We start from the raw sequence: 114,362 nt of genomic DNA, 5'->3' as shown, positions 1-114,362 counted from the left end.
CTGCTGTACGGCGCCGTTGCCGAGGATCGCGCGCGGCTGCGCGTTCTCCAGGATCCGAACGCCACTGGATGTCGCCAGATCCTGCTCGTAGCGCGACGCGCCCATCCGGCCGCGGCCCCGGCGATAGGCCACGGTCACGGTCTCCGCGCCCAGCAGCCTGGACTGCACGGCGGCGTCGATGGCGGTCATGCCGCCGCCGATGACGACCACATTGCGGCCCACCGGCAGGGCGGACAGATCGTCCGCCTGGCGCAGGGCAGCGATGAATCCGACCGCATCCTGCACGCCGTCGCGGTCCGTCCCCGCCGCCTCCAGCGCGTTGACCCCGGCAAGACCCACGCCCAGGAACACCGCGTCGAATTCCGCCGTCAGCCCGTCCAGCGTCAGATCCCGCCCCAGTGCGCGGCCCGGCTCCAACGCGATGCCGCCGATCTGCAAGAGCCAATCGACCTCTGCCTGCGCGAAACCGTCCGTGGACTTGTAGGCCGCGATCCCGAATTCGTTCAGCCCGCCAGGCTTGTCCTTGGCGTCATAGAGCGTCACCGCATGGCCCCGCATGGCCAGCCGGTGCGCGCAGGCCAGCCCCGCCGGACCGGCCCCGACCACGGCGACCCGGTGGCCGGTCTCGGGCGCGCGCCCGAACGGGTGGTCCTGGCGCGCCATCAGCGTGTCGGTGGCGTGGCGCTGCAGGCGGCCGATCTCGACCGGCTTGCCCTCTGCGGCCTCGCGCACGCAGGCCCCTTCGCACAGATCCTCCGTCGGGCAGACGCGGGCGCACATGCCGCCCAGCACGTTCTGGCCCAGGATCGTGCGCCCGGCCTCATCGCTCTGCCCGGTCGAGATCTGGCGGATGAAAAGCGGAATGTCGATCGCTGTGGGGCAGGCGGTCACACAGGGCGCGTCGTAGCAGAAATAGCACCGGTCCGCGGCGACCGCGGCCTCATGCGCGTCCAGCGGCGGGTGCAGATCGGCGAAGTTCAGCGCGATCTGCTCTGCTTCCAGACGGTGGGCGGCGATGCCGGGGGTATAGCTGTCGGCCATGCTCTGGTCCTTTGGTTGATCCGGTCCCTAGTCCCGGATCAGCATGGCACGGTCCGTTTTTTTATCAAACGGTAAATTCTGGGCGCCGCGCGCGGCTCAGCCCCCCGAAAGCGCCGCCAGCAACGTGCCCAGCCGCGCGGAGGGGTCCGGCGCGGACCAGACCTCCTCCCCCAAAGCGACGAAATCGGCGGTGGTGGCAAGGCGCGCCAGAGCCGCCGCGTCCAGACCGCCTTCCGCCACGACCGGGATCTCGATCACCTCTGACCACCACTGAAACAGGTCGTCCTGTGCCATCTCGTCCCCCAGGTCCGGGCCGCCCACGGGGCCGAAGGCCACGTAATCGGCGCCCATCTCCGCGGATGTCATCCCGTCGTGGCGCGAGGCGCCGCAATAGGCCCCGACGATGGCGTCGGCGCCCAGATCCGCGCGCGCCCTCTTCACCTGCCGCGATCCGTCGCCAAGGTGCACGCCGTCGAGCCCGGCGCGTTGGGCCAGCTTCCAGTGGTCGGCGATCACCAGCGCCACGTCGCGCGGCTCTGTCACCGCGCGCAGCCCGTCGCAGGCGCGCAGCAGACGGTCCTCGTCCCGGGTGGCAAGGGCCAGCCGCAGGCAGGCGACCGGATGGACGTCGAGCAACGGGCCGAGGCGTTCGACGAACGCCTGATCGACCTGCGGCGGCGAGATCAGGTAGAGTTGCGGCAGGTCTTCGGCCATGGCGGTCTCCTTGGCAGGTGTGCGCGTCTTAGCCCTGCGCCGCGCGCTTGACCATGGTTGCCGGTCCGCGCGAGCGCGGCTAACACGCAGCCCATGTCCGACACACCCGCCATCATCCTGATCCGCCCGCAGATGGGCGAGAACATCGGCGCCGCGGCCCGCGCGATGCTGAATTTCGGCCTGACCGACCTGCGGCTGGTCGCGCCCCGCGACGGCTGGCCGAACCCCAGGGCCGCGGCCATGGCCTCTGGCGCGAAGCCGGTCCTGGAGGGCGCGCGCGTGGCCGGAACGCTCGCCGAGGCCGCCGATACCTGCGATTTCGTCTTTGCCACCACGGCCCGGCGACGCGACATGCCGAAGCCCGTGTTCGAGCCGGAGGCCGCCATGCAGGCGGCGCGTGAGATGATCGGTCAGGGACGGCGTGTCGGCATCCTGTTCGGGCCAGAGCGCGCGGGGCTGGAAAACGACGACGTGGCCCGCGCCAATGCGGTCGTCACGGTGCCGGTGAACCCCTTGTTCCCGTCGCTGAACCTGGCGCAATGCGTGCTGCTCTTGGGCTATGAATGGCGGCGCGGGGCGGTCGAGCATGCCCAGGCGCCGTCAACGGATATGGCCACCGCCGCCGATGTCGACCGCTTCGCCACCCATTGGGAGGACCGGCTGGATGAGGCCGGGTACTTCTTTCCGCCGGAGAAGGCCGCGCATATGCGCCGCAGCTTTCGCAACCTCTGGTCGCGGATGCCGCTGTCGGGTCCCGACGTGCAGCTTCTGCACGGCGCGCTGCGGCAACTGGTCCGCCGCCGGCCGGGTTGACTTGTGCGCCCGGCGCAGCGGGCATAGCTTGCCGCGCGACACGGGTGAGGTCGGAGGCCCCATGGCTCAGAAGCGCGCGATCTTCGAAGAGGTGGGCACCCAGCGCCCCCGGGACCCGGCCCCGAAGGGCGGCATGATCGACGCGCTTCCCCGCGGCGCGCGCCGGGCGGTGCGCGCCTGGCTTCTGGTGCTTTTCGTCCTGGTGGTGGCGATGATCGCGGTGGGCGGGCTGACCCGGCTGACGGATTCCGGACTGGCGATCACCGAATGGCGTCCCGTGACCGGCGCCCTGCCGCCCCTGTCGCAATCCGCCTGGGAGACCGAGTTCGCCAAATACCGGGAAATCCCAGAATTTCAGTTGCAGAACGCCGACATGACCCTGTCGGAGTTCAAGTCGATCTACTGGTGGGAATGGGGCCACCGGCAACTGGGCCGGATCGTCGGTCTGGTCTGGGCGCTGGGGTTCGTGGGGTTCCTGGCCGCACGCAGGATCCCGCCGGGCTGGACCGGCCGGCTGCTGGCGCTGGGCGCGCTCGGCGGGTTGCAGGGCGCGATCGGCTGGTGGATGGTGTCCTCCGGCCTCAGCGGCAGGGCCGTGGACGTGGCCTCCTACCGGCTGGCCACGCATCTGGGCCTGGCCTTCGTCATCCTGGGCCTGATCGCCTGGTTCGCCCTGTCCCTGTCGCGCAGCGACGCGCAGCTGATGCAGGCCCGACGGGGCCGGGAGCCTGCGCTGATGCGTGCGGGCAGCGTGATCCTGGCGCTGGCGTTCGTGCAGATCCTGCTGGGCGCGCTGGTCGCCGGCATCGACGCGGGCCGCAACTATACCGACTGGCCGCTGATGGCCGGGGGTTTCCTGCCGCCCGATCCGTTCCAGATCCAGCCCCTCTGGCGCAACTTCTTCGAGAACGACGGGCTGGTGCAGTTCATCCACCGGTCCTGGGGCTACCTGCTCTTCGCCGCCGGGCTCGTGGTGTTGTTGCGCGCGCGCCGGTCCTCCTTCCGCGCGACGCGGGGCGCATGGCACGGCGTGATCGCCATGATGGTGCTGCAGATCGTGCTGGGGATCGTGACCGTGATGTATTCGGCGCCCTGGGGTCTGGCGATCCTGCACCAGCTTGGCGCCGTCGCGCTCTGGGTGCTGATCCTGCGCGCCCGCCATCAGACGGCCTATCCGCGCAGCCAGTCCCTGAGGGATCCGGCATGAGCGCCTATGCCGATCTGATGGCCCACCAGCGTGAGACCGAGGCGCTGTCCCACGTCGCCATGCGCCTGGGCTGGGACCAGGAGACGGTGATGCCGCGCGGGGCCGCCGCCCAGAGGGCCGAGGAGATGGGCGTGATGGAGGGGCTGCTCCACGCCCGCCGGACCGACCCGCGCCTCGGCGACTGGCTGGAGCGCGCCGCGGCCGACGATCCCGCGGCCGAGGCCAATCTGCGCCACATCCGCCGCAGTTTCGAGCGGACGGCGCGGGTGCCCGCGCGGCTCGCGTCGGAACTGGCGCGCGTCACCTCCATGGCGCAGGGCCAGTGGGCCGAGGCGCGGGCGGCGGACGATTTTCCGGCCTTCGCACCGGTCCTGGCCCGGGTCGTCGCGCTCAAGCGCGAGGAGGCCGCAGCACTGGCCGATGGCGGCGATCCCTATGACGCGCTTCTGGACGACTATGAGCCCGGCGCCACGGCGGCGATGCTGGAAGACATGTTCGGCGCGCTCCGCCCGCGGCTCATCGCGCTGCGCGACCGCGCGCTGGGGGCCGCGCGCCAGCCGTCGGCGTTGTCGGGCACCTTCGATCCGGACACCCAGATGGGCCTGAGTGCCGGGATCGCGCGCACCTTCGGCTATGACACCGCGCGGGGCCGGATCGACCGGGCGGTGCATCCGTTCAGTTCGGGGTCGGGCACCGACGTGCGGATCACCACCCGGACCGACCCCGCCGATCCGTTCAACTGCATCTATTCCACCATCCATGAGGTCGGCCATGCCTGCTACGAGCAGACCATAGACGCGGCGTATCTTTTCACCCCCCTCGGGCGCGGCGTCTCCATGGGGGTTCACGAAAGCCAATCGCGGATCTATGAGAACCAGCTGGGCCGGAGCCGCGCCTTCACCGGCTGGCTGCACGGGCGGATGGAACAGAGCTTCGGCGCGCTTGGCATGGATCCGGAGGCCTTCTACGGAACCGTGAACCGCCTGCACCGGGGCTACATTCGCACCGAGGCGGATGAGGTTCAGTACAACCTTCATGTCCTTTTGCGCTTCGATCTGGAGCGCGAGATGATCGCCGGACGGCTGGAGGCCGCCGATCTGTCAGAGGCCTGGGACGCGCGGTTCGAGGCCGATTTCGGCTATCGCCCGCCCCGCGCCGCTCTGGGCTGCCTTCAGGACGTGCACTGGTCCGTGGGGCTGTTCGGCTACTTCCCGACCTACACGCTGGGCAATGTCTATGCGGGCTGCCTGGCGACGGCACTGCGCGACGATCTGCCGGACCTGGACGCGGCCCTGGCCGCGGGTGATCCGTCCCCGGCCACGGATTGGCTGGCCGGACGGGTCCAGGTCCACGGCGGGCTCTACCCGCCCCGCGACCTCATCGCCCGCGCCTGCGGACAGGCGCCCTCCGAAGCGCCGTTGCTGGACTACCTCGAGGCCAAATTCGGCGACATATACGCGATCTAGGTCGGGGGCGCCGGAATGTCCGGGCCGGGTAGCCTGCGCCGACCGCCCTGAGCCGCCCGACCTGATCGGCGGCAACGCGGGGTCCGAGGCGCATGCCGCGCGGGACAGGATGCCGCGACGGGCGGCGCGCCAAGGCATCAGCCCTGCGGCTGCCGATGCCAGGCGCCGCGCCGGGACAGCGCGTCGATCAGCACCCGCGGCCGGTCGGTCATCAGACCGTCCACGCCGAGGTCCAGCAGGCGGGTCATCTCCGCCGGATCGTCCACCGTCCAGACATGGATCTCCGCCCCGCGCGCATGGGCGGCGGCGACGACGCGCCGGGTGACGAGCGGGATGCCATTCCAGCGCAGCGGCACCTGGTAGCAGGGCGCCGTCTCACCGGGTACGGCAACGCCCCACCCCCAGGCCCACAGCGCCGCCACCCCGCCCATGGCGGGAGACCAGCAGAGCCGCGGTCCCAGACGCTCGCGCAGCGCGCGTGTGCGACGGATGTCGAAGGCGGCGGCGCAGACCCGGTCGGTGGCGTGCGCATCCGCGATGGCGCGGGCCATGGGACCCACAACGTCGTCGGTCTTGGCGTCGATGTTGAGCCGCAGGCCCGGAAAGGCGTCCAGCACCGTATCGAGCCGCGCCAGCCCTCCGCCGCCGGCCAGACCCGTTCGCGCCAAGTCCGCCCAGTCCCGGTCGGCGATGCGGCCGGGCGCGCCCATAAGCCGGTCGGTGGTGTCGTCATGAAAGAGCACGGCCACGCCGTCGCGGGTCGCCTGCACGTCGGTCTCGACATACCCGAACCCCATGTCGACGGCACGTGCGACGGCCTCGAAACTGTTCTCTGCGCAGCCCTCCGCGCAGCCGCGATGGGCAAAGGCGCGGGGGCGCGGGGCGTCGAGATAAGGGAAGCTCACAGCGGCCGGATGCGCAGGCGGGTGATCCTGTTGTCGGTGCGCTGCATGACCTCGAACCGGAAGCCGTGGAACGAGAACACCTGTCCCTGGGTCGGGATCGTCTGCGCCTCGTGGATCACCAGACCCGCGACGGTGTTGGCCTCGTCGTCGGGCAGGGACCAGTCGGCGGCGCGGTTCAGGTCGCGGATGGTCATGCCGCCGTCCACGATCCAATCGCCGCCGTCCGTGCGGCGATAGGGGGCCTCCGCGTCCAGGTCGAACTCGTCGGTGATCTCGCCCACGATCTCTTCCAGGATGTCCTCAAGCGTGATGAGTCCCTGCAATGCGCCGTATTCGTCCACCACCAGCGCGAAATGCGTGTGCCGACGCAGGAACTGCCGCATCTGGTCGTCCAGCGTCGTCACCTCGGGCACGAAATAGGGCGGCATGGCGACTTCGGAAATGTCGAAGGCCGCCAGCGCGCCGCCCTCCGTTCCAAGGCGGGCGTGCATGGCGCGCAACAGGTCCTTGGCATGGATCACGCCGATGATGTTCTCATGCTTGTCGCGGTAGACGGGCAGGCGGGTGTGCGGGCTTTCAAGGCATTGCCGGAGCAGCTCGGCCGGCGGATCGTCCGCGTCCAGCATCTCGATCTTCGAGCGGTGGAGCATGATCTCCTCGACCGTCCGTTCGGCCAGATCCAGCGCGCCCAGGATCCGGTCGCGGTCCTCCTTTTCGACGACACCTTCGGAGTGGCCCAGGTTCAGCGCGCCCTCGATCTCTTCCCGGATCGCCAGGATCTGGCTGTCGGGGTCGGTCTGGACGCCGAAGAGGCGCAGGATCGCCCGCACCAATGCGCGGACCGCGCTGACGACGGGCGAAAACACCTTGACCACCACCGCGATCGGGGCGGAGACCCCGGCCGCCGCGGTCTCGGCGTTGGTGATGGCGTAGGTCTTCGGCAGCACCTCGGCGAAGATCAGCACCAGCAGCGTCATGATCAGTGTCGCCATGGCCACGCCGGATTCGCCGAAGAGCCGCGTGAAGAGCGCGGTGGCAAGAGAGGTCGCCAGGATGTTGACCAGGTTGTTGCCCAGCAGGACGGAGCCGATCAGCCGCTCGTTGTCCTCCGTGATCCGCAGGGCGCGTTCGGCGCCCTTGGACCCCTTGTCGGAGAGCGAGCGCAACTTCCCGCGAGAGGCGGCGGTCAGCGCGGTCTCGGAGCCGGAAAAGAAGGCGGAGCAGACAAGCAGCAGGACGATCGCGCCGACCGTTGTCCAGAAGGCGGCGTCGAGGAAGGATGAGGTGGGTTCCATTGCTCCGGCATGTCCGAGGTTTGGTCAGTTATGGGGTTGCGGGCCGCGCGGCACAAGGCAGGCGCATCAGCCGCGTGTCGATAGCGGGTGATGGTCGAGCACCAGTTCCTTCAGCCGCGCGTCCAGGACATGGGTGTAGATCTGGGTCGTGGCGACGTCCGCGTGGCCCAGCAGCGCCTGGATCGCCATGAGATCCGCGCCCCCGGCCAGCAGATGGGTGGCGAAGGCGTGGCGCAGGGTGTGGGGCGTGACGCCGGCGGGGTCCAGCCCGGCCTCCAGCGCGATCTCTCTGATGAGCTGGAAGAACCGGTGCCGGGTGAGGTGGCCCGCCTTGCCCCGCGACGGGAAAAGGAACCGCGACGGCGCCTTCGGATCGTCGCCCGCGTCGCGGAGGGACAGCCAGGCGGACAGCGCGGCCCGCGCGCCGCCGGTGAGCGGGACCATGCGTTCGCGCCCGCCCTTGCCGCGGATCAGCAGCATCCGCGGGTCGCCCCGCGTGGCGGCGACGGGCAGGGACACCAGTTCCGTCACCCGCATCCCCGTGGCGTAGAGCAGTTCCATCAGACAGACGTTGCGCAGCCGGTCGGCATCGGCGCGCCCGACGCGGCGCGCGGCCTCCAGCAGCCGGTCGACAGCCTCGACCGACAGCGTTTTGGGCAGGCGGCGGGCGCGGCCGGGACCCTTGATGCGGATCGACGGGTTGTCGGTGCGCCAGCCCTCCTCATAGGCGAAGCGGAACAGCCCCCTGATCGCCGAGAGCCTGCGCGCGCGGGTCGAGACGGCCAGCCCCGCGGCCTCGCATGAGATGATGTACGCCTCGATCGCGCCGCGGTCGATGGCGTCGAAACCGGTGCCGCGCGCGTCGAGCCAGGCGGAAAAATCCGCAAGGTCGCGCGCATAGGCCAGCTGGGTATTGGCCGCCGCGCCGGTCTCGGCGGATTTCGCGTCCAGAAACGTGGAGATCCGGCGCGACAGGCTCATGCCGGGGCCAGCAGAAGCAGTTCGAGCGCCGCGCGGCGGGCCCGGTCCGCCTGCCCGGCGCGCCTCAGGATCGCCAGCGCGTCGGAGGCGGCATCGAGATTCCCCGCGGCGCCCTGTTCCAGAAGCTCGATGGCGAAGATCAGCGCCTCGGCCGTGCGGCCGTCCCCGAGCATGGCTGCGACGGTATCGGGAACCTCCTTCGCGGTAAGGCCGGCGGTGATGGCGGCCAGCACCGGGTCCGGATCGTCGGGATCGGGCGCCCCGCCCGCGACGATGGCCGCCAGCGGCCCGTCTGGCAGGGGGTCGGCCAGGCTGTCCGTCGCGCCGGCCAGGATCGCCGCCGCCTGCGCCGCGGATTTCGCCTGGCCCGTCAGCGCCATCGGGGCCAGGATCGCACCGTACCGCGCCGCAAAGACCCCGCCCAGCGCGACATCGCGCATCGCGTCCCAGACGGCGGGCAGGATGCGCGAGACCGCTTCCAGGTCCTCATCCGCAAGGGCCGCGTCGAACCTCTGCGCGGCCTCCACCCGGTCCCACAGCCCGCCTGACGCGGCAGGCTCACGCTCTGCGTAGATCTGCCAGAGCCGCCCCGGCGAAATCGCACCGGCGCGCGCCAAGCGCTCGGCTGCCTCTATCCGGGGCTTCCAGCCGGTGTTTCCGCGCAGATCGGCATGGGCGAAGGCCAGCGGCAGGTCCTGGGTGCCCATCGGCTCACCGATGGCTTCGTAGATCATGAAATCGAGCGGCGTGGGCGGAACCGGCGGCAGCAGCGCCGTGCCGCCGGCCTGATCGTCGAGAAACCGGGTCAGGCGCTCCGTCTCCGCGGCGGTGATGACGCCAAGGGCGCGCCCGGTCTCAAGCGTGACGACCGCCACCGGCCATTCGCCCGACCGCGCCAGGCAGAAGACCCGCGCGGGATAGGTTGGGGTGATCTCCGGCAGGGCGCGCATCCGCTCGCAGGCGGCGTTTTCGCGCCCGGTGAGCAGGGTCATGTCGAACCAGCGGCGGAAGATCTGCGGATCCTCGTGGCCGGCCCGCTCCATCATCGCGCGCGCCGCGTCGAAGGCCCCCAGCGCCAGAAGCGCGTCGAGCCGGGTCAGGAAGAATCCCACGCCGTCGGCGCTGTCGCGGGGCGGCTTGGCCTCTACGGTCAGCATCGCCTGCAGCAGGTCCTGGGACACCGGCATCCGCGGCGTCGGAAGCTCTGCCACCTGTCGCGCGACGGTGTCCGCGATGGAGGCCGACCAGAGGTCCCCCCGGAGCCCGCGCGCCGCGGCCGCAGACAGTCCGACCAGGTCCGGCGCGGGCCGGTCCAGCGGTCGGATGACGACGACCTCCGGGCGCGCGGATCGGGCCACCGGTGCCTCCGCGCCCTCGGCGGCGGATGCCGGCATCGCCACGGGTGTCACGACGGTGTCCGACAGCCAGTCGATGGCCGACAGCGGTTCGCCCTGCGCGCTGGCGTCGGCCCCCGCGCAAAGCGCCAGGACGGCCCCCAGGGCCGCGCGGCTACTGCGCATCCAGGGTCACGGGTTCGATGCGTTCGGTCCGCTGGGGCGCCATGTTGCCCAGATAGGCGTAGCCGACCAGTCCGACAAAGCCGATCACCAGCACGAACAGCAGGAATTTCAGCAATCTGACCATGGTATGCGCCTGTTCCGTATGCCTTGCCCGTGTGGCCGCATCTGACGCGCGGCTCAAGGGGCATTATAGCTGGTCTTTCACGGAATATCACGCCATTCAGGCGCCAAACCGGGTCAGACCAGCGAGACAACGCCACGATGGCGCGCCGATTGAGGAAAACAGTCGTGATGGTGGGGATGATGGGCGCCGGCAAGACCGCCATCGGAGCGGCCGTGGCCCGCGCGCTGGGGGTGCCGTTCCTCGATTCGGACCATGAGATCGAGCGCGCCGCGAATGCCACGATTCCGGAGATCTTCGAGCGCTACGGAGAGCCGTTCTTTCGAGAGAAGGAAAGCCAGATCCTGTCACGGCTTCTGGACGGCGCGCCGGCGATCCTGTCCACCGGCGGCGGCGCCTACCTGGCCGAGCGCAACCGCATCGCCATCACCGCGCGCGGCGTGGCGGTCTGGATCCGGGCGACGCCAGAGCTGCTCTGGGCGCGGGTCCGCCACAAGGACACGCGCCCGCTCCTGCGCACCGCCGATCCCCGGGTGACGCTGGAGACCCTGATCGCGAGCCGCGAGCCGGCCTATGCGCGCGCCGATCTCACCGTCGATGCGGGCCCGGACCTGTCGATCGAGGCGATGGCCGACCGGACCATCGGCGTGATCGCCACCCGTCCCGACGTGCTGGAGTCCCGATGAGCCGTTCCACCGTTCATGTGCCGCTGGGGGCCCGCGCCTACGATGTGGAGATCGGCCCGGGCCTTCTGGACGAAGCCGGCGCCCGCATCGCGCCGCTGCTCGGCCGCCCGCGCGTGGCGATCCTGACCGACGACACCGTGGCCGCCCTGCATCTGCCGGCGCTCGCCCGGTCGCTGGAAGCCGCGGGCATCGCCCATTCCGCCCTGTCCCTGCCGCCGGGGGAGGGCACGAAATCCTGGGCGCGTCTGGGCGAGGCGGTCGAATGGCTTCTGGCCGAGCGGATCGAGCGGCGCGATGTGGTGATCGCCCTGGGCGGCGGTGTCATCGGCGACCTTGCCGGCTTCGCCGCCGCGATCCTGCGCCGGGGCGTGCGCTTTGTGCAGGTCCCCACGTCGCTCCTGGCGCAGGTGGACAGTTCCGTGGGCGGCAAGACCGGGGTCAACGCGGCCGCCGGCAAGAACCTGATCGGGGCGTTTCACCAGCCGTCGCTGGTGCTGGCCGACATCTCCGTTCTGGAGACGCTCGCCCGGCGCGACTTTCTGGCCGGCTACGGCGAGGTGGCGAAATACGGGCTTCTGGGCGATGCGACGTTCTTCGCCTGGCTGGAGTCGAACGGCCCCGCCCTCGCCGCGGGCGATCCGTCGCTCCGGGCGGAGGCCGTGCGCCGGTCCGTCCGGATGAAGGCCGATATCGTCGTCCGCGACGAGACCGAGCAGGGCGACCGCGCGCTTCTGAACCTGGGCCACACCTTCTGTCACGCGCTGGAGGCGGCGACGGGCTATTCCGACCGGCTGCTCCACGGTGAGGGCGTGGCGGTCGGCTGTGCCCTGGCGTTCGAACTGTCGGCGCGACTGGGACTTTGCGCGCAGGAGGATCCGTCGCGGGTGCGCGCGCATCTGTCCGGCATGGGGATGAAGACCGACCTGGCGGACATTCCCGGACCGCTGCCCGACGCCGACGGCCTGATGGACCTCATGGCGCAGGACAAGAAGGTGCGGGACGGACAGCTTCGTCTGATCCTGGCGCGGGGGATCGGCGCGGCCTTCGTGACCGGCGACGTGCCCCGCGAAGCCCTGCGCGACGTTCTGGCGGACGCGCTGGCGGCGCGGTGAGCGCCCATGTGACCTTCGACGCGGGTCCGCCGGGGGGCGGCACCCGCTTTGCCGCGCCGCGCGACACGATCGAGGCCTGGGAGGCGGATCAGGTCATGCCCGCACTGGCCCGGATGGAGGCCGCGCGGAACGCCGGCGCCTGGCTGGCCGGGTATCTGTCCTATGAGACCGGCTATGCGTTCTCGCGCAAGCTGGCGCCGCTCATGCCGCCGGACCGCGACCTGCCGCTTTTGTCCTTCGGGGTGTTCGATGCACCCGGCGCGGCGCCGCCCCCCGACACCGGTCCGGCGATGCTGACGGACCTTGCGCCGCTCTGGGACGCGGCGCGCTACGCCGAGGCCTTCGCGCAGGTGCAGCGCTACATCTCTGCGGGCGACATCTATCAGGCGAACCTTACATTTCCGGTAGAGGCCCGCGCGACCGGCACGCCGCGGGCGCTCTATGCGGCGCTCCGGGCCCGCCAGCCGGTGCGGCACGGCGCGCTGGTAGAGCTTGGCGGCCCGGCGATCCTCTGCCGCAGCCCGGAGCTTTTCTTCGACATCGACCCGACGGGGCGGATCCGCACGCGCCCGATGAAGGGCACGGCCCCCAGAGGCGCCACGCCGGACGCGGACGCGGCCCTCAGGGCGGCGCTTCTGGCGTCCGAAAAGAACCGCGCAGAGAATCTGATGATCGTGGATCTCTTGCGCAACGACATCAGCCGGATCAGCCGGGTCGGCAGCGTGACCGTGCCGCGGCTCTTTCACATCGAAAGCTATGAAACCGTGCATCAGATGGTGTCGGATGTCGAAGGCGTCCTGACGCCGGGGCTGGCGCTCGGCGACGTGATCCGCGCGCTGTTTCCCTGCGGGTCGATCACCGGCGCGCCCAAGATCCGCGCCATGCAGATCATCCGCGCGCTGGAACCGTGGCCGCGCGGGGTCTATTGCGGCGCGGTGGGGTGGATCGCGCCGGACGGGGCGATGCGCATGGGCGTGGCGATCCGAACGCTGGTGATGTGGCCGGACGGTCGCGTGCGGCTCAACGTGGGCGGCGGGGTGGTGCATGACAGCGACGGCGGCGGAGAGTATGAGGAGGCGCTATGGAAAGCGCGTTTCGCGGACCTCTCCCCGACGGGCTGAAGGTCATAGAGACCCTGCGCCTGGAGCCGCGCGGCGCGGGGCTGATCCCGCTGCACCTGGCACGGTTGACGCGCAGTTGCGCGGCGCTGGGCATCGCTGTGGATCCGGGCGCTGTCCGGGCGCGGATCGAGCGGGTGCGGACGGCGGACGTGCGGCGCGCCCGGTTGACGGTCGATGTCGCCGGCCGCGTCGAGGTTGAGACCACCGCGCTCGATCCCCGGCCGGGACCGTGGCGGCTGGGATGGGCCGGGGCGCGGATCCTTGCCGGCGATCCCTGGCGCCGGGTCAAGACGACAGAGCGCGGGATCTACGACCGGGCCCGGGCGGCGCTGCCCGCCGCGCTTGACGAGCTGCTGTTCCTGAACGATCGGGGCCGGGTGGCGGAGGGCACGATTACCAACGTCTTCGTCGCCACCGAACGGGGTCTGGCCACCCCGCCCGTGTCGGACGGTGCCCTGCCCGGTGTGTTGCGCAGGACCCTGCTGGACAGCGGCCGCGCCCATGAGGCCGAGCTTTGGCCGGCCGATCTGGAGGGGGCGGAGATCTTCGTCGGCAACGCGCTGCGGGGGCTGATCCCGGCGCTGCTGGAGCCCCGCCGGACATGACAGGCACCGCGCGCGACCGCGGTGCGGACCGTTCCCGCCCCGCATGGTCTTTCGCGCGGCGCAAAGGGAGCCGCTCAACCCGATCTGCGCCGCCGTTGTCGGCGCCGACCGGGCGGCGGGAACGGGCGTCAGCGCGCCCGACGGCCCCGAGAATGCTGGCGCGGAACCCGGCCCCGCGCGCGGATCAGAACGGGATCTCGTCATCATCGGGCGCTGGACCGCGTTCACATGGCCCCGTGCTGGACGCTGATGGCGGTCCGCTCCGGACCCGCTCCGGCCCCCGCCGTGCCGGTCGCGCAGGTGCTGTCCCAGGGCGACCGGCCGGGCGCCGATCCGGGCGCGCTGGTCGCCCATGCCGACCCCGGCTGGAGCGCCGCGCATCTGGAGGAGGACGCCGGCACCGTGGCCGACGCCATGTGGCGCGCGCTCGCCCCCGGGGCCGCGCCCGCCACCCATGCCGCGGCTCATCGCTGGCGCCATGCCCGGACCGTGCGGGCGCTTGGCCGGCCGTTCCTCGACACCGGCGGCGGCTGCCTTCTGGGCGGCGACTGGGCGCTTGGCCCTTCTGCCGGGGATGCCTGGCGCAGCGGCCGCGCCATGGCCGCGCATGTTCTGGGCAATGCGGATACGGTGCGCTAGACGCGGCCCATGTCCTTTCGCCCCGACAGCCTCTCCGCCTTCGGCGCCGCGCCGTTCGACAGCGTGATCGACGTCCGCTCGCCCGCGGAGTTCGCAGAGGACCATGTGCCCGGCGCCGTCAGCCTGCCGGTCCTGGACGACGCCGAGCGCGCCCGCGTAGGGACGATCTACGTCCGGCAGAGCGCGTTCCGGGCCCGCAAGATCGGCGCCGCGCTCGTCGCCCGCAACGCCGCGCGCCATGTCGAGGGGCCGCTTGCCGATCACGACGGCGGCTGGCGGCCGCTGGTCTATTGCTGGCGCGGCGGGCAGCGGTCCAATGCCTTTGCCGCGATCCTGGGCCAGATCGGCTGGCGGGTGGCGGTGCTCGACGGCGGCTACCGGACCTATCGCGGGCTGGTCAAGACCGCGCTCTACGACCGGGCGTTCCCGGCGCGTGTGGTGCTTCTGGACGGGTTCACCGGCACCGCGAAGACAGAGATCCTGCACCGTGCCGCCCGGGCCGGCGCGCAGGTGATCGACCTGGAGGGGCTGGCGAACCACCGCGGATCGCTGTTCGGCGCGATGGGCCGACAGCCCGCGCAGAAGGGGTTCGAATCCGCCCTGGCGGAGGCGATGCGGGCGCTCGACCCCGCGCGCCCGGTTCTGGTGGAGGCCGAGTCCAGCAAGGTGGGCGAACGCGTCCTGCCCCCGGGATTGTGGAAGGCCATGCAGGCGGCACCGCGGATCACGGTGGAGGCGCCTTTGGAGGTGCGCGCCGCCTATCTGGCGCGGACCTATGACGACCTCTGCGCCGATCCCGGGCGGCTCGACGGTATCCTGGTATCGCTCATCCGGCTGCAGGGGCGGGAGCGGGTGGCGCATTGGCGCGATCTGGCCCGAGAGGGTCGGAATGCGGATCTGGCTGCTGAGCTGATGGCCCATCACTACGATCCGCGCTACGCCAGGCAACTGGACCGCGGCGGGGGCGGAACACTCGGGACCGTTACCGCGCGGCGGCTCGACGACACGGAACTGGATGCGCTGGGCACCCGGGTCGCCGAGATGGCCGACATGGCCGGGGCGCAGGGCTAGGAGTCGAACCCAGTTGGGGATTTCCGTTCGGGGCAATGTCGTGATCCACTCCGCATATCGTGCGGGGAGGGTGTCATGACGCGATACGATCCGACCGACGAGGCGTGGCGTTGCCAAAGCAGGCCATGGGCACGCGGCGGGACGACGATCGGCCGGCGGTGAACGGGATCTTCCACGTGCGGCGCACCGGGGCGCCGTGGCGCGACCTGCCGGACCGCTACGGTCCCCTCATCATGGGACAACCGCTTCGATTGCCGGGCCAGGCGCGCTATCCGTCTGAACGTGTTCGAGGACTTGGCCCGGCGCTCGCGGCGGTCACTGCGGTTGATCGACAGGTCCATCGTCCGCGCCCGCCAGCACGCCTCGGGCCGAAATAAGCGGGCGAGGATCTCGCCGTCGGCCGGTCCCGTGGCGGATTGAGCACGAAGATCCACGACGGCTGGATGGGCATCGCGCCGGCCGGGCCTTCGGCAAGACCACGGCCCCGATCCTGCTCGACCCGCTGCCGCCCGCCGCCGTGGCCGCGGATCGCGGCAACGACAGGCTTGCTCCGGTCGCGCGTGTCGCGGCCCGCGGCGGCACCGCCCATCTGCCGACGCGAAGCCGCGTCTGCCGTCAACCGTTGTCCCGAAGCTGGACCGAAAGCGCACCCTAGAGCGGGATGAAATCAGCCTGAATCGATAGAGGATTCACAGGCCTGCATTTTGGTGATTCACTGTTGCCGACCACAAGATGGAGGGCGAGTAGTGGGTAGAGCACTTTCAATGGACCTTCGAGAGAGGGCAATGGCGCGGCTGTTGGGGGGCGAGAGCGTGCGTCAGGTCGCAGCGGCCCTGGATGTGGCTCCGTCCAGTGTTGTGAAGTGGTCGCAGCGTTTGCGTGCGACCGGGAGTTGCGCTCCGGCAGGGACAGGCGGCCACCCGCCACGCAAGATTGCAGGCGGGCATGAGGCGTGGCTTCTGGAGCGGATAACGGAGCCGTTCACACTGCGCGGACTGGTGGTGGAACTGGCCGAGCGCGGGCTCAAGGTCGACTACCGCACCGTCTGGGCCTTCGTGCGCCGCACGGGCTACTCGTTCAAAAAAAGACCCAACTCGCCGAGGAGCAGAACCGCCCCGACGTGAGCCGCCGCCGTGTGCGCTGGAAGCGGCACCAGGGCCGGATCGACCCCCGTCGTCTCGTGTTCATTGATGAAACCTGGGCCAAGACCAACATGGCCCCGCTGCGCGGCTGGGCTCCCAGAGGTGAACGCCTGATCGGGCGGGCCCCGCATGGTCACTGGCGCACCATGACCTTTATCGCAGCGCTGCGTCATGATCGGATCGACGCGCCCTTTGTTTTGGACGGTCCCGTCAACGGCGAAGCGTTCCGGGCTTATGTCGCGCACGTGCTCGTCCCAACCCTGCGCCCGGGCGATGTGGTGGTTATGGACAATCTGGGCAGCCACAAAGGGCAAGCCGTGCGGCAGGCGATCCGTAACGCGAAAGCGCATCTACTTTTTCTGCCGCCCTACAGCCCCGACCTGAACCCGATTGAACAGGTCTTCTCGAAGCTCAAACACATGCTCCGCAACGCAGCCGAGCGCACAATGGAGGCAACGTGGCGCAGGATCGGGACACTGCTCGACCGCTTCAGCCCACAGGAGTGCGCGAATTACCTCGCCAATACTGGATACGCTTCAAGCTTATCTCATCATGCTCTAGGGCAGCAGATCGGCCGGGAGGGCGGACCAGATCGGCGACCACAGGAAGGTCATCGCGATCAGGATGGCGACCGACAGCCACAGGACCGCGCGCGCGCTGCCGCCGAGGGTCCCGATCCCGTCGTGCGGCTGCGAAAAGAACGCCGGACCGATGACGCGCAGGTAGTAGAACAGCGACAGCACCGTATTGGCGACGGCGACGATGGCGAGCCAGGCCAGACCGGCGTCGAGGGTCGCGGAGAAGAGCGCGAACTTGCCGAGAAATCCGGCCAGCGGCGGGATGCCGGCAAACGACAGAAAGGCCAGCGCCAGCGCGGCGGCGGCAACGGGTTGCGCGGGCAGCAAGCCGTTGTAGCCGGAGATGGCCGTGCGCCCGCGCAGATCCGCAACCACCGAGAAGGCGACGAGATTGGCGATGCCGTAGACGGTCATGAAGCCGAGCAGGGCCGGCAGCGCCTCGGGCACCGCGCCCGCCGCCGCCACGGCCATCAGGGCGTAGCCGCTCTGGCTGACCGACGACCAGCCGACCAGGCGGCGCACGTCGTCCTGCCAGAGCGCGCAGAGATTGCCGAGCGTCATGGTCGCGGCGGAGGCGAGCGCGATGAGAAGCGGCAGCGCCTCCACCCCCGGCGCCAGGGCGACCAGCCGGTAGAGCGCCACCGCCGCGGCCAGCTTGGGGATCACGGTCAGGAAGGCGGCGGCGGGCACGGGCGCGCCCTCTGCCACATCGGGAACCCAGGTATGGCCCGGAACGGCCCCCAGCTTGAAGAACAGCGCTATGAGGATGAGGGCCAGCCCGGTGAGGGCAAGGGGATCGTTCGGGATCGAGCCGGCAAGTTCGCCGTAATCGGAGCTGCCCGCCATGCCCATCACCAGGATGACGCCGATCACCAGGATCGCATTGGCCAGCGCGCCGACCAGGAAATACTTCATCCCCGCCTCAAGCGATATGGCCCAGTCGCGGTGGTAGGCGGCCAGGACGTATCCCGTGACCGACGACAGCAGGACCGCCAGCACCAGTTGCATCAGGTCCGCCGCGCCCGCCATCGCCAGCGCGCCGAGCGTCGAGAACAGCAGCATTGCGTAATACTCGCCATGTCGCCGGTCGGTCGCAAACCAGCGCGGCGCGAGACCGACGCACAGGATCGTGATCCCCGGTATCACGATCCGCGCCCATGTCGTCGCGCCGTCCAGCGCTTGCGTGCCGGAGAAAGTCAGGCGCTGCGCGTCGGATTGGCTCCAGCCCATGATCATGGCCAAGCCAAGGCCGCCGGCGGCGAGGATCGCGCACCAGTGGTGGCTGCGCCGCGGAAGGACCATCGCAAGCAACAGAATCGCCACCGCCGTCAGCAGAACCGCCAACTCGGGGGCCAGATCGCCAATCGGCACCTCAGCCCCCCGCGCCGATGGCGGGGATTAGCGACGGCGCGTCGATCAGCAACAACAGCCAGGTGGGCCAGATGCCGATCAGCACCACCAGCGCCAGCAGGGCGGTCAGCAACACGGTCTCTGTCCGGTTCAGGTCCGTAAAGCCCTTCCGCTCCGCCGGAAGATCGCCGAAGAACATCTGCCGCAGCATTCGCAGGAACAGCGCGGCGGTGATCAGGATGCCAAGAAGGCCGATGACGGCCAGCCAGGGATAGACGCCGAATGCGCCGACGAAGATCTGAAGCTCTGCCACGAAGCCGGCAAGCCCCGGCAGCCCCAGCGATGCGAACGCGGCCAGCGTGGCCGCTCCGGTCAGCCGCGGTGCGGTGCCTGCCAGCCCGCCGAAGTTGGGCAGGTGGTAGTCCTCGGCCCGTTGCCAGACCGATCCCGCGATGAGGAACAACGCCCCGGTGATCAGCGCGTGGGCGATCATCTCCACCACCGCGCCGGTGAGGGCCAGTTGCCGCGCGGTCTCGCTCCCCAGGGCCGACCCGGCGACGGCGATGCCGAGCACGGTGTAGCCCATGTGGTTGACGGAGGTGTAGGCGATCCGCCGCTTCAGGTTCTCCTGGGCGAAGGCGACGATGCTGCCCCAGACGATCGACACGACGCCGATGATCGCCAGGGGCAGCGCCCAGCGGGCGAAGGTCTCCGGCATCATCTGCAGCGGAATGCGGATCAGCCCGTAGGTGCCCATCTTGAGCAGGACCCCGGCCAGGATCGCCGAGGCGGGGCCGGGAGCGTTGACATGGGCCGGCGGCAGCCAGGTGTGCACGGGAAAGACCGGCGTCTTGATGCCGAAGCCGATGACGAACGCCAGGAACACCAGCCCCGGAACGACCCCCGCGGCGGCCAGCGGGGGGGTGTCGATCATCGCGCGCATGTCGAATGTAAGCGTCGGCATGTTCAGCGCCAGCACGATGATGCCGATGAGGATCAGCAGCGATCCGGCCAGCGTATAGATAAAGAATTTCAGCGCCGCGTGCTGCGCGTCGCCGTGGCCCCAGCGACCGATGAGGAAATACATCCCCACCAGGCTGAGATCGAAGAACACGTAGAAGACGATGAGATCGAGGGTGACGAAAAGGCCGATGGACACGCCCGCAAGAAAGGCCATCCAGGCGTAGTAGGCGCGGGCGTCGTGCAGCTTCATCGGCCAGGCGGTCGCGGCGACGAAGACCAGGGCGCTCACCAGGGCCAGCGACAGCGACATGCCGTCGACGCCGACGCGCCATGCAATGCCGAGTGCCGGGATCCACGGCACCTCGGCCACGGCGCGAAAGCCCTCACCCCCGGCTGCCCACACGACCATCAGCGCAATGAGCGACAGCGCGGCGGCGCCGGTGGCCGTCCAGCGCGACGCGGCTTCGGACAGGGGCGCGAAGGCAAGGACCAGAGCCGCCAAAAGCGGGATGAGAACGGCGAGTGTCAGCACGGGGTCAGCCTCCGAAGATCAGCAATCCCACGGCCAGCGCGAAGCCGACCATGAGAATGGTGTAATAGTGATGTGCAAGCCCGGTCTGCAGGCGGCGCAGGTCTGCCCCCGCCATCCCGGTGACCCGTCCCGTTCCGTCGGGAATGAGATCGCTCAGCCGCTCGCCCAGTCCTGCGCCGAGCGCGGCGAGCGCTGCGCTGCCCTGCACCGCGATGCCGATCGCACCGCGTGCGGCACGGGCCGATCCGGTCATGGCACCGGTGGCCGCGCCGGGCGCCAGGCCGTCGATGGTCGCGTCGTCGAAATCCGCGGCGGTTTGCGACAACGCCTGGAACGGTCGGATCACGGACTGGTCGATCGTGGTGTCGTCGAAATCCGCGGCGGTTTGCGACAGCGCATGGAACGGCCGGATCACGGCGTATTCGTAGAGCGCGGACAGGCCCAGCCACTCCGGCGTAGGGTCGGTGCTGTCTGCCCGCGCGGCATGGACTCCCGCCAGCACCCCGAACGCGACGGCGACGAGCGATGCGATCAGGCCGATCCGCGACCCGGACGGCAGTTCCGCCCCGATCCATGCCGCGACCGGCTCATTGACGGCCGGCAGCCACAGCGCCGACAGCGCGAGCGCTCCGCCCGACAGCAGCGCCAGCGCCGCCATCTCGCCCGGACGGGTGCGGGCATCGCGGGTTTCGCCGGGCCCGAAGGCCGCGACGGCGAACCGTGTGGCATAGGCGGCGCTCAATCCGCCGGAGACGATCGTTAGCGCCCCCAGAAGAGGCCCGGCATGTTCCAGCGCCTTGACCATTTCCTCCTTGCTCCAGCCGCCCGACAGCGGCGGAACGGCGGCCAGAGACAGCGCCGCGATGGCGGTCAGCACGGTGGCCGCGGGCAGGGAGGCGGCAAGCCCCATGCGGCGCAAGTCGAAACTGCCCGAGACGCGATGCGCGACGCCAGCGGCACAGAACAGCGCCGCCTTTGTCGCGGCATGGACGATCAGGTGCAGCACCGCGACGCCCGGATAGCCGGCGCCGACGGTGGCGATCATCAGGCCCATCTGCGCCGAGGTCGATCCCGCCAGCAGCTTCTTGGCGTGCGTCTGGCGCAGCGCCACGATACCGCCGAGCACCGCGGTGCCGAGGCCCACGGCAATCGCCGCCGCGCCGAAGCCGGGAGCCGCCGACAGCTGCGGGTGCAGACGCGCAAGGATATAGGCGCCCGCCGCGACCATGGTCGCCGAATGCAGCAGGGCAGATACCGATGTGGGGCCGTCCATGGCGCGGAACAGCCAGGGCGCGAAGGGCACCTGGCCCGCCTTCGACACCGCTGCCACAAGCAGACCGAACGCCGCCAGGGCCAGCGGCACGCCGTCGAGCGTGCCGAGCGCCGCGTAGCTGGCGCTGCCCGTCGCGCCCATCGTCGCCATCACCGCGAGAAACAGGCCCAGATCGCCCGCGCGCGTCAACACGAACGCGAAATTCGCCGACGGGCCGGGAGCCTGTTCGCGCCACTTGTGACCGATCAGCGCCCAGGAGCAGGCGCCGACGATTTCCCATCCGATCAGCAGCGTCACCAGGTCACCCGCGATGACGACCAGTTCCATGCCGCCGGTAAAGACCAGCATCAGCCCGACCAGCCGCGGCAGGCCGCGGGTGTCCTCCTGCGATGTGGCGAACAAGGTGATGGGCAGCAGGATCGCGGGCACCAGGATGGCGACCGACTGTGCCAGCGGGGGCAGGGCGGCCTGCAGCACGATGAGTTCCGACCAGACGAAGCGTCCGGTCCCGCCTCCGGCGACAAGCGCCAGTGCAAGCGTCGCCGCCGCCGCGACCGCGCCCATCGCGCCGAGCGTCGCCCGAGAGCCGCCGATCGCCCAGATGGCAAGTCCGGCGAGGACCGGGAAATATGCGAGCGCCCAGATCATTGCCTGAGGGTGTCTATGCTTTCGGTCACGTCGGCCTGGCGCTTGCGATAGACCGCGACGATCAACGCGAAACCGATGGCCAGTTCCACGGCCATCACCGCCATGACGATGATCGCCATGAGCTGGCCCTCCGGCATGCCGCCGAGGCTCAGGGACCAGAAGCCGATGATCGCCAGCAACGCGCCGTTCAGCATCAACTCCAGCCCCATCATCAGCATGACGAAGCTTTGCTGGCTGAGCGCACCGTAAAGCCCGATGCCGACAAGCGCGGTAGCCCCGAGAAGCACGATCGTCAGGGTCATCCGTGGCCTCCGTGATGGTGATGTCCGCCGCCGCCGCCGTCGGGACGCTGACCGGCGGGATCTCCGCCCTCGGTCAGTCCAGGGGGGCGGGAGCCTTCGTCCGCGGACCCGAACCGACCCTGGCGCGAGGAGAGGATCACGGCGCCGACCATGGTGGCCAGCAAGGTCACCCCGGCGGTTTCGAAGATCAGCATCGACGGGCCGAGCAGCTCAAGGCCGAGTTCGGTGACCACATCCGCGTCCGGCGCCACCGGGTTGGACGGTGGGCGCGACACCAGGATGGCCGCGGCCAATCCGAAAAAAGCCAGCACGCCCGCGCCGATGGACACCCGGTGCTGGTGAACCATGCTCATCGGGTTCAACCCCGCGGGATTCATCATGAACATGACCATGAAAATGGCCATGACCATCATCTCGACCGCCATCATGAAAACCGTCGCGACGCCGATATAGGGGGCGGACAGCAAGACCCCGATGGCACCGACCGCAACGAAGGACAGCATCAACGAGAATGTCGCGCGCACCATAGAATCGACGCGGAAGACCCGCCATCCGGTCCAGACGGCACATACCGCGAGAAGGGCGACCAGCAGATCCGTCATAGCGCGACGAGCCCCGAAATCAGCAGGTGGAGGAACGACAGCGGCAGCAGTACGACCCAGAGGATCCACATCATGCGGCTGGGCGTCGTGCGTGCGATCCGATTGCCCAGCAACACGATCAGCGCCATCAGCGCGGCGGTCTTCAGCCATAGCCAGACCGGCCCCGGCAGCAGCGGCCCCAACGGTCCGCCCAGGAACACCGTCGCGGCGATGGCCGAGACCGACACAAGCATCGCCAGCCGCGCCGTCTGCCACAAAGCGCGGCCCGCGCCGCTGGCCTCGGCCGAGGTGCCGGTGGCGATATCGGCGGCATCCGCGTAATCCATCGGTCCGCGCAGCGTCATCGCCAGCGCGACGATGAGGAAAAGCGGCAGGCCCAGCGGCTGCCGGATCACGTTCCAGATCTCGCGCTGGCTCTCAACGATGGCGATGAGCGACAGACTCTCGGCCGGCAGGGCCGCGGCGATCAGCACGAACATGGACGGCAGCATGACCGGCAGTCCGATGGCGGCATATCGATAGGCCCCGATCAACGGGAACGGCGCGTTCGGAGACCAGCCGTGCAGAAAGACGGTGACGATGACGAGCGCTTCGCAGGACCCCCAGATCACGATGCCGACCGGGCTGTCGATCAATGCGAGACCGGGCGCGAAGGGCACCACCGACAGACCGGCACCGGCGAGCGTCAGATACCATGCCGGCGCCAGATCCCTGTTCAGCCGGTCCGGCGCTTCGGTCTCTACCCGCTGGCGTGCGAAGAACGCGACGATCGACAGGTGCGACCGGTCGAGCATCGCGGCAAACAGCGTTCCGACCAGGAGGGTCCCGAGAACGACAAGGGCGAGAAGGACGATCATGCGGCCTCGGGCGTCTGGCAGGCGCGCAGGATCGCCGACGGCGGCAGGGAGGCGAGGATCAGCATCGCTTCGGACCACTCGGCCCCCTTCAGAAGCGCCGGAATGTCGGGCACCGAGGCGGTAACCGGCGTGCCCGAGAGCCAGCGCGACAGGCGGTCCCGCGCGTCGCCCGCACCGTCGACGGACCCCAGGCCGCCGGGCACGGCGCCCCGCATCCAGACGCCGCGCGGCTTTTTTCCGGCCGTCGCACGGTCCGCGGGACCGGCCAGGCCCAGCAGCCGCAGCATCCGCGCCGCGCAAAGATCCGGCGCGTCCGCGTCGGCGGGCTGGGCGAACGGCTGGGTCTCCACCGTCACATCGCAGATCACGTCGCCCTGCAAGGTCACCTCCAGCACAAGCCCAGGGGGGAGCATCGGCGCGAATGGGCCGAACCGCGCGGTGTACCTGTCGAGCTGCAGGCCGTCTCGGATATCGGGCCCGGTCATCGCCATCGGTCGCCCATAGGGCACGCCGCCCATCATGCCCTTACCGCCCTGTCCGTTCGGCCCGACGCCTTTCCATTTGTTGGGTGGCTCATCGGGAAGGCGGTCGCCCTCACCTTCGCCGCCCGCACAGACCTCGCGCCAGGCCTCCGCGATCCGTGCCGCGATCGCGTCGGGTTCGTCGTGGCCCCAACTTACCGTAACGCGGGGACGGGGGATCTGGTCATGGACACGCGCAAGAGGCGCGGCGGCCGTGCCGGGAATGTCGCCGGCAACCAGCAGGATCGCCGCATCCCGCGGGGTGGCGGCGGCCCGCAGGCCCGACCGGCTGAGCAGACGCTCCACATCGGCTTGCCGTCCCGGCCCGATGGCCGGAAACACGGGAGCCGGCGCGCGCGACATCAGCCGGGACAGCGACATCATTCCCACCGGAAGATCCCCTCGCGCCAGCCGTAGAGAATTCCGACCGAAAGGATGGTCAGGAACATGCCCATCTCGGCAAGCGCCTTTATGCCCTCTTCGACGAAAACGACTGCCCAGGGATACATGAACATCATCTCCATCTCGAAGGCCACGAAGAGCAGGGACATGGTGTACGGGCGGAAATGGAAGCGCTGCCAGGCGTGGGTGTCCGGTGTCCCGCCGCCAAGGAACGGCATCGCCTGAGGCGCAGTCGCATGCGCCTTCGGCAAGACCGCGAGGGCGAACAGAACCGACAGAACCGCCCAGCCCAGAATGATGCCAAAGGTCAGCAACGGCGCCTCGCTCTCGTCGCCCGCGTCGATGAGCGGCCGATATTATCAATGATCATCGTATGTTAACAGAGATCCATACGACATCAACAGTCTTCCAGTGCGGGAAGGTTCCTGAAAATCGTTCAGCGACGCTTGATCGGGACGGGCGGTTTCGAGGGCCTTGGTGCAGGTATCTGCCGGGCCGCTCGCGCTTGACGGCCGCCCTTCCCAGCGGGCGCCCCGGGGCGTAAACCGTGCACCGGATGCGGTGCGAGGACGCGCGCCGCCGTGACGGCGGAGCAGAGCCACTGACACGTTCCAGCGTGATCGAACGGCGTGATGGCCATTGCGACGATCTGCCGGGCGTTCCGAAAATGCCGATCCGCAGGAGGGCCTCAGGGATGCTTGACCGACACAGGCGCCGCGAACCACCAATTCGCTGGACGGCCCTCATGGACGACCCGCGTTGACTCCGGCGGCCCGTGTTCAGGCGGCGATAGGGATCCTTGACCGTATCGCGACCGGTGAGGCAGCAGAGCGCGCGCTCACCCGCTGGGCCCGCGGCGCGCGCTACGCCGGTTCCGGCGACCGCGCGGCGGTGCGCGACCACGTCTTCGACGCAGTGCGCCGCTGGTGGTCCTCTGCGGCGCTGGGCGGCGGTGAGGACGGGCGCGCACGCATGATCGGCCTTTTGCGCGGCATGGACAGCAGGCCCGAGGACCTTTTCATCGGCGGCGCCTACGGTCCGCCGCCGCTGACGGAGGCGGAGACCGCATCGCCTTTGCCGCTCGATCCGCTGACAGCGCTCGATTGCCCTCGGTGGCTGGCCCCGGAACTTCAGGCCAGTCTTGGCGGCGATTTCGCGCCGGTTATGGAACGGCTGCGGACCCGCGCCCCGGTGCATCTGCGTGTCTCCCTCTCGCGGAGCAGCCGCGACGCGGCGATCCTGGCGCTGCGCGCCGACGGGATCGACACACGCCCGCACCCGCTGTCGCCCACCGCGCTGGAGGTGACCGACGGTGCGCGGCGGATCGCGGGTTCGCGCGCCTATGCGACCGGCCTGGTCGAGTTGCAGGACGCGGCCAGCCAAGCGGTCGTGGACGCCATTCCCTTGGCCGGCGCGACCCGGATCCTGGATTATTGCGCGGGAGGCGGCGGCAAGACGCTGGCCATGGCCGACCGCCACGCCGCGCTTTACCATGCCCACGACGCGGCGCCTCGGCGGATGGCGGACCTGCCCGCGCGCGCCGACCGGGCCGGGCTGCAGGTCGCGCGGCGCGACACGGCAGACCTGCGGGCGGAACCGCCTTACGATGTCGTTGTCGTCGACGCGCCCTGTTCGGGGAGCGGCGCGTGGCGGCGCTCGCCGGAGGGCAAGATCCGCCTCACGCCCGCCCGCCTGGAAGAGTTGCGCGCGCTCCAGGCTGACGTTCTCGACGCCGCTCACGCGCATCTGCGTGCCGGGGGGGCGCTGGTCTACGCGACCTGCTCGCTATTGGAGTCCGAAAACGTGGTCCAGGCCCGCTCCGCCGCCCATAGGCTCGGGCTCGTCGTGATGTCGGAGATGCGTCTGACGCCCCTCGACGACGGTGACGGTTTCTATTGCGCCGTGCTGGCGGACAACTCATAGTTGCGCCGAGGCGCCTGTTCCGGCGACGCGAATTAACGCGCCCTTAAAGGTCTGCGGTCCATGACGGCCCCAGTACGAGGAGGCATCGTGTCCGACATCCGATTGACACCAGAAACGGTGGCCGCGGGCCTCGTGCCGCGGTCCTTCTTTCTGATCGGACTGGCGGTGGCCCTTCTTGGCGCGGCGCTTGTCTTGCCGTGGCGCGCGCCCGGCCTTGCGCTTGTGGCCGCAGCTACGACCTTCGCGACGATTGCCATCGCGGTTGTGGCAGTGGGCGGGCGCCGTGCCCTGTCGCGCCGGTGGCAGGCCAGGACGCTTCGCGCGCTCTTTGCCGAAGCGCGCCATCCCGTGACCCTGACCGACGCCATGGGCGACGTGCTGTGGACGCGCAAGGGGGCGTTGGACGTGCGCACGATCCTGGCGCAGACCACCGCCGATCCGGATGCGGTCCTTACCGACCTGCGCGAACAGGCCTTGTCGGAGGGCAGCGCCGAGCGGTGGGTGGGACGGGACGAAGAGCGCCGGCGTATGACGGTCCGCGACGCGGGTGAAGGCACATTGCTGTGGCAGGTGGAACCGCGCCCCGCGCCGCCCTCCCGCGCCACGCCCACGCTGGCTGGACCGACGCTCGGCTTCGACGCCCTGCCGGTCCCGCTGATCGAACTTGACCGGTCCGGCACCGTCGCCGTGGCCAACCGGGCCGCCCGGGACCTGCTCTGCATCGAACCCGGTGAGACGCCGCCGCTGGCGAACCTGCTCGAAGGGCTGGGCCGATCGGTCGGAGAATGGCTCGGAGAGGCCTTCGCCGGCCGCGCCGTTCACCGTCCCGAGGTGGGCCGCGCCTCCCGCGCGGCGGGCGACATCTTCGTACAGATCACGCTCGACCGCATCAATGCGGAGGACGACGCCCGATTGATCGCGGTTCTTCAGGATGCGACCGAACTCAAGACGCTGGAGGCGCAGTTCGTTCAGTCCCAGAAGATGCAGGCGATCGGCCAGCTTGCCGGGGGCGTGGCCCACGACTTCAACAACCTGCTGACGGCGATCAGCGGTCATTGCGACCTTCTGCTGCTGCGCCACACCGTGGACGATCCGGATTTCGCAGATCTCGAGCAGATCAACCAGAATGCGAACCGCGCGGCGAGCCTTGTGCGCCAGTTGCTGGCCTTCTCGCGCAAGCAGAATCTCCGCCCCGAGACGGTCGATCTGCGCGACACGCTGTCGGATCTCATGCACCTTCTGAACCGGCTGGTGGGCGAAAAAGTGTTTCTCGACGTTACCCATGAGCCGGGCGTGAAAATGGTGCGGGCGGACAAGCGCCAGCTCGAACAAGTCATCATGAACCTCGTGGTGAACGCACGGGACGCCATGCCTTCCGGCGGGCGTATTCATGTCACGACCGGCATGTCGACCTTGCATGAGCCCCTGACCCGCGACAGGGTGACCGTGCCGGTGGGCGACTACGTAGTGGTGCGGGTGGAGGATGCCGGCACCGGGATCCCGCCCGACCGGCTCACGAAGATTTTCGAGCCGTTCTATACGACCAAGCGCCAGGGCGAGGGCACCGGGCTGGGTCTGTCCACCGCCTATGGCATCGTCAAACAGACCGGCGGCTACATTTTTGCCGACAGTGTCGTCGGCGAGGGTACGATATTTACGCTATACTTTCCCGCGCATGACCACCCGGAGGTGAAGCCGGCCCCCGGAAAGGATGCCGTCTCGCCGCGCGCCGAAGCGCCCGCGACCGGTGTGATCCTCTTGGCGGAGGACGAGGCTCCGGTGCGCGCCTTCGCCGCACGGGCGCTGAAGCTGCGCGGCTTCACCGTGCTGGAGGCCGAGAATGCCGAAGCCGCGCTGGAGATTGCGACCAATCCCGACCTCTCGATCGACGTGTTCCTCTCCGACGTCATCATGCCCGGCAGGGACGGCCCGTCCTGGGTGCGCGAAGCGCTCGAATCACGGCCCGACGTGAAGGTCGTGTTCATGTCGGGCTACGCCGAAGAGAGCTTCTCCGAACATCAGGCGCAGATCCCGAGTTCCGTGTTCATGCAAAAGCCGTTTTCTCTGTCGGAGCTGATCGCAACTATAGAATCGCTCCTTTCGTAAGGCTTTCTTTACCATCTGCGGCCCACGTTGGGCGGGCCGGGACCGAATTCGGACTTGCAACGTTCTGTCTTTGATCTCATTGTGCGATCAAGAACAAGAGGCGAACGAAGCAGTCGTTGTCGTCGATAGGCGGACATGAAACAAGGAGCGCAACATGGGCGTGGCGGGCATTCTGGACATGGCGGACAAAAAGAACGCGGATAAGCTGAAGGCACTCGACTCGGCGCTTGCGCAGATCGAGCGGCAATTCGGCAAGGGCTCGATCATGAAGCTCGGTGGCGATAACCCGGTTCCGGATATCGCCTCGACCTCTACCGGGTCTCTGGGGCTCGACATCGCTCTGGGTATCGGCGGGATACCGAAGGGCCGGATCGTCGAGATCTACGGCCCGGAGAGTTCCGGAAAGACCACCCTGACGCTGCATTGCGTGGCGGAGGAGCAGAAGAAGGGCGGGGTGTGCGCTTTTGTGGACGCCGAGCACGCGCTCGATCCGCAGTACGCCCGCAAGCTGGGCGTCAACCTCGACGAGCTGCTGATCTCACAACCCGACACCGGAGAGCAGGCGCTGGAGATCACCGATACGCTGGTCCGCTCGGGTGCGGTGTCGATGGTGGTGGTGGATTCCGTCGCCGCCCTGACCCCCAAATCCGAGCTCGAGGGCGATATGGGCGACAGTTCCGTCGGTGTTCACGCCCGCTTGATGAGCCAGGCGATGCGCAAGTTGACCGGCTCGATCCACCGGTCCGGCTGTACCGTCATCTTCATCAACCAGATCCGCATGAAGATCGGCGTGATGTTCGGCAGCCCCGAGACGACGACCGGCGGCAACGCGCTGAAGTTCTATTCCTCCGTCCGGCTCGACATCCGCCGCATCGGCGCGATCAAGGACCGCGATGAGGTCGTTGGCAACCAGACCCGCGTGAAGGTTGTCAAGAACAAGGTCGCGCCGCCGTTCAAGCAGGTCGAATTCGACATCATGTATGGCGAAGGGATCTCCAAGACCGGGGAACTTCTGGATCTTGGCGTGAAGGCCGGTGTGGTCGAGAAATCGGGTTCCTGGTTTTCCTACGGGGACGAGCGGATCGGGCAGGGCCGGGAAAACGCCAAGGTTTTTCTGAAGGAGCATCCGGCGCTCGCCTATGAGATAGAGGACAAGATCCGCGCGAGCCACGGCCTGGATTTCGGCGGTTCCGAACGGTCTTCCGAAGATGACAGCGAACTGATGGACGAGTGAGCATCTGTCCTGAGCGCAAGGCCCGAAATGTCGCGATGAGCCTGACCGCACCGGAGACCTCCGACTATCGGAGGTTTGGTCAGGCGGCGTTGAAGCAATAGCGGGCGTTCGAACAAGACGCTGCGAATGACCCGAGAGAGCCCACATCACTTGATGCGGCGCGGCGACCGAACGGCGGCTATCGCGGATTGCGCTGCGGTGGCATCAAGGTGTTCTGTAGAAGTCTAGACCTGCCCACCTGAGCGTCCAGCAGCTGCACTAATCAAAGCTGCGGACCAGACGTCCAACCTCCGCTCGCTCGTGGCGTCGCCGCCTGACTGGACGGCCAAGAAGAGGCAAGGGTATGTCGACAAGGCCCGGGCAGTCGTCGCTGGCCTTCCAATTCCAAAGGATGCGCGGAGAGCTTTCGATCGTGCGGCGGACAGGGTGTCGTCATGAGCGGTAGGTGTCAGATCCCGCTTGATTGTATGGCCGCTTTTTGAAGAGCCTTGGCTTTTGGCGATGCCAGTCCTTGAGGGCGTCGATAGGCGTTCTGCCCTTCAGGACGGATTGCGGGAGCTGGCCGTTGTAGAGGCGGACATAGCGCAGGATCGTCTGCTCAAGGTCCTCGCCTGATCGGAAGCGATGACTCTGCAGGACGTCCTCGATCCGCCCGTTGAAGCGCTCCACCATGCCGTTGGTTTGCGGCCGCATCGGTGGTGCGAGGCGATGCTCGATCCCGAGGTCGGCACAGAGGCGGTCGAACTCGTGGTTGCCCGTGGCCGCGCGCTTGCGCAGGCCGAACAGCCGGTCGGTGAACTCCTTGCCGTTGTCGGTGAGAACACGTGTGATCTTCATCGGCGCGGCGCGCTCCAGGTCACGCAGGAAGCGGCGCGCGTTGGCGGCCGTCTTCGCTGGGTAGATGCGGACGAAGACCCATCGGGTCGCACGGTCAATCGCCACGAAGAGGTAGCGTCGCCGCTGCTCGTCCGGCATCTGCGGCAGGTATTTCACGTCGACATGCAGATAGCCGGGCTCATAGGCCCTGAAAGGCTTGTGCGCAGGCTTCGGCGCCTTTGGTGTGAGGTCGCGGAGCTTGCTCACCCCATGTCGCCGCAAACAGCGATCCAGCCCGGAGCGCGAGACGTTCGGGTTCAGGAACTCGCGAACGACGGACAGCAGGTCGTCGAGCGGCAACAGCAGAGCCTTCCGCAACGCTACGGCAACCGCCTCCTGGGCAGGGGTCAGCGTCGTCTGCAGCCTGTGCGCGGTGTGGCTGTGGTCGTGAACGCCATCCCGCTTGCGCCACTTCCAGACCGTCTGTTCGGAGATGCTGTAGCGCTCCGCAACCATCCACGCCGGCTCATCGCTCGCCTGCATCGCAGCTCTGATCCTGGGTGTCGTCGTCGCCTGCTTGTGAAGAGAGATCAGCATGATCGTCCCCCATCCCGAACCTCACGCAGAAACGACCTTGCCATGAAGAGCGCAGACCGGCGAGAGTCTATGTGATCGTCCGGGACTGAACAATTAGGTTCTACGGCACGATCGCCCATTCAGCCGATGCCGTGCTACGGCTCACGAAGCGGCTGAGCGAAACCGGCAAGGTTCCGGCTTTCTGCTATGAGGCCGGTCCCTGTGGATACGGTCTGCACCGGCTCCTGACCAAGCTCGGGTTCGAGTGCGCGGTAGTCTCGCCGGCGATGATCCCGCGCAAAGCCGGAGACCGCGTCAAGACTGACCGGCGCGACGCCGAGATGCTGGCGCGATTGTGGCGGGCCGGAGAGCTCACCCCGATCTGGACGCCGGACGAGGAGCAGGAAGCAATGCGCGATCTGATCCGCACCCGGGAGCAGGCGATGGATGCCCTGAAGGCCGCCAAACAACACTTGCAGAGCTTCCTCTTGCTCCACGGGCTGTCCTACCGAAATGGCATTTACTGGACCAAGCGTCATCGGCGCTGGCTCGCCGAACTGCGCCGCTTCCCCTATTCCCACCAGCAACTCGCCTTCGAGGAGTTGAAGCGCGCCATCGATCAGATCGAAGTCCGCGTAGCGATCTTGGACAAGGCCATCGAAGAGGCGGTCGCGACTTGGCGCTTTGCCCCTGTCGTTGATGCGCTGCGCGCCTTGCGCGGTGTGAACACCACGATCGCGGCGACGGTGGTGGCCGAGATCGGCGACATCACCCGCTTTGAGAACCCCCGCCAGTTGATGGCCTGGTTGGGTCTGGTGCCGAGTGAACATTCCAGCGGCTCCACGACAAGGCGGGGGCGCCTGACCCGAACCGGCAATGCCCTGGCCAGAACCATGCTGGTCGAAGCGAGCTGGTCTTACCGGCACCCGCCGAAAGAAGGACAGCCTTATCTGCGCCGGTCGGCCCACCTGCCGCAACCGATCCGAGATATCGGTTGGAAGGCGCAATCCCGGTTGTGCAAGCGGTTCCGCCATCTGTCGCGGGCGGGAAAACCTCAACCGCGCGTGCTGGCGGCTATCGCCCGTGAATTGTCAGGGTCCATCTGGGACATCGCCCGCAAGACGCCACTGCCCGCCTAGAAGGCCACGTCAGCCTGCGTGTGCAGAACGCTGGAGATGGCAGCCAAAGATGGGGAACCCTCGGCCTACGTTGGGACAGATATCCGAGCTTAGAGAGAGGCAAGCCCGCATCGAATAGCGTCAGGCGGTATCCAGTCCGCGGATGAGAGCATGATAGCCATCGGTTCGGATTGCCGTCTCCAGCGCCATGCACAGGCTATAGTTTTTGACCATCCCGCGACTGCGGGGTAGTGTTGGTGTGCTTGGAAAGCCTGAAGCGCTCATGAGAGCGTAGGATTCTGCCCCCTTCGGCATCAGACCCCTGGGTGTCTCTTCCATCTCTCGCTGTCTCCCTGCGCCATCGGTCGATCCGCACGACTTGACGCGCGACGTTCGGGAATACGTACCGACTGTCGGTTTGTAATCAAGGGGCGATCGAGAATGACCGAAGGGAACAGATCACACCGCCGCCATCGGATGGCCGCGTCCGACCGGCGCCAGGCGATCCTGGACGCCGCTCAATCGCTGTTCATGGAGCGGGGGTGGGAAATCGTGACCATCGCCGACGTCCTGGAAGTGGCCGACATCTCCAAGGGCGGCTTCTACCACCACTTCACCGCCAAGGATGACTTGCTGACCGGGATCGTGACCCGCATGACGGATCATGCGCTGGTTGCCGCTGAGGCCGCGCGGAAGGAAACCTCTGGTAACGCGCTTGCCCGTCTGAATGCCTTCATCGGCGGGTCGCTACGCTGGAACACCGAAAACCCGGACTCGCTGCGGGTCTTCGCCGAAATACTGGCTCGACCGGGCAACGATGTCCTGTTCCAGCGGATATTCGAGGCGACCTCTGCCACGGTGCAGCCGATCCTGACTGGGATGCTCGCGGAAGGTGTCGAGGACGGCACGTCCGATCTGGCCGATCCCGGACTCACCGCCGAGGTGATCGTTGGCTTGGCGCAGGGGCGCCGCGTCATCCTTGCCAATGCGATAGAGTCTGCCTTGGCCGGAGACACCGACGCGGCGGCGGCCGATTTTGACACAAGGATGGTGGCCGAGGGTGCGATATGCGACCGGCTTCTCGGTCTGCCCCGGGGCAGCGTCGCGCTGTCGAGCCCGCTGGAGTATCGTCGGATGTCCGTAGGGTTCGGCAACCGCGACAGTGACACGGCCCACGATCACGAAAAATGACGTTCACAAACATGCCGCGTCGGTCAAATCAGGCTCCGTTCGCCGCCTGCGGAACGAACATCCGGTCCCGCCTTCGCGCGGGATTTCACACTCTCCCGTAAACGATCCCTTGAGTCCGACCGGTCCCGCCGCATTGAAAAGGACATCCGCGGTCGGTCGGCCGGATCGCGCGACAGCGCAATGTTGCGTTGTCTTTTCCCCTCACCATGGCGTAGCCGGACGTCAGACAGTCACCAAGAACGGAAAAGCGCGATGCCGCGGCGGCTGAATACGATCCTGCGGGCCACCTACCTCAGGGCAAGGTCGGCCGTCCAGGCGCTCGGTCCCCTGCCCGCAGCGCAAACGCGCGTGGACGCGGCGGACGCCGAAAGCCCGGCATCCTACGGCGGCCCTCTGCGGATCCGGGACGCCGCCTGGGCGGAGGCGGAGGCGACCGCCCCGGACGCTCCCCCCCACTACGGCGCGGCGCTCGACCGTCTGGTACGCGCTGCGGCGCTCAATCCACGGCCGCCCACCGTCGGCGCCGAATACGACCGCATCAAGCCCCATTTCGACGCCGCCTTCTACTTCGCCCACCAATCGGACATCGCCGCCAAGCGGATCGACCCGGTCGCCCACTATATCCAGGCCGGCGCGCGGGAGGGACGCGATCCGACCAGCCTGTTCTCGACCCGGTCCTATCTGCGGCGCTATCCCGACGTAGCCGACCATCCCGGCACGCCTTTCGATCACTGGCTCACCCGGGGCCGCGCCGAGGGCCGCGACGCCGCCCCGGCGAGCCTTGCGGGCATGAACGAAGTGCTGGGGCTGACGGACGCGCAAATCGTCGACCGCCTCGCCGCGCGCCACGCCGATCTGCGCGATCGCCTGGCCACGGGCGAGCTGGGGCGCATGGTGACCCTTGCCGCCCGCCACGATCCCGCCGTGCTGCGGGTCTGGCCGGCCGCGCTGCGGCTGCGCGTGCTGCCCTTCTCCACCACCCGGATCACCGACAGGATCGCGTGTTTGTACCGGATGCAGGCGGCGCTCGGCTGGCGGCGGGCTCGCGCGGTGATCGTGACCGGCGGGGACGGGGGGCCGGAGCCGGTCGTGGAGCGGACGCTCGCCGCCGCCGTGGCCGCCTTCGGCGCCGCGGACGTCGTGGTGCTGCAGACCGCGTCCCTGCCGCCCGCGCCCCTGCCCTTTGTGCCACCGGGGCTGCGCGTCCTGCATATTCCCGATCAGGCGCGGCGCCACCGGGACGACAACACGCGGCTCCTGGCGGATCTGCTGCGCAGTCTGCGCCCGGCGGCGGTGATCGCCGATCACGCCCCGCTCTTCTCGGCGGCGCTGCAAAGCTACGGGCGGGCCCTGCGCGCCGGTTTCAACATCGCGATGATCGCGCCGTGCGACCAGCCGACGCCTCTGGGGCACCTGATACCCGCACGCGAGGGGATGCTTTACCGGATCCTGCCGATGATCGACCTTCTGATCTGTGAGGACCCCATCGTGCGTAACAGGCTGGCCGACGCGCATCACCTCGACGCCGCCGACCGCGGCCGGCTGGTGCCGATCGCCGACCTGGAGGCGCCCGGAGCGTTCGAGGCCGCAATTGCGGCCCCCCGCCGAGGAGATATGGCATGAGCACGATCACCCTCGCCATGACCGTCCATGCCGAGACCCACGTCGCCGGTCCGACCATGCACAGCGCCGAAGCCGCCATCGCCGCGGCCGAGGCGGCAGGCCACTGGGTCGAACGGCTCATCGGGATGGATACGCCGACCGCGGCCGCGCGCGCCTATTTCAACCGGCCCGCCTTCGCGCCGTGGCGCCGGATAGAGGTCGCGTGCCGCGACCAGGGCCTTGCGCGCAACGCGCTGGTGGCAGAGGCCCAAGGCCACTACGTGGCCTTTCTGGATGCCGACGATCTCTTTTCACAGAACTGGCTGGCGAACGCGGCCGATTGCCTGGACGTCGCCGGGACCGCCGGCCGCCGGGTCATCGTGCACCCCGAGCTGAACTGGCAGTTCGACGCGATCCAGAACGTCTATGCCAACCCCCCGCAGGACGATCCGTTCTTCTCGCCGCATGTCATGTCCACCGCGAATTACTACGACGCGCTCTGCATGGCGCCGCGCGCCGCCTGGCAGGAGCTCGGGTTTCCCGCGCGCGACGTGGCCGGCGGTTTCGCGATGGAGGATTACCAGTGGTTCGTGGAAGCGACCGCGCGCGGCTGGGAGCATGACGTGGCCCGCGACACGATTATCTTCAAGCGCCGGCGGGACCTGTCCCAGAGCGTCGAAGCCCGCGGGCGCACGGCGCTCATCCGCGCGATCGAGCCCCTGGCCATCGACCGGGTGCGCCACATGGCGGCCGGCACCGCCGGGGGCGGGTCCGACAACGGATAAGGCCGATCCCCCCGGTACGCCGAGGCGAGCCCAGCGATCCGCGTCGTGGTCCCGCCGATCAAACCCGCCGACGCGATGCCTCCGTTTCGATCCACGCCCCGTGTGGGGGGGCGACGTGCTCCTCGCCCGGCGAGACCTTGTTGGCCCAACAGGCCCTCACTTGCATATTTGGACGTCTTTGAGAACGTTTGGCGAACGGATCAGTCGGCTGAGGCTCGGAGATACATGGCGACATCTTCGCCAGCGAACTTGTATACGCGTCCATCGGCAACGCGCTCGGCGCTGATCGGGTATTCGGGACGATTGGGATTGGCTTTGATAGTGTAACCGCCCCCCGACGGCATCACTGTGCCAAGGTGGGATCACAACAATCCAACTTGGGAGGCGGTCATGTCGGCTCACCACATATGGTGAACTCGCGTGCCTCGAAGCAGGGGCCCCTTCCAAAAGGGCTGAAGGCCTGTCCTGCGTTCCGTCCTACCGGATTACTTCTAGGAGTAAGCGCAGGGCGGGCCGACCGTCAAACTTTTTGTCACCTCTGACGGTTTCAGGCCGGGACGGTGTATGCCTCGGATTTAACCCTAAATGGGATTACATAACACCCGTCCCGGACGTTCCGGTTGCCGTGGAGCGGAGCGGCCCTCGGTTCGCGCTTTGGTTGCGACCCACCGCCGCGGTGAAATCCGTTGCAGAACATACGGGAATTCCGTATGGTGCCAGCATGAGCGACAGGTTCGACCCGGCCAAGGATGCGATCAACCGGGACCGACACGGCCTGCCGCTGCTCTTCGGCGATGCCGTCATGGCGGACCCGGATCATCTGGTCGTGCCGACGATCCGCCCCGAAGACGGCGAGGAGCGCTTCAAGGCCGTGGGCTTAGTCTACGGCAAGCTTTATGCCGCCGTGTTTGTGTGGCGCGGCGACCTGCCCCGGTTCATTTCGGTCAGAAGGAGCAATCCAGGTGAAGAAAAACGATATCGCGATCCCCGCTGACCCTTCCGATTCGGAAGACGGCGATGTGACGTTCGAGGGCCTCGAGCGCGGTCAGAGGGCCCGGCTGATCCGCACCGCCCGCACTCGGCTGGGTCTGTCGCAGCCCGAGTTCGCCCGGCGCTTTCACGTTCCTATCGGCACGCTGCGCGACTGGGAACAGGCCCGCACCACCGCCCCGGATTTCGCCGTGGCCTACGTTCGCGTCATCATGCAGGATCCGGACATGGTGGCCTCAGCCGTCGGCTAGTACTACAGTTGCATATGGCTTTGTTGCGCAAAGACTGGGTGAGGGATTCATCTCGTGAATCCAGCGTGGTAGCTGTCCTGCATGAGCAGACCGATCCCGCCGAGCTACAAGACAAAGAACTGGCCGGCCTACAACGAAGCGCTGAAGCAGCGTGGTTCCCTGACGATCTGGTTCGATCCAGACATGCCTGACGATGAAAGTCCTTTTTGGCATGGCGCTCCGACAGACGACCGGGTTCATTGAAAGGGCTTTGTTGCGCAAAGACTGGGTGAGGGATTCATCTCGTCAATCCAGCGTGGTAGCTGTCCTGCATGAGCAGACCGATCCCGCCGAGCTACAAGACAAAGAACTGGCCGGCCTACAACGAAGCGCTGAAGCAGCGTGGTTCCCTGACGATCTGGTTCGATCCGGACATGGTCTGGGTGCGGCCGCCGACCGGCAAGCGAGGCCGGTAGCCGTTATATAGCGACGCCGCGATCCAGACATGCCTGACGATGAAAGTCCTTTTTGGCATGGCGCTCCGACAGACGACCGGGTTCATTGAAAGCCTCCTGCGCCTGGTCGGCCTCGACTGGGCGGTGCCCGACTTCAGCACACTGAGCCGGCGCCAGAAGACCTTGTCCGTGACTATTCCCTACCGCGGCTCAGATGGGCCGCTGAACCTGTTGATCGACAGCACCGGCATCAAGGCAGAGGGTGAAGGCGAGTGGAACGCCCGCAAGCATGGCGGCGCGAAACGCCGTCTATGGCGCAAGATCCACATCGGCGTCGAYGAACRSACGCTGGAGATCCGAGCCATCGAGATCACCGGAAGCAACGTCGGGGACGCGCCCATGCTGCCCGAGTTGCTCAACCAGATCCCCGCCGGCGTGGAGATCGGATCGATCACCGCTGACGGAGCCTACGATACGCGCAAGTGCCATGACGCCGTCGCCGACCGCGGCGCCCATGCCGTCATACCGCCGCGCAAGAATGCCAAGCCGTGGAAGCCATCAACCCCAGCCGCCATTGCCCGGAACGAGGCTCTGCGCGCATCGAGATACCTCGGCCGCGCCATCTGGCGAAAATGGAGCGGATACCACCGCCGGAGCCGCGCCGAGACGAAGATGCATTGCGTGAAGCTACTGGGGCAGAGCCTCCTGGCGCGCGACTTCGATCGCCAGGTCGCCGAACTTCAGGTCCGCGCCGCCGTGCTGAACGGCTACACCGCGCTCGGCATACCCATCACAGAGCCTGCGGGATAAGTGCGTCCGGGGAAAGGGGAAGTCCGGGATTTACGGTCTTTGCGCAACAAAGCCCATCTTCATCGAACGACGAGACCTTGTCCGGTTGTCCATCGGGGCGCCATCGGTTTGAGCCCGATAGGCGACGGTTCGAGGACAATGGTCGCGTGGTGCAGCCTCACATACGAATGCGTCTATCTGCACGCCCGGGAGACCGGCCCGCAGGCCAAGGCAGGGGTTGGCAGATGGATCGCCTTCTACAACCACCGGCGGCCACACGCCGCCCATGGCGGACAGCCGCCAGACGTGATCTCCCACGCTGGCAACACGATCATGCAACCTGACCAGAAGACCCGAAGAGAAGCTTAGATCCCGCCAGATCCTGTCCAAGAGATGGGGAGCAGTTCAATGGTGCCGCAGGTCGCGCCGGATGCGATCGTGCTCTTCGACGGCGCGCCCCAGTATGCGGCCCGCGAGGGCGCGCGGGATCACCTACGAAATCCTCATCAAGGGGCGGCGCGGGCGTCGGACGCCCAAGGCCCATCACCTCAACAGCGTCGATAACCTCTACCTCAAGCGGAAGGACTGGTTCCGCAAGCTCTGGCGCGGTCCGGCCACGAAGAACCTTGATAGCTTTCCCGATGGATGGCGGCCCGGCGGGGCACTGATCCCGTCGCGCTATTCCGGTCGATCGTCGCTGGGTCAGGAGAGCGCCGACACGGTTTGCTGACATTCCCCCACGTTCGTGAAAACGGCATTCGGAACTGTCACTTTTCGCGAGTTATACAAGCGGCAATTCGCGCTGTCGCGTCACCTGACCCAGCGTCCGGGAATTGGGCGTGTCCTGTGCGGCCAGGCTCATCGCGGGATTTCTACGTTTGCGTCGCAAGACAAGTGCTTCCCTTTCCCCGCGCTTGGCGCGAGGAGGGCATATGTCGATCCTCACCTTCCTTCGTCGAAACGCACCGTTCCTGACGGTCGGCGTTCTGCTTACCCTATCCTCTTCCTTCGGGCAGACGTTCTTTATCGCCGTGTTCGCGGGCCAGATCCGGCAGGCGTTCGATCTGTCCCATGGCGATTGGGGCGTACTCTATTCCGCCGGGACCACGGCATCGGCCGCGGTGATGATCTGGGCGGGTCTGGCGACCGACACGTTCCGGGTGCGGGTCCTGGGCCCTGCGGTTCTGCTCCTTCTGGCGCTGGCTTGTGTGCTCATGGCGGTGGCTTGGTCGCGCACGACACTGGTCTTCGCCATCTTCGCGCTCCGCTTTGCCGGGCAGGGCATGGCGACCCTGGTGGCGACCGTGGCCATGGCGCGCTGGTTCGTCGCGTCGCGGGGCAAGGCGCTGTCCATCAGCCGGGTCGGCGTGGGTCTGGGAGAAGCGTTCCTGCCGCTGATCTTCGTGGCCCTCATGGGCGCATTCGACTGGCGGATGCTCTGGCTGTTGGCGGGCGCCATCGTCCTGCTGATCCTGCCGATGCTGCGACCGCTTTTGACGTTGGAGCGCACGCCCCGCAGCATTGCCGAAGACGACCAGGCCCTGGGCATGGGCGGCGGGCACTGGACCCGTGGGCGGATGCTGCGCCATCCGCTGTTCTGGTTCCTGGTGCCGATGCTGATCGCACCGCCCGCCTTTTCGACGGCATTCTTCTTTCACCAGGTCCATCTGGCGGAGGCAAAGGGTTGGAGCCACGTGGGGCTCGTGTCGCTGTTTCCGGTGTTCACGGCGGCGTCCTTCGTGTCCATGTTCGCCGCCGGCTGGGTGGTGGACCGCATCGGAACCGCGCGCCTGATGCCGCTGGTCATCCTGCCCATGGCGGCCGGTTTCGCGGGGTTTTCGGCGGTCCCGACGCTTTGGGCGGCGGGGATCTTCATCGCGCTGATGGGGCTGACGCAGGGCATGGCGAATACAGTGCCGCCGGCGTTCTGGGCGGAATTCTACGGTGCGCGCCATCTGGGCGGGATCAAGGCGCTGGCCGCCGCGCTCATGGTGCTCGGGACGGCCATCGGGCCTGCGGTGACCGGCGTGCTGATCGACCGCGGACTGGCGTTTCCGCAGCAGATGCTGGGGATCGCCGTCTATTTCGTGCTTGCCGCAGGGCTGGTCGGGGTCGGGATCGGGCGGGCGCGCAGGTCACTTCCGGCGTAGGTACACGTAGAATGCGCCCGCGCCGCCGTGGCGGTGATGGGCCTGGGCCACCTGCAGGACGAGCGCGGACAGGGGCGGCGTGGACAGCCAATGCGGCACCTGATGGCGCAAGATGCCCCGCCGGACGGGAACGGGGGTCCCGTCGTCCCGGTCGCGGCCCTTGCCGGTGATCACCAGCACCAACCGCTTGCCGTCCGCATGGGCCGCAAAGAGAAATCCGGTCAATCGGGGATGCGCCTCTTCCAGCGTCAGGCCATGGAGGTCGATCCGCCCGTCCATGACCAGCTTGCCGCGCGTCATCCGCCCGAAGGCCTTGGCATCCATGCGCAGCGGCTGGCCCGCCAACCGGTCGGACAGCGACGGCTCGGTCCGGATCTGCGACGGTGCGGCCTGTGCCCTGCCACCCAGACGAAAGCCGGAGAGGTCGGCGCGCGGGGGGGTGTCGGAGGGGCGCGGCTTGGGCGCCAGCGCGTCCGGCAGGGCGGTGCGCCGCTGCGGGTGGAGGGGCGAGGTCCGGTCGGCCACCTGCTTCCAGAGCGCGCGTTCTTCCGGGCGCAACTCCCGGCGCCGGGCCATCAGAGCGGCTCGGCCAGCGCATAGGCTCTCTGGATCGGCATCAGCACGACCATCCGGCCCCCTTCCTTGACCGCGCCGGCCCGCGTACCGGCAGCCTGCCCGGTGCCAAAGAAGATGTCCGCCCTCTGCGCCCCCTTGACCGCCGCGCCAGTGTCCTGGGCGATCATCAGGCGGCGCATGTTTTCGGCGCCGTCGGTCTCGATCCAGACGGGAGCACCAAGCGTGACGCGGGACGGGTCCACGGCGATGGACCGGAGCGCGGTGATCGAACGGTTCATGGCCCCCAGCGGTCCGCGGTCCGCGGGCACCTGGTTGACCTCACGAAAGAACACATAGGACGGGTTGCGCTGCAGAAGTTTGCGCCCCTCCTCGCCCTTTTCGCGCACCCAGTCGCGGATCCGGTCGGCGCTGACGGAGTGCTCGTCCAACTCTCCCAAGCGGATCAGTTCCTTGCCGACGGACCGGTATTCGTGGCCGTTCTTGCCGCCGTAACCGACCCGAAGCGCGGTCCCGTCGTCCAGGCGCACCCGACCCGACCCCTGAACCTGAAGAAAATAGACATCCACGGGATCGTCGATCCATGCGATCTCCAGTCCCCGTCCGGTGAGGGCGCCGGATTCCTCGATCTCGGCGCGGCTCAGGAAAGGGCGGTCGGCAGCCTCATCCGGCAGGCGGTAGATCGGGTACTGATAAGGGCCGCCGCGATACCGGGAACCGCGCAGCTCCGGCTCATAGTAGCCGGTGAAGAGCATCGGCGTGCCGTCCTCGATCAGGACGGGGCTGAAGTGCAGCTCGAAAAAGGTGCGGGCATCGTCCCAGTCCGCGGCGGTCTTGCACAGCACCGTCCAGTCCGGATCCTGCATGTCGCGGCAGGTCTCGCGGAAGACCGCCAGGGCCGCCGCCTGGTCATCGGCCTCCCAGCCCTCCAGTTCCGAGAATTCCAGCACGCGGTAGGTCACCGGCCCCGCCTGCGCGCCAGTCATGGCGGAGAGCCCCAGTGCGAATGACAGTACCGCGACGACGGCACGCATCACTCGCCCGTGGCGACCAACTGCCAGTTCGGATCGTCCGTGCCCATGGGCCGTCCGAACGTCCAGGTGTCGTGCTGGCGTTTGATTTCGTTCGGATCGCCCTCAACCACGGTGCCTTCGGCGTCCCGGACCACGGTGGTCAATTCAGCCAGAAAACGCACGGTGACCTGCCCCTCCCGGGTGTCCCTGTCGAAGGTGGCGCGGCGCAACTCCACGTCGCGGACCCCAACGATCTCGCTGTCGATTACCAGGCCCTTTTCCTTGCGTTCCGCGATCACCGCATCGAACGCCTCTGCCACATCGGGGCCCAGGAATCCCCGCACATCGGATATGTCGCCGCTTTCGAAGGCGGAAAATATCATCTCATAGGCCTGCCGCGCACCGGTAAGGAATTCGCTCACCGAAAAGCCTGGCTCCGCCATCTTCATCGCGGCCAGAGCCTTGGCGCTGTCCGAGCCGTCCTCCACGTGGTCGGTGATGTCGCGGTCCGGACCGCCCTCTATCACTTCAAGCTCCGGGCGCGCGCGGGTCTGGGCCGAAGACGCCTGGACCTGCGGCTTTTCGAACCCCTCACGGGTTCCGAGGACGTTTTTCAACCGCAAGATGAGAAATACGGCGATCCCGGCAAGGACCAGCAACTGAATGACGGCAGAGTTCATGGGGCCTCTGGTGTTCGGGCGGGTGAAATCATCGCAATCCGTTCCTATCTAGGATCGGGTCGGGTTCAAGTCCACCATTCCCGCCCGAAGACCAGGAGATGCGCCATGTGGCTACTTGCCGCCTTCATCGCGGTTCCGTTGATCGAAATCGCCCTGTTCATCCAGGTCGGCGGGGCCATCGGCCTGTGGCCGACCCTGCTGATCGTCGTGGTCACGGCGATCCTGGGAACGTCCCTGGTCCGCTCTCAGGGGGCGCTGGCGCTGAGCCAGGTCAGACGCTCCTTCAATGAGCTGCGCGACCCCGCGGAGCCGCTGGCCAACGGTGCGATGATCCTCTTCGCCGGCGCGTTGTTGCTGACGCCCGGGTTTTTCACGGACGCCTGCGGCTTCGCGCTGCTGGTGCCCGGGGTCCGCAAACTGCTTATCAAGGAGATGAAAAAGCGCGTCCGGGTCCAGGCGTTTTCGACCCGGGACACGGCCGGCCCCGCCCGCCCCCGGGAGCAGCACACCCGCCACGCTCAAGGAGACGTGATCGACGCCGACTATGCAGAGGTCGAGATCAGGAGCCCCGATCCCGACCGGCGCCCGTCCGGCTGGACCAGCGGTGGGTCCGATGGTAGGTCCGGACGCCAATAGAACCGGGAGACCCACCAATGGCCGAAGAGACCGACACGAAGCCCCCCGAAGCACAGAACGGCGCCCCCCCCGCCGTTCCGCAGATCCGCCCGCTGGCGCAGTACATCCGCGACATGTCGTTTGAAAACCTCTTGGCGCAGAAAGGCATCAAGGGACAGGTGCAGCCGGATGTGTCGGTACAGGTCAGCCTGGACGCCAAGAAGCGCGATCAGGACGACCAATACGACGTGATCGGCAAGTTCACGATCCGCTCCAAGAACAAGGAGTCGGAGGACACGCTGTTCCTGATGGAGCTTGAATACGGCGGCGTCTTCCAGGTGTCGAACGTCGCCAAGGAGCAGCTTCACCCGTTCCTGCTGATCGAGGCGCCGCGGCTGATGTTCCCCTATATCCGCCGGATCGTGTCGGATGTGACGCATGACGGTGGGTTTCCGCCGCTGAACCTGGAGCCGATCGATTTCGTGGCACTTTACCGCCAGGGCATCGCCCAGCGCGCCAAGGCCCAGCAGCAGCAGCCCACCGGCACGGCCTAGAGCGCTTTCCAAACCGCCGCATCGCCCAGACGCTCGACGAAGGCGGCGTGGGCGGCGGCCTCTGCGTCGGTGATGCGCGGGGGCAGGGGTGCCGGGCGCGGATGCGGCCGCCAGGCGGTGCTGCTGGCGGTCTCCCTCTCGGGAGCCGTGGACAGACCGAAATCCGGCTGCCGTCCACCGATCAACTCCAGGTAGACGTCAGCCAGGATCTCGCTGTCGAGGAGGGCGCCATGCAGCGTCCGGCTGGACGTGTCGATCCCGAACCGCCGACAGAGCGCGTCCAGAGATGCTGGCGACCCCGGGAACCGCTTGCGGGCGATCGCCAGGGTGTCGAGCGCCTGATCCTGAGGTAAAAGGCGCAGCCCCGCCCATCCAAGCTCTGCATTCAGGAATTTCATGTCGAACGCGGCATTGTGGATCACCAGCCGCGCGTCGCCCACGAACTCCAGGAAGGCCTTTGCCACGTCGCGGAACACTGGCTTGTCGCTCAAAAACGCGTCGCCAAGGCCGTGAACCTCGAATGCATCCTGGGGCATGGACCGTTCCGGGTTGATATACTCGTGGAACACCCGGCCCGTAGGCATATGGCCGATCAGTTCGATCGCACCGATCTCGACGATCCGATCGCCGCTCTCGGGCTCGAATCCGGTGGTTTCGGTGTCCAGGACAATCTCACGCATGGCGGTTCCTCAGATCCTCGATCAACCGTTCGACATGCGCGCGAGTTTCGGCCATCGACACGGTCGGCACAACCACGTCGGCACGGGCGCGCTTTTCCGCGTCTGGCATCTGGCGCGCCAAAATAGCATCGAACCGGGCATCGGTCATGCCGTTTCGGGCCAGGACGCGCGTCCGCTGCACCTCAGGCGGAGCAGAGACCACCACGGTCAGGTCCACCGCATTTTCGCCGCCGGTCTCGAAGAGCAGCGGGATGTCGAGCACCACCATCGCCGCCTGGGTGTCAGAGACGAAAGCGGCACGGTCCCGCGCCACCAGCGGATGTACGATCCGCTCGATCCGGGACAGGGCGTCCGGATCCTCCGCGATCCAGTCCGACAGCGCCGCGCGGTCCACGCCATCCGGTCCAACAGCCAGCGGGCGCACCGCGCGGAGGGGTGCGACCGCGGCGCCTTCGGGCCCGTATAGCCGATGCACCGCCGCGTCCGCGTCCCAGACAGGCACCCCCAGATCGCGGAACATCGCCGCGGTCGTGGACTTGCCCATCCCGATCGAACCGGTCAGCCCGATCCTGAGCGGCCCGCTCAAGACCGCAGCACCGCGTCGCGCAGCGCGTCGTCGACGTCCGGGCGCCTGCCGAACCAGCGCTCGAACCCCGGGACCGCCTGGTGCAAAAGCATCCCCAGCCCGTCCACCACCCGACAACCGCGTGCCCGGGCCGTCCGCAAAAGCTCTGTCTCAAGGGGAGTATAGACCAGATCGGTCACCAGCGCGTCCGGTTCCAGCCCGTCCAGCGGAACGCGGAACGCGGGCTCGCCCTCCATCCCCAGGGATGTCGTGTTCACCACCGTCAGAGCGTCGTCGAGCATGTTGCCCGCCTGCCGCCAGTCGTAAACCGAGATACGCGCACCGAACTCCTGCCGCAGAGAGTCCGCGCGGGACCGGGTGCGGTTCGTCAACCGGATTTCCGGCGCGCCGGCGTTGAGCAGCGACACGACCACCGCGCGCGCCGCACCGCCAGCTCCGAACACCGCCGCCGGACCCGCGGGCGCAGACCAGCCCGGAGCACCCTGCCGCAAGTTCTCGATGAACCCGACGCCATCGGTGTTATCGGCCAGAATCGTCCCGTCCTCACGAAACACCACCGTGTTCGCCGCCCCGATCAGCGCCGCCCGGTCTGTTACGCTGCCGGCCAGATCCACGATTGCCTCCTTATGGGGGATCGTCACGTTGCAACCCACGAAACCCATGCGCGGCATGGTCTCAAGCACACGGCGGAGGTTCTGCCGCGACACCTCCAGAGGGACATAGTGGCCCCGGAGCCCGTAGCGGCGCAGCCAGTGGCCATGAAGCACGGGGGATCTGGAATGGGCGACAGGCTGTCCCAGCACGGCTGCCAGGGGGATCGGGTCGGTCATGACTCCAGATAGCCGCGGTCGATGAGCCACGACAAGAGTGGCAGCATCGGAAGCCCCAGTACGGTGAAGTAATCTCCGTCTATGGCGGAAAAAAGGCGCATGCCTTCTTCCTCCAGCTTGTAGCTGCCCACCGCGTGCCGGACGCTGTCCCAGTTCCGCGCCACATAGGCGTCAATATACCGCGCGCTCAGCGGACGCATGGCAAGCCGGGCAGTCCCGACGTGCCGCCACACGGGGGCGGGGCCTTCATGGGCAACGACGGCGGAGTGAAGCAGATGCCTCTTGCCCGACAGCGCAGCAAGCTGCGCGCGGGCGGTTTCGGGCGTGTCGGGCTTTGACAAGATCCGTCCGCCGAGATCGAGCACCTGATCGCAGCCGAGCACCAGGTCTCCCGGCCGGCGGCCGGCAACCTTCCGCGCCTTGGTCTCAGCCAGCGCCTCCGCGATGTCGCGTGGCTTGGTATCTTCTGCGGCAAGGGACAGCTTCATGCTTTCTTCATCTATCCGTGGCAGGTCTGTGGCGAAGTCCAGCCCCGAGGCCCGCAGCAGCGAAGCGCGTATCTCTGAACCGGAGGCGAGGACAAGCATGCTGGCAACCCTGTGGACAACCGCGGTACGGCGACGGGGACAGATCATGTCATCGTCGTTCTCGCCGAATAACCCGCTTCTTGCCCCGGATCCAACCGCATTCCGTCCACGGAGACCGAGCCGCAATCCCGTCCTGCGGATCGATGCCTGTCAATCCCAGACCATCCATAGAGTTCTCCACATGGGAATACGACAGTTACTTCGTACCTAACATACTACTATAAAAGTATTTTCCAGGTGTTCCTCATATGTCCTTCAGGTCAACTCATCCACACGTATGATCCTATGGAGAACACCGCGAGAAACGCGATTCTCCCCACCTTCCACAGAGCCTACAAACAAACATCAATCTTTCTCTTTATTTAATTTTATAGATAAAGGGTCGGTATGACCGACTTCCTAGCCTCCGCGTATCCGTGGCTCAAAACGCTGCACATCCTGTCCTTCACGGCCTGGATGGCAGGACTGTTCTACCTGCCGCGGCTCTTCGTCTATCACGTGGAAACGGCGCGGGACCGGCCCGAGCGTGCGGAATTGTTCCAGATCATGGAGCGCCGCCTGCTGAAGGCGATCATGACTCCGGCCATGCTCTCCACCTGGATTTTCGGCCTGCTGTTGATCGGTACGGGCGCGGTTGACTGGTCTGCGGCGTGGCCCTGGGTCAAGGCTGCGGCTGTGCTGGGGATGACCTGGTTTCACTTCTGGTGCAGCGGTCAACGCGAAGTGCTGGCCGCGGGCGACGTCGACCGGACCGGCCGGTATTATCGCCTGATGAACGAGGTTCCGACCCTCCTGCTGATTGTCATCGTCGTTTCCGTGGTTGCCCGCCCGTTCTGATTGACAAACCTGGGCCTGCGGCTTACCTCTCCGCGACCCGCCGTCCGGCAGGTGTTTCATTCCGACCCACCGCAGCGACCACCGGCCAGACCGGACCGAGGATTTACCATGAGCGACGACCGCGTGAACCTGGCCGACCTGAAGGCGCAGAGCCCCAAGGATCTTCTCAGCCTTGCAGAGGAGCTCGAGATCGAGAACGCTTCGACCATGCGCAAGGGCGAGATGATGTTCTCGATCCTCAAGGAGCGCGCGGACGAGGATTGGATCATCGGCGGCGACGGCGTTCTGGAGGTTCTTCAGGACGGTTTCGGGTTCCTGCGCTCGCCAGAGGCGAACTACCTGCCCGGCCCCGACGACATATATATGAGCCCCGAGATGATCCGCCGCCATTCGCTGAGGACCGGCGACACGGTATCCGGCGTGATTCGCGGCCCCGACGAGAATGAGCGCTACTTCGCCCTGATCGAGGTCGAAAGCATCAATTTCGAGGATCCGGTCAAGGCCAAGCACAAGGTCGCCTTCGACAACCTGACGCCGCTCTACCCAGATGAACGCATGACAATGGAGATCGAGGATCCGACGGTCAAGGACCGCTCGGCCCGGGTCATCGATCTGGTGGCGCCGATCGGCAAGGGGCAGCGTTCCCTGATCGTGGCTCCACCACGAACCGGTAAGACGGTCCTGTTGCAAAATATCGCGCACTCCATCGAGCGCAATCACCCCGAATGCTACCTGATCGTCCTGCTGATCGACGAACGCCCCGAAGAGGTGACCGACATGCAACGATCGGTGAAGGGTGAGGTCGTATCCTCAACCTTCGATGAGCCGGCGACCCGTCACGTAGCCGTCTCCGACATGGTGATTGAAAAGGCGAAGCGCCTTGTCGAACACAAACGAGATGTAGTTATTCTCCTTGATTCAATCACAAGACTTGGTAGAGCCTTTAACACAACCGTACCGTCGTCCGGCAAGGTTCTCACCGGCGGCGTCGATGCAAACGCCCTGCAACGGCCCAAACGCTTCTTCGGCGCCGCCCGGAATATCGAGGAAGGCGGATCCCTGACCATCATCGCCACCGCGCTGATCGACACTGGCAGCCGCATGGATGAGGTCATCTTTGAAGAGTTCAAGGGCACCGGAAACTCGGAAATTGTGCTCGATCGCAAGGTAGCCGACAAGCGCGTGTATCCGGCCATGGATATTCTGAAATCCGGCACCCGGAAGGAAGATCTGCTGGTCGACAAAGTCGATCTGCAAAAGACGTACGTTCTGCGGCGGATCCTCAACCCGATGGGCACGACGGATGCGGTGGAATTTCTGCTGGGTAAGCTCAAGCAGACAAAGACGAATGCCGAGTTCTTCGATTCCATGAATACCTGACCTCGCGCCCGTCATGGATACGATCTTTGCCCAGGCCACTGCGCCCGGGAAGGCGGGCGTCTCGATCGTCAGGATCTCGGGTCCGGACGCTTTCAAGGGCTGTGCCGTGCTATGTGGGACTCTGCCCCAGCCAAGACTGGCAGCTGTACGCAGGATCCGCTCTGTGGCCGGAGAAACGCTCGACAGTGGACTTGTTCTGACATTCGAATCCGGTGCCAGCTTTACCGGAGAAGATGTGGTCGAATTACAGCTGCATGGATCCGTAGCCGTGGTCCACGCTGTCCTGAAAGAACTCCAGACATTTTCCGGGTTTCGCCCAGCCCGCGCCGGCGAGTTTACGCGGCGTGCATTGGACAATCAGAAGTTGGACCTAGCGCAAGTCGAGGGTTTGGCGGATCTCATCGACGCAGAGACCGAACTTCAGCGCAGACAGGCCCAGGAGGTTCTATCCGGGGTTCTGTCGAAAAAAATCGAAGTTTGGCGCAAGCTCCTTGTCGAAGCTGCCGCGCTCGTCGAAGCCACCTTGGATTTTTCCGATGAAGATATTCCTGTCGACGTAACCCCTGATGTACTGAACCGGGTTGCGGCAGTTGTATCCGATCTGGATCAGGAATTGGCTGGCTATTCGGCGGCCGAACGTATCCGCGATGGTTTCGAGGTCGCGATCATGGGGCCGCCGAACGCCGGGAAGTCGACGCTCTTGAATGCAATCGCACGGCGGCCGGTCGCACTGACCTCGGAAATCGCCGGAACCACCCGCGATGTCATCGAAGTCCGGATCGATCTGCAGGGATTGCCAGTCACTCTTCTAGATACTGCAGGTCTGCGAGAGACAGCCGACCCGCTCGAGGCAGCAGGCATCAACTTGGCGCGATCGCGTGCCCAAGCTGCCGACTTGCGGATCTGGCTGGATTTCGAAGAGACGGTCGTTCCAGACGACATCGATATAATTCTGCGTGCCCGAGATGACGTTGGCGCCAGCGATGGCGTGTCGGGTAAGACGGGAAGCGGCATTTCCCCGCTTCTCGATCGCATCGCGGTACTCCTTTCCGCCCGTGTTCCTCAGAACCGTCTATTGATTCGGGCGCGGCACCGAACTGCAATGGAGGATGCCCGTCGCTATCTAGAAGATTCGCGCCGGATGCTTAAGTTTGGTGGTGCAAATGAGGTGGCCGCAGATGCGCTGCGGAACGCGTCGGCGTCACTGGCGGAGTTGGTCGGCGGTATTGATGTCGACGACCTGCTGGACGAGATTTTCTCGCGGTTCTGCATTGGTAAATAGGATGTTTCACGTGAAACAGTGGAAGATTATCGTCGTCGGTGGCGGGCATGCGGGTGTTGAGGCCGCCGCTGCCGCACGTCGAATGGGCGCAGAGGTCCAGCTTATCACCATGTCCGCGGACTCCGTGGGTGTCATGTCCTGCAATCCGGCCATTGGAGGGCTGGGTAAAGGGCATTTGGTCCGAGAAGTTGATGCCTTGGGCGGGGTCATGGGCGTCGCCGCGGATCGGGCAGGTATTCAGTTCCGGCTGCTGAACCGAAGCAAGGGCCCCGCAGTCCAAGGTCCCCGGGCGCAAATGGACCGGCATTTGTATCGTGAGGCTATTCAGTCGGCCATGACCGCGGCCGATATCGTCGTCGTCGAAGCGCAGGTCAGTGATCTATTGATCCGCAATGGCCGGATCGTCGGTGTGGAGACCGACACTGGTGCTTGTCACCACGCAGACGCGGTGGTTCTTACCACGGGCACATTCCTGAACGGGATGATACACGTTGGCGAGATGTCGCGCCCGGGAGGACGGGTCGGCGAACGCGCCGCAAGTGCCCTTGCCGATAGGCTCTATGCGGCAAAACTGCCCATGGGCCGATTGAAAACCGGTACGCCTCCGCGACTGAATGGCAGAACGATAGATTGGGACCGACTGGAGCTCCAGCCAGGAGACGACGACCCGGTCATGCTGTCTTTTCTCAGTAAATCTCCTACCGTTCGGCAGGTCAGTTGCGCGATCACCCATACGAACGAACGAACCCACGATGTCATTCGGCGGAATTTACACCGTTCCGCCATGTACTCAGGCAATATCTCCGGTAAGGGGCCGCGATACTGCCCGTCTATCGAGGACAAGATAGGGCGCTTTGCCGACAAGGACGCACATCAGGTTTTTCTGGAACCAGAGGGGCTGGAAGACGACACAGTTTACCCCAACGGAATATCGACGTCTTTGCCGATCGAGGTGCAAAACGCCTATATTGGAACCATGGTTGGGTTGGAAAACGCGGAGATCCTGCAGCCGGGTTATGCGATCGAATATGATTACGTCGATCCCCGCGCACTTGATCATACGCTTCAGGTTCGTCAGTTGCCGGGTCTCTGGCTTGCCGGGCAGATCAACGGCACAACCGGATACGAAGAGGCGGCGGCTCAGGGACTGGTGGCCGGAATCGGTGCCGTTCGTTTCGCCTCGGGCGCGGAGCCGGTGTCGTTTTCCAGGACGACGTCTTACATCGGCGTGATGCTTGACGATCTGATTACCAAGGGCGTGACGGAACCGTATCGCATGTTCACGTCGAGAGCGGAATTTCGTTTATCCCTCCGAGCGGACAATGCGGATCAGCGACTGACGCCCTTCGGATCGGATCTCGGACTTATTTCGCCGGATCGAAGCGATGCGTTCCGCAGCAAGATGGCAGCGATCCAATGTGCACGATCTTACCTTGAACAACACATGATTTCATCGAAAGAGGCCAGATCTGCGGGAATTGACGTGTCTGCTGACGGGGAAAAACGCTCTGCCGCCGTACTTCTTAGTATTCCGTCCGCCACGCTGGGCGACCTTTCGAAACTTGTTCCGAATTTCGATACACTTGATCGCGATGCTCTTGAGCAAATATCACGGGAGGCTGTCTATGCGAATTACGTAGACCGGCAGAAAAGAGAGGCAGAGCGTCTCCGAATAGATGAAGCGACCGTGATTCCGGAGACATTCGATTACACGAAAGTCGGAGGTCTTTCATCTGAGGCACGTCAGAAGCTGGACACGCACCGTCCGCGGTCACTTGCTGCAGCCGCGCGGATCGAAGGAGTGACCCCTGCCGCGCTCAATGCCGTTCTGCTTTCGCTGAGATCCGCCCAGCGGCGCGTCCCTGTCGGCAGATGAGCGGTGTTTCACGTGAAACATCCGAGCGTCTGAGTAAACTCGCAGATCTTGTTCGTGCGTGGACCCCGAAAATCAACCTGATCTCCAAATCTAGCGTCGGAGATCTAGAGACGCGCCATATAATTGACAGCTTGCAGGTTGCGGAGGCGGCAAACAACGTCCGGGATTGGTGCGACTTGGGTAGCGGCGGCGGATTTCCTGGTCTTGTCGTCGCAATCGTGCACCCTGAAATTCGCGTGACCCTGATCGAATCGGATCAGCGGAAGTGCGTGTTTCTTCGTCATGCGAGCCGGGAACTCGGCCTGTCCGTTACGATCAGGAACGCGCGGATCGAGAATGCAGAGCCGACAGGGGCCGATATCGTGTCGGCACGTGCGCTTGCCCCATTGTCCCAGCTTATTCCTTTGGCTGTAAGACATGGTTCGCCAGACGCGCGTTTCATTTTTCCCAAAGGTGCGTCGTTTCGGCGGGAACTCGATGCCATCCGTTGCGACTGGTCATTCGAGATTGACGTTCGACCGTCAAAAACCGAAAAGGAAGCAGTCATCCTGGTACTGGGAAATATCGAGCGTGCCTGAGGCCCATCCGCCGCAGCCTAAGATTGTCGCCATCGTCAACCAGAAGGGCGGTGTCGGAAAGACGACCACTGCCATCAACCTCGGCGCTGCCTTGGCCGGGGCGGGATACCGCGTTGCAATCGTGGACCTGGATCCGCAGGGGAACGCGTCGACAGGACTGGGGATTGATGCAAGCCGACGGGAAACGACAACATACGACCTTCTTCTCGACGGCATGGATCTTTCTTCGGCGTTGCAGTCCAGCAACACTCCGAACCTGTCTATTGTGCCTGCCACGTCGGACCTGAGCTCGGCTGACATCGAGATTTACGCCAAGAAGGCACGGACCACGCTTCTAAAGGACGCGCTGTCGCCCGCGCGGACCGGACCCGTCGGTCTCGACTACATTTTCATCGACTGTCCGCCTTCCTTGTCGCTCCTCACGGTCAACGCCATGGTCGCGGCCCATTCTGTCCTGGTGCCATTGCAGAGCGAGTTCTTCGCCCTGGAGGGTCTCAGCCAGCTCATGTTGACGGTTCGTGAAGTGCGGCAGACCGCCAACCCCGACCTCGGCATCGAAGGGATCGTGCTGACCATGTTCGACGGCCGCAACAGGCTGGCACAGGGCGTGCTGGCCGACGCAAAGGAAACTCTGGGCGAGCTTGTCTTCGACACGGTCATCCCCCGAAATGTCCGCGTGAGCGAAGCGCCGTCCTACGCCCAGTCGGTCCTGGAGTACGACCCGGCATCGAAGGGCAGTATCGCCTACGCCGCACTGGCGAAGGAATTCGTCGCCCGGAACCACCTCTGAGGAGATCGCCATGGCTGACAAGAAGGAACAGCGCCGCGGGTTGGGCCGGGGCCTTTCGGCGCTCATGGCGGATATCGACCAGCCAGAGGCCGACCGCGCGCCGGACACGCCACGGCGCGCCGAAACCGCGATCCCTATCGATCTGATCGAACCCAATCCGGACCAGCCCCGCCGCAGTTTCGATCCGGACCGCCTGGAGGAGCTGGCGACATCCATCGCTCAGCGCGGCATCATTCAGCCGCTGATCCTGCGCCGCCATCCCGCAGATCCCAGCCGCTATCAGATCGTCGCCGGCGAACGGCGCTGGCGCGCGGCACAGGTCGCAAAGCTGCACGAGATTCCGGCCATCGTCCGTGAGTTCGACGACATAGAGGTTCTGGAAGTCGCGATTATCGAAAACATCCAGCGCGCCGATCTCAACCCCGTGGACGAGGCGGCAAGCTATCGCCAGTTGATGGATCGGTTCGGGCACACTCAGGAAAAGGTGGCAGAGGCGCTGGGCAAGAGCCGTCCGCACATCGCCAACGCCCTGCGCTTGCTGACGCTGCCCAAGGAGGTTCTGACCTGGTTGGGAGAGGGCAAGCTTACTGCCGGGCACGCCCGTGCGCTGGTCTCGACGGACAGCCCGGCCGAATTGGCGCGGCAGGTGATCGCCAAGGGCTTGTCCGTACGCGCGACAGAGGCGCTGGCCCGCAGGCCCAAGACCGCCACCACCGCCCGTTCGTCGCCGCGCATCGCGCCGGATAAAGACGCCGACACCCGCGCGCTGGAGCAGGATCTGAGCGCCGCGCTGGGCATGAAAGTATCCGTCGAGCATACGGGTTCCGGCGGGCGCGGGCGGATCACGATCGACTACGCGTCGCTCGATGAGCTCGACACGCTCTGTCAGGCCCTGTCGCGGGGCGGCGACTAGACCATGAGTTCGCGCAGGATGGCATTGAGCAGGGGCCGGCCTTTCCGGCTCAGCCGCAGAACCGGACCATCCAGCTCGATCAGCCCATCCTCTTGCAGGACATCCAGATTGCGGGGCCGGTAGTCGATCTGGCGCAGGTCCACGCCCGCATGGACCCTGAGCCCCATCATCAGCCGCTCTTCCGCGGCATCGCGCGGCGTCAGGGGGGCAGTCGTCTCGACGCCCGTTCTGCGCTGCACCGCAAATAGCCAGGCGAGCGGCGCGGACAGCGCTTCGGTCGCATGGCGCGTGCCGTCCTGCGTCACCCGGCCATGGGCGCCCGGGCCGATGCCGATGTAATCGCCTCCGGTCCAGTAGGTCAGGTTGTGCCGCGACTCCGCCCCCGGCCGCGCATGGTTCGAGACCTCATAGGCCGGCAGGCCCGCCGCCTCTGTCAGGTTCTGGGTGATGTCCCAGAGATCGGCGGCGCGATCCTCGTCCGGCAGACCCGCCAGCCCGCCCCTGGCCAGGCGGTCGCCAAAGGCCGTCCCGTCCTCGATCGTCAGTTGATAGAGCGACAGGTGATCCGCCGCCATGCCGAGCGCGCGGGTCAGTTCCGCCTCCCATGCCGCGGGGCTCTGGTCCTGCCGGGCATAGATCAGATCGAAGCTTACCCGCCCGAACGTCTCCTGCGCCACGTCGAACGCCGCGCGCGCTTCCGACACACTGTGGAGCCGTCCGAGCCGCGCCAGGTCGCCATCGTCCAGCGCCTGTATTCCCATCGATACGCGGTTCACCCCGGCCGCGCGATAGCCGCGAAACCGGCCTGCCTCGACGGAGGTCGGGTTCGCCTCCAGCGTGATCTCCACGTCGTTGGCGAAGCGCCAGGCCCGTTGCGCCCCGTCGATGACCGATGCCACCGTCTCGGCCTCCATCAGGCTGGGCGTGCCTCCGCCAAAGAAGATCGACCCGACCTCAACCTCTGGGATGTTCGAAGAATATCTTTTTATTTCAGATGCGTAGGCATCCCTCCATGCCGCCTGATCGACCTGCCTCACCACATGCGAATTGAAGTCGCAATAGGGGCACTTGGCCTGACAGAACGGCCAGTGGACATAGAGTGCGATCCTACGCAAAGGACCCCGCGATCAGCCGCGCGAAGGCGTCGGCCCGGTGAGAGATCCTGTTCTTTTCCCAGCGGTCCATCTCGCCGAAGGTCTGGTCGTACCCGTCCGGCTGGAACACCGGGTCATAGCCGTGGCCCTGTCTCCCGCGCATGGGCCAGACGATCCGCCCCTCCATGGTGCCGGGATAGACCTCGTCATGGCCGTCGGGCCAGGCCAGCACCAGCGTGCAGCAGAATCGCGCCTGCCAAGGTTGCGCCGCGCCGCTGGCTATGAGTTCGCGATGCGCCCGCTCCATGGCCATGCCGAAGTCGCGCCCCCGGCCCGTTTCGGCCCAGTCGGCTGTCCACACACCCGGTCGGCCCCCCAGCGCGTCTATCTCAAGCCCGCTGTCGTCGGACAACGCGGGCAGGCCCGTCGCCCTGCAAGCGGCATGTGCCTTGATGCGGGCGTTCTGGACGAACGTCGTCCCGGTCTCCTCCGGCTCCGGCAGTCCGTGGTCCGCGTTGGATGTGATCGCCAGCCCGTAGGGCGCCAGCAGATCCGCGATCTCTTCCAGCTTGCCGCGGTTGTGGGTGGCGACCAGCAGGCGGTCGCCGTCGAACCGTCTCACGCCACGGCCTCTTTCTGCGCCGTCACAAGCGTGTCCACGCCCAGCTCGGCCAGATCCAGAAGGCCTGACATCTGCTCGCGCGAAAAAGTCGCGCTCTCGCCGGACATCTGCACCTCGATCAGCCGTTTGGCGCCGGTCAGGACAAAATTCCCGTCCACGCCGGCTTCGCTGTCCTCCGGGTAGTCCAGATCGAGCACCATCTGCCCGGCGTAAAGGCCGCAACTGACCGCCGCCACGTGGTCGGTTATCGGATCCATGGACAGGTCCCCGGCCTTCAACAGCCTGTTCACCGCCAGCCGCAACGCCACCCAGCCGCCGGTGATGGACGCGCAGCGCGTTCCGCCATCGGCCTGGATCACGTCGCAATCGACGGTGATCTGCCGCTCTCCCAACGCGTTGCGGTCCACGGCGGCGCGGAGCGACCGCCCGATCAACCGCTGGATCTCCTGCGTGCGGCCCGACTGGCCGTTCTTCGCCTCGCGCCGGCCGCGGGTATGGGTGGCGCGCGGCAGCATCCCGTATTCCGCTGTTACCCAACCCTGTCCGGAATTGCGCATCCAGGGCGGCACGCGCTCTTCCAGCGATGCGGTGCACAGCACGTGCGTGTCGCCGCAACGGATCATGCACGACCCTTCGGCATGGCGCGTCACGTCCGTTTCGATTGAAATCGGGCGCATGTCGCTTAACTGTCTACCGGACGGACGCATCGGGCTTCTCCTGCAAGGTTCGCGTCCTGATATGTCTCCGGCGAGCGGAGGCGCAACCCCGTTGACCGAGCCGGAATGAGCACGGATCCTGACCGAACGTCCCTGATGGCCGACATGAACGACCGGACGCGAGAGGTGTTTCGCCGCGTCGTCGAGGGGTACCTTGAATCCGGCGATCCCGTCGGCTCTCGCACGTTGACCCGCACCATGTCGGAGAAGGTCTCCGCCGCGACGATCCGCAACGTCATGCAGGATCTGGAGTTTCTGGGCCTTCTGGACAGCCCGCACGTCTCCGCCGGGCGGGTGCCCACGCAGCAGGGCCTCAGGATGTTCGTGGACGGGCTGCTTGAGATCGGCAATCTGGGCGATGAGGACCGCGCCCGGATCGACGAAACGCTCGGCTCGAACGAACGCGACGTGGGGACGCTGCTCGACCGTGTGGGATCTGCGCTGTCGGGGGTGACCTCCGGCGCCAGCCTGGTGCTGACCCCCAAGCATGAGGCACCGATCCGCCATATCGACTTTGTCTCCCTGGGGCAGGATCGCGCGCTGGTGGTGCTGGTGTTCGCGGACGGCCACGTGGAAAACCGCGTCTTCGCCCCGCCGCCCGGCCAGACCCCGTCCTCGATGCGGGAGGCCGCGAATTTCCTCAACGCCATGGCGGAGGGCAAGACGCTGTCGGAGCTGCGCGACCGCATCGGCCGCGAGATCGAGAGCCACCGGCGGGAGCTCGACGCATTGGCGACCGCCATGGTCGATACCGGCCTGGCCGTCTGGGACAATGAGGGTGAGCCCTATGAGCGGCTGATCGTGCGCGGCCGCGCCAACCTGCTGGGAGAGACCGAGGCGGCGGATCTGGAACGCGTCCGCTCGCTCTTCGACGACCTGGAGCGCAAGCGCGACATCGCGGAGTTCCTGGAACTGACCGAGGAGGGGCAGGGCGTGCGCATTTTCATCGGCTCCGAGAACAAACTCTTTTCGCTTTCGGGTTCCTCTCTGGTGGTCTCTCCATATATGAACGCTGATCGAAAGATCATCGGAGCGGTCGGTGTGATCGGGCCAACGCGGCTCAACTACGGACGGATCGTCCCGATCGTGGATTATACGGCCCAGTTGGTTGGCAAACTGCTGTCGGGCCGAAGCTGACAAGGGGTGTGCATGTCCGACGAGAACGAACGCGATATCCAGGCGGCCATCGACGAGATGCTGAAGGGAGAGACGGACGGCACCGACGGCCCGTCCGAGGCCGACAAGGTGCGCCGCAAGGCCGCGCCCCGCCCCGTCGAAGAGCCCATGGATCTGGACGCGCTGGCCGATGAAGAGCCGCCGGTGGTGGAAGAGACCGACGGCATCGCCGCCGAGGTCGAGGCGCTGCGCGCCGAGAACGCCCAGATGAAGGACCGACTGATCCGTACCCTGGCCGACGCCGAAAACTCCCGCAAGCGCGCCGACAGAGAGCGGCGCGAGGCCGAGAACTACGGCGGCTCGAAGATGGCGCGCGACATGCTGCCGGTCTATGACAACCTTCAGCGTGCCGTTGCCGCCATCCCCGAAGAGTCCCGTGAGGCCAACGCTTCGCTGGTCGAGGGCGTGGAGCTGACCCTGCGCGAGCTTCAGAACGTGTTCAAGAAGCACGGGGTGGAGATCGTCGAGCCGCAGATCGGCGAGACGTTCGACCCCAAGATCCACGAGGCGATGTTCGAGGCCCCGGTGCCCGATTCGGAAAAGGGCCAGATCATCCAGGTGATGACCGTCGGGTTCATGATCCACGACCGGCTGTTGCGCGCCGCACAGGTGGGCGTCAGCTCCACCCCCAAAACCTGACCGGGCGGGCGGCGTGCACACGGCCGCCGCGCTGTCCCGCCTGGGGACCGAATCCGCGTTCGAGGTTCTGGCCCGCGCCAGTCTCCTGTCCGCCGAAGGCCGCGACATCGTCAACCTCGGGATCGGCCAACCGGATTTCGCCACGCCGGAACATATCGTGGAAGCCGCCGTCCGCGCCCTGCGCGACGGCGCCCACGGCTACACCCCCGCCGCCGGCCTCCCGGCCCTGCGCGAGGCCGTCGCCGCCGATCTCCATCGTCGCAACGGCGCCGACGTCGATCCCGGCCACGTCATCGTCCAGCCCGGCGGCAAGCCCAGCATGTTCTTCGCCGTCCTGTGCTTTGGCGAACCGGGGGCAGAGATCCTCTATCCAGATCCGGGTTTTCCGATCTACCGGTCGGTCATCGACTACACCGGCGCCACGGCCGTCCCTGTCCCCCTGACGGAGGCCACCGGCTTCGCCCTCGACGCCGACGCGATCCTGTCGCGGATCACGCCCCGCACCCGGCTCGTCATCCTGAACTCGCCCGCCAACCCCACCGGCGGCGTGACGCCGAAGACGCAGATCGACGCGCTGGTGGCCGGTCTCGAACGTCACCCCCATGTGGCGGTTCTGTCCGACGAGATCTACTCGCGGATGCTCTACGACGCGCGAGAGCACGTCTCTCTCCTGTCCTACCCGCAGATCCGCGACCGGCTGATCCTGCTCGACGGTTGGTCCAAGACCTACGCCATGACCGGCTGGCGGCTGGGCTACGCCGTCTGGCCCCGGCAACTGGTCGAACCGGTCACGCGGCTCTGCATCAACGACCACTCCTGCGTGAACGCCGCCGCACAGCATGCCGGGATCGCCGCGCTGACCGGCCCTCAGGACGCGGTGGAGGCCATGATGGCCCGGTTCGACGCCCGCCGCCGCGCCATCGTCCCGGCCCTGAACGCCCTTCCCGGCGTGACCTGCAGCGACCCGGCGGGGGCGTTCTACGCCTTTCCGAACATCTCCGGCACGCACCTCACGTCCCACGCGGCGCAGGACCTGCTGCTGGACCGGGCCGGCGTCGCCACCATCTCCGGAACCGCCTTCGGCGCCATGGGCGAAGGCCACCTTCGCCTGTCCTATGCCGCGTCCATGGAGCGGATCGAAGAGGCCCTGTCGCGCATGGCCGCCCTTCTGGACGAAGGCCCGCCACGGCACTGACGACGGAACCGCGCGCGCTTCACGCCGCCGCCGCCGGACGGGCGCGGGGCGCCGCTTACCCTGACGCGCCGTCGCGTCCGGACGGCCGGCCCCGTCGCACGGTTCCGCGACCGTTTCTTTCCGGATCTTCGCGAAACCCCGTTACCCGGTCTCTCCCAGCCGCTTGAGTTCATAGACCAAATCCAGCGCCTCCCGCGGACTCAGATCGTCCGGCCGCACATCTCTTAGCCGCTCCTCCACGCCAGACACGACCGGAGCGGGTGCAGCACGGGCCGAAAACAGCGGCAGGTCGTCGATCAGCGTTTCCTTGCGGCCCGCCACCTCGCCTTGCTCCAGCGCGGCCAGCACCACTCGCGCCCGTTCGACCACCGCTGCCGGCAGCCCCGCCAGCCGGGCCACCTGAACCCCGTAGGAGCGGTCGGCGGCGCCCTTGCGCACCTCGTGGAGAAAGATAACCTCTCCCTCCCATTCCTTCACCGCCACGGTGGCGTTCTGGGCGCCGTCCAGCCGCTCTGCCAGCCGCGTCAGCTCATGATAATGAGTGGCGAAGAGTGCGCGGCACCGGTTTACGTCATGCAGATGTTCCAGTGTTGCCCAGGCGATCGACAGCCCGTCGTAGGTGGCCGTGCCGCGCCCGATCTCGTCCAGGATCACCAGGGCATCCGCGTCAGCCTGGTTCAGGATCGCCGCCGTCTCGACCATTTCGACCATGAAGGTAGAGCGTCCGCGTGCCAGGTCGTCCGCCGCCCCCACCCGCGAAAACAGCTGGCTGACCACGCCGATATGCGCCCGCTCCGCCGGCACGAAGGCGCCCGTCTGGGCCAGAAGCGCGATTACCGCGTTCTGCCGCAGGAACGTGGATTTGCCGGCCATGTTCGGCCCGGTCAGCAGCCAGCAGGCCGGTCCGGTCCCGTCCGACAGATCGCAGTCGTTGGCCACGAACGGCCCCGCCCCCTGCGCACGCAGCGCGCGCTCCACCACCGGGTGCCGCCCGCCGGCCACGTGGAACACGCGGCTGTCGTCGACCATCGGGCGCACCCAGTCGCCGTCTCGCGCCAGGGTGGCAAAGGCAAGATGCAGGTCCAGTTCCGCCAGCGCCCGCGCCGCCTCGCCCACGGAGGCCGCGGCCGCGACCGTTTCGGCCACCAGGCCGGCGAAGATCCGTTTCTCGATCTCCAGCGCGCGGCCGCCGGCGTTCAGGATGCGGGTCTCCAGCTCGCTCAGTTCCACTGTGGTGAAGCGCACCGCGCTGGCGGTGGTCTGGCGGTGGATGAACCGCTCCGACAGGGGCGCCGACAGCATCCTGTCGGCGTGGGTGGCCGTGACTTCGATGAAATAGCCCAGCACGTTGTTGTGTTTGACCTTCAGAGACCCGATGCCGGTGGCTTGCGCGAACTCGGCCTGCATCGCCGCGATCACGCCGCGCCCCTCGTCGCGCAGCGTTCGCGCGTCGTCCAGATCGGCGTCGTGGCCGGGGGCCACGAACCCGCCGTCCCGCGCCAGAAGCGGCGGTTCGGCCACCAGAGCGGCGTCCAGCCGGTCCACCAGCGCCCCGTGCCCGCCCAGCCGCGCGGCGACGCCACCCAGCGCCTCCGGCAGATCGGCATCGCCCAGGCGGTCATGCAGCCCCCCGGCCCGCGCCAGCCCGTCCCGGATCGCCGCCAGATCCCGCGGACCGCCCCGGTCGAGCGCCAGCCGGGACAGCGCCCGCTCCATATCCGGGACCTGACGCAACGCCTCCGCCAGCGCCGCGGCCAGCCCCCGGTCGGCGACCAGCGCCGCCACCGCGTCCTGCCGCGCCCGGATCGTGCCCAGATCGCGTGAGGGGGACGTCAGCCGCCGTTCCAGAAGCCGCCCGCCCGCCGCCGTCACGGTCCGGTCCACCGCGGCCAGGAGCGAGCCCTGCCGCCCGCCGGACAGCGCATGGGTCAGCTCCAGGTTGCGCCGCGTGGCCGCGTCGATCTGCATGACCCGGCCCGCCTCCTCGCGCCGGGGCGGCTGCAACAGCGGCATCCGCGCCTTCTGGGTCATCTCCAGGTAATCGACCAGCGCCGCCATGGCCGACACCTCCGCCCGCCCGAAGCTGCCGAACGCATCCAGCGCGCCCACGCGCCACGTGGCGCAGAGCCGCTTTTCCCCCGATACCGTGTCGAAGGACCCGCGCGACAGGGCGGTGACCGCGCCGCCCAGCTCTTCGACCAGCGGGCGCAGCGCCGTCTCCTCGGCCTCGCTCACCAGCACCTCGCGCGGGGCCAGCCGAGCCAGTTCCGGCCCGAGCCGCACCCGCGGGCAGGGCGTCACGCGGATCTCGCCGGTGGAGATGTCGGCCCAGGCCAGCGCGCCCTCTGCCCTCAGATCCGACCAGGCGGCCAGGAAGTTGTTGCGCCGCGCGTCCAGCAGGCTGTCCTCGGTCAAGGTGCCCGGGGTGACCAGACGCACCACCTCGCGCCGGACCACGGATTTGGACCCGCGCTTCCTGGCCTGGGCCGGGTCCTCCATCTGCTCGCACACCGCCACGCGGAACCCCTTGCGGATCAGCGTCAGAAGGTAGCCCTCGGCGGCGTGGACGGGCACGCCGCACATGGCGATGTCCTGGCCCAGATGCTTGCCGCGCTTGGTCAGCGCGATGTCGAGCGCCGCCGCCGCGGCCACGGCATCGTCGAAGAACAGCTCATAGAAATCACCCATCCGGTAGAACAGCAGCGCGTCCGGATGCCCCGCCTTGATCTCCAGGTACTGCGCCATCATCGGCGTCGGTGCGTCGGCCATCCGTCCCTCCCCCAGAGCCGCGCCATGACTAGCGCGGATCGCGGAGCCGTGCCACCGATCCTAACCCGCCTCGGCGGCCTCCACCGCCTCGGCCATCATCCTGCGCGCCTCCTCGGCGTCGCCGCGGCCCACGATGTCGAAGGGCCGCTCGATCATCCGGTTGTAGGTGTCGAAGAATTCCTCGATGTCCCAGGCAAAGCCCTCGCGCAGCTCTTCCAGCTCGTGCACCTGGCCGAACACCCGGCTCATGGTCGCCACCGCCACCACCCGGTCGTTGCGCACCATCTCGCCGCTCTCGTCGTTGGACATCTTCAGCACGCCGATCAGCCGCGCCTCGATCAGCGACCGCGCGGGCACCTCCCCGGCGGTGATCAGCACGATGTCCAGCGCGTCCCCGTCCGGGGCCAGGGTGTTGGGCACGAAACCGAAGGAGAACGGAAAGGTCACCCCCTCCGGCAATTCCAGGGCGATCTTCACCAGCCCCTTGTCGTCGATATCGTATTTGTGGCGCGATCCCTTCGGCGTCTCGACGAAGACATTCACCGTGTCGTCGCTCGCCCGCGGCGGCACGCTCTTCAGATCATCCGAAAACATGGGCTCTCCTTCCGTATCCGTTTCGACATTCGCGCCCGAGGCGCAGCTTTTGGTCTGGAGCTTTCCGACCCCCTCATGCCACCTAGGGCCTCTGGCCGGTCAGGGAGGGTCGCTTGGTCAAGAAATTCACCGAAGAGGAGGCGCTCGCCTTCCACATGCACCCTCGGCCGGGCAAGTTCGACATCGCCGCCAGCGTGCCCATGTCCACCCAGAAGGACCTGAGCCTGGCCTATTCGCCCGGCGTCGCGGTGCCCTGCCAGCGGATCGCCGAAGAGCCGGGACAGGCCTACGACTACACCAACAAGGGCAACCTGGTGGCGGTGATCTCCAACGGGACGGCGGTGCTGGGGCTGGGCAATCTGGGGGCCCTGGCCTCCAAGCCGGTGATGGAGGGCAAGTCGGTGCTCTTCAAGCGCTTCGCCGACGTGAACTCCATCGACATCGAGCTCGACACCGAGGATCCGGACGCCTTCTGCGCCGCGGTCCGCCTGATGGAGCCGACCTTCGGCGGCATCAACCTGGAGGACATCAAGGCGCCCGAGTGTTTCATCATCGAGCAGCGCCTGAAGGAAGAGATGGACATCCCGGTGTTCCACGACGACCAGCACGGCACCGCCGTGATCTGCGCCGCCGGTCTGATCAACGCGCTGCACATCTCGGGCAAGGACATCGCCGACGTGCGGATCGTGCTGAACGGCGCCGGCGCGGCCGGCATCGCCTGTCTGGAATTGCTCAAGGCGATGGGGGCCACACCGGACAACTGCATCATGTGCGACACCAAGGGGGTGATCTGGCAGGGCCGCACCGACGGCATGAACCAGTGGAAATCGGCCCATGCCGCGCGCACCGACGCCCGCACGCTGGCCGAGGCGATGGACGGCGCCGACGTGTTCCTGGGCGTCAGCGTAAGGGGCGCCGTGACCCAGGACATGGTGCGGTCCATGGCCCGCGACGCGGTGATCTTCGCCATGGCCAACCCGGACCCGGAGATCACGCCGGAGGACGTCCATGCCGTGCGTGAGGACGTGATCGTTGCCACCGGGCGGTCCGACTACCCCAACCAGGTCAACAACGTCCTGGGGTTTCCCTATCTCTTCCGCGGCGCGCTCGACATCCAGGCCCGGGCGATCAACGACGAGATGAAGATCGCCTGCGCAGAGGCCCTGGCAGCCCTCGCGCGCGAGGACGTGCCCGACGAGGTCGCCGTAGCCTACGGCCGGCAGCTCAAGTTCGGACGCGACTACATCATACCCACCCCGTTCGATCCGCGGCTGATCTGGCGCATTCCGCCCGCTGTCGCCCGCGCCGGCATGGACACCGGTGCCGGGCGCCGCCCCATCGTGGATATGGACGGGTACGAAAAGCAGCTTCTGGCGCGGATGGATCCGACCTCCTCGATCCTTAACGGCATTTTCGCACGGGCCCGCGCCCGGCAGGCCCGGATGATCTTCGCCGAAGGCGACGACCTGCGCGTGCTGCGCGCCGCCATCGCCTACCACCGCGACGGGCTGGGCGAGTCGATCGTCGTGGGCCGGGAGCCGGACATTCGCCAGAAACTGGCCGCCGAGGGTCTGGAGTCCGCCATGCGGCACCTGTCGATCGTCAACGCCGCCACCACCGAGAACCTGGACACCTACAAGGAATTTCTCTACGCCCGGCTCCAGCGAGAGGGCTACGACGGCGCCGACATCCACCGGCTCGCCGCGCGCGATCGCCACGTTTTCGCGGCGCTGATGCTTGCCCATGGCCACGGCGATGCCATGGTGACGGGAGCGACGCGCAAGTCGGCCCATGCGCTCGACCTGATCAACCATGTGTTCGACGCGCGTCCCCAGGACGGGGCCGTGGGCATCACCGCGGTGCTCAGCGGCAACCGGATCGTGCTCATCGCCGATACGCTGGTCCATGAATGGCCGGACCAGAACGATCTGGCCAACATCGCCTGCCGCGGTGCGGACGTCGCCCGCGCGCTGGGGCTGACGCCGCGCGTCGCGTTCGTGAGCTTCTCGACCTTCGGCTATCCGGTGTCCGAACGGGCCGAGAAGATGCACCTGGCTCCGCAGGTGCTCGACGCCCGGAACGTCGATTTCGAATACGACGGAGAGATGACCGTGGACGTGGCGCTGAACCCGCAGGCGATGCGCGCCTATCCCTTCTGCCGTCTGACCGGCCCCGCGAACGTGCTGGTGGTGCCGGCGCGGCATTCGGCCTCCATCTCGGTCAAGATGATGCAGGAAATGGCGGGAGCGACGGTCCTGGGCCCGATCCTGACCGGGCTCGACAGGCCGGTCCAGATCGCCTCCACCGGCATGGGACCGTCGGACATCCTGAAAATGGCGGCCATCGCCGCCTGCGACATGGCCTGACGATCTTTGGTCCAAAGATCGCGTCGACGCCGGCGGCTCAATCCCGGCGTCGGCGGTCGCATCCCGCCGGCCGCCGACGTGTGTCTCGACACCAGGACGGCCAGGGCGTGACCTGCCACGGGATTTGTACTCCCCCGTTGACGAGAGTCCGGCCCCGCTCAAGGACGGACAATGAAGCGAACGAGAGTCACGGACGAACGGATCGTCGGCATACCGGCCGGCCGCGAAGCTGGCGCGACCTGCGCTGACCCGTGCCGCGAGCACGGCATGTCGGAAGGCGCCTTTTGCAACTGGAAGGCCAGGTCGGTGGCATGACTGTGTCGGCGATGAAGGAGCTGGTTTCAAAAAAGCGGTGGCGCCTGCCGTGACGCGCGAGGCGGTCGCGCATCCGGGGTCCCGGCCCGGGCTCCCGGAACGGCGGGCGTGACGTATGGCCGGGGCGGATCGCAAGACGGTCCGCGACGTGGCGCGGCGTGCTCCGGACACGGAGCCGCGCGGTCGGCTGCGAAACGTGGCGCATGAGCGCCGCCGGTTTGGCTGTCGGCGGCTCTTCGTCTCATTGCGCCGCGAGGGCGAGCCGTCCGGGATCTATCGGCTCTACCGCGAAGAGGGATCGACGGTGCGCGCACGGAAAGCCCGGCGCAAGGCCGTCGGAACACGGGCACCGATCCCGGTCGAGGCGCGGCCCCTCCCGTCGTTTGCCGCGCAAACGACTGCCGGTCGACGGGATCGCCGGATTTCGTGCATGACCCGTTCGCCAATGGCCAGCGCTTCCGGGTGCTTGATGCGGTCGACGACGTCGCCCGTGAGTGTCTCGCCGCGATCCCGTCCGCCATCGGCCCCGGACCGGTGGCGGACCGATGGCTCACCCTCGATCTCGGGGCGCCGTGCTGGCCGCCCCGATCGAGCGGCGCGGCAAGCCCGGCATGATTGTCAGCGACAACGGCCCGGAACCGACCTCCGACGCCATCCTGCGCTGGTGGTCCGAGCGCCGGATCGAATGGCATTGCACCGCGCCGGGAAGGCCGATGCGGAACGGCGTCGTCGAAAGCTTCAACGGGCGGATGCGGGATGGACCGCTCGACGAGACCATGTTCCGGACCCTGGCTCACGCACGCGCCGTGATCGCCGCCCGGGCCGCAGACCATGACACGGAGCGCCCGCACCCGGCGTTGGTTTGCCAGACCCCGGCCGACGACGCGCAGACCCCGACCACCGCAATCGCCCGCCCCGCCGCGCGCGATGAAACCTCCGCGCGCCGGGCGATTGCTCAAACCGCGCCGATCGGCGTAAACACCAACCGGGCTCCAGTGGCGGCTGGACGAATGTTCAGCGGCAGGTCAGGCGCGCCCGGTCCCGTCAGCTGCCGGTCTTCGGCACGAACGGCGCGTCGTCGCCCCACAGCTGGCGGACCCGCTGGTCCCGGGCGCAGCCGGCACGGTATTTCTTGTAGGCCTCGGCCTTGGGCACGCCCACGCCGAACCGGGTGACGGCCACGCGCTCTTGCGACTTGTAATAATCCTGGTGGTAGTCGTCGACCGGGTAGAAGGTGCCGGCGTCGCGGATCGGGGTGACGATCCGTTTGCCGAGCTCCCGTTTCGCAGCCAGTTTGGCGGCCTCCGCCGCCTGGCGCTGGGCGGGGGTCTCCACGTAGATCGCGGTGGTGTAGGCCCGGCCCCGGTCGCAGAACTGGCCGCCTGCGTCCGTCGGGTCGATCGAGCGAAAGAACAGGTCGTAGATCTGCCGGTAGCTCACCTCGGTATCGTCGAACGGCACCTTCACCGCCTCGATATGGTCGCCGTGGGCCGGGTAGGTGGGCGCTTTCGTCGTGCCCCCGGTAAAGCCGGAGATCACGTCTCCGACACCGGCGACCTTCTCGAAATCGGCCTCGACGCACCAGAAGCACCCGCCGGAGAGGTAGGCGGTCTGCTGTGCGGCTTGCGCGGCGCCGGTCGCGGCGGCCAGCGCCAGGGCGGCAAGGGCGGCTTTCATGTATGTCATCGGAACGTCCTCCTTCGGGCCTTACCCTTTCCGCCCCGGCGCCCTGCCGCAAGTCACCGGCGCGTGACCTCACCCGCGGGTGAACGGCTGAAAAATCTTTTGCCTTCGTGAAACCATCGGCCGCCGCGCTCCGTGGTTAACGGCACAAGTCATTCAGGAAGGGACCAACCCATGAAGACGATCCTGCTCTCCACCGCATTCTCCGCGCTTGCCACCGGCGCCTTCGCCGCGGCCCACGCCATGTCGCCCGCCGTCGCCGCGTCCGACCAGGACGTGTCGAACGGCATCGTCTCCGCCGAGACCGTCACCGCCGCCGAAAACGGCTGGCTGGTCGTCCACCGCACCGACGCCGAGATGAAGCCCGGCCCGGTGGTCGGCTACGCGCCGCTCCGCATGGGCGAGACCGCGGATGTCGCGGCGATCCTCCAGGAAGACGTGGCACCGGGCGACATGTTGATGCTCATGGTCCATTCGGAGGCGGGCGGCACGGCCAAGGGCGTGTTCGAATACACCCTGGGCGCCACCGAAGACGGCCCCGTCAAGCCAGAGGGCGACCTCGTGATGGCGACGATCACCGCCCAGTAAGCGGGTGTGTGACGGTCCTGCCCCGGGGAGTCTTCGGCGGCAGGAAAACGGCCCGCGGCGTGTAACCCCTCGCCGCGGGCCTCCGATCTGGATGTGCTGGAACGGTGCGGCCCGCCGCGCTGCCGGTTCCTCGGGGACGGCGACCAGCGCGCCGTCCCTCTTGCGTTACGCGCCCCGTGGCGGCACCAATCGGTCATGGTCACCCATGCCTCTCTCGAAGATCCGCGCAACGCCGACATTCTGATCTGGGTGAACGGCACGCTGACGCCGCGCGACCGCGCCACGGTCTCGGTCTACGATTCCGGTTTCCTCCTGGGCGACGGTGTATGGGAAGGGCTGCGCCTCCACCAAGGGCGCTGGGCCTTTCTGGACGACCATCTCGACCGGCTGTTCGAGGGTGCCCGCGCCATCGACCTGGAGATCGGCATGGACCGGACCGCCCTGGCGGATGCGCTCGACCGGACCCGCGCCGCGAACGGCATGGCGGACGATGCCCATGCCCGGCTGATGGTCACCCGCGGGCTCAAGCTGCGGCCGTTCCAGCACCCGTCGCTGTCGGTCTCCGGCCCGACCGTGGTCATCATCGCGGAGCATTCCGTCCCGTCGATCCCCAAGCCGATCCGCCTGGCCACCGTGCCCCACCTGCGCGGCCTGCCCATGACCCAGGATCCCAAGCTCAATTCCCATTCCAAGCTGAACTGTATCCTCGCCTGCATCGCCGCGGAAAAGGCCGGCGCGGATGAGGCGCTGATGCTCGACATCCACGGTTTCGTGAACACCACCAATGCCTGCAACCTCTTCGTCGTCCGTAAGGGCGAAGTCTGGACCTCCACCGGCGACTACTGCATGAACGGGATCACCCGTCGCAAGGTCATCGACCTGTGCCGCGCCGACGGCATACCGGTGTTCGAACGCAACTTCTCCCTGGTGGACGCCTACGGCGCGGATGAGGCGTTCCTCACCGGCACGTTCGGTGCGCAGACGCCCGTGGGTCAGATCGACGGCCGGGTGATCGGGACCGCGGCCGGTCCGGTCACCCTGCGCATCCGGGACCTCTACGCCGATCTCGTCCGCCGCGATACCGCATGCTGATCGCCGGCTGGTCCGGGCCGCGCAATCTCTCCACGGCGATGATGTACGCCTTTGCCGCCCGCGGCGACTGCGCCATCCGGGATGAGCCCTTCTATGCGCCCTATCTGGCCGAGAGCGGAGCCGACCACCCGATGCGCGCGGCGATCCTGACCGCGCATCAGACCGACCCGGCCCGGGTGATCGCCGATTTTTCAGCGAAAAATCGTCCCCACACGTATCTCAAGCTCATGGCCCATCACATGACGCCCGCCATGCCGCTGGATTGGGCCGAAACGGCCGCCCACCTGCATCTGATCCGCCACCCGGCCCGTGTGATCGCAAGCTACGCCGCCAAGCGGGAAGAGCCGACCCTGGACGACATCGGACTTCCCCGGCAGCGCGCCCTCTTCGAACGGTTCGGCGGCCCGGTTCTGGACAGCGCGGATATTCGCGCCGACCCCGCGGCCATGCTCCGCGCCGCCTGCGCCGCCCTGGGGATCGACTGGACCCCGGACATGCTGTCCTGGCCCGCGGGGGGACATCCCTCTGACGGGATCTGGGCCGCGCATTGGTACGGCGCCGTCCATGGCTCGACCGCGTTCGCCGATCCCGAAGGGCCGCTGCCCGTGCTCGACGGCGCCGCCGCGCGGCTTCTCGACGGCGCGCTGCCGCTCTACGAGTCCCTCCACGCGCATCGCCTCACGCCGGAGTGACTCCCCCCGCCACCGCCGTGCGCTAGGCTCATTCACGGAAGAACCGGAGAGCGCCATGCCCGACCGCCGCACCGTCCTGAGGTCCGCCACCGCCGCCGTTCTGGCCGGCGCCCTGCCCAAGGGCCGGCTTCATGCGCAGGGCACCGGTCCCGTGGTCCTGGTCACCGGCACCAGTTCCGGGTTCGGCCGGCTCACGGCAGAGAGCTTCGCCCGCGCCGGATACCGAACCGTCGCGACCATGCGCAACGTCGGCGGGGAAAACGCAGAGGCCGCCCGCGCCCTGGGGCACATGGCCCGCGCCGAAGGGCTGGAGCTGACGGTCATCGACATCGACGTGTCCGACGACGCCTCCGTCGCGGAGGGCCACGCCCGCGCCGCCGCGCAGGTCGGTCCGGTGGAGATCCTCGTCTCCAACGCCGGCGTCGGCATCCCCCTGCCCGCGGCCCTGTCCATGGAGGCCACCCGGGAGGTGATGGAGACCAACTTCTATGGCGGCCTGCGCATGGCCCATGCCGTGCTGCCCGCCATGCGAGAGCGGGAACGCGGACTGCTGATCCAGGTCACCAGCGCGCTCGGCCGCTACACACTGCCGCTTTATGGCGCCTATTGCGCGTCGAAACATGCGCTGGAGGCGGCGTTCACGGCCCTCGCCTACGAAATGCACCCGTTCGGGATCGAAACCACCATCGTCCAGCCCGGCGGATACGATACCCGGTTCAAGGAGAACGCGGCCCGCGACGTCGCGCGCTACCGCGACCGGATCCCGCCGGAGCGGCAGGCACCCTATGCCGATCACCTCGACGCCGTGGGCAACATCCTGGCGAACACCCCGACACCGCCTCCGCAGCAGATCGCCGACGCGATCCTGGCAGTGGCGGAGATGCCGCGCGGCGCGCGGCCGCGGCACGTGGCCGAGGGGCCGGGCATGTCGGATCTGCCGCCCCTGAACGACCGGCTCCGGGAGGTGACCGAGCAGAGCACCCGCAACTACCTCCGCAGGCCCGGCTGGATCACCCTCTGACCGGGCCGAGCCGGATCTGTCCGCCCCTCCGCGGCGGCGGTGGGACTCCTACAGAACTCTTACAGAACACATACGCGGCTCCGACCGTCTTTGCGGCGCGGTTGGCGGGCGGTCTGGGCGGTCAGCCCTCCAGCCGCCGTTTCCGCGCGGCCAGCAGTTTCAGCCGCAGCGCCTGCAACTGGATGAACCCCGCCGCGTCCTTCTGGTCATAGGCTCCGGCGTCATCCTCGAAGGTCACATGTGCCTCCGAATAAAGCGAATGATCGGACCAGCGCCCGACCGTCCGCACCGATCCCTTGTAGAGTTTCAGCCGCACCGTCCCGGTCACATGCCGTTGCGAATGATCTATCGCCGCCTGCAGCATCTCGCGCTCGGGGCTGAACCAGAACCCGTTGTAGATGAGTTCCGCATAGCGCGGCATCAGCTCGTCCTTCAGATGCGCCTGTCCGCGGTCCAGCGTGATCTGCTCGATACCCCGGTGCGCCTCTAGCAGGATCGTACCGCCAGGGGTTTCGTAGATCCCCCGAGACTTCATGCCGACAAAGCGCCCTTCCACCAGGTCGAGCCGGCCCACACCATGCCGGCCGCCCAATTCGTTCAGCTTCGTCAAAAGGTTGGCCGGAGACAGCGCCTGACCGTCAACGCTGACCGCGTCGCCGGTCTCGAACCCGATCTCGACGAACTCGGGCGTGTCCGGCGCATCTTCGGGGTTCGCCGTCCGCTGGTAGACATAGTCCGGCGCATCCTCTGCCGGGTCCTCCAGAACCTTCCCTTCGGAAGAGGTATGCAACAGGTTCGCATCGACCGAGAACGGCGCCTCGCCGCGCTTGTCCCTGGCGATCGGAATCTGGTTTTTCTCCGCGAAATCGAGAAGCTTGGTGCGGCTGGACAGAGCCCACTCCCGCCACGGCGCGATCACCTTGATGTCGGGGTTCAGCGCATAGGCGGCCAGTTCGAACCGCACCTGGTCGTTGCCCTTGCCAGTCGCGCCATGGGCCACCGCGTCCGCGCCTTCTTCCGCCGCGATTTCGACCAGACGCTTGGAGATCAGAGGCCGCGCGATGGAGGTGCCCAGCAGATACAGCCCCTCATAGAGCGCATTGGCCCGGAACATCGGGAACACGAAGTCCCTCACAAACTCCTCGCGCAGATCCTCGATATGGATTGAGGTCGCACCCATCTGCTCGGCCTTTTTCCGAGCCGGCTCAAGCTCTTCGCCCTGCCCCAGATCGGCGGTGAAGGTCACGACCTCGCATCCGTATTCCGTCTGCAGCCATTTCAGGATGATCGAGGTGTCGAGGCCTCCGGAATAGGCGAGCACGACTTTCTTCGGTGCGGACATCGGCATCTCCTGTCTGATCGCCGCGGAGGTAGCGGGAATCCCATGGCCCCACAAGGCCGCGCCCCTTGTCACCGGCTTCACGACGCGCCATGGCAGGGCCATGAGCGACTTCGCAGATACCGCCCTGGCCGTCACCGCGCGGCTGCGCAGCTTGTTTCCGGCGACGCCGCTACAGAAAAACGCCTATCTCAGCCAGAAGTACGGCGCCGAGATCTGGTTGAAGAGAGAAGACCTTTCGCCCGTCCGGTCATACAAGATCCGCGGCGCCTTCAACGCCATGCGCAAGGCGCTCGAGGCCGATCCCGGCCAGTCCATGTTCGTGGCCGCCAGCGCCGGCAACCATGCCCAGGGCGTCGCGTTCAACTGTGCGCATTTCGGCGTCACGGGCGTGATCTTCATGCCGGTCACGACTCCCCGCCAGAAGGTCGACAAGACCCGCGCCTTCGGCGGCAATTCGGTAGAGATCCGGCTTGTGGGCGACTATTTCGATGAGACGCTGCGCGTCGCCCAGGCATTCTGCGCCGAGCGGGGCGCGCATTTTCTGGCGCCGTTCGACGATCCGCATGTGATTGAGGGGCAATCCTCTGTTGCCGTGGAGATGTTGCAGGAGTTGGGCACGCCGCCGGACCTTGTGATTCTGCCGGTCGGAGGCGGCGGCCTGGCGTCCGGGGTAAAACGGTACTTCGACGAGATGGCGCCGGGGGTTCCGCTTTGGCTGGTGGAGCCGGCCGGCGGGGCAAGCCTGACCGCGGCCCTTGCGGTCGGCGCACCCGAAACCCTGCCGCGGGTCGACTCCTTCGTCGATGGCGCGGCTGTGGCGCAGATCGGCCGGAAAACCTTCGATATTCTGCGCCGAATCCCCCCCGATCAGGTCCTTCTGGCGCCTGAGGATCGGATTTGCGTCACCATCCTGGAGATGCTGAACGTCGAGGGCATCGTTCTCGAACCCGCGGGCGCGCTTTCGCTGGATGTCCTGCCGCAGCTTGCCGAGCGAATCCGCGGCAAGCGGGTGGTTTGCGTCACCTCCGGGGGGAACTTCGACTTCGAGCGCCTGCCGGAGGTAAAGGAGCGCGCCCAGCGCTATGCGGGGCTGAAGAAGTACTTCATCCTCCGATTGCCCCAACGCCCGGGCGCCCTGCGCGACTTCCTGGAGATGCTGGGGCCCGACGACGACATCGCCCGGTTCGAGTATCTCAAGAAATCCGCCCGGAACTTCGGGTCCGTGCTGATCGGGATCGAGACCTCCCGCGCCGAGAATTTCGACACGCTCTTCACCCGCCTTGCGGCCGCGGATTTCACCTACCGCGACATTACCTCTGACCAGATCCTGTCCGAATTCCTCATCTGAGGCCCTCCAGCCGCTCGGAAATCTGCGCGCAGGAGGCGTGATAGGCGTCGATGATCGGTCCGACAGAGACGGGCCGCCGCCGGCGTGCCGCGTGTTCTGCCGCGCGGCACAGAGAGGCCAGCCGCACCAGCCCCATGCTTTCTGCGCTGCCCCGGATGAAGTGAAGCTGCTGGCCAAGCGCCTCTGGGTCTGCGGTATCCAGGTTGGCGATGACATCGGCCGTCTCTTCGACAAAGAGGGCGGCGATGTCGCGGAACCATTCGGTGCCGAAATTCGCCTGCATCTCGTCCGTCACGCTCCACTCGATCATCGGGCTTGTCCTCCTTGGCCCGAAGTGTAGCCCGGCGGTCCTAACAAATAGTGTGGGCGGTATTTACCCGGTCTTAAATTTGCCACGGTAGTGACACCCCCATGATGTCTCATTGGGCCTTGTCGTGACAGAACATTTCATGCCCCCGCTTCCGGTCGCGACAGCCACGATGTCGATCCTGGTGATCGACGATTCACGACTGCAACGGCGGATCCTGATTTCTGCGCTGACGCCGCTCGGCTACCGGGTCCGGGATACCGCCTCTGCCGAAGAGGCGCTGGACCTCTGCCGTGAGGAGATGCCGGATATCGTCATCAGCGACTGGCTCATGACGGGGATGAGCGGCCTCGATCTCTGCGCGCGTCTGCGGGAGACATGCGGCGAACACTATGTTTATTTCATCATCCTGACCTCCAAGTCCGACAAGGGCGAGCTTGCCGAAGCCCTCAGCGCGGGCGCGGACGACTTCCTGTCCAAGCCGCTGTCCGCCGATGAGATGCGCGGCCGCATCGCCGCGGGTGAACGCCTTTTGCGCATGGGCAAGGAGCTGCGGGAGAAGAACCGGCTGGTGACCTCGACGCTCAGTTCCATCCGGGAGATCAACGCTCGGCTCGACCGCGACCTGGCCGAGGCGCGCAAGCTGCAGATGTCGCTGACGCCACGCGACCCTCTGGTGATCCGCGATTGGAAAGTGTCGTTCATGCTCCAGCCGTCGGGCCATGTGGGCGGTGACCTCGTCGGCTATTTCACCATTTCGGATAGGCGTGTCGGGATCTTCTCGCTTGACGTCTCGGGGCATGGCGTCGCCGCGGCTCTCGTCACGGCACGGCTTTCCTCTTGGTTCGCGGGCACCACGTCAGAGGCCAATATCGCTTTGCGCGACGGTGCCGACGGTGTCGAGATGGATACGCTGCCGGAGATTTGCGCGCGACTGAACGAACGGTTCCTGAGCGATCTGCAGACCGGCCACTATTTCACCATCATCCTGGGGGAGCTCGATCTGGAAACTGGCGCCTTCCAGTTCGCGCAGGCCGGCCACCCACACCCGATGCTCATCGCTGCGGATGGCGGAACAGCTTTCGTCGGGCACGGGGGGCCGCCGATCGGCCTTCTTCCCGACATGGAATTCCCGGCGGACCACGTGATGATACGTCCGGGAGAGCGGCTGCTGATCTATTCCGACGGGTTGACGGAATGCGCCGGCGCGGATGGCAATCTTCTGGATGAGGATGGTCTGACCCGGTTGGTCAAAGGCAACCGGGCGCTCGGCGGCGGTGCGTTCCTCACCGCGCTGGAGAAGGACCTGACCGACATCCTTGCCGAAAGCGACCTGCGCGACGACATGTCTGCGGTCCTGATCGAACGCATGAGCTAAAGGGCCTTCCGCTCCGGATCCCGTGGCGGGACCGGCGCGGGGGTCGCCCGGAGGAACCGACGGGACCCTTCGGCGGCCGTCTGTATCGGCCGAGCCTTGCTGCGGCCCCCGGGCAGAATTGTCGGGCCGCGCAAAAACCGGCCGCAGCCCCGTAGGGCTTGGCACGCTGAGCTTGGCGGCTGGCCGTCGCAACCGTTTGCGGGCGGGTGCCGATCCGCAGAACCGGGCGCGCGGCAAATTGTCATGGCGCAGGTCTTGCCCACACCGCACTGGTCTCGGGACCAAGGGGCCGGTCAAATCGAATTCCCGCGCCCTTGACCTTTCCGCCTCTGCAGACAACTCATGGCGTCATCAGTGACGGTTTTCTGCGTGGTCGGATGAGGCAGTCGGAACACACCTGGTTCGCGCTGTTCGCGTTCACGGTCTTGGCCGCAGCCATTTACACGCCGGCCAGCGCCGCCACCCATTCGGCGGACTTCATGCGACCTCTCGGCCCCATCGCCGACATGCAGCGGACCGAGCTTTTCTGGGCGACCGTCATCGTGATGGTCGCCATTCTGCCCGTATTCGTGGGCGTGCCCTGGATCCTGTGGCGATATCGACGGTCGAACGACAAGTCGGAATACGCGCCCGCCTGGCATTTCGATACCAAGCTGGAACTGGTCATGTGGGGGGTACCGGCGGCAATCGTTGTCGCCTTCGGGATCTGGCTCACCCAGGCGGTCTTCAGGATCGACCCGTATCGCACCATCGATGCCGAAATGGCGGAGGGGATGAATTTCGAGATCGATGGCCCGCCGGTCGTCGTGGATGTGGTCGGGCTCGACTGGAAATGGCTCTTCATCTACCCGGACGAAGGCGTGGCAAGCGTCGGTGAGATGGTCATTCCGGTGGGCCGGCCGGTGTCCATGCGCCTGACGACGGACACGGTGATGCAGAGCTTCATGGCGCAGGGACTCGCCGGCCAGATCTACGCCATGCCGGGAATGGTGACTCGTCTCAACGTGCTTGCGGAGCGGGAGGGCACGACCGTCGCCGAGAACACGCAGTACAACGGCACCGGCTTCGCCTCGCAGCGCGCGCCGGCCCGCGCGGTGACGGACGCGGAGTTTAGCGCCTGGATCGACACCGCCAGAGCCGCGCCGCCGCTCGATGACGAAACCTACGCCCAACTGGCAAAAAGCGGTGACGTTGCCGCTGCGCGGCGCGATCTCGGGCGGACCGGCAGCGGGCCGCTGGCCTTTGCGCTGCCGGACCCGATGCTTTTCGGGCGCATCGTCGGCCGCTATCGCACCGGCGCGCCGGTTCCCCCCGAACAGCAACCGGGCAGCCATTCCTACGACCCGGAGGCCGCGCGCCTCCCTGCGACCGACAAGGGCATGTCCGATGGAAATGACTGACATCTTCGGCCGCCTCAGTTGGGCGGACCTGGTTCTTCTGGATGTGTTCAGGTCGCCCTCCGTCGACACCGCCGTTTCTTCCGGCGCGGCGTGGATAATGGTTCTCGGCGCCGCGGCGGTCCTGGTCTGGCTGACCGTCGCGGGCCGCTGGGGCTGGCTCTGGCGCGACTGGCTGACCACCGTCGATCACAAGAAGATCGGCATCATGTACATCACCCTGGGGTTCATCATGATGGCCCGCGGCATCGCCGAGGGCGTGGTCATGCGCAGCTATCAGGCGACGGCCTACCAGGGCGGCGCGTTTCTGTCGGAAGAACACTGGGCAGAGCTTTTCTCGACCCACGGCACGGTGATGATCTTCTTCGTGGCCATGCCGTTCATCACCGGTTTCATGAACTATCTCATCCCGCTGCAGATCGGCGCGCGGGATATGGCCTTTCCGGTCCTGAACCAGATCAGCCTGGGGCTCACCGGTACGGGTGCTGCCCTGGTCATGATCAGCCTTGCCCTCGGCGGGTTCGAGACCGGCGGCTGGACCGCCTACCCGCCCTTCACCGGCGCGGATTTCGATCCGGGTCCGGGACCCGATTACTGGGTCTGGTCGATCGTGCTGTCGGGCTTCGGCTCCATGTTCTCGGGGCTGAATTTCGCGGTGACGATCTACAAGATGCGGGCGCCCGGTATGGATTACCTCAAGATGCCGGTGTTCTGCTGGACCGCGCTGTGCACCTCGATCCTGCTGATCTTCGCCCTGCCGCCGCTGACCGTCGCGGGATTGATGCAGGCGCTGGACCGTTTGCTGGGGTTCCATTTCTTCACCAACGACCTCGGCGGCAACATGATGAACTACGCCAACCTGTTCTGGATGTTCGGCCACCCTGAGGTCTACATCCTGATCCTGCCCGCCTACGGCATCTTTTCCGAGCTTACGGCCACGTTCGCGGCAAAACGGCTTTACGGCTACAGGTCCTTGGTGATGGCGACGATGTCGATCGCGGTGATCAGCTTCGGCGTCTGGCTGCACCATTTCTTCACCATGGGCCAGTCGCCCTCGATCAACGCGGCCTTCGGTATCGCCACGGCGATCATCGCCGTTCCGACGGGCGTGAAGGTCTATGTCTGGATGGCGACGCTCTGGCGCGGGCGGATCCGCATGACCACACCCATGGTCTATATGACCGGGTTCTTCATCCTGTTCACCATCGGGGGATTTTCCGGCATCATCCTGGCGAATCCGGCGATCAACTGGCAGGTCCACAACACGCAGTTCATCGTCGCGCATTTCCACAATGTCCTGCTGCCGGGGCTGATCTTCGGCATCTTCGCCGGGATCCACATCTGGTTTCCCAAGGCCTACGGCTTCCGCTTGCACGAGCGGGCGGGGACCATCACGGCGATCCTGTGGATCGTGGGGTTCGCGATGACCTTCCTGCCGCTCTATGCCGTGGGGCTGCTTGGGTATCCGCGCCGGTCGGCCGCCTTCGACGATCCGGCGTTCCTGCCCTATATGTACGTTTCCCTGACCGGCGCCTTTATCCTGCTGGCGGCCTTCTGCGGACTTTTCGTCACGCTCTGGATCTCGATCCGGAACCGCGACAGCCTTGCCGTGCCGTTGGGCGACCCCTGGGACGGCCGGACGCTGGAATGGGCGACCCCGTCGCCGCCGCCGCCCTGGAACTTCCCGGTCATCCCGCAAGTCAGCAGCCTGGACGCCTTCGCCAAGGAAAAGGCCGAGGGCAAGCCCTATGTCCAGCCGGCGGAGTACCGCGATATCGAACTTCCGGCACCGACCTCTGCGGGGATGGTGGTGATGGTATCGACCACCGCGCTCGGCTTCGCGCTGACCTGGTGGATCTGGTGGCTGGCGGCCGCCGCGGCGTTCGGATTGGTGGCTTATTTCTTCGTCCGATCGTTCTTCGAATACCCTCATATCGTCATCCCCGCGATCGAGGTGCAAAGAGTGAACGAAGCCTGGATCGAGGCACTGCATCTTTGTACGCCGGTGAACCGCGATCATGAGGACGATCCGCGCAACCGGGGCCATGCGGCCACCGACATGGCGATCGCGTCATGAGCCAGGAGACCAATGTCCATCCGGGGATGAACCTGGGCTATTCCGACGGAGAGCATGAGGCCGAGGTCAAGGTCTTCGGCTTCTGGGTCTTCGTCATGAGCGACCTGGTCACCTTCGGGCTGGTGTTTGCGATCTTCGGCACGATGGCCGGCGCGACGGCGGGCGGTCCGGGGCCGGAAGACGTGACCGACCTGAAGAGCATCGCTTTGCAGACGGCGCTGCTTTTGGGGTCGTCCTTCGGGTTCAGCTGGGCCAGCCTGTCGATGAAATATCACAACCAGCGCTGGCGCACGCTGGGCTGGCTTGCGGTCGCGGCGACATCCGCCCTCAGCTTCCTGATCGTAGAGGCCATCGACTTTCGCGACTGGTATCACATGGGCGCCGTGCCGCAGAGGTCCGGTTATCTCAGCGCGCTCTGGGCGCTGGTCGGCCTTCACGGGCTTCACGTCGCCGGAGGTTTGGTCTGGATGGCGGCGATGACGGGACAGATCCTCAGATACGGCCTGACCGATCAGATCAAGAGCCGCGTCACCCGTATGGGGCTCTACTGGCATTTCCTGGACATCGTATGGATCGGGATCTTCTCCATGGTGTTTCTGGCGGGGGTGGCATGAAGCTCGACGATCTCAAGACCCGCCTCATGCTGGATTCCAGAAACGAGGAAGAACGGGCCGAGCGGCGGTTCTACTTCATCGGCCTGATCCTGTCCGTCCTCCTCACTGTGGCATCCTTCGCGTCGGTGATGACGGGGCTGCTGCCGCGGGCTTGGATCTTTCCGACGCTGGTGATCCTGGCGCTGACGCAGATCGTGGTGCATCTGCGCGTCTTTCTGCACATCGACCTCAGCCGCCAGAAGCGTGAGGATCTTCAGCTTCTGCTCTTCACCATTCTTCTCTTGTCCATCATGGCCTTCGGAACGCTCTGGATCATGGCCAGCCTGTCCGCGCGGATGTAGCCCCGGATCAGGCGGGGGCCGGCAGGGCGGGCAGGATTGCCCGGCCTTCCGCCCGGCCGCTTCGGCAATAGTGCAGCAGCGCGATCTGTCCGGCCGCCAGTACATCGGGATGCGCCTGGTAATAGGCCAGCGTATCGAACCGGGGTCCGGGATTGCGCCCCTCGGCCGCGCCGTGTCGAACGAAGTGCCGCGCGGGGTCCGCGCCGCTCTCGGCGACATCGGGATAGGCGGCCAGGTACCAGTCGGGATCGAATTCGGGTGCGGCCCGGACCTCTGCCACGAGCCGCCGCAGACGCAGACGGCGGGCGATGCCGCGGGGCCGGACAAGGGCCCGGCAGCGCTCCAGAACCTGCCTGCGGACGGCTTGGTCGTCGGGGGGCAGCACCCCGCAGGCGCGGTCCAGATCTGCACCCAGCCGGTCGAACGCCGCGGTCAGAAGCGGAGTGTCCCCGCCGGCCGCAAGCGCCTGCATCGCGTCGAGGATCCCGCATACCAGCGCGGGACGGGCATCGACCAGGGGCTGCCGCGACAGGTCCGCGGGCGGCGCCTCTTCGCCCGGTAGTAACGGGCCGGTCCGATCGGGCGCGATCCATGCCTCCGCGGGTCCGAGCGCGGCGCGCCAGTCGGCCGCTAGATCGTGGTCCAACACCGCGAACCGCGGCAGCCCACGGCTGTTCCGTTCGGCGTCGAGGATCCGGCGCGCCCATGGTAGTGCGTCGGCCTCCTGCTCCGGCAACGCGCCGACGCAGAGCACGACGCTCAGCCCCATATGCCGCTCTTTGCAAAGCTCCCGCCACAGGGGAAGCAGACGACAAAGGCGCGCGTCCGCCACCACCGCCTGGTTCAGGTCGGCGAAATCGGCCATCAAAGTCTCGAACAGGGTTGCCCTGTAGGCTCTGGCGACGGGCGCGGCGAACCGGGCCGGATCGACCGGCGCGGGTCCGTTGGCGCCGATTTCGGCCAGGATCGCGGTATGGACCGCCGGCAACTGCGCTTCACCGTCACTGTTCAGCGGCGGCGTCGCGCCAAGCCGGACCAGCAGCCCCCCGACGGAAGCGCAGGCAGCGCCGTCCGGTCCGCTGACGAGGATGAGCCGGCCGCCGTCGTCCCGCGCCGCGACCGCCGGCGGTGCGGTGGTCGGTTCGGGCAGGCGCGACGCGGGCAGGCTGCGCAACGCGCGAGACATGGACCTGTCCTCTATGAGACACCCCGCGGCCAGATCGGCGGCGACCTGCCGTCGGTCTGGCAAGGCCTCCCGATAGGCCGGCCAGATCGAGCCGTGCTTTTCGGCCATGGCCAGCCAGCGGCGGTACTTCCAAGAGGTAAGCTGCGGCAGTTCCGGACGTCCGCGCACCGACGATCCGATTCGCCGCACCGTGCGGTCGAAATCCTCAAGCGATCGGACCGGGAAGTGCACGATTTCCACGGCGCAATCGCGCTCTTCCGGCGCGTGTCCGTCGTAGATTCCGCCGTGCGCGCCGCGTTTGACCCGGTTCAGCCCGCGTGTCGGAAATATGACCTTGGCCGGGACCTGGTGCTGGAAATAAGTGGTCTGAAACCTGATCGCTTGCACGTCGGCCTCTGTTTCCGGGGACGGGGGCAATACGGGGGGCGACACCGCCCGGTAGATCAGCGCATCGGCCCAATGGACGCTGAGCAGCGCATCGCGCGGTCCGATCATGTTGTGCCGCCGGCAGACCAACAGGCAGGGCCGTTCGGACGGATCCGGCAGCACATCGTGCAGACGCCCCGACGGCGCGCACCAGAACTCGTCCGCATCGTTGCAGATCACCCAGTCTGCGCTCATCCGGTCACGGGCCATCAGCGCCATGCGCGTGGTCCAGATGTCCTGCAGATACGCCCTCGACGGCTCATGCAGCAGGGTCAGCGCACCGTCCCGAGCGAAAGGTTCCAACGCCTCCACCGTCCCGTCGACAGACCCGTTGTCGGTGGCGATGACGTGATCCACGCCTTGGGCAAGATGCCAGGCCACGTTCTCGGCCACGATATCGGCGGCATCGCGGACCAGCAGCGTCATTATGAGCCGCGGCCGGGTCATGGCGCGGCCTTCCGTTCCAGCAGGTAGATCTGCCGCCCGCCGTCCTGAAGCGACGTCACCACGATGCGCTGCCCGTCCCGGGACGGCACCGGGTGCAGGTCGCAGCGGAACGGCCCGTGGTGCGGTCTGTGGCCGGTGAACCGCGCCAGCCGCGTCGCCGCGCCGGTGCCGCGATGAAGGCGCATGACGTCGATCTCCTCCGCATAAGGCGTGTCGTAGATCGCCCAGTCCGGCGCATCGGGGATGTGGCGGAAATGGACGTTGCGGGTAATCAGCTCTGGGTAGGGCGCGGTGATGTCCGCCGAACGGGGGATGCCGTCCCGGGCCATGACAAAACGGCCTTCGGATTGGTGCCAGAAGTAGAGCGACCGGTCGTCCAGCCACATGACGTGGCTTGCGCCCCGCGCCAAGAGGGACAGCCCGGTCCCATCCATCCCGCAGGTCAGGCTGACGCCCATCCTGCCGGTCCAGGGGCTTTGCAAGTCCGCGGCGCGCCAGCGAAGCTTGACGGTGAAGCGGCGCCCGTTCGGGGAAAGCTTCACGTGGTTGAACCAGTGGACCAGGGCGCCGGACAGGTGCTCCTGTCGCTCTTCCTGCGGCAATCGTTCGGCCAGAAACGCCACGGCGCGGGACAGCGGCAGGACCAGCTTCGGCGCAGGTTCGTCGGCGGCAAGCCCCATGCGCCAGACGCCATCCTCTGCCGGGGCGCCGCTCTCCAGCGCCGCGCCGCGCCCGCCGGGATAGCCGTAGCCGGGGCGCGCGCGGTCGAGGCGGGCCATGTTCAGCGACAGCGCCGCATCCCCGCCGGGGGAGATCGCGTAGACCGTGCGCGGCAGCGTCCGTGTGGTGCCCGTGCGGATGTCGTGGAGGCGCGCGACGAAGGCGTCGCCATCCGCCGCGTCGTCCGCGCGGACCCTGTCGTTCCAGATCAGCGCCTGGCCACCGGGAAGCCATTGCGCCATCGGCCCTTGCTGCCAGCTCCAGGCGCGGCTCGCGCCGATGCGGGCGAAGCCTCCGGCTTCGGCATCCACAATGCCGATGTCCACGGCATCTTTCGGCGTCATCCAGCGGCCCTGCATGCGCATCCGGTAGGCGGCGATGCGGCGGGCATCGTCGCTCAGGACCGGAATGTCGTAGTAGCTGTGGGCATGAAAGAGGCCACCGCCGCTGCCGAAAGTGAGTTGGCGGAGTGTCCAGTCCGGGTCCAGCGCGGCGGCGGCCGCGTTACGCGCCTGGCGCAGAAAGGCGGCACGGGGACGGACCCGTGCCAGCGCCGTCCCTAGCCCGGCAATTTCGGCCACGCGGTTCTGCCAGGCCATGCGGGCGGCCTCCGGAGGGTGCGCGTGCACGTCCTTTGGTCTGATCCGCCCGCCGTTGCGCTGCAGGTAATCCAGGATCCGCCCGCCATAGCGCGACCCCGCCGGACTGGCGCCTTCGGTCCCGCGCCGATCCTCAAGTCGTCGGACAAGGCCCGCCGTCCACTTGACGTGCATCACCCGGAACGGAAGCGTCCGTCGCCAGGCCGGTGACTTCACGCGCGCAAAGTGCATCAGCGGCAGGCCGTAGATCAAGGCCTCAGGCGGACCTTCCTGCGGATTGTGACCACCGAGACCGGGCCGCACGTCGCCCCGGTGGAGCATTGTCTTGACCGTACCGGCGGCGTCCTCTTCCCCGGCGCGCTTGCCCAGGGCAAGGCCGACCTCTGCGGCGACGGGGACCTGTTCCCACAGCCCGCGGTCGGGGTGGATCGCGGGCAGCGACCCGTCAGCCGCGATCCGGTCCACGAACGGCCCCTGGACACAGCGCACGCCCCGCGCATCGCAGAACGCGATGACCTCTCGCAGCGTCGCGGGATAATCGTGGAACTCGTCCGCGTCGGCGTTCACGATCCAGTCGTCGGCCTCCGCCACGCTGTCTTGAAGCGCGCGGCGCCGGTCCCACATCCCCGCGCTCGTATAGGGACCGATCCAGAGTTGCGGTGCCGCGGTCCCCGCCCGGTCGAGGAGCGCGCGCGCCGCCGCCAGCCCCTCATGCCCCTCCGTCCGTGCGTTCAGGATCAGATGCATCCGCGACGGGGGTATGCCCAGCGCCGCGTAGTGGGCCAGGAAATGCGGCAGAAGGGGCAGATCCCCCCCGCACGGCCCATCCACCCCGATGCAGGAGATGAGGCGCGGCGGCGCGGTCTTCGAGGCGCCGGCGGCACAGGCCGTCGCCATGGTGTCGCCGTCCGGGTCGCCGCGCCATTCCTCTGCCTCCACGAAGGCGGCGAGGCGGGCGGAAACGTCGGCGGGCCGCATGGCGTCGGCGGAAAGGGGCGGCTTCTCCGTCAGGCCGACGAGTCCGAGGAACCCGTCGATCCGATCGGGAAACTGGCGCCGGTCGATGCTGACGGCGCGCGCGCCGGCTCCTTTCGGCGGCGGGACCGGGCCGATCCGCTCCGGCGCCTCCATGGACCAGAAGGCCACCCGTGCGTCCGGCTCGGTCGCCGCGGTCCGCGCCCAGATCCGGCGTGCGATCGGCATGGCCTTCTCGTGTTTGCGGGTGTGGACCACGACCTTTCGGAAGATGTCGGCATAGAATTGCTCTGCGTCATGCAGCCCCATCATCACGTCAGAGCGGTGCCACGCGTGTCCTGCCGCCAGCATCTGGCGCTTGACATGGGATTCGGGGCGGCGCTGGGAGGGATCGAAACTGGCCGTGGACAGCGCGGTTCGCAGCAGATCGGTCCGGTAGAGATGCTGGCCGGCGACCCGCTGTCGTCCCATGAGCGGGTCGGCGACCACGCCGCTGACGCCGAACATCACCGGATCGAGATGCCGGGCCTGTGCCAGAAGGTCCGCGACCGCGCCGGGCCTGAGCAGCACGTCGGCATCGAGGCAGAGCGTCCACGCCGCCCCGGACGCCACGCCGCGCTCGAACCCTGCGCGGATGGCGGTGGCGAAAGGCACCTCATGCAGCAGGGTCACCCGGTCCGGACCGACCTCTGCCGCTGCAAGCGCATGGGCCAGCGCCTCGGTCCGTTCGCCGGCCGCGCGGATCGCCACGAAGACCTGCGGCCCCGTGGCGCGGGCGGCCGGCCTGCGCGCGCCTTGCCGCAGAACCCGCATCGTGGCGCGCCAGTCGCCGTCCGGACGGTCCGCGGACCCGCGCAACGCCACGTCTTCCAGGCGGACGCGGCCGTGGCGGGACAGGTAGTCGCGCAGCTTGCCGCCATATTCGCGGCCCGCAGGGCTGACGCCGGACATGGCCAGCCGCCGCTCGACCGTCGGCAACCGCGTCGCGCACCATTTGTAGTGTGCGCTCTGGAACGGAAAGGCGAAGCGGATCGAAGGGGTCGCGATCTCTGCAATGCGGTGGAGCGGGCGCCCGGCAAGGAACCGGGGGCCGTCCGCCGCAGCGGCGGCCGAGGAATCCGCCGTAAGCCCCTCTGGATTGTGGCCGCCGCGGCGCGGAAAGACGTCCGCACGATGCAGCATCAGCTTGGTCGTGGAAGAGATGCCGTAGTGTTCGCCCTGTCCGAAGATTCGGAACGACGCCTCGCATTCGATCGGGAACTGGTCTGCCAGCGCGGGGCTGTCGGCCACCGGCGCCAGCAAACCGCCCGGCGCAAGCCGGTCGATCTGTAGCCCCTGAACGCAGGTCGCATCGACATCCCGGCAATGGGCAATGACCTCTGCGATCGGCGCGGGATAGCTGTGGTGCTCGTCCATGTCGGCGTTCACGATCCAGTCGCCGTCCCGCGCCACCCGCTTTTGCAGCGCCCGGCGCTGCGCCCACATCGCGTCGCTGGTATAGGCGCCGATCCACCGCACCGGGATGGCCGCGCCGAACGCTGTCAGCTGCCGCTCCGCATCGCAAAGGCGCGGGTCGTCGGCCTCGACCGCGTTCAGGATCACGTGAATGTGGCCCGGCGCGATGCCCAGCCCTGCGTAATGTCGCAGGAAATGCGGCAGCAGCTCCATATCCAGCGCCACCCCGAGACAGGAGATCAGGCGCACCGTCGGTGCGGTTGTCGTGCCGGCCATCGTGTCAGTCCCCGAAACGATAGCCGAACCGGTCGATCAGCCGGGCGTTCCGGCGTGCCACGATCGCGCGCAGTTCGTCGGTGTAGTAGTCGGTATAGTGGCCCCGGTCCGTGCGGTTCATATGCGGCAGGACGATGTCCCGACCCAGGCGGTCGCAGATCCTGGACCAGTCCTGCGACAGATGCTCGAACCTGGCGTAGAATGCCATCGGCACGGGGTCGGTGCCGCCCGGCGCGATCAGGTGCTCATCCTGAGTGACCTGTGTATGGAAGGCCACGTAGAGCTCGGGCGTGGTGAACTTGCGCGGATGGGGGTTGTGCCGGGCGCCGTCCTTCCAGCCGCCCCTGACGAAACGCTCGAAGCTTGGCGCCGCATCGCCATAGGCGTTCTTGTTGCTGGTGACGAACCGCCAGCCGGACACCGTCCAGTCCCAAGGATTGCGCAGGAAACAGAAGCTCCAGCTTCTGGCGAAGATGTCGCGCCCGAGGCGCCGGGCGACATGGGCCGCCGTGCCTTCAAGTCGGTCCATGCCGCGGGTCGGGTATGGTTCGGCATCCGCGAAACTGTCCGCAAGTGCGGTCGAGATCGAATAGCCCGCCGTCTTGGGCAGATGAAGGAACGTCGCGTTGCAGGACGGAATGTAGAGACTCGCCATTGCCGCCCCGGTATTTGTTCCCCGGGGCTGGATATCGCGTTTTCTGCCGTTTCGCCATAGACAGCGCCGGATTCCCCAAGGCGTTGCGCTCCTGCCGCCGGGCCCTGGGGTTCAACGCGGCGTTGCCGCGCCTATATGGACCCGGTATGCCGAACCCCGCCCCCCGAGGATGCCCATGACCCTAGGACAGACCATCGCCTGGGACGATACCGTCCTGCCGTTCCAGCTCGACCGGTCTGACATCCGCGGACGGGTTGCGCGTCTGGACGGTGTGCTGGAGCAGGTGCTGGCCCAGCACGACTACCCCCTCCCGGTCGAGGCGCTGGTGGCAGAGGCGGTGACCCTGACCGCCCTGATCGGACAGACGATCAAGCTGCGCTGGAAGCTGTCCCTGCAGGTGCGGGGCGATGATGCGGTGCGGCTGATCGCGACGGATTACTTCGCCCCCGGGGCCGATGGCCGCCCGGCCCGGATCCGTGCCTATGCCAGCTATGACGCGGATCGGCTGGACCCGGCCGCGCAGCCGTTCAGCCAGATCGGCAAGGGGTATTTCGCGATCCTGCTGGATCAGGGCGACGGCACGAAACCCTATTCCGGGATCACCCCCATCGCCGGCGGATCGCTGTCCACCTGCGCCGAGACCTACTTCGCCCAGTCCGAGCAGTTGCCGACCCGGTTCGCCGTCAGCTTCGGTCAGGCCGCCGCTCCGGGCAAACAGGCGCATTGGCGTGCCGGCGGGGTGATGCTGCAGCACATGCCAAAGGCGTCCCCTCTTCGTCCCGACGCGGGCGGCAGCGGCGACGGGGGGCTTTTATCGGCAGAAGATGTGCTGGAGGGTGATGAGGCTGAGGACTGGAACCGCGCCAACACCCTGCTCGACACCGTCGAGGAGACCGAGCTGGTCGGGCCCCATGTCCAGCCCACCGAACTTCTGGTGCGGCTCTTCCATGAGGAAGGCCCGCGGGTCTTCGACGCCCAGCCGATCCGGTTCGGGTGCACCTGCTCTGCCGACAAGGTGCGCCAGAGCCTGTCGATCTACTCGCAGCGCGACATCGGACACATGACCACGGAGGACGGCACCGTGACCGCCGACTGCCAGTTCTGCGGCGCGCATTACGAGTTCGATCCCGCGACCCTCGGGTTCGAGGCCGAACAGGCGCCGGATGGGAAACGGTGATCTCCGCGCACGGTTGATGGCGGCGCTGTCGAAGGACACCGGTCCGTCGTCGGATTTCGATCTCAACGCCGCGATCCGCCCGCCCCGCCAGATGACCCTGCGCGGAGCGGGCGTTCTGGTGCCGGTGCGCGAGGACGGGCGGGTGATCCTGACTAAGCGATCCTCAAGCCTCAGCCAGCACCCCGGCCAGGTTGCCTTTCCCGGCGGCCGGATCGAGGACAGCGACGCCGATCCTACCGCCGCGGCCCTGCGCGAGGCCTGGGAGGAGATCGCCCTGCCCCCCGATTCGGTCGAGGTTCTGGGACAGCTGCCGGTCCATGACACCGTCACAAACTACCGCATGACGCCGGTCCTGGGGCTGGTACGCGGCACGCCGGACCTGGTGCCCGAACCCGGCGAGGTGGCCGAGATTTTCCACGTGCCGCTCGACGTTCTGGCCGATCTTGGCAATTACACCACCCAGTCGCGCGACTGGCGCGGGACCGCCCGGCACTACCATACGGTCCCCTGGGGCCCTTACTATATCTGGGGCGCGACCGCGCGCATCCTGATCCGCCTGGCGGAGCGCCTGTCATGAGGCTGGACGGGCTGTGGCTGAACGATCCCGGCGCGCGGCGGCTGATGGCGCTGCTGGACGCGGCCGGTCACCGGGCGCTTTTCGTCGGCGGCTGCGTACGCAATGCCGCATTGGGAATTGCCGTGGACGACATCGACATCGCCACCGACGCCCTGCCCGCCCGGGTAACCGATCTGGCCGAGGCAGAGGGCTTTCGCGTCCTGCCCACGGGGCTCGACCACGGAACGGTGACGGTTCTGGGGCCACGGCCGCTGGAGGTCACGACCTTCCGCAAGGATGTCGAAACGGACGGGCGCCGCGCCGTTGTCGCGTTCTGCGCTGACGTCGCGGAGGATGCGGCCAGACGCGATTTCACCATGAACGCCCTCTATGCAAAGGCGGACGGAACCCTCGTCGATCCGCTGGGCGGCTGGCCGGACCTGATGGCGCGGCGCGTCCGTTTCGTGGGCGACGCGCGGCAACGGATCGAAGAGGACTATCTGCGGATCCTGCGCTATTTCCGGTTCCATGCCTGGTACGGCGACCCCTCTGGCGGGCTGGACGCAGAGGCGCTGGCCGCCTGCGCGGCATCCGCCGACGGGCTGGCGCGCCTCTCTGCCGAGCGTGTGGGGCGAGAGGTGGTCAAGCTGCTGGCCGCCCCAGACCCGGCGCCGTCGGTCGCCGCCATGGGCCAGAGCGGCATCCTGTCGCGTGTCCTGCCGGGCGCGGATGCGGTGCATCTCGCCCCCCTCGTTCATCTGGAGGGCGTTCTGGGCGTGGCCCCTGACCCGCTGCGGCGCCTGGCGTCGCTGGGCGGCGACCCGGGCGGTCTGCGCCTGTCGCGCAAGGACAGGCGCGCCCTGGACACCCTGCGCCACGCCATCGCGGGCGGCGCCGGCGCCTCTGAACTGGCCTGGCGTCTGGGCCGGGAGACGGCGCGGGACGTGGAACTGCTCCGCGCCGCCGCCTTCGGCGCGCCCCTGCCTGCGGACCTCGATGCGCGGCTCGACCGGGGGGCGGAGGCGGTCCTGCCGGTCAGCGGCGCGGACCTGACCGGCCGCCATGCGGGCCGCGAGATCGGCGCCCGCCTCGCCGAGCTGGAGCGGCGATGGATCGACTCCGGCTTCACCCTGTCGCGGGATGACCTGCTGTCCTGAGCGCCCGGGTCGGTTTCCCTTCGCGCCGGAATTCCCTATCATTCGGGGACAGCCCGAAAGGCCCGCATGTTCCGCTATTTCGAATCCCTCGTGGACCCTTATGCCCCGCATGAGGTGACCGACGCGCCGCCGCGCCGGCTGTGGCCGTTCATGCGCGACTACTCGCGGCCCTTCACGCGGATCTTCGCGCTGGCCGGTGCCAGTTCCGTGCTGGTGGCCTTGGTCGAGGTCGGGCTGATCGCCTATCTGGGCCGGGTGGTGGACCTCCTTGTGGGCGATCCGGCAGAGGTCTGGGCGGCCCACGGGACCGAGCTGATCCTGGTGGCCCTTGCGGTGCTGGTCCTGCGGCCGCTCTTTCAAGCGCTGAACGTGCTGCTTTTGAACAACGCGATCATGCCGAACTACGGCACGCTCTTTCGGTGGCGGGCCCATTCCCATGTGCTGCGCCAGTCCGTCGGCTGGTTCGAGAACGACTTCGCCGGACGCATCGCCAACCGGATCATGCAGGCGCCCCCGGCCGCCGGAGAGGCCGTGTTCCAGGTGTTCGACGCGCTGACCTATGCCGTCGCCTTCGTGATCGGCGCGGCGGTCCTTCTGTCCGGCGCGGACCTGCGGTTGCTGTTGCCGCTGGTGATCTGGGCCGTGCTCTACGCCTTCCTGATCCGCTGGGTCGTGCTCCGCGTGGCGCCGGCGTCAAAGGCAGCGTCGGATGCGCGCAGTCTGGTTACGGGCCGTGTGGTGGACAGCTATACCAACATCCATGCGGTCAAGCTTTTCGCCCATCACGACCGGGAGCTGGAATTCGGGCGTGAGGCCATCGAGACGGCGCGGACGACGTTTCAGCGGGAGATGCGTCTTTATACGGTCATGGACGTGACACTGGCGCTGCTTGGCAGTCTGTTGATGGTCGGGATCGTCGGCTGGGCAATCGCACTATGGTATGCAGGCTCGGCCAGCGTCGGCGTGGTCGCCACGGCGACGGCGCTGGCAATGCGACTGAACGGGATGACCGGCTGGGTGATGTGGGCCATCAGCTCTTTCTTCCGCAACCTCGGCGTGGTGGCGGAGGGGATGGAAACCATCGCCCAGCCCATCGCCCTGACCGACCGTCCCGCCGCGCGCCCGCTTGAGTTCCGTGAGGGCCGCATCGGGTTCGAGCGTGTGTCGCACCACTACGGACGCGGGTCCGGCGGATTGCAGGACGTATCCCTTGACGTGGCCCCGGGAGAGAAAGTCGGTCTGGTCGGCCGCTCGGGTGCCGGGAAATCCACCCTGGTCAAGTTGCTCCTGCGGTTCTACGACCCTGAATCCGGCACCATACGCATCGACGGTCAGGATATCGCAAAGGTGACCCAGCCCAGCCTGCGGGCGCGGATCGGCATGGTGGGCCAGGAGGCGACGCTGCTGCACCGTTCCGTGCGCGACAATATCCTCTACGGCGATCCGCAGGCGGATGAGGCGCGCATGATCGACGCCGCGCGGCGTGCCGAGGCCGACGGTTTCATCGCGGGGCTGAGCGACAGCCACGGGCGCCGGGGCTACGACGCCCATGTGGGCGAACGCGGCGTCAAGCTGTCGGGCGGTCAGCGGCAGCGGATCGCGCTGGCGCGGGTGATCCTGAAGGACGCGCCGATCCTGGTGCTGGACGAGGCGACATCGGCGCTCGACAGCGAGGTCGAGGAGGCGATCCAGGGCACGCTCTACGGGGTGATGGAGGGCAAGACGGTGATCGCCATCGCCCACCGCCTGTCCACCATCGCGCGGATGGACCGGATCGTGGTCCTGGACGACGGGCGCATCGTCGAGGACGGAACCCATGCCGATCTGCTGGAGCGGGGCGGGCTCTACGCGCGGCTCTGGTCGCGGCAATCGGGCGGATTCCTGGATCTGGAGGCCGCCGAATGATGCGCGCCCTCGCCGGCCTGATCGACGCCTTCCGCCCCGCGGACGGCCCTCCGCCCCGGACCCTGGGCGCGTTCTTCGCCTGGGCGCTGTCGGGGGCCTGGAAATGGATGATCGTCGCGGGGCTGCTGTCCGCCGCGGCAGGCACGGCAGAGGTGGTCACGGCGCTGTTGCTGGGCAAGGTCGTCGATTCGGCCGTGAACAGTCCGGTCAGCAGCTATTTCACCGACAATACCGGGTTGCTGGTCGGCACTGCGGCATTCTTCCTGATCTTGCGGCCGGTCCTGTTCGGGCTCAGTTCCGCGTCGAACTCGATCATGGTCGCGCCGAACGTAAACCCGATGGTGCTCATGCGCTTGCATCGCTGGACGCTGGGCCAGGCCGTCACCTTCTTCGACGACGACTTCGCCGGACGCATCGCGCAAAAGCAGATGCAGACCTCTCGCGCGATCACCGACGTGGCCAGCGAGTTCATCAACGTGGTCAGCTTCGCGCTTGCGTCCCTGATCGGTTCGGCGCTGCTTCTGACCACGATCAATGGCTGGATGGCGCTGGGGCTGGCGGTCTGGACCGTCGCCTATCTGGCCACCATCCGCTGGTTCATGCCCCGCGTGCGCGCCAGGTCCAAGGCGCGGGCCGCCAGCCGGGCGATGGTGTCGGGACAGGTCGTGGACACGATCACCAACATCAAGACGGTCAAGCTTTTCGCCCATTCCGACCATGAGGACCGTGCCGCGCTTGAGGCCATCGGCACCTTCCGCGAACGGGTGGTGGATTTCGGCATCCTCTCCGCCGGGTTCCGTTTCGCGCTGATGACGCTGGCGGGGGTGCTTCCGGTGCTGCTGATCGGGGGCACGCTGTGGCTGTGGTCCGTCGGAACCGCCAGCCCGGGCGATATCGCCGCGGCGGGCGCGATTTCCATCCGCATCGCACAGATGACCGGCTGGGTGTCGTTCACGCTGATGGGGATGTACGCCAATGTGGGTGAGGTCGAGGACGGGATGAACACCCTCACCCCGCCCCACCAGCTGGCCGATGCCGACGCGGCGCCCGATCTGCCGCGTGGCGCCGATGTCCGGTTCGAGAACGTGAGCTTTACCTACGGACGTCAGACCGGCGGCCTCAGCAACATCACCCTGACCCTTCGGGAAGGGGAAAAGCTGGGGCTGGTCGGTGCCTCCGGGGCAGGCAAATCCACCATGGTCGCGCTGCTCCTGCGGCTCTACGACGCCGAGAGCGGGCGCATCACCGTCGCCGGGCGCGACCTGCGCGACGTGACACAGGAGAGCCTGCGCCGCCGGATCGGGATGGTCACGCAGGAAACCGCCATGTTCAACCGCTCGGCGCGGGAGAATATCCTCTACGGCCGCCCCGATGCGCCAGAGCAGGAGATGTTCGCCGCCGCCCGCAAGGCAGAGGCGCATGACTTCATCCTGGGGCTCAAGGATTTCCGCGGCCGCACGGGCTACGACGCGCATCTGGGAGAGCGCGGCGTGAAGCTGTCGGGCGGCCAGCGCCAGCGCATCGCCCTGGCCCGGGCGATCCTGAAGGACGCTCCCATCCTGGTGCTGGACGAGGCAACCTCGGCGCTCGACAGTGAGGTCGAGGCGTCGATCCAGGACGCGCTCGACCGGGTGATGGAGGGCAAGACGGTGCTGGCCATCGCGCACCGGCTCAGCACCATCGCGCGAATGGACCGGATCGTGGTGCTGGAAGAGGGCCGGATCGCGGAAGAGGGCACCCATGAGGACCTGCTGGACCGGGGCGGCATCTATGCGCGCTACTGGAAGCGGCAGTCCGGCGGCTTCATGGGTGTGAACGAGGCGGCAGAGTAGATGCGGGTCCGGATCGACCGTCTCGGCCATCGGGGCGACGGGATCGCGGAGGGTCCCGTCTATGTGCCCGGCGCGCTGCCCGGCGAGGAGGTCGAGGGCGATCTGGATGGCGACCGGATCGAGGCGCCCCGGATCCTGTCCCGTTCCGCCGACCGGACCGAACCGCCCTGCCCCAACTACGCGACCTGCGGCGGCTGTGCGCTCATGCACGCCTCCGATCCGTTCGTCGGCCGCTGGAAGGTCGGTATCGTGCGGCAGGCGCTGGAGGCCCGCGGCCTTCCTGCGCCGATCCGCGGCATCGCGACATCGCCGCCCCAGAGCCGGCGGCGCGCCACCTTCTCCGGGCGGCGGACGAAATCCGGTGTGATCGTCGGCTTTCACGGGCGGCGGAGCGACACGATCTCGCGGATCGGCGGCTGCCGGGTTCTGGTGCCCCAGATCCTGGCCGCGATGCCGGTGCTGGAGCGGCTGACCGACGCCGCCGCCTCGCGCAAGGGTGATGTTGCGCTGGTCGTCACGCATGGGCGCGACGGGCTGGATGTGGCGATCCGTGGCGGCGCAGAGCTTGGGCGGGACACCCTGGCGCGGCTGGCACGGATCGCCGCGGACGCGGGGCTCGCCCGCCTGTCCCTGGACGGCGAGACGGTCGCCCAGGATCGCCCGCCCGCCCAGCGCTTCGGCGGCGTCCGCGCCGTACCGACGCCGGGGGCGTTCCTGCAGGCGACCGAGCAGGGGCAATCCGCGCTTCTGGCCTGTGTCTCGCGGGCATTGGGTCCGGCCGGGCGGGTCGTGGACCTGTTCGCGGGATGCGGGACCTTCGCGCTGCCGGTCTCCCGGCGGGCAGAGGTTCACGCGGTCGAGGGCGACGCCGCCATGACGGAAGCGCTGGTCGCAGCCTGGCGGGGCGGGCGCGGCCACCGTCCGCTGACCGCCACGACGCGCGACCTTTTCCGCGATCCCCTGGCGGCTGCGGAACTCTCCGGTTTCGACGCCGCGATCATCGATCCGCCCCGTGCGGGCGCCGCGGCGCAGACCGCGGAAATCGCGGCCTCCGGCATCGGCACCGTCGCGGCCATTTCCTGCAATCCCGTCACCTTCGCGCGCGACGCGGAGCGGCTTGTCGATGCGGGCTTCGCGCTCGACTGGGTGCGGGTGGTCGATCAGTTCCGATGGTCGCCCCATGTCGAGCTTGCCGCCGCTTTCTCCCGTGGCGAGAAGGTCGCGCCTTGATCTGCTGTTTTCGTGATGACGAACGGCGGTCTTCCGCGCAGAGACGATCGGCTGTAGGGTCGAAAAAAAATCCAGAGGCAGAGAGCAGATATATGAGCGTTCTACGTATATTCCTTCTTGGGCTCGTCTTGTTCGGCGTTGCCGGCTGCGGCGGCGACAAGTTCCGTACCTACGATGGCCCTGACGTCACTCAGGTTCTGCTGTACAAGGGAGAGCGGAAGCTGCTGCTCCTCAACGGGCAGACCGTGCTTGAACAATACGATGTCGGTCTTGGCTTCGCCCCCCAGGGCCACAAGCAATTCGAAGGCGACGGCCGTACTCCGGAGGGCAACTACCTCATCGACAAGCGAAATCCCAACAGCCAGTACCATCTGTCCGTCGGGATTTCATATCCCAACCCGGTGGACGTGGCCCGCGCGGCGGCGATGGGCAAGGATCCCGGCGGCGATATTTTCATTCACGGACGCGGCCCGACCTACAAGAAGGATGCGGCACGCGACTGGACATGGGGATGCATCGCCGTAAAAGATCGCGAGATAGAGGAAATCTATGCGATGGTGACCGACGGTACGCCGATCTCGATCTTTCCCTGACCCTGACCCTGACCCTGACCCTGACCATGTCCGGAATCGTGCGCGTCAGCCTACCAGCGGGGCGGATTGCGCGATACCGCACCTCGGTCGGGAGGGTCGACCGCGTCCGGCCCTCGTGTTCCTGGCGCCAACCGAGTTCAGAGTTGCGCATGCATCGGTGACGACCTTGCGCACTTCGATCCGGCCGGCGAAAATCTCAACTCCGGTCGCTTCGGTCAACTGGATAGTCCCGCCCGCCGAACGGGCGCGATGGCGTCCGGGACAGAATTTCGGGGAGCTCTGGGCGCGGGTCGGCAACGGCACACAACTGTTGCTTATTTGACAGCCTCTCGCGGTGACGGAACCTAATGGCACGTAAGGGATTTTCCTGACGTGGTCATTGCCATTTATAACGGCGACCGAGGTACAGCCTTTGGGTGCCTGCTGCCGCCTCACGAATACTTTGGCACCGGGCTTAACTGGAGAAACGAGATATGAAGAAGATTGCTCTTGCCGCTGCCCTTTCGGTCGCCGGAACCGGCGCGTTCGCGGGCGGCATGGTCGCCGAGCCGCCGATGATGGAACCGGCCGTTGTCGTGGAAGAATCCTCGGCCGCGTCCGGCGGGTTCGTCATCCCGTTGCTGCTGCTGGCCGTGGTGGCCGCTGTCGCAGCGACCGACTGATCGCATCAGTCACAACGACAAGGAAAGGCGGCCGGGCTCTCCGGCCGCCTTTTTTCGTGGTTCCTGCGTGGGGGCGCACTGAAACGGCGGTCAGATCCAGCCGCCGAGGTTTTCCACGATGACCTCTTCAAGCGCCGCGATATGCGCATCGTCGTCGTTCAGGCAGGGGATATAGGTGAATCGCTTGCCGCCCGCCTCTTCGAAACTCTCACGGATTTCTTCGTTGATCTCTTCCAGCGTCTCGATGCAGTCGGCAGAGAAGGCCGGCGCGATCACCGCGATGTCGTCGACCCCGCGCTCGGCCAGTCGGGCGACCTCTTCCACCGTATAGGGTTGCAGCCATTCCTCGGGACCGAATCGGCTCTGGAACGTGGTGGTGATGCGGTTGTCGTCCCAGCCCAGGCGTTCGCGCAGCAGGCGCGTCGTTTTCTGGCACTGGCAATGATATGGATCGCCTTCCAGCAGATAGCGCTGCGGCACCCCGTGATACGAGCAGACCAGCATCCGCGGCGGCGTGCCGAGCGCGCCGTAGGTCCGTTCGACGGATTGCGCCAGCGCGTCGATATAGGACGGCCGGTCGAAATAGGGTGCGGCGGTGCGGGCGGCGGGCTGCCACTTTTCCTTCATCAGCGCGCGAAAGAACTGGTCGTTTGCGGTCGCGACAGTGGCGCCGGCATATTGCGGGTAGAGCGGGAAAAACAGGATCTTCTGGCAACCCTCCGCCACCATCTCCCGTACCGTCTTGAGGGTAGAGGGATTGCCGTAGCGCATGCAGAACCGGACCATCACGTCATCGCCATAGCGCTTGCCGAGAGCTGCGCGCAGCTTTTCGGTCTGCGACCTGGTGATGGTCATCAGCGGGCTTTCGCCCGCGTCCTCGTTCCAGATCGACTTGTAGGCCGCCCCCGACGAGAACGGCCGTTTGGTCAGGATGACACCCTGCAGAAGCGGCTGCCAGATCAGCGGCGAATAGTCGATCACCCGCTTGTCCGAGAGGAATTCGTTCAAATAGCGGCGCATCGACCAGTAGTCGTACCCGTCCGGTGTTCCGAGGTTCGCCACCAGCACGCCGATCCTGGCCCGCGGAACGGGGGGGTGGTCCTCGTCGGCGTGATCGGGCCGTGTGGCGTCCTTGGCCGTGAAGAGCGCGGCGGCCTGGGCCGACTTGGCGTCCAGCATTCTCATCGTCTCCATCGTCGCGGTCTGGCAGCGAGATACAGCTTTGCCCGGGACGGTCAATCGCCCCGCTCGTGCGAATCGTCGCGCAGCGGATGCTCTGCGCCGCCAAGCGCATCGGCGAGCCGGGCTGCGGCGGAGCCGGGACGGAGCGGTTTCGGCTGGCTCTCCGCCGGCGCCCAGCCGGACAGGTGCATCAGTTCGAACGTGGTGGCGATGCGGGCCGGGTCGCCGGGGTCGGGTGCGGAGTAGGCGTTTCGGGCAGCGTCGAGCATCGACCGAGGGATCGGCCTGGCGTCGCGGCTGGCAAGGGCGTTGCCCTCTCCCATGTGGCGCAGGTCGCGCATCAATGCGGAAACATCCGCGTAGGTCACGGTGAAGCGATCGGTATCGGCGACCGGCAGGGCGAACCCGGCACGCTGCAACAGGGCGCCGCCATCGCGGACCTCCATCATCGGCGCGATGCGCGGAGAGATGCCGCCGCGGGTCGCCGTCTCCGCCTCTGCAAGGGCCTGGCGGAGTTCGGACAGGGTGCGGCCGCCGAAGCACGCGGCCAGAAACAGGCCGTCGGGCTTCAGCGCGCGGCGTGCCTGGACAAGCTGGCCGACCGGATCGTCGGCCCAGTGCAACGCCATGGCGTGCAGGATCAGGTCATGCGCACCGGGTTCCAGCGCCAGTGCAGCGTCATCCGCGACGATCTGTGCGCCGGGATGCCGCGCGGCCCAGAACGCCGGATGGCCGGTCACCACGGCCGGACATGTGAACGTCCTGTTAACCGCCGATATGGTTTCGTCGAACCTGTCCGCCGCCGCGTCGTGCAGGAACAGCGCGTCGTTCCGCGTCCGGGCGCGATTGCGGGCAAGGGCGATGCGGTCTGTCAGGGTCGGCGGGGCCTGGGACATGCTTGGGAGGTAGGGACGGAATGGGGCTGTGGCAATCGGCGCTCGATGCGGTCTATCCGCCCACCTGCGCGCTCTGCGACGTGGAGATTTCCCATCACGGGGGACTCTGCGGCCTCTGCTGGGCCGAAACGCCGTTCGTGACGGGCTGTACGTGCGAGAGTTGCGGCACGCCGCTGCCCGGAGAGGCGGAGCCCGGCTTGGCCTGCGACGATTGCATCACCACGGTACGCCCCTGGTCACGCGGACGCGTGGCGATGATCTACCGCGACGGCGCGCGCCGCATCGTGCTGCGACTGAAACATTCGGACCGGCTGGACCTGGTAGGTCCCGCGGCCCGGTGGATGGCGCGGGCGGGGCGCGATATCTGGCCGGATGCGCCTTTGCTGGTTCCGGTGCCGCTGGGCCGGGGCCGGTTGCTGCGGCGGCGCTACAACCAGGCGGCCCTGCTGGCGCGCGGCATCTCGCGTGAGACCGGCCACGAAACGGCGCTGACCGCCCTGGTGCGGGTCCGCCGCCCGGTTCTGCGGGACAAGGACGATCGCGACACCCGTTTCGCGGCGCTGGAAGACGCGTTCCGGCCCCATCCGACGGCAGGAGGGGTTCTGGCGGGACGCAACGTCGTGCTGGTCGATGATGTAATCACCACCGGCGCGACCCTGACCGCCGCGGCCGCTGCGGCGCTGGCCGCAGGGGCCGCGGATGTGCGCGTCCTGGCTCTGGCGCGGGCCACCCGGGATGCCTAGATGAGCGACGAAAGACGCTTGTGAGGGAGGCCCCATGGCCCAGGTCGAGATCTACACCACGCCGCTGTGCGGATACTGCCATGCCGCCAAGAGGATGCTGACCGGAAAGGGCGTGAGTTTTGCCGAGACGGATGTCTCCCGCACGCCCGAATTGCGCCGGGCCATGACCGAGCGGGCCGGCGGGCGGCGGACGGTGCCGCAGATCTTCATCGACGGCACCCATGTGGGCGGGTTCGACGACCTGGCCGCCCTGGAGCAGGCCGGAAAGCTCGATCCGATGCTGTCATGAGGGCGGGGCTGGTCCAGATGACCGGCTCCGACGATCCCGAGGGCAACCTCGGCCCCTTGCTGACGGCGGTGGAGGCGGCCGTCGCGCAGGGCGCGGACCTTGTGCTGACGCCAGAGGTCACGAACTGCGTGTCGGCCAGCCGGGCGCGCCAGCAGAGGGTGCTGACGCCGGAGAGTACGGACCCGACACTGACCGCCCTGAGGGCGGTTGCGGCGCGCAGCGGGGTGCATGTCCTCATCGGATCGCTGGCGCTCCGAACCGACGATCCGGACGGACGGTTCGCCAACCGCTCCCTTCTGATCGACCCGGCGGGCGACGTGATCGCGCGCTACGACAAGATCCACATGTTCGACGTCGCCATATCGGAGACTGAGACCTATCGCGAATCCGACGGCTACAGGCCGGGCGACCGGGCTGTGACGGTGGAGACGCCCCTAGGGGTGCTGGGCCTCACGATCTGCTACGATCTGCGGTTTCCTGCGCTCTACCGGCGGCTGGCACAGGCGGGCGCGGAGATCCTGACGGTGCCTTCGGCCTTCTCGCCGGTGACGGGCGCCGCCCACTGGGAGCCGCTGTTGCGCGCCCGCGCGATCGAGACCGGCGCATTCGTGATCGCCCCCGCCCAGACCGGCGAACACCCCACGGCCGAGGGCCGCGCGCGCAGGACCCATGGCCATTCCATGGTCGTGTCGCCCTGGGGCACGGTGCTGCTGGACATGGGGACGATGCCGGGCGTGGCGGTGGTCGACCTGAACCTCGATGACGTCGCCGATGCCCGGCGGAAACTGCCGGGCCTGGAGCACGACCGGCGGATCCTCGGACCCTAGCCGGTCTGGGCCGCGTCCTCGTTCATCCGTTCGGCGGTCAGCAGGTAGTTCACCGACAGGTCGTTCTCCGACAGCGACCAGCGGTCGGCAAGGGGCGCGTAGGTCATTCCGGTGCGGTCCACGGGGGCCAGGCCGGCGGCGGTGCAGAGGCCGGAAAGCTCCCCTGGCGTCAGTAAGCGGTTCCAGTCGTGGGTGCCGCGAGGCAGCCAGCCCAGCACCCATTCCGCGCCGACGATCGCCAGGGCAAAGCTTTTGGCCGTGCGGTTGAGGGTGGACAGAAGGGCCAGACCGCCCGGCTCAACGAGCGTTCCGCAAGCCCGCAGGAAACCGGCGGGATCGGAGACATGCTCGACGATTTCCAGCGCCAGGACGGCGTCGAAGCGCGCGCCGCTTTCTGCCAGCGCCTCTGCCGTCGTGGCCCTGTAGTCGATGGCAAGGCCCCGTTCGGCGGCATGGACGCGCGCGACGGCGATGTTCTCCTCGGACGCGTCGGCGCCCACGACCTCGGCGCCCAGCCGCGCCATCGGCTCAGAGATCAGGCCGCCGCCGCAGCCGATGTCGAGGATCCGCAGCCCGTCGAACGGGCGGGGTACGGACAGATCCCTGCCGGACTGCGCCGCGATCTGCCGGGTGACATAGTCGAGCCGGCAGGGGTTCAGCGCATGGAGCGGTCGGAACGGGCCGTCCGGATCCCACCACGTTTCCGCGATCGCTGAGAATTTCCCGACTTCCGCGGCGTCGACCGTGCCCATCAGATGCCCCGTTCTTTTTCCCGCCCGAACCCTCGCAAGGGCATGGTTCCCCAGCTATATAGAGCCGTCATGGACAAGGTGGCAGGTCAAAACAGCGCGGGGGCGTATCTCTATCCCCGGATCGACCCGTTCGACCAGCGGATGCTGGCCGTCGGCGACGGGCACAGCGTGTATCTGGAGCAATGCGGCAACCCCTCCGGCGTGCCGGTGGTGGTGCTCCATGGCGGTCCGGGGGGCGGATGCTCGCCGTCGATGCGGCGATACTTCGATCCGGACATCTACCGCGTCGTGCTGTTCGACCAGCGCGGGTGCGGCCGGTCCCGCCCCCATGCCAGCGTGGCGGACAACACCACATGGCACCTGGTCGCGGATATAGAATTGATCCGCCGGACGCTGGACATCGAGGCCTGGATGGTCTTCGGCGGCTCCTGGGGCGCGACGCTGGCGCTGATCTACGCCGAGGCCCATCCGGCGCGCGTGCGCCACCTGATCCTGCGCGGCGTGTTCCTGATGACCGAGGCGGAACTCGACTGGTTCTATGCCGGCGGGGCGGGGCGGTTCTGGCCCGATGTCTGGCGGCGCTTCGTCCAGATGATCCCGGAGGCAGAGCGCGGCGACCTGATCGCCGCCTATCACAAACGGCTGTTTTCGGGCGATATGATGACGGAGACACGGTTCGCGCGTGCCTGGGCGGGCTGGGAGAACACGCTTGCGTCCATCGACAACGACGGGCCGGCGGGGGAGAGTCCGGCGGATTACGCGCGCGCCTTCGCCCGGCTGGAGAACCACTACTTCACGCATCGCGGCTTTCTCGACCGGGACGGGCAGATCCTGGATGATATCGACCGGATCGCCGATGTGCCGGGCACGATCGTGCAGGGGCGCTACGACATGATCTGCCCGCCGGTGTCCGCCGACGCGCTGCACCGGGCCTGGCCCGCATCCCGGCTGGACCTGGTGCCGCGCGCGGGCCACGCGCTGAGCGAGCCGGGGATCAGCGCCGCGCTGGTGCGCGAGATGGACCGGCTGGCGAAGGGCTGAGCGGACGCTTGCACAGCCCGGCGAAATCGCCTAGATGATCCCCAACAGCGGCGCGCCGGGGTCCACACCCGGAGCCCACCGAACCGACCGCACGGGCCGCTGGCCCGTTTTTTTGTGCGAAACGGTCGTATGAAACCTGTAAGAACTTTGTAGGAGTTTCGTCGGAGTCATGTCGGATCTCATCGCCAAGGCCAGCATCGACCGCCGCCTCGCAGAGGTGGTGGCCCCCGTGATCGAGGATCTGGGATTCGAGCTGGTGCGCGTCCGCTATCAGGGCGGCAAGACGCCCACGGTGCAGATCATGGCCGACCGGCCCGACGGCGGGATAGAGGTGGACGACTGCGCGGTGATCTCCACCGCCGTGTCGGCCCATCTCGATGTGGAGGATCCGGTGGAGGATGCCTACAACCTTGAGGTCTCGTCTCCCGGGATCGACCGGCCGTTGACCCGGCTGAAGGATTTCGAGACCTGGGCCGGCTATGTCGCCAAGGTCGAGACGGACGAGACGATCGACGGGCGCCGCCGCTTCAAGGGCGTGCTGGCCGGCGTCGAGGGCTCCGAGGTGCTGATCGAGATCGAGGAGGGCACCGTGGGCCTGCAGTTCGACTGGCTGTCGGATGCCAAGCTGGTGCTGACCGACGACCTGATCCGGGACGTCCTGCGCGCGCGCAAGGACCGCGGCGAGATCGACGCCAGCCAGTTCGACGACGTGGAAACGATTATCGACAGCGAAGACGACGCGCGTCTTCCCGAACAGAAGGACTGAACCTGCATGGCCATCACCTCTGCCAACCAGCTTGAGCTGTTGCAGACCGCCGAAGCGGTCGCGCGCGAGAAGATGATCGACCCCGGCCTTGTCGTGGAGGCGATGGAGGAGTCGCTCGCCCGGGCGGCGAAGTCGCGCTACGGCGCCGAGATGGATATCCGCGTGTCGATCGACCGCAGGACCGGGCGGGCGACCTTTACCCGCGTGCGCACGGTGGTCGAGGACGAGGAGCTGGAGAATTACCAGGCGGAGATGACCGTCGAGACCGCGAAGCAGTACCTGGACAACCCGGCGGTCGGCGACACGCTGGTGGAGGAGGTCCCGCCGGTGGAGATGGGGCGCATCGCCGCGCAATCGGCCAAGCAGGTGATTCTGCAGAAGGTCCGCGAGGCCGAGCGCGACAAGCAGTTCGAGGAATTCAAGGACCGCGTCGGCCAGATCATCAACGTCATGGTCAAGCGCGAGGAATACGGCAATGTCATCGTCGACCTGAACCCCGGCGAGGGCGTGCTGCGCCGCAACGAGAAGATCGGCCGCGAGAGCTACCGCCCCAACGACCGGATCCGCGTCTACATCAAGGACGTGCGGCGCGAGCCGCGCGGCCCGCAGATCTTCCTCAGCCGGACCGCGCCCGAGTTCATGGCCGAGCTGTTCAAGATGGAGGTCCCCGAGATCTACGAGGGCATCATCGAGATCAAGGCCGTGGCCCGCGATCCCGGCAGCCGCGCCAAGATCGGGGTTATCTCCTATGATTCGTCCATCGACCCGGTGGGTGCCTGCGTCGGCATGCGCGGCTCCCGCGTGCAGGCCGTGGTCAACGAGCTGCAGGGCGAGAAGATCGACATCATCCCCTGGAACGAGGATCTGCCGACCTTCCTGGTGAACGCGCTGCAACCCGCCGAGGTGACCAAGGTGGTGCTGGACGAGGATGCCGAGCGCATCGAGGTGGTGGTTCCGGAAGAGCAGCTGAGCCTGGCCATCGGCCGGCGCGGCCAGAACGTGCGCCTGGCCAGCCAGCTCACCGGGCTGGACATCGACATCATGACCGAGGAAGAGGAATCCGCCCGCCGCCAGGCCGAGTTCGAGGAACGCACCAAGCTGTTCATGGACACGCTGGACCTGGACGAGTTCTTCGCCCAGCTGCTGGTGGCCGAGGGATTCACCAACCTGGACGAGGTGGCCTATGTGGAGCTGGACGAGCTGACCGTGATCGACGGGGTGGACGACGACACCGCGCAGGAACTCCAGGCCCGGGCCCGCGACTTCATCGAGGCCAAGAACAAGGCCGCGCTGGACCGCGCCCGCGAGCTGGGCGTAGAGGACAGCCTGGTTGAATTCGAGGGGCTCACCCCCCAGATGATCGAGGCGCTGGCCGCCGACGGCATCAAGACGCTTGAGGATTTCGCCACCTGCGCGGACTGGGAACTGGCCGGCGGCTGGACCACCGACAAGGGCGAGCGGGTCAAGGACGACGGCCTGCTGGAAGCGTTCGGCGTCGATCTGGAAGAGGCGCAGGCCATGGTGATGACCGCCCGCATCCAGCTGGGCTGGGTCGATCCTGCGGATCTGGAATCCGGCGAAGAGGCCGGGGAGACGGTCGAGACCGAGGAGGCACAAGCCTGATCGTGAGCCGCGGCACCCCCGGACCAGCGCCCGACGCGCCGGAGCGCAAGTGCCTTGTCACCGGCGAGGTCAGCCCCAGGCGCGGGCTGGTCCGCTTCGTGGCCGGGCCGGGGGACGTGGTCTTTCCGGACGTGGCGGGACGGCTTCCGGGCCGGGGGATGTATGTCTCTGCCGAGCGGCAGGCGCTGGAGACCGCGGTCGCGAAGCGGCTGTTTTCCCGCGGGGCGAAGCGGCAGGTGACGGTGCCGGACGGTCTGGTGGACGCGGTCGAGGCGGCGCTGGCGAAACGCTGCACCGACCGGCTGGGGATGGCCCGCAAGGCCGGGGCGGCCGTGTCGGGCTACGAGAAGGTCAAGGACTGGCTGGACAAGGACCGCTGCCGGATCCTGCTCCAGGCCTCGGACGGATCGGAGAGAGGCAAGTCGAAGCTGCACAGACCCGGCGGGCGGGGCAGCTTTTTCGACATTCTGACCGCGGATGAATTGGGTTTGTCCTTCGGTCGGGAACGTGTGATACATGCGGCGCTTGCCGCAGGCAGACTCGCTGAGGATTTCAGGGACGATGCCGTGCGGCTTTCAGGCGTTCGCATTCAGGAAGTTGGCGGCGACGCCGGAAAGGTGAATAAGACCTGATGAGTGATACTGACGGCAAGAAGACACTCGGCGTCCGCGGACCCCGTTCCGGCTCGGTGAAGCAGAGCTTCAGCCATGGGAGGACGAAGAACGTCGTGGTCGAGACCAAGCGCAAGCGCGTGGTGACGCCGAAGCCCGCCGCGCCCAAGACCTCCGACGGCGGCGGTTCCAAACCCGTGGGCGGCGATCCGCGGAAGCGGCCCGCAGGCATCACCGACGCCGAGCTGGAACGCCGGATGAAGGCGCTGACCGCCGCCAAGGCGCGCGAGGCCGACGAGGCCCGCGCGCGCGAGGCCGACGAGAAGTCCCGCGCCGAGGAGCGCGAGCGCCGCCGCGCCGAGATCGAACAGAAGGAGGCCGAGGAGCGCGAGCGCGAAGAGGCGCTGAAGGCCAAGGCCGAGGAGGACGCCAAGCGTCTGCGCGACGAGCAGGCCGCCAGGGCCAAGCCCGCCGCCCCGCAGCCGACCCCCGCCGACGTGGAGGCCAAGGCGCAGAAATCCGCCAAGCCCGCGCCGAACCGGTCCGACCGCGACACCCGCGACCAGGACGCGCGCACCGCCAAGCCCAAGGGCGCCGACGACAAGCGCCGCTCGGGCAAGCTGACCGTGAACCAGGCCCTGACCGGGGGCGAGGGCGGCCGCCAGCGGTCCATGGCGTCCATGAAGCGCCAGCAGGAGCGGGCGCGCAAGAAGGCGATGGGCCAGAGCCAGGACCGCGAGAAGGTCACCCGCGACGTGCAGTTGCCGGAGGCGATCGTCGTGTCCGAACTGGCCAACCGCATGGGCGAGAAAGTGTCCAACGTGGTCAAGTCGCTCATGCAGAGCGGCATGATGGTGACGCAGACCCAGACCATCGACGCGGACACGGCGGAACTGATCATCGAGGAATTCGGCCACAGGGTCGTCAGGGTGTCCGACGCGGACGTGGAGCAGGTGATCGAACAGACCGAGGACACGCCGGAAAAGCTGACGGACCGGGCACCGATCATCACGATCATGGGCCATGTGGACCACGGCAAGACCTCGATCCTGGACGCGATCCGCAATGCGCGGGTCACGGCCGGAGAGGCGGGCGGCATCACCCAGCATATCGGCGCCTATCAGGTGACGTCCGAAAGCGGGATGCCGCTGACCTTCCTGGACACGCCGGGCCACGCGGCCTTCACCTCCATGCGGGCCCGCGGCGCGCAGGTGACCGACATCGTGGTTCTGGTGGTCGCGGCGGACGATGCCGTGATGCCCCAGACGATCGAGGCCATCAACCACGCCAAGGCGGCGAAGGTGCCGATGATCGTGGCGATCAACAAGATCGACAAGCACGAGGCCAATGCCGACAAGGTGCGGACCGACCTGCTGCAGCATGAGGTCATCGTCGAGAAACTGTCCGGCGACGTGCAGGACGTGGAAGTGTCGGCGAAGACCGGAAAGGGGCTGGACAGCCTGCTGGAATCCATCGCGCTTCAGTCGGAGATCCTGGAGCTGAAGGCCAACCCGAACCGTTCCGCCAGCGGCGCGGTGATCGAGGCCAAGCTCGACGTCGGCCGCGGTCCGGTGGCCACGGTCCTGGTCCAGAACGGCACCCTGCGCCAGGGCGACATCTTCGTCGTCGGCGAGCAGTGGGGCAAGGTCCGCGCCCTGGAGAACGACAGGGGCGAGCGGGTCAAGGAGGCCGGACCGTCCGTTCCCGTGGAGGTTCTGGGCCTGAACGGCACACCCGAGGCGGGCGACGTGCTGAACGTCGTCGAGACCGAGGCCCAGGCCCGCGAGATCGCCGAGTATCGCCAGAAGGCGGCCAAGGACAAGCGCGCCGCCGCCGGTGCCGCCACCACGCTCGAACAGATGATGGCCAAGGCCAAGGCCGACGAGGACGTGGCCGAACTGCCGATCCTGGTGAAGGCCGACGTCCAGGGCTCTGCCGAGGCGATCGTCCAGGCGATGGAGAAGATCGGCAATGACGAGGTGCGGGTCCGCGTGCTCCATTACGGCGTCGGTGCGATCACCGAGACCGACGTGGGGCTGGCCGAGGCGTCGAACGCGCCGATCATCGGCTTCAACGTCCGCGCCAATGCAAGCGCGCGGAACACGGCGAACCAGAAGGGCGTCGAGATCCGCTATTACAGCGTGATCTACAACCTCGTGGACGATGTGACGGCGGCGGCCTCCGGCCTGCTGTCGGCCGAGGTGCGCGAGACCTTCATCGGCTATGCCGAGATCCGCGAGGTCTTCAAGGTGTCCAAGGTCGGCAACGTCGCCGGCTGTCTGGTGACCGAAGGGGTCGCGCGGCGCTCTGCCGGCGTGCGCCTGCTGCGCGACAACGTCGTGGTCCACGAGGGCACGCTGAAGACGCTGAAGCGGTTCAAGGACGAGGTGAACGAGGTCATTTCGGGCCAGGAGTGCGGCATGGCCTTCGAGAACTACGAAGACATCCGCAAGGGCGACGTGATCGAGATCTTTACCCGCGAGGAAGTCGAGCGCACGCTCTGATCCCCGTGGACCGAGGACCGGGTTCGCCCCACCGGCCGTTCGGTCCGGGGGTGCGGGCCGGGTGACCTCTGCCCGCGGGTGGGGGTCGTCCTGTCGCCTATGCCGGGCCGCGAGGCGGTCGCCGCTGCGCCCCGCACGGCCCGGAGGCGTCGCGGGTCCGCCATGCGCGCGACGCAGGCCGGCGCGTCTCTGTCGAAACACCTGCCGCGCGCCGGGTTTCCGGCGCTGCCCAAAGGGTCCGGTCGCGGGGAGCGTTCACGAAACCCGGCGGGAGTCTTCGCGGAAACACGGGTCTGTCCCGGTACCGGCGGATGACGGCCGATGACACCCGCCGCGCGTCGCGCGCCAGGCGGGTTTTTCGCAGGCAGGCGGGACTTCTTCACCGAACGGAAACCTTCCGGTGCGATCGTGCAGAGGCCCATCGGAATGGGCAGCCCTACCACCGCCAGGGATGAGAGACGACCATGACCCAGATCATCGCCAGGCTCTTCAGATCGTCGCCGCGCCCCGAGACCCGGCATCAGGTGCCGGAACGCGCGGCACGCTGTACGCGAGAAGATCTCGTCATGCTCTTCGCGGAAGATCTGTCGGCCTGAAACGGGGTCAGAGCCAGTCGCGCAGGACCGCGATCAGCGGCAGATCCGCCGGCGGCATCGGATAGGCGCGCATGTCGCGCGGACGGACCCATTTCAGGGTCTGGCCCTCCTTCGGGCGGGGCTGACCGGTCCATTTTCGGCAGGCGAAGAGCAGCATCAGCAGGTGGAACCCCTCATAGGCATGGCTGGCGAAGGTCAGGGGCGCCAGGCAACTCTCCCAGGTGCCGATGCCCAGCTCTTCGTCCAGTTCGCGGATCAGGGCCGTTTCGGGACGTTCGCCCGGCTCTACCTTTCCGCCGGGGAATTCCCACAGACCGGCCATGGACTTGCCGTCCGGCCGCTGGGCAAGCAGCACCCGCCCGTCCGGATCGATCAGCGCCACGGCGGAGACAAGGACCAGCGTCACCGGCGCGGCCCCGGGGCGCCGGCGTGGCGGGTCGCGGCTGGGGTCTGCGCCCGGTCCGCACGCGGCCCGGTCCGCCTTGCGCCGGTCCTGGGGCGGACGGTCCCATCTTCCGCACGGCCTGCGCATCGTGCGGTCCGGTCGGAACCGCCGGCCATGACGGGCGACCCCGACGGGACCGGGGAGCCGGGGCCGGGGCCGAAATACGGCGCGGTCGGGGACAGCCGCGATCGGTCCGGTGCGCAGGGAAAGAGGCGACACGCGGCAGCCGGCGGCGCGGCGTTCGCGATGTGCCGGGGCGATACTTCAGCGGTGGCCGACCTACGGCCCCGGCCGGCGCGCACCGTCCGGCGTGTGCCCCGCCGCAACAGAGGGCGGCACCGGGCCAGTCCGCCTGCACGGTCCGGACCCGACCTGCGGCGCCCGTCGGTGTCTGCGGACCCCATCAGGACCGGTAATCGGCGTTGATCTGGATATAGGCGTGGGTCAGGTCGCAGGTCCACATGGTGGCCGCTCCGGTGCCCAGGCCCAGATCCACGCCGATGACCAGCTCCTGCGCCTTCATGTAGGCGGCGCCCGCGGCTTCGGTGTAGTCGGGCGACACCCAGCCGTCGCGCGCCACCTCTATATCGCCGAAGCGGATCGCCAGGCTGTCGCGCTCGGCCCGGGCGCCGGACTTGCCGACGGCCATGACGACGCGGCCCCAGTTCGGGTCCTCTCCGGCGATGGCGGTCTTGACCAGGGGAGAATTGGCCACGGAGGCGGCGACCTTGCGGGCGTCGCGGTCGGTTTCGGCGCCGGTCACGCGGATCTCGACGAACTTCGTGGCCCCTTCGCCGTCGCGCACGACCTGATGGGCCAGGTCCAGCATGACGGCATGGAGCGCGTCCTCGAACGCGCCGCCGCGCGCCGTGACGGCGGAGGAGCGTCCGGTGGCGGCCAGCAGAAGGGTGTCCGAGGTCGACGTGTCGCCATCCACGGTGATGCAGTTGAAGGTCCGGTCGGTCAGCTCCGCCAGCATCGGCTGCAAAAGCGGGCGGGCGATGGCCGCGTCGGTGAAGATATAGACCAGCATCGTCGCCATGTCCGGCGCGATCATGCCGGAGCCCTTGGCGATGCCGGCGATGTTCACCTGCCGGCCGTCGATCGTCACGGTCCGTCCGGCGCCCTTGGGAAACGTGTCGGTGGTCATGATGGCGCGGGCGGCGGCGTCGATGCCGCCGGGGGACAGGTCCGCGGCCAGCGCGTCGAGCGCCGCGGTGATCCGGTCGTCGGGCAAGCGCTCACCGATGACGCCGGTGGACGAGGTGAACACCCGCGGCCGGGGCGTGCCTGTGGCCCGAGAGACCCCGTCGCAGATCCGCGCCACGGACGCGTCGCCCGCCCTGCCGGTAAAGGCGTTGGAATTGCCCGAATTGACCAGAAAGGCCGCCGGGCCGTCCATGTCCGCAGCGATCTTGGCCTCACAATCCCGCACCGCGCCGGAGCGCGTGGCCGAACGGGTGAACACACCCGCGACGGTGGTGCCGGGCTCCATCAGCGCAAGCATGACATCGGTGCGGCCGGCATAGCGCACGCCGGCGGCGGCCGTGGCGAAGCGCACGCCCGGCACCGCCGGAAGATCGGGGAACCGGGCGGGCGCCAGCGGCGAGCGGGCCGCCATGTCAGTCGAGCAGCGAGGTGTCGCGCAGCAGCGCCGGGTCGATCTGGGTCTCGGGCCGGGTGATCTCGGCCCCGTCCATGGCGTCGCTCACGATGGTCTCGATGGCGTCGAGCTGGAGCTGCCCCTCGATCTCGCCGCGCACTTCGTCGAGCGGCGGCGGGGTCGTCTCGCGCGTGTCGTTGAGCTTGATGACGTGCCAGCCGAACTGGGTCTGGACCGGTTCGGAAATGGCGCCGGGTTCCATCTCCTGCACCGCGTCGGCGAATTCGGCGACCATCGCGTCGGGCAGGAACCAGCCCAGGTCGCCTCCCGACGGACCCGACGGGCCGGTCGAGTTCGCCTTGGCGAGTTCGGCGAAATCCGCGCCGTCCTCCAACTCTGCAATCAGCGACCGGGCCTCTTCCTCCGTTTCGACCAGGATATGCGAGGCGTTGTATTCCGTCGCCGGCTCGGCATTGCCGTAGGCCTCTTCGTAGGCGGCCTGCACGTCCTCTTCGGTCACCGCCTCGGCGGCACGGGCTTCGACCACCTCGGCGGCCAGGAGGGCGCGGCGCTCATTCTCCATGACCAGCTCACCCTCTGGCGACAGACCGTCGGCCTTCGTGCTCAGGGCGGTCTGCTGTTCGAGCTGCTCCAGGATGCCGTCGAACAGGGTCTGGTCGTCCAGGCTCTGATACTGTTCCGGCAGGCGTTCGCGCATGGCGATCATGTGACCCAGGGTAATGTCGGTGCCGTCGACCGTAGCGACGACGGTCGAGGCGTCCTGGGCCGCGGCCGGCAGGGCCAGGACCAGGGCAGCCGCGGCCGTCAGCGTGCGGAGTTTCGTCATCGTGAAGTTCCTTTCCTGCACCGGCCCGGGGCCAGCGTTGACAGTTCTCGGGCTGCCCCTTACATCGCCAAAAGCCTCTGAAGGGGCCGTATCTTGCCGCCTTCCTATTCGGCGCCGACCGACCGGGCAAGCGATCCCCCTCACACGAAGTTGTCAGGAGTGACTATGCTGGGTCTGGGTACCGCCGCACGGAAGATCTTCGGGTCGCCGAACGATCGCAAGATCAAATCCACCCGGGCGATGATCGAACGGATCAACGCGCTGGAGCCGGAAACCGAAGCGCTGTCGGACGATGAGATCCGGGGCCGCACGGAGGTTCTGCGCGCCCGGCTCGCGGAGGGCGAGACGTTGGACGCCATCCTGCCCGAGGCCTTCGCCACCTGCCGCGAGGCGGCGCGCCGGACGCTGGGACTGCGTGCCTTCGACGTGCAGCTGATGGGCGGGATCTTCCTGCATCAGGGCAACATCTCTGAGATGAAGACCGGCGAGGGCAAGACGCTGGTGGCCACGTTTCCCGCCTATCTCAACGGCTTGACCGGCAAGGGCGTGCATGTCGTCACGGTGAACGACTATCTGGCGCGGCGGGACGCGGACTGGATGGGCAAGGTGTTCGCCGCGCTGGGCATGACCACCGGCGTCGTCTATCCCCAGCAGCCGGAGGCCGAGAAACGCGCCGCCTATGCCTGCGACGTGACCTATGCGACCAACAACGAGCTGGGCTTCGACTACCTGCGCGACAACATGAAATCCGACCTCAAGGAGATGATGCAGCGCGGGCACAACTACGCCATCGTGGACGAGGTCGACTCGATCCTGGTGGACGAGGCGCGGACGCCGCTGATCATTTCCGGCCCCAGCCAGGACCGCTCCGAGCTTTACCGCACCATCGACGAGATCATCCCCGGCCTGTCGGACGAGCACTACACGCTGGATGAGAAGACCCGCAACGTGACCTACACGGACGAGGGCAACGAGTTTCTCGAACAGACGTTGCTGGCCGCCGGCGTTTTGCCGGAGGGCCAGTCGCTCTACGATCCCGAATCGACCACCATCGTGCACCACGTGAACCAGGGGTTGCGTGCCCACAAGCTGTTCCAGAAGGACAAGGACTACATCGTGCGCGACGGGCAGGTGGTCCTGATCGACGAGTTCACCGGCCGGATGATGGCCGGGCGGCGCCTGTCGGACGGTCTGCACCAGGCCATAGAGGCCAAGGAGGGCGCCGACATCCAGCCCGAGAACGTGACCCTGGCGAGCGTGACGTTCCAGAACTACTTCCGCCTCTACGACAAGCTCAGCGGCATGACCGGCACCGCGCTGACCGAGGAGGAGGAATTCAACGAGATCTACGGGCTTGGCGTGGTGGAGGTGCCGACCAACCGGCCCATCGCCCGCGTGGACGAGCACGACGCCGTCTACCGCACCACGCGTGAGAAATACGACGCGATCGTGGCCGAGATCCGCAAGGCCAACGAAAAGGGCCAGCCCATCCTGGTCGGCACCACGTCCATCGAGAAGTCCGAGTTCCTGTCGGAGCTTCTGAAAAAGGAGGACGTGCCGCACAACGTGCTGAACGCCCGCCAGCACGAACAGGAGGCCCAGATCGTCGCCGATGCCGGCAAGCCCGGCGCGGTGACCATCGCCACCAACATGGCCGGCCGCGGCACCGACATCCAGCTGGGCGGCAATGTCGACATGAAGGTGATGCAGGCGCTGGACGACGACCCCGACGCAGACCCCGAGGAGGTGCGCCAGCGGATCGCCGAAGAGACCGCCGCCGACAAGGAGACGGTCAAGACGGCGGGGGGGCTGTTCGTGCTGGCCACCGAGCGGCACGAGAGCCGGCGTATCGACAACCAGCTGCGCGGACGCTCCGGCCGGCAGGGCGATCCGGGACGCTCGGCGTTCTTTCTGAGCCTCGAGGACGACCTGATGCGCATCTTCGGGTCCGAGCGGCTGGAAAACGTGCTTCAGAAGCTGGGGATGCAGGAGGGCGAGGCGATCATCCATCCTTGGGTGAACAAGAGCCTGGAGCGCGCGCAGGCCAAGGTCGAGGGGCGCAACTTCGACATCCGCAAGCAATTGCTGAAGTTCGACGATGTGCAGAACGACCAGCGCAAGGTGATCTTCGGCCAGCGGCGCGAGATCATGGAGGCCGACGACCTGGCGGAGATCGCCCAGGACATGCGCCATCAGGTGATCGACGATCTGGTGGACGCGCATATCCCCGCCAAGAGCTATGCCGACCAGTGGGACGGCGAGGGACTCTACGTCGCGGTTCTGGAGGGGCTGAACCTGGATCTGCCGATCAAGGACTGGGTGGAAGAGGACGGCGTGGACGATCAGGTGATCCGCGAGCGCCTCTATGCCAAGTCGGACGAATACATGGCCGCGAAGGCCGCGCAGTTCGGCCCCGAGAACATGCGCCAGATCGAAAAGCAGATGCTGCTGCAGACCATCGACGGCAAATGGCGCGAGCATCTGCTGATGCTGGAGCACCTGCGCTCGGTCGTTGGATTCCGCGGCTATGCCCAGCGCGACCCGCTGAACGAGTACAAGAACGAAGCGTTCCAGATGTTCGAATCCATGCTTGATTCGCTCCGCGCGGAGGTGACGCAGAAGCTGGCCCAGATCCGGCCCCTCACCGACGAGGAGCAAAAGCAGATGGTCGCCCAGATCAAGGCGCAGCGCGCCCAGATCCAGGCCCGGGCGGAGCCATCCCCGAAACAGGGCGAAGCGGAGGCCGAGGCGGCGGCCCCCGGTTTCGTGGAGGCGGACCCCGAGACCTGGGGCAATCCGGGGCGCAACGATGTCTGCCCCTGCGGCTCCGGCAAGAAATTCAAGCATTGCCACGGCCAGCTGGTGTGAGCCGTCCGGCGCCGCCGGGGCCATGATGCGGGCGGTGCTGCTGGCCCTGGCGATGGCGACCGGCGCGCCCCTCTGGGCCGGTGAGGTCCGTCTGCTGAAGGACGGCACGACCGTGGCGACGGGTGAGCGGCTGGGCTTCGACGGGCGGTATTACCGCCTTCTGGGGCCCTACGGAGAGGTGACGCTGGACGGCGCCGCCCTCATCTGCGAGGGGGATTGCGGCGCCGTCGTGCCGCGGATCCGCATCTCGGGCGAGGGGGGCGTGGTCGCGGCGATCCTGCCTCCCTTGCTGGAAACCTACGCACGCCGCAGACGCTACGATCTGTCGATCTCGGTCGACGAGGGGCGCGATATCTACGCCTTCGCCCGGGACGGCGACGCGGTGGGCGAGATCGCGCTCTCTCCGACCAGCTCGGCCGAGGGGATGGCCGATCTCATCGCCGATGCCGCCGACCTGGCCGTGAGCCTGCGCCCCGTCACCGTGCCGGAGCGCGACATGGCCCGGCTGGCCGGACGCGGCGACCTGACCCAGCCGGGCCGCATCGCGATCCTGGCGCTCGACGCGCTGGTGCCGGTGGTGCGGCTGGGCAGCGACCGGACCACCATCACCCTGCCGGACCTGCGCGCGGCGGCCGAAGGGGCGGGCGCGCTGCACCTTCCGGCGCGCGATACCGGCGCCGGAGAGGCGCTGGCCGCGCGGTTGCCGTGGTTCTATCCGGCCACGGGGGGCATGGCGGTCGAACACGACGATCCCGCGGCCGTCGCCGCGGCGGTGGCCGACACGCCCGGCGCGCTGGGGGTGACGCTGTTTTCCGCCCTGGGGGACGCGCAGGCGCTGGCCCTGACCGGACCCTGCGGGGCGGTCGCCGCGGCCCGGGTCGCGACGATCAAGGCAGAGGATTACCCGCTGACCCTGCCGGTCTTTCTCTATGCGCCCGCCCGCCGCCTCACGGGGATCGGGCGCGACTTCGTGGATTACGCGACATCGCCCGCCGCGCAGCCGGTGATCCGCCGCGCCGGCCTCATCGACCAGTTCCCCGAGGCGATCCCCTTCGCCGGTCAGGGCGACCGGCTGGGCCGCGCGATCCTTGCCGCCGGGCCGGAGGTGCCCCTGGACAGGCTCAGGGCGATGGTATCGGACCTGATCGGGCTCACCCGCCTGTCGCTGTCCTTCCGGTTCGAGAACGGCTCGACCCGGCTCGACGCCCAATCCGCGGCCAACGTGTCCCTACTGGCCGAGGCGCTGGAGCGCGGGCTCTTCGACGGGCGGCGGCTGCTTTTCGCGGGCTTTTCCGACGGGGACGGGCCGGCGTCCGGCAACCGCTCCCTGTCGGTGCGGCGGGCGC

General features: G+C 67.4%; 103 protein-coding genes and 5 pseudogenes (2 of these 108 only partly in view). 68 read left to right on the top strand and 40 right to left on the bottom strand.

Features of this window, described 5'->3' with window-relative positions; translation table 11 throughout:
• Together KW83_RS03215 and KW83_RS03210 are read right to left on the bottom strand one after the other, a co-directional pair.
• Positions 1-1,041, bottom strand: partial view of an NAD(P)-dependent oxidoreductase gene (locus KW83_RS03215; protein ID WP_051928182.1) — the 5' portion only. Its footprint begins 333 nt before the window's first position; only the first 1,041 of its 1,374 coding nucleotides appear in the window; its start codon is at positions 1,039-1,041; its stop codon lies off the left edge, out of view.
• A gap of 96 nt (positions 1,042-1,137) precedes the next feature.
• Positions 1,138-1,755 carry a thiamine phosphate synthase gene (locus KW83_RS03210; protein WP_036174287.1) on the bottom strand — a complete coding sequence of 206 codons (618 nt, stop codon included), beginning with the start codon at positions 1,753-1,755 and terminating at the stop codon, positions 1,138-1,140.
• A gap of 93 nt (positions 1,756-1,848) precedes the next feature.
• Here KW83_RS03210 and KW83_RS03205 point away from each other — a divergent pair, with 93 nt between their 5' ends.
• From KW83_RS03205 to KW83_RS03195, 3 genes are all read left to right on the top strand, one after another.
• The gene (locus KW83_RS03205) at positions 1,849-2,568 is read left to right on the top strand and encodes an RNA methyltransferase (RefSeq protein ID WP_036174284.1); all 720 of its coding nucleotides are present in this window, start codon (positions 1,849-1,851) and stop codon (positions 2,566-2,568) included.
• A gap of 61 nt (positions 2,569-2,629) precedes the next feature.
• On the top strand, positions 2,630-3,775 hold the full coding sequence (gene ctaA / locus KW83_RS03200; RefSeq protein WP_036174281.1) for a heme A synthase: 1,146 nt from the start codon (positions 2,630-2,632) through the stop codon (positions 3,773-3,775).
• Entirely contained in the window at positions 3,772-5,241 is a 1,470-nt protein-coding gene (locus KW83_RS03195) for a carboxypeptidase M32 (protein WP_036174278.1), read from the top strand. Before ctaA ends, KW83_RS03195 begins: the two co-directional genes overlap by 4 nt.
• Positions 5,242-5,378: 137 nt before the next feature.
• On the opposite strand, the gene KW83_RS03190 is transcribed toward KW83_RS03195, so the two are convergent.
• The 5 genes from KW83_RS03190 to KW83_RS21690 all read right to left on the bottom strand — a co-directional run bounded on the left by KW83_RS03190 (position 5,379) and on the right by KW83_RS21690 (position 10,066).
• The gene (locus KW83_RS03190) at positions 5,379-6,146 is read right to left on the bottom strand and encodes a glycerophosphodiester phosphodiesterase family protein (RefSeq protein ID WP_036174275.1); all 768 of its coding nucleotides are present in this window, start codon (positions 6,144-6,146) and stop codon (positions 5,379-5,381) included.
• Positions 6,143-7,441 carry an HlyC/CorC family transporter gene (locus tag KW83_RS03185; protein WP_036174272.1) on the bottom strand — a complete coding sequence of 433 codons (1,299 nt, stop codon included), beginning with the start codon at positions 7,439-7,441 and terminating at the stop codon, positions 6,143-6,145. Before KW83_RS03185 ends, KW83_RS03190 begins: the two co-directional genes overlap by 4 nt.
• Positions 7,442-7,507: 66 nt before the next feature.
• The gene (locus KW83_RS03180) at positions 7,508-8,422 is read right to left on the bottom strand and encodes a site-specific tyrosine recombinase XerD (RefSeq protein WP_036174268.1); all 915 of its coding nucleotides are present in this window, start codon (positions 8,420-8,422) and stop codon (positions 7,508-7,510) included.
• On the bottom strand, positions 8,419-9,942 hold the full coding sequence (locus tag KW83_RS03175; protein ID WP_036174264.1) for a hypothetical protein: 1,524 nt from the start codon (positions 9,940-9,942) through the stop codon (positions 8,419-8,421). The genes KW83_RS03180 and KW83_RS03175 overlap by 4 nt, the downstream gene beginning before the upstream one ends.
• Positions 9,932-10,066: a hypothetical protein gene (locus KW83_RS21690; protein ID WP_268745525.1), complete on the bottom strand. Its 135-nt coding sequence runs from the start codon at positions 10,064-10,066 to the stop codon at positions 9,932-9,934. The genes KW83_RS03175 and KW83_RS21690 overlap by 11 nt, the downstream gene beginning before the upstream one ends.
• 86 nt (positions 10,067-10,152) lie before the next feature.
• Between KW83_RS21690 and KW83_RS03170 the strand changes: the two genes are divergently transcribed.
• From KW83_RS03170 to KW83_RS19560, 8 genes and pseudogenes are all read left to right on the top strand, one after another.
• Entirely contained in the window at positions 10,153-10,749 is a 597-nt protein-coding gene (locus tag KW83_RS03170; RefSeq protein WP_081904454.1) for a shikimate kinase, read from the top strand.
• On the top strand, positions 10,746-11,861 hold the full coding sequence (gene aroB, locus KW83_RS03165) for a 3-dehydroquinate synthase (RefSeq protein WP_036174257.1): 1,116 nt from the start codon (positions 10,746-10,748) through the stop codon (positions 11,859-11,861). Before KW83_RS03170 ends, aroB begins: the two co-directional genes overlap by 4 nt.
• Positions 11,858-12,982 carry an aminodeoxychorismate synthase component I gene (locus KW83_RS03160; RefSeq protein WP_036174254.1) on the top strand — a complete coding sequence of 375 codons (1,125 nt, stop codon included), beginning with the start codon at positions 11,858-11,860 and terminating at the stop codon, positions 12,980-12,982. The genes aroB and KW83_RS03160 overlap by 4 nt, the downstream gene beginning before the upstream one ends.
• A complete protein-coding gene (locus tag KW83_RS03155; protein WP_036174251.1) occupies positions 12,943-13,587 on the top strand; it encodes an aminotransferase class IV in 645 nt (214 codons plus the stop codon). The genes KW83_RS03160 and KW83_RS03155 overlap by 40 nt, the downstream gene beginning before the upstream one ends.
• A 228-nt stretch (positions 13,588-13,815) precedes the next feature.
• Positions 13,816-14,226: an NAD(P)/FAD-dependent oxidoreductase gene (locus tag KW83_RS03150; RefSeq protein WP_051928177.1), complete on the top strand. Its 411-nt coding sequence runs from the start codon at positions 13,816-13,818 to the stop codon at positions 14,224-14,226.
• Positions 14,227-14,235: 9 nt separating this feature from the next.
• Positions 14,236-15,297, top strand: a complete 1,062-nt coding sequence (gene mnmH, locus KW83_RS03145) for a tRNA 2-selenouridine(34) synthase MnmH (protein ID WP_036174248.1) — start codon at positions 14,236-14,238, stop codon at positions 15,295-15,297.
• 125 nt (positions 15,298-15,422) lie between these two features.
• The gene (locus tag KW83_RS21800; protein ID WP_081904421.1) at positions 15,423-15,674 is read left to right on the top strand and encodes a transposase; all 252 of its coding nucleotides are present in this window, start codon (positions 15,423-15,425) and stop codon (positions 15,672-15,674) included.
• 369 nt (positions 15,675-16,043) lie between these two features.
• Positions 16,044-16,972 (top strand): annotated as a pseudogene (locus tag KW83_RS19560) (IS630 family transposase); the annotation flags it as partial.
• Between the two features lie 24 nt (positions 16,973-16,996).
• On the opposite strand, the gene KW83_RS03135 reads toward KW83_RS19560, so the two are convergent.
• The 8 genes from KW83_RS03135 to KW83_RS03100 are packed head-to-tail and all read right to left on the bottom strand — an operon-like array spanning position 16,997 to position 24,781.
• Positions 16,997-18,388, bottom strand: a complete 1,392-nt coding sequence (locus KW83_RS03135) for an NADH-quinone oxidoreductase subunit N (protein ID WP_036174243.1) — start codon at positions 18,386-18,388, stop codon at positions 16,997-16,999.
• Position 18,389: 1 nt separating this feature from the next.
• On the bottom strand, positions 18,390-19,862 hold the full coding sequence (locus tag KW83_RS03130) for a complex I subunit 4 family protein (RefSeq protein WP_036174240.1): 1,473 nt from the start codon (positions 19,860-19,862) through the stop codon (positions 18,390-18,392).
• Positions 19,863-19,866: 4 nt separating this feature from the next.
• Positions 19,867-21,783 carry an NADH-quinone oxidoreductase subunit 5 family protein gene (locus KW83_RS03125; protein ID WP_036174238.1) on the bottom strand — a complete coding sequence of 639 codons (1,917 nt, stop codon included), beginning with the start codon at positions 21,781-21,783 and terminating at the stop codon, positions 19,867-19,869.
• Positions 21,780-22,085, bottom strand: a complete 306-nt coding sequence (gene nuoK / locus KW83_RS03120) for an NADH-quinone oxidoreductase subunit NuoK (RefSeq protein WP_036174236.1) — start codon at positions 22,083-22,085, stop codon at positions 21,780-21,782. The genes KW83_RS03125 and nuoK overlap by 4 nt, the downstream gene beginning before the upstream one ends.
• A complete protein-coding gene (locus KW83_RS03115) occupies positions 22,082-22,687 on the bottom strand; it encodes an NADH-quinone oxidoreductase subunit J family protein (RefSeq protein WP_036174234.1) in 606 nt (201 codons plus the stop codon). Before KW83_RS03115 ends, nuoK begins: the two co-directional genes overlap by 4 nt.
• On the bottom strand, positions 22,684-23,544 hold the full coding sequence (locus KW83_RS03110) for an NADH-quinone oxidoreductase subunit H (protein ID WP_036174232.1): 861 nt from the start codon (positions 23,542-23,544) through the stop codon (positions 22,684-22,686). Before KW83_RS03110 ends, KW83_RS03115 begins: the two co-directional genes overlap by 4 nt.
• A complete protein-coding gene (locus KW83_RS03105; RefSeq protein WP_152563455.1) occupies positions 23,541-24,455 on the bottom strand; it encodes a hypothetical protein in 915 nt (304 codons plus the stop codon). Before KW83_RS03105 ends, KW83_RS03110 begins: the two co-directional genes overlap by 4 nt.
• The gene (locus tag KW83_RS03100; RefSeq protein WP_036174228.1) at positions 24,446-24,781 is read right to left on the bottom strand and encodes an NADH-quinone oxidoreductase subunit A; all 336 of its coding nucleotides are present in this window, start codon (positions 24,779-24,781) and stop codon (positions 24,446-24,448) included. The genes KW83_RS03105 and KW83_RS03100 overlap by 10 nt, the downstream gene beginning before the upstream one ends.
• A 445-nt stretch (positions 24,782-25,226) precedes the next feature.
• Here KW83_RS03100 and KW83_RS03095 point away from each other — a divergent pair, with 445 nt between their 5' ends.
• The 3 genes from KW83_RS03095 (at position 25,227) to recA (ending at position 29,730) form a co-directional block, all read left to right on the top strand.
• Complete coding sequence (locus KW83_RS03095; RefSeq protein ID WP_036174226.1) at positions 25,227-26,390, top strand: RsmB/NOP family class I SAM-dependent RNA methyltransferase; 1,164 nt, start codon at positions 25,227-25,229, stop codon at positions 26,388-26,390.
• 528 nt (positions 26,391-26,918) lie between these two features.
• The gene (locus KW83_RS03090) at positions 26,919-28,496 is read left to right on the top strand and encodes an ATP-binding protein (RefSeq protein ID WP_407667838.1); all 1,578 of its coding nucleotides are present in this window, start codon (positions 26,919-26,921) and stop codon (positions 28,494-28,496) included.
• A gap of 154 nt (positions 28,497-28,650) precedes the next feature.
• Entirely contained in the window at positions 28,651-29,730 is a 1,080-nt protein-coding gene (gene recA / locus KW83_RS03085; protein ID WP_036174223.1) for a recombinase RecA, read from the top strand.
• Between the two features lie 432 nt (positions 29,731-30,162).
• Here the strand turns inward: recA and KW83_RS03080 are convergent, their stop codons facing one another.
• Positions 30,163-31,143, bottom strand: a complete 981-nt coding sequence (locus KW83_RS03080) for an IS481 family transposase (protein ID WP_036174220.1) — start codon at positions 31,141-31,143, stop codon at positions 30,163-30,165.
• 92 nt (positions 31,144-31,235) lie between these two features.
• On the opposite strand from KW83_RS03080, the gene KW83_RS03075 reads away from it, so the two are divergent.
• From KW83_RS03075 to KW83_RS03030, 11 genes and pseudogenes are all read left to right on the top strand, one after another.
• Entirely contained in the window at positions 31,236-32,261 is a 1,026-nt protein-coding gene (locus KW83_RS03075) for an IS110 family RNA-guided transposase (RefSeq protein WP_327203956.1), read from the top strand.
• 420 nt (positions 32,262-32,681) lie between these two features.
• Positions 32,682-33,431, top strand: coding sequence for a TetR/AcrR family transcriptional regulator (locus KW83_RS03070; RefSeq protein WP_235191344.1), 750 nt, complete (start codon positions 32,682-32,684; stop codon positions 33,429-33,431).
• 252 nt (positions 33,432-33,683) lie between these two features.
• Positions 33,684-35,054: a hypothetical protein gene (locus KW83_RS18970; protein ID WP_051928172.1), complete on the top strand. Its 1,371-nt coding sequence runs from the start codon at positions 33,684-33,686 to the stop codon at positions 35,052-35,054.
• Positions 35,051-35,818 carry a glycosyltransferase family A protein gene (locus KW83_RS03060; RefSeq protein ID WP_036174217.1) on the top strand — a complete coding sequence of 256 codons (768 nt, stop codon included), beginning with the start codon at positions 35,051-35,053 and terminating at the stop codon, positions 35,816-35,818. The genes KW83_RS18970 and KW83_RS03060 overlap by 4 nt, the downstream gene beginning before the upstream one ends.
• A 721-nt stretch (positions 35,819-36,539) precedes the next feature.
• Positions 36,540-36,812 (top strand): BrnT family toxin, encoded by a 273-nt coding sequence (locus KW83_RS03055; protein ID WP_036174200.1) that lies wholly within the window; start codon positions 36,540-36,542, stop codon positions 36,810-36,812.
• Positions 36,781-37,059 (top strand): helix-turn-helix domain-containing protein, encoded by a 279-nt coding sequence (locus KW83_RS03050; protein ID WP_036174196.1) that lies wholly within the window; start codon positions 36,781-36,783, stop codon positions 37,057-37,059. Before KW83_RS03055 ends, KW83_RS03050 begins: the two co-directional genes overlap by 32 nt.
• Positions 37,060-37,140: 81 nt before the next feature.
• Positions 37,141-37,327 (top strand): annotated as a pseudogene (locus KW83_RS20395) (IS5/IS1182 family transposase); the annotation flags it as partial.
• 43 nt (positions 37,328-37,370) lie between these two features.
• Positions 37,371-38,303: pseudogene (locus tag KW83_RS03040) on the top strand (IS5 family transposase).
• A gap of 147 nt (positions 38,304-38,450) precedes the next feature.
• A pseudogene (locus tag KW83_RS19555) lies at positions 38,451-38,651 on the top strand (integrase core domain-containing protein); the annotation flags it as partial.
• A 94-nt stretch (positions 38,652-38,745) separates the two neighbouring features.
• Positions 38,746-39,012 carry a hypothetical protein gene (locus KW83_RS03035; RefSeq protein WP_036174193.1) on the top strand — a complete coding sequence of 89 codons (267 nt, stop codon included), beginning with the start codon at positions 38,746-38,748 and terminating at the stop codon, positions 39,010-39,012.
• 202 nt (positions 39,013-39,214) lie between these two features.
• Positions 39,215-40,432, top strand: coding sequence for an MFS transporter (locus tag KW83_RS03030; RefSeq protein ID WP_036174190.1), 1,218 nt, complete (start codon positions 39,215-39,217; stop codon positions 40,430-40,432).
• Here the strand turns inward: KW83_RS03030 and KW83_RS03025 are convergent.
• The 3 genes from KW83_RS03025 to KW83_RS03015 are packed head-to-tail and all read right to left on the bottom strand — an operon-like array spanning position 40,418 to position 42,698.
• Positions 40,418-41,008, bottom strand: coding sequence for a Smr/MutS family protein (locus tag KW83_RS03025; protein ID WP_036174188.1), 591 nt, complete (start codon positions 41,006-41,008; stop codon positions 40,418-40,420). The two genes, KW83_RS03030 and KW83_RS03025, sit on opposite strands and share 15 nt — an antisense overlap.
• Positions 41,008-41,991: a murein transglycosylase A gene (gene mltA / locus KW83_RS03020; protein WP_051928243.1), complete on the bottom strand. Its 984-nt coding sequence runs from the start codon at positions 41,989-41,991 to the stop codon at positions 41,008-41,010. The genes KW83_RS03025 and mltA overlap by 1 nt, the downstream gene beginning before the upstream one ends.
• 47 nt (positions 41,992-42,038) lie before the next feature.
• Complete coding sequence (locus tag KW83_RS03015) at positions 42,039-42,698, bottom strand: Tim44/TimA family putative adaptor protein (RefSeq protein ID WP_036174185.1); 660 nt, start codon at positions 42,696-42,698, stop codon at positions 42,039-42,041.
• Positions 42,699-42,803: 105 nt separating this feature from the next.
• Here KW83_RS03015 and KW83_RS03010 point away from each other — a divergent pair, with 105 nt between their 5' ends.
• Both KW83_RS03010 and secB read left to right on the top strand, forming a co-directional pair.
• Complete coding sequence (locus tag KW83_RS03010) at positions 42,804-43,334, top strand: FxsA family protein (protein WP_051928170.1); 531 nt, start codon at positions 42,804-42,806, stop codon at positions 43,332-43,334.
• A 17-nt stretch (positions 43,335-43,351) separates the two neighbouring features.
• A complete protein-coding gene (secB, locus tag KW83_RS03005; RefSeq protein WP_036174182.1) occupies positions 43,352-43,867 on the top strand; it encodes a protein-export chaperone SecB in 516 nt (171 codons plus the stop codon).
• On the opposite strand, the gene dnaQ is transcribed toward secB, so the two are convergent.
• From dnaQ to KW83_RS02985, 4 genes are read right to left on the bottom strand one after another with little or no spacing between them, the layout of a single operon-like run.
• Positions 43,864-44,547 carry a DNA polymerase III subunit epsilon gene (gene dnaQ / locus KW83_RS03000; protein WP_036174181.1) on the bottom strand — a complete coding sequence of 228 codons (684 nt, stop codon included), beginning with the start codon at positions 44,545-44,547 and terminating at the stop codon, positions 43,864-43,866. The genes secB and dnaQ overlap by 4 nt on opposite strands.
• A complete protein-coding gene (gene coaE, locus KW83_RS02995) occupies positions 44,540-45,091 on the bottom strand; it encodes a dephospho-CoA kinase (protein ID WP_051928168.1) in 552 nt (183 codons plus the stop codon). Before coaE ends, dnaQ begins: the two co-directional genes overlap by 8 nt.
• A gap of 38 nt (positions 45,092-45,129) precedes the next feature.
• The gene (locus tag KW83_RS02990) at positions 45,130-45,963 is read right to left on the bottom strand and encodes a shikimate dehydrogenase (RefSeq protein ID WP_036174175.1); all 834 of its coding nucleotides are present in this window, start codon (positions 45,961-45,963) and stop codon (positions 45,130-45,132) included.
• The gene (locus KW83_RS02985) at positions 45,960-46,550 is read right to left on the bottom strand and encodes a Maf family protein (RefSeq protein ID WP_036174172.1); all 591 of its coding nucleotides are present in this window, start codon (positions 46,548-46,550) and stop codon (positions 45,960-45,962) included. Before KW83_RS02985 ends, KW83_RS02990 begins: the two co-directional genes overlap by 4 nt.
• Positions 46,551-46,937: 387 nt before the next feature.
• Between KW83_RS02985 and hemJ the strand changes: the two genes are divergently transcribed.
• The 7 genes from hemJ to KW83_RS02955 all read left to right on the top strand — a co-directional run bounded on the left by hemJ (position 46,938) and on the right by KW83_RS02955 (position 54,206).
• On the top strand, positions 46,938-47,387 hold the full coding sequence (hemJ, locus tag KW83_RS02980; RefSeq protein ID WP_036174169.1) for a protoporphyrinogen oxidase HemJ: 450 nt from the start codon (positions 46,938-46,940) through the stop codon (positions 47,385-47,387).
• Positions 47,388-47,495: 108 nt separating this feature from the next.
• Entirely contained in the window at positions 47,496-48,767 is a 1,272-nt protein-coding gene (gene rho / locus KW83_RS02975; RefSeq protein ID WP_036174167.1) for a transcription termination factor Rho, read from the top strand.
• 13 nt (positions 48,768-48,780) lie between these two features.
• Positions 48,781-50,049 carry a tRNA uridine-5-carboxymethylaminomethyl(34) synthesis GTPase MnmE gene (gene mnmE, locus KW83_RS02970; protein ID WP_036174165.1) on the top strand — a complete coding sequence of 423 codons (1,269 nt, stop codon included), beginning with the start codon at positions 48,781-48,783 and terminating at the stop codon, positions 50,047-50,049.
• Complete coding sequence (mnmG, locus tag KW83_RS02965; protein WP_235191343.1) at positions 49,997-51,925, top strand: tRNA uridine-5-carboxymethylaminomethyl(34) synthesis enzyme MnmG; 1,929 nt, start codon at positions 49,997-49,999, stop codon at positions 51,923-51,925. Before mnmE ends, mnmG begins: the two co-directional genes overlap by 53 nt.
• Positions 51,922-52,503, top strand: coding sequence for a 16S rRNA (guanine(527)-N(7))-methyltransferase RsmG (rsmG, locus tag KW83_RS19550; protein ID WP_081904418.1), 582 nt, complete (start codon positions 51,922-51,924; stop codon positions 52,501-52,503). The genes mnmG and rsmG overlap by 4 nt, the downstream gene beginning before the upstream one ends.
• The gene (locus KW83_RS02960; protein WP_235191342.1) at positions 52,496-53,293 is read left to right on the top strand and encodes a ParA family protein; all 798 of its coding nucleotides are present in this window, start codon (positions 52,496-52,498) and stop codon (positions 53,291-53,293) included. The genes rsmG and KW83_RS02960 overlap by 8 nt, the downstream gene beginning before the upstream one ends.
• 10 nt (positions 53,294-53,303) lie before the next feature.
• Positions 53,304-54,206: a ParB/RepB/Spo0J family partition protein gene (locus KW83_RS02955; RefSeq protein ID WP_036174159.1), complete on the top strand. Its 903-nt coding sequence runs from the start codon at positions 53,304-53,306 to the stop codon at positions 54,204-54,206.
• On the opposite strand, the gene hemW is transcribed toward KW83_RS02955, so the two are convergent.
• The 3 genes from hemW to rph are packed head-to-tail and all read right to left on the bottom strand — an operon-like array spanning position 54,203 to position 56,629.
• Positions 54,203-55,321, bottom strand: a complete 1,119-nt coding sequence (gene hemW / locus KW83_RS02950; RefSeq protein WP_036174156.1) for a radical SAM family heme chaperone HemW — start codon at positions 55,319-55,321, stop codon at positions 54,203-54,205. The genes KW83_RS02955 and hemW overlap by 4 nt on opposite strands.
• Positions 55,314-55,922, bottom strand: a complete 609-nt coding sequence (rdgB, locus tag KW83_RS02945; protein WP_036174154.1) for an RdgB/HAM1 family non-canonical purine NTP pyrophosphatase — start codon at positions 55,920-55,922, stop codon at positions 55,314-55,316. Before rdgB ends, hemW begins: the two co-directional genes overlap by 8 nt.
• Positions 55,919-56,629, bottom strand: coding sequence for a ribonuclease PH (gene rph, locus KW83_RS02940; protein WP_036174151.1), 711 nt, complete (start codon positions 56,627-56,629; stop codon positions 55,919-55,921). The genes rdgB and rph overlap by 4 nt, the downstream gene beginning before the upstream one ends.
• Before the next feature lie 75 nt (positions 56,630-56,704).
• Between rph and hrcA the strand changes: the two genes are divergently transcribed.
• The 3 genes from hrcA (at position 56,705) to KW83_RS02925 (ending at position 59,648) form a co-directional block, all read left to right on the top strand.
• Positions 56,705-57,775: a heat-inducible transcriptional repressor HrcA gene (gene hrcA / locus KW83_RS02935; protein ID WP_036174148.1), complete on the top strand. Its 1,071-nt coding sequence runs from the start codon at positions 56,705-56,707 to the stop codon at positions 57,773-57,775.
• 147 nt (positions 57,776-57,922) lie between these two features.
• A complete protein-coding gene (locus tag KW83_RS02930) occupies positions 57,923-58,453 on the top strand; it encodes a nucleotide exchange factor GrpE (protein WP_036174914.1) in 531 nt (176 codons plus the stop codon).
• 13 nt (positions 58,454-58,466) lie between these two features.
• The gene (locus KW83_RS02925; RefSeq protein WP_036174144.1) at positions 58,467-59,648 is read left to right on the top strand and encodes a pyridoxal phosphate-dependent aminotransferase; all 1,182 of its coding nucleotides are present in this window, start codon (positions 58,467-58,469) and stop codon (positions 59,646-59,648) included.
• A 141-nt stretch (positions 59,649-59,789) separates the two neighbouring features.
• Here KW83_RS02925 and mutS read toward each other — a convergent pair whose 3' ends face one another.
• On the bottom strand, positions 59,790-62,417 hold the full coding sequence (mutS, locus tag KW83_RS02920) for a DNA mismatch repair protein MutS (RefSeq protein WP_036174141.1): 2,628 nt from the start codon (positions 62,415-62,417) through the stop codon (positions 59,790-59,792).
• Positions 62,418-62,477: 60 nt separating this feature from the next.
• The gene (locus KW83_RS02915) at positions 62,478-63,011 is read right to left on the bottom strand and encodes an inorganic diphosphatase (RefSeq protein ID WP_036174138.1); all 534 of its coding nucleotides are present in this window, start codon (positions 63,009-63,011) and stop codon (positions 62,478-62,480) included.
• A gap of 155 nt (positions 63,012-63,166) precedes the next feature.
• Between KW83_RS02915 and KW83_RS02910 the strand changes: the two genes are divergently transcribed.
• Complete coding sequence (locus KW83_RS02910) at positions 63,167-65,377, top strand: NADP-dependent malic enzyme (RefSeq protein WP_152563467.1); 2,211 nt, start codon at positions 63,167-63,169, stop codon at positions 65,375-65,377.
• A gap of 171 nt (positions 65,378-65,548) precedes the next feature.
• Positions 65,549-66,699, top strand: a pseudogene (locus KW83_RS19545) (integrase core domain-containing protein); the annotation flags it as partial.
• Between the two features lie 37 nt (positions 66,700-66,736).
• Here the strand turns inward: KW83_RS19545 and msrA are convergent.
• Positions 66,737-67,378 (bottom strand): peptide-methionine (S)-S-oxide reductase MsrA, encoded by a 642-nt coding sequence (gene msrA / locus KW83_RS02905; protein ID WP_327203949.1) that lies wholly within the window; start codon positions 67,376-67,378, stop codon positions 66,737-66,739.
• 171 nt (positions 67,379-67,549) lie between these two features.
• Between msrA and KW83_RS02900 the strand changes: the two genes are divergently transcribed.
• The 4 genes from KW83_RS02900 to KW83_RS02885 all read left to right on the top strand — a co-directional run bounded on the left by KW83_RS02900 (position 67,550) and on the right by KW83_RS02885 (position 70,768).
• A complete protein-coding gene (locus KW83_RS02900; RefSeq protein WP_051928166.1) occupies positions 67,550-67,963 on the top strand; it encodes a DUF7282 domain-containing protein in 414 nt (137 codons plus the stop codon).
• A 195-nt stretch (positions 67,964-68,158) separates the two neighbouring features.
• Positions 68,159-69,055 (top strand): aminotransferase class IV, encoded by an 897-nt coding sequence (locus KW83_RS02895; protein WP_036174133.1) that lies wholly within the window; start codon positions 68,159-68,161, stop codon positions 69,053-69,055.
• Positions 69,049-69,747: a sulfotransferase-like domain-containing protein gene (locus KW83_RS02890; protein WP_036174129.1), complete on the top strand. Its 699-nt coding sequence runs from the start codon at positions 69,049-69,051 to the stop codon at positions 69,745-69,747. Before KW83_RS02895 ends, KW83_RS02890 begins: the two co-directional genes overlap by 7 nt.
• Positions 69,748-69,802: 55 nt before the next feature.
• A complete protein-coding gene (locus KW83_RS02885; protein WP_051928164.1) occupies positions 69,803-70,768 on the top strand; it encodes an SDR family oxidoreductase in 966 nt (321 codons plus the stop codon).
• A 121-nt stretch (positions 70,769-70,889) separates the two neighbouring features.
• Here the strand turns inward: KW83_RS02885 and KW83_RS02880 are convergent, their stop codons facing one another.
• Positions 70,890-72,110, bottom strand: a complete 1,221-nt coding sequence (locus KW83_RS02880) for an argininosuccinate synthase (RefSeq protein ID WP_036174127.1) — start codon at positions 72,108-72,110, stop codon at positions 70,890-70,892.
• A gap of 100 nt (positions 72,111-72,210) precedes the next feature.
• On the opposite strand from KW83_RS02880, the gene ilvA reads away from it, so the two are divergent.
• Entirely contained in the window at positions 72,211-73,458 is a 1,248-nt protein-coding gene (ilvA, locus tag KW83_RS02875) for a threonine ammonia-lyase IlvA (protein WP_036174124.1), read from the top strand.
• Here the strand turns inward: ilvA and KW83_RS02870 are convergent.
• On the bottom strand, positions 73,451-73,768 hold the full coding sequence (locus KW83_RS02870) for an Hpt domain-containing protein (protein ID WP_036174121.1): 318 nt from the start codon (positions 73,766-73,768) through the stop codon (positions 73,451-73,453). The two genes, ilvA and KW83_RS02870, sit on opposite strands and share 8 nt — an antisense overlap.
• 139 nt (positions 73,769-73,907) lie before the next feature.
• Here KW83_RS02870 and KW83_RS02865 point away from each other — a divergent pair, with 139 nt between their 5' ends.
• The 5 genes from KW83_RS02865 to cyoD all read left to right on the top strand — a co-directional run bounded on the left by KW83_RS02865 (position 73,908) and on the right by cyoD (position 79,572).
• Positions 73,908-75,143, top strand: a complete 1,236-nt coding sequence (locus KW83_RS02865) for a PP2C family protein-serine/threonine phosphatase (protein ID WP_036174906.1) — start codon at positions 73,908-73,910, stop codon at positions 75,141-75,143.
• 377 nt (positions 75,144-75,520) lie between these two features.
• Entirely contained in the window at positions 75,521-76,543 is a 1,023-nt protein-coding gene (locus KW83_RS02860; RefSeq protein ID WP_051928163.1) for a cytochrome ubiquinol oxidase subunit II family protein, read from the top strand.
• On the top strand, positions 76,530-78,617 hold the full coding sequence (locus tag KW83_RS02855; RefSeq protein WP_081904415.1) for a cbb3-type cytochrome c oxidase subunit I: 2,088 nt from the start codon (positions 76,530-76,532) through the stop codon (positions 78,615-78,617). Before KW83_RS02860 ends, KW83_RS02855 begins: the two co-directional genes overlap by 14 nt.
• Positions 78,614-79,231, top strand: coding sequence for a cytochrome c oxidase subunit 3 (locus KW83_RS02850; RefSeq protein ID WP_036174118.1), 618 nt, complete (start codon positions 78,614-78,616; stop codon positions 79,229-79,231). Before KW83_RS02855 ends, KW83_RS02850 begins: the two co-directional genes overlap by 4 nt.
• The gene (cyoD, locus tag KW83_RS02845; protein ID WP_036174115.1) at positions 79,228-79,572 is read left to right on the top strand and encodes a cytochrome o ubiquinol oxidase subunit IV; all 345 of its coding nucleotides are present in this window, start codon (positions 79,228-79,230) and stop codon (positions 79,570-79,572) included. Before KW83_RS02850 ends, cyoD begins: the two co-directional genes overlap by 4 nt.
• 7 nt (positions 79,573-79,579) lie before the next feature.
• Here the strand turns inward: cyoD and KW83_RS20860 are convergent, their stop codons facing one another.
• From KW83_RS20860 to KW83_RS02830, 3 genes are read right to left on the bottom strand one after another with little or no spacing between them, the layout of a single operon-like run.
• The gene (locus tag KW83_RS20860) at positions 79,580-81,631 is read right to left on the bottom strand and encodes a glycosyltransferase family 2 protein (RefSeq protein ID WP_051928161.1); all 2,052 of its coding nucleotides are present in this window, start codon (positions 81,629-81,631) and stop codon (positions 79,580-79,582) included.
• A complete protein-coding gene (locus KW83_RS20855) occupies positions 81,628-85,656 on the bottom strand; it encodes a TolB-like translocation protein (protein ID WP_036174112.1) in 4,029 nt (1,342 codons plus the stop codon). Before KW83_RS20855 ends, KW83_RS20860 begins: the two co-directional genes overlap by 4 nt.
• Before the next feature lie 4 nt (positions 85,657-85,660).
• Positions 85,661-86,311: a sulfotransferase family protein gene (locus KW83_RS02830; RefSeq protein ID WP_036174110.1), complete on the bottom strand. Its 651-nt coding sequence runs from the start codon at positions 86,309-86,311 to the stop codon at positions 85,661-85,663.
• A 175-nt stretch (positions 86,312-86,486) separates the two neighbouring features.
• On the opposite strand from KW83_RS02830, the gene hslO reads away from it, so the two are divergent.
• The 8 genes from hslO to KW83_RS02790 all read left to right on the top strand — a co-directional run bounded on the left by hslO (position 86,487) and on the right by KW83_RS02790 (position 95,423).
• A complete protein-coding gene (gene hslO, locus KW83_RS02825) occupies positions 86,487-87,488 on the top strand; it encodes an Hsp33 family molecular chaperone HslO (RefSeq protein ID WP_036174108.1) in 1,002 nt (333 codons plus the stop codon).
• Positions 87,475-88,065, top strand: a complete 591-nt coding sequence (locus KW83_RS02820; protein WP_036174106.1) for a CoA pyrophosphatase — start codon at positions 87,475-87,477, stop codon at positions 88,063-88,065. The genes hslO and KW83_RS02820 overlap by 14 nt, the downstream gene beginning before the upstream one ends.
• On the top strand, positions 88,062-89,201 hold the full coding sequence (locus tag KW83_RS02815) for a CCA tRNA nucleotidyltransferase (protein WP_036174104.1): 1,140 nt from the start codon (positions 88,062-88,064) through the stop codon (positions 89,199-89,201). Before KW83_RS02820 ends, KW83_RS02815 begins: the two co-directional genes overlap by 4 nt.
• A 66-nt stretch (positions 89,202-89,267) precedes the next feature.
• Positions 89,268-91,106 (top strand): ABC transporter ATP-binding protein, encoded by a 1,839-nt coding sequence (locus tag KW83_RS02810; protein WP_036174102.1) that lies wholly within the window; start codon positions 89,268-89,270, stop codon positions 91,104-91,106.
• Complete coding sequence (locus KW83_RS02805) at positions 91,103-92,938, top strand: ABC transporter ATP-binding protein (protein WP_036174100.1); 1,836 nt, start codon at positions 91,103-91,105, stop codon at positions 92,936-92,938. The genes KW83_RS02810 and KW83_RS02805 overlap by 4 nt, the downstream gene beginning before the upstream one ends.
• A complete protein-coding gene (locus KW83_RS02800) occupies positions 92,939-94,168 on the top strand; it encodes a class I SAM-dependent RNA methyltransferase (RefSeq protein WP_036174098.1) in 1,230 nt (409 codons plus the stop codon).
• A 92-nt stretch (positions 94,169-94,260) separates the two neighbouring features.
• On the top strand, positions 94,261-94,761 hold the full coding sequence (locus KW83_RS02795; RefSeq protein WP_036174094.1) for a L,D-transpeptidase family protein: 501 nt from the start codon (positions 94,261-94,263) through the stop codon (positions 94,759-94,761).
• A gap of 473 nt (positions 94,762-95,234) precedes the next feature.
• Positions 95,235-95,423 carry a hypothetical protein gene (locus KW83_RS02790; RefSeq protein ID WP_036174089.1) on the top strand — a complete coding sequence of 63 codons (189 nt, stop codon included), beginning with the start codon at positions 95,235-95,237 and terminating at the stop codon, positions 95,421-95,423.
• Positions 95,424-95,513: 90 nt separating this feature from the next.
• Here the strand turns inward: KW83_RS02790 and hemH are convergent, their stop codons facing one another.
• Together hemH and KW83_RS02780 are read right to left on the bottom strand one after the other, a co-directional pair.
• Entirely contained in the window at positions 95,514-96,602 is a 1,089-nt protein-coding gene (hemH, locus tag KW83_RS02785; RefSeq protein ID WP_036174086.1) for a ferrochelatase, read from the bottom strand.
• 56 nt (positions 96,603-96,658) lie between these two features.
• Positions 96,659-97,501 (bottom strand): methyltransferase domain-containing protein, encoded by an 843-nt coding sequence (locus tag KW83_RS02780; protein WP_036174082.1) that lies wholly within the window; start codon positions 97,499-97,501, stop codon positions 96,659-96,661.
• A 20-nt stretch (positions 97,502-97,521) separates the two neighbouring features.
• Here KW83_RS02780 and KW83_RS02775 point away from each other — a divergent pair, with 20 nt between their 5' ends.
• The 3 genes from KW83_RS02775 to KW83_RS02765 are packed head-to-tail and all read left to right on the top strand — an operon-like array spanning position 97,522 to position 99,360.
• Positions 97,522-98,244 (top strand): ComF family protein, encoded by a 723-nt coding sequence (locus tag KW83_RS02775; protein ID WP_036174079.1) that lies wholly within the window; start codon positions 97,522-97,524, stop codon positions 98,242-98,244.
• A 34-nt stretch (positions 98,245-98,278) separates the two neighbouring features.
• Positions 98,279-98,533: a glutaredoxin 3 gene (gene grxC / locus KW83_RS02770; RefSeq protein ID WP_036174076.1), complete on the top strand. Its 255-nt coding sequence runs from the start codon at positions 98,279-98,281 to the stop codon at positions 98,531-98,533.
• Positions 98,530-99,360 carry a carbon-nitrogen hydrolase family protein gene (locus KW83_RS02765; protein ID WP_036174073.1) on the top strand — a complete coding sequence of 277 codons (831 nt, stop codon included), beginning with the start codon at positions 98,530-98,532 and terminating at the stop codon, positions 99,358-99,360. Before grxC ends, KW83_RS02765 begins: the two co-directional genes overlap by 4 nt.
• Here KW83_RS02765 and ubiG read toward each other — a convergent pair.
• Positions 99,357-100,112, bottom strand: coding sequence for a bifunctional 2-polyprenyl-6-hydroxyphenol methylase/3-demethylubiquinol 3-O-methyltransferase UbiG (gene ubiG, locus KW83_RS02760; RefSeq protein ID WP_036174070.1), 756 nt, complete (start codon positions 100,110-100,112; stop codon positions 99,357-99,359). The two genes, KW83_RS02765 and ubiG, sit on opposite strands and share 4 nt — an antisense overlap.
• A 69-nt stretch (positions 100,113-100,181) precedes the next feature.
• On the opposite strand from ubiG, the gene pip reads away from it, so the two are divergent.
• The 6 genes from pip (at position 100,182) to KW83_RS21685 (ending at position 107,253) form a co-directional block, all read left to right on the top strand.
• Positions 100,182-101,153 (top strand): prolyl aminopeptidase, encoded by a 972-nt coding sequence (pip, locus tag KW83_RS02755; protein ID WP_036174067.1) that lies wholly within the window; start codon positions 100,182-100,184, stop codon positions 101,151-101,153.
• 169 nt (positions 101,154-101,322) lie between these two features.
• Positions 101,323-101,919: a ribosome maturation factor RimP gene (rimP, locus tag KW83_RS02750; RefSeq protein WP_036174064.1), complete on the top strand. Its 597-nt coding sequence runs from the start codon at positions 101,323-101,325 to the stop codon at positions 101,917-101,919.
• A gap of 6 nt (positions 101,920-101,925) precedes the next feature.
• Complete coding sequence (gene nusA, locus KW83_RS02745; protein ID WP_036174060.1) at positions 101,926-103,542, top strand: transcription termination factor NusA; 1,617 nt, start codon at positions 101,926-101,928, stop codon at positions 103,540-103,542.
• A 2-nt stretch (positions 103,543-103,544) separates the two neighbouring features.
• On the top strand, positions 103,545-104,174 hold the full coding sequence (locus KW83_RS02740) for an RNA-binding protein (RefSeq protein WP_036174057.1): 630 nt from the start codon (positions 103,545-103,547) through the stop codon (positions 104,172-104,174).
• Positions 104,174-106,657, top strand: coding sequence for a translation initiation factor IF-2 (gene infB / locus KW83_RS02735; RefSeq protein ID WP_036174054.1), 2,484 nt, complete (start codon positions 104,174-104,176; stop codon positions 106,655-106,657). Before KW83_RS02740 ends, infB begins: the two co-directional genes overlap by 1 nt.
• A gap of 464 nt (positions 106,658-107,121) precedes the next feature.
• Positions 107,122-107,253, top strand: coding sequence for a hypothetical protein (locus KW83_RS21685; RefSeq protein ID WP_268745524.1), 132 nt, complete (start codon positions 107,122-107,124; stop codon positions 107,251-107,253).
• 7 nt (positions 107,254-107,260) lie between these two features.
• On the opposite strand, the gene KW83_RS02730 is transcribed toward KW83_RS21685, so the two are convergent.
• From KW83_RS02730 to KW83_RS02720, 3 genes are all read right to left on the bottom strand, one after another.
• Positions 107,261-107,659: a (deoxy)nucleoside triphosphate pyrophosphohydrolase gene (locus tag KW83_RS02730; protein ID WP_036174897.1), complete on the bottom strand. Its 399-nt coding sequence runs from the start codon at positions 107,657-107,659 to the stop codon at positions 107,261-107,263.
• A 442-nt stretch (positions 107,660-108,101) separates the two neighbouring features.
• Entirely contained in the window at positions 108,102-109,319 is a 1,218-nt protein-coding gene (argJ, locus tag KW83_RS02725; protein WP_036174051.1) for a bifunctional glutamate N-acetyltransferase/amino-acid acetyltransferase ArgJ, read from the bottom strand.
• A gap of 1 nt (position 109,320) precedes the next feature.
• Positions 109,321-110,148: a peptidylprolyl isomerase gene (locus tag KW83_RS02720; protein ID WP_036174049.1), complete on the bottom strand. Its 828-nt coding sequence runs from the start codon at positions 110,146-110,148 to the stop codon at positions 109,321-109,323.
• A gap of 165 nt (positions 110,149-110,313) precedes the next feature.
• Between KW83_RS02720 and secA the strand changes: the two genes are divergently transcribed.
• Together secA and KW83_RS02710 are read left to right on the top strand one after the other, a co-directional pair.
• Positions 110,314-113,016, top strand: coding sequence for a preprotein translocase subunit SecA (secA, locus tag KW83_RS02715; RefSeq protein WP_036174046.1), 2,703 nt, complete (start codon positions 110,314-110,316; stop codon positions 113,014-113,016).
• 34 nt (positions 113,017-113,050) lie between these two features.
• On the top strand, positions 113,051-114,362 hold the 5' portion of the coding sequence (locus KW83_RS02710) for an OmpA family protein (protein WP_161785438.1). Its footprint extends 149 nt past the window's final position; 1,312 of the gene's 1,461 nt are visible here — the first part of the coding sequence; the start codon lies at positions 113,051-113,053; its stop codon lies off the right edge, out of view.

It is taken from the genome of Palleronia rufa, assembly GCF_000743715.1.
Taxonomy (GTDB): Bacteria; Pseudomonadota; Alphaproteobacteria; order Rhodobacterales; family Rhodobacteraceae; genus Palleronia; species Palleronia rufa.
This window is presented reverse-complemented; position numbering and strand designations above follow the sequence as displayed.

Coding starts and splice junctions, on each gene's coding strand:
- KW83_RS03210 (WP_036174287.1), bottom strand. CDS start 1,755: ATGGCCGAAGACCTGCCGCAACTCTACCTGATCTCGCCGCCGCAGGTC.
- KW83_RS03205 (WP_036174284.1), top strand. CDS start 1,849: ATGTCCGACACACCCGCCATCATCCTGATCCGCCCGCAGATGGGCGAG.
- ctaA (WP_036174281.1), top strand. CDS start 2,630: ATGGCTCAGAAGCGCGCGATCTTCGAAGAGGTGGGCACCCAGCGCCCC.
- KW83_RS03195 (WP_036174278.1), top strand. CDS start 3,772: ATGAGCGCCTATGCCGATCTGATGGCCCACCAGCGTGAGACCGAGGCG.
- KW83_RS03185 (WP_036174272.1), bottom strand. CDS start 7,441: ATGGAACCCACCTCATCCTTCCTCGACGCCGCCTTCTGGACAACGGTC.
- KW83_RS03180 (WP_036174268.1), bottom strand. CDS start 8,422: ATGAGCCTGTCGCGCCGGATCTCCACGTTTCTGGACGCGAAATCCGCC.
- KW83_RS03175 (WP_036174264.1), bottom strand. CDS start 9,942: ATGCGCAGTAGCCGCGCGGCCCTGGGGGCCGTCCTGGCGCTTTGCGCG.
- KW83_RS21690 (WP_268745525.1), bottom strand. CDS start 10,066: ATGGTCAGATTGCTGAAATTCCTGCTGTTCGTGCTGGTGATCGGCTTT.
- aroB (WP_036174257.1), top strand. CDS start 10,746: ATGAGCCGTTCCACCGTTCATGTGCCGCTGGGGGCCCGCGCCTACGAT.
- KW83_RS03155 (WP_036174251.1), top strand. CDS start 12,943: ATGGAAAGCGCGTTTCGCGGACCTCTCCCCGACGGGCTGAAGGTCATA.
- KW83_RS03150 (WP_051928177.1), top strand. CDS start 13,816: ATGGCCCCGTGCTGGACGCTGATGGCGGTCCGCTCCGGACCCGCTCCG.
- mnmH (WP_036174248.1), top strand. CDS start 14,236: ATGTCCTTTCGCCCCGACAGCCTCTCCGCCTTCGGCGCCGCGCCGTTC.
- KW83_RS21800 (WP_081904421.1), top strand. CDS start 15,423: ATGGGCACGCGGCGGGACGACGATCGGCCGGCGGTGAACGGGATCTTC.
- KW83_RS03125 (WP_036174238.1), bottom strand. CDS start 21,783: ATGATCTGGGCGCTCGCATATTTCCCGGTCCTCGCCGGACTTGCCATC.
- nuoK (WP_036174236.1), bottom strand. CDS start 22,085: ATGACCCTGACGATCGTGCTTCTCGGGGCTACCGCGCTTGTCGGCATC.
- KW83_RS03115 (WP_036174234.1), bottom strand. CDS start 22,687: ATGACGGATCTGCTGGTCGCCCTTCTCGCGGTATGTGCCGTCTGGACC.
- KW83_RS03110 (WP_036174232.1), bottom strand. CDS start 23,544: ATGATCGTCCTTCTCGCCCTTGTCGTTCTCGGGACCCTCCTGGTCGGA.
- KW83_RS03090 (WP_407667838.1), top strand. CDS start 26,919: ATGACGGTCCGCGACGCGGGTGAAGGCACATTGCTGTGGCAGGTGGAA.
- recA (WP_036174223.1), top strand. CDS start 28,651: ATGGGCGTGGCGGGCATTCTGGACATGGCGGACAAAAAGAACGCGGAT.
- KW83_RS03080 (WP_036174220.1), bottom strand. CDS start 31,143: ATGCTGATCTCTCTTCACAAGCAGGCGACGACGACACCCAGGATCAGA.
- KW83_RS03070 (WP_235191344.1), top strand. CDS start 32,682: ATGACCGAAGGGAACAGATCACACCGCCGCCATCGGATGGCCGCGTCC.
- KW83_RS18970 (WP_051928172.1), top strand. CDS start 33,684: ATGCCGCGGCGGCTGAATACGATCCTGCGGGCCACCTACCTCAGGGCA.
- KW83_RS03060 (WP_036174217.1), top strand. CDS start 35,051: ATGAGCACGATCACCCTCGCCATGACCGTCCATGCCGAGACCCACGTC.
- KW83_RS03055 (WP_036174200.1), top strand. CDS start 36,540: ATGAGCGACAGGTTCGACCCGGCCAAGGATGCGATCAACCGGGACCGA.
- KW83_RS03035 (WP_036174193.1), top strand. CDS start 38,746: ATGCGGCCCGCGAGGGCGCGCGGGATCACCTACGAAATCCTCATCAAG.
- KW83_RS03030 (WP_036174190.1), top strand. CDS start 39,215: ATGTCGATCCTCACCTTCCTTCGTCGAAACGCACCGTTCCTGACGGTC.
- KW83_RS03025 (WP_036174188.1), bottom strand. CDS start 41,008: ATGGCCCGGCGCCGGGAGTTGCGCCCGGAAGAACGCGCGCTCTGGAAG.
- mltA (WP_051928243.1), bottom strand. CDS start 41,991: ATGACTGGCGCGCAGGCGGGGCCGGTGACCTACCGCGTGCTGGAATTC.
- KW83_RS03015 (WP_036174185.1), bottom strand. CDS start 42,698: ATGAACTCTGCCGTCATTCAGTTGCTGGTCCTTGCCGGGATCGCCGTA.
- KW83_RS03010 (WP_051928170.1), top strand. CDS start 42,804: ATGTGGCTACTTGCCGCCTTCATCGCGGTTCCGTTGATCGAAATCGCC.
- secB (WP_036174182.1), top strand. CDS start 43,352: ATGGCCGAAGAGACCGACACGAAGCCCCCCGAAGCACAGAACGGCGCC.
- dnaQ (WP_036174181.1), bottom strand. CDS start 44,547: ATGCGTGAGATTGTCCTGGACACCGAAACCACCGGATTCGAGCCCGAG.
- coaE (WP_051928168.1), bottom strand. CDS start 45,091: ATGGGCAAGTCCACGACCGCGGCGATGTTCCGCGATCTGGGGGTGCCT.
- KW83_RS02990 (WP_036174175.1), bottom strand. CDS start 45,963: ATGACCGACCCGATCCCCCTGGCAGCCGTGCTGGGACAGCCTGTCGCC.
- KW83_RS02985 (WP_036174172.1), bottom strand. CDS start 46,550: ATGCTTGTCCTCGCCTCCGGTTCAGAGATACGCGCTTCGCTGCTGCGG.
- hemJ (WP_036174169.1), top strand. CDS start 46,938: ATGACCGACTTCCTAGCCTCCGCGTATCCGTGGCTCAAAACGCTGCAC.
- rho (WP_036174167.1), top strand. CDS start 47,496: ATGAGCGACGACCGCGTGAACCTGGCCGACCTGAAGGCGCAGAGCCCC.
- mnmE (WP_036174165.1), top strand. CDS start 48,781: ATGGATACGATCTTTGCCCAGGCCACTGCGCCCGGGAAGGCGGGCGTC.
- mnmG (WP_235191343.1), top strand. CDS start 49,997: ATGTCGACGACCTGCTGGACGAGATTTTCTCGCGGTTCTGCATTGGTA.
- rsmG (WP_081904418.1), top strand. CDS start 51,922: ATGAGCGGTGTTTCACGTGAAACATCCGAGCGTCTGAGTAAACTCGCA.
- KW83_RS02955 (WP_036174159.1), top strand. CDS start 53,304: ATGGCTGACAAGAAGGAACAGCGCCGCGGGTTGGGCCGGGGCCTTTCG.
- rph (WP_036174151.1), bottom strand. CDS start 56,629: ATGCGTCCGTCCGGTAGACAGTTAAGCGACATGCGCCCGATTTCAATC.
- hrcA (WP_036174148.1), top strand. CDS start 56,705: ATGAGCACGGATCCTGACCGAACGTCCCTGATGGCCGACATGAACGAC.
- KW83_RS02930 (WP_036174914.1), top strand. CDS start 57,923: ATGGATCTGGACGCGCTGGCCGATGAAGAGCCGCCGGTGGTGGAAGAG.
- mutS (WP_036174141.1), bottom strand. CDS start 62,417: ATGGCCGACGCACCGACGCCGATGATGGCGCAGTACCTGGAGATCAAG.
- KW83_RS02915 (WP_036174138.1), bottom strand. CDS start 63,011: ATGTTTTCGGATGATCTGAAGAGCGTGCCGCCGCGGGCGAGCGACGAC.
- KW83_RS02910 (WP_152563467.1), top strand. CDS start 63,167: ATGCACCCTCGGCCGGGCAAGTTCGACATCGCCGCCAGCGTGCCCATG.
- msrA (WP_327203949.1), bottom strand. CDS start 67,378: ATGACATACATGAAAGCCGCCCTTGCCGCCCTGGCGCTGGCCGCCGCG.
- KW83_RS02900 (WP_051928166.1), top strand. CDS start 67,550: ATGAAGACGATCCTGCTCTCCACCGCATTCTCCGCGCTTGCCACCGGC.
- KW83_RS02895 (WP_036174133.1), top strand. CDS start 68,159: ATGGTCACCCATGCCTCTCTCGAAGATCCGCGCAACGCCGACATTCTG.
- KW83_RS02890 (WP_036174129.1), top strand. CDS start 69,049: ATGCTGATCGCCGGCTGGTCCGGGCCGCGCAATCTCTCCACGGCGATG.
- KW83_RS02885 (WP_051928164.1), top strand. CDS start 69,803: ATGCCCGACCGCCGCACCGTCCTGAGGTCCGCCACCGCCGCCGTTCTG.
- KW83_RS02880 (WP_036174127.1), bottom strand. CDS start 72,110: ATGTCCGCACCGAAGAAAGTCGTGCTCGCCTATTCCGGAGGCCTCGAC.
- ilvA (WP_036174124.1), top strand. CDS start 72,211: ATGAGCGACTTCGCAGATACCGCCCTGGCCGTCACCGCGCGGCTGCGC.
- KW83_RS02870 (WP_036174121.1), bottom strand. CDS start 73,768: ATGATCGAGTGGAGCGTGACGGACGAGATGCAGGCGAATTTCGGCACC.
- KW83_RS02865 (WP_036174906.1), top strand. CDS start 73,908: ATGCCCCCGCTTCCGGTCGCGACAGCCACGATGTCGATCCTGGTGATC.
- KW83_RS02860 (WP_051928163.1), top strand. CDS start 75,521: ATGAGGCAGTCGGAACACACCTGGTTCGCGCTGTTCGCGTTCACGGTC.
- KW83_RS02855 (WP_081904415.1), top strand. CDS start 76,530: ATGGAAATGACTGACATCTTCGGCCGCCTCAGTTGGGCGGACCTGGTT.
- KW83_RS02850 (WP_036174118.1), top strand. CDS start 78,614: ATGAGCCAGGAGACCAATGTCCATCCGGGGATGAACCTGGGCTATTCC.
- cyoD (WP_036174115.1), top strand. CDS start 79,228: ATGAAGCTCGACGATCTCAAGACCCGCCTCATGCTGGATTCCAGAAAC.
- KW83_RS20860 (WP_051928161.1), bottom strand. CDS start 81,631: ATGACCCGGCCGCGGCTCATAATGACGCTGCTGGTCCGCGATGCCGCC.
- KW83_RS20855 (WP_036174112.1), bottom strand. CDS start 85,656: ATGGCCGGCACGACAACCGCACCGACGGTGCGCCTGATCTCCTGTCTC.
- KW83_RS02830 (WP_036174110.1), bottom strand. CDS start 86,311: ATGGCGAGTCTCTACATTCCGTCCTGCAACGCGACGTTCCTTCATCTG.
- hslO (WP_036174108.1), top strand. CDS start 86,487: ATGACCCTAGGACAGACCATCGCCTGGGACGATACCGTCCTGCCGTTC.
- KW83_RS02820 (WP_036174106.1), top strand. CDS start 87,475: ATGGGAAACGGTGATCTCCGCGCACGGTTGATGGCGGCGCTGTCGAAG.
- KW83_RS02815 (WP_036174104.1), top strand. CDS start 88,062: ATGAGGCTGGACGGGCTGTGGCTGAACGATCCCGGCGCGCGGCGGCTG.
- KW83_RS02810 (WP_036174102.1), top strand. CDS start 89,268: ATGTTCCGCTATTTCGAATCCCTCGTGGACCCTTATGCCCCGCATGAG.
- KW83_RS02805 (WP_036174100.1), top strand. CDS start 91,103: ATGATGCGCGCCCTCGCCGGCCTGATCGACGCCTTCCGCCCCGCGGAC.
- KW83_RS02800 (WP_036174098.1), top strand. CDS start 92,939: ATGCGGGTCCGGATCGACCGTCTCGGCCATCGGGGCGACGGGATCGCG.
- KW83_RS02795 (WP_036174094.1), top strand. CDS start 94,261: ATGAGCGTTCTACGTATATTCCTTCTTGGGCTCGTCTTGTTCGGCGTT.
- KW83_RS02790 (WP_036174089.1), top strand. CDS start 95,235: ATGAAGAAGATTGCTCTTGCCGCTGCCCTTTCGGTCGCCGGAACCGGC.
- hemH (WP_036174086.1), bottom strand. CDS start 96,602: ATGCTGGACGCCAAGTCGGCCCAGGCCGCCGCGCTCTTCACGGCCAAG.
- KW83_RS02780 (WP_036174082.1), bottom strand. CDS start 97,501: ATGTCCCAGGCCCCGCCGACCCTGACAGACCGCATCGCCCTTGCCCGC.
- KW83_RS02775 (WP_036174079.1), top strand. CDS start 97,522: ATGGGGCTGTGGCAATCGGCGCTCGATGCGGTCTATCCGCCCACCTGC.
- grxC (WP_036174076.1), top strand. CDS start 98,279: ATGGCCCAGGTCGAGATCTACACCACGCCGCTGTGCGGATACTGCCAT.
- KW83_RS02765 (WP_036174073.1), top strand. CDS start 98,530: ATGAGGGCGGGGCTGGTCCAGATGACCGGCTCCGACGATCCCGAGGGC.
- ubiG (WP_036174070.1), bottom strand. CDS start 100,112: ATGGGCACGGTCGACGCCGCGGAAGTCGGGAAATTCTCAGCGATCGCG.
- pip (WP_036174067.1), top strand. CDS start 100,182: ATGGACAAGGTGGCAGGTCAAAACAGCGCGGGGGCGTATCTCTATCCC.
- rimP (WP_036174064.1), top strand. CDS start 101,323: ATGTCGGATCTCATCGCCAAGGCCAGCATCGACCGCCGCCTCGCAGAG.
- nusA (WP_036174060.1), top strand. CDS start 101,926: ATGGCCATCACCTCTGCCAACCAGCTTGAGCTGTTGCAGACCGCCGAA.
- infB (WP_036174054.1), top strand. CDS start 104,174: ATGAGTGATACTGACGGCAAGAAGACACTCGGCGTCCGCGGACCCCGT.
- KW83_RS21685 (WP_268745524.1), top strand. CDS start 107,122: ATGACCCAGATCATCGCCAGGCTCTTCAGATCGTCGCCGCGCCCCGAG.
- argJ (WP_036174051.1), bottom strand. CDS start 109,319: ATGGCGGCCCGCTCGCCGCTGGCGCCCGCCCGGTTCCCCGATCTTCCG.
- KW83_RS02720 (WP_036174049.1), bottom strand. CDS start 110,148: ATGACGAAACTCCGCACGCTGACGGCCGCGGCTGCCCTGGTCCTGGCC.
- secA (WP_036174046.1), top strand. CDS start 110,314: ATGCTGGGTCTGGGTACCGCCGCACGGAAGATCTTCGGGTCGCCGAAC.